The sequence below is a fragment of the Alistipes sp. i18-0019-D1 genome (assembly GCF_042852885.1).
In the GTDB taxonomy this organism is placed as follows: domain Bacteria; phylum Bacteroidota; class Bacteroidia; order Bacteroidales; family Rikenellaceae; genus Alistipes.
Map to the genome: position 1 here is coordinate 922,745 of NZ_AP031424.1, position 115,343 is coordinate 1,038,087.

The window sequence follows — 115,343 nt, forward strand, 5'->3', positions numbered from 1 at the left end:
GCAACCTCGGAGCGCGGGGCATCCTGCTCGCTCCCGCCGCCGAAGGGCTGCGGATGCTGGAGGAAACCGGCGCCGCCGACGCCTGTGCGCTGGTCACCGACTCATGGGCCGAGATCGCCGAGTTCATCCGCCGCGGCGAACGCCGGGCCGAAATCCGGCGCGAGACCCGCGAGACGCAGATCACCGTCCGCCTCGACCTCGACGGCCGCGGGGACTTCAACGGCAAAATCTCCACAGGCCTGCGTTTCCTCGACCACATGCTCGCGCAGATCGCCCACCACGGCGGCGTCGCGCTGGCCGTCGACGCGCGGGGCGATCTGGACATCGACGAACACCACACGATGGAGGACGTGGCCATCACCCTGGGCGAGGCCGTCGACCGCACGCTGGGCGCGAAGGCCGGCATCGCCCGCTACGGCTTCGCCCTGCCGATGGACGACTGCCGGGCGCTGGTGCTGCTCGACTTCGGGGGCCGCATCGACTTCGAGTGGGAGGCCGAATTCCGCCGCGAGCGGGTCGGCGACGTGCCCACCGAAATGTTCCGCCACTTCTTCCACTCGTTCGCGTGCGCCGCACGGTGCAACCTCCAAATCTCGGCCCGCGGCGAGAACGACCACCACAAGGCCGAAGCCATCTTCAAGGCCTTCGCCCGCGCCCTGCGCATGGCCGTGGCGCACACCCCTTTCGATTACACCATCCCCAGCAGCAAAGGAGTCCTATGATAGCCGTCGTCGATTACGCCACGGGCAACCTGCGGTCGGTTGCCGACGCCCTGCACCGCGCAGGGGCCGAATTCACGCTCACGGCCGATCCCGCCCTGCTGCGCGGGGCCGACAAAGTGATCCTCCCGGGAGTCGGCGAGGCCTCGTCGGCCATGTCGCAGCTCCGCCGGCGGGGACTCGACACGGTGATCCCCTCGCTCACGCAGCCCGTCTTGGGCATCTGCATCGGCATGCAGCTGATGTGCCTTTCGAGCGAGGAGGGCGACGCCCGCTGCATGGGCATCTTCCCGGCGCGGGTCCTGCGGCTTCCGGCCGCGGCGGCCGACGGCACGCGCCTGAAGGTCCCCCACGTGGGCTGGGACACCGTCTCCGGCCTCCGCACCCCGCTGTTCGACGGAATGGCCGAGGACACCTATGTATATTACGTCCACTCCTTCGCCGCCGAGCCTTGCGCCTCAACCGCCGCCACGACCGGCTACGGCCGCCCGTTCAGCGCAGCGCTCGCCCGCGATAACTTCTTCGGCACGCAGTTCCACCCCGAAAAGAGCGGTGCGGCGGGCGCGCGGATTTTACGGAATTTTCTAAACCTCTGACACCATGATCGAAATCATACCCGCAACGGACATTATAGACGGTGCGTGCGTGCGCCTCACGCAGGGCGACTACGCCAGCCGGAAGACCTACTACCGCGACCCGCTCGAAGCGGCGCTCCGCTTCGAGGAGGCGGGCATCCGCCGCCTGCACATGGTCGATCTCGACGGCGCGAAGGCCTCGGAACCGCGCAACCTGGCCGTGCTGGAACGCATCGCCGCACGGACCTCGCTCGAAGTGCAGTACGGCGGGGGCATCAAGAGCCGCCAGGCGCTTTTCGACGTCTTCGCCGCCGGAGCCCGCCGGGCCATCTGCGGCAGCCTCGCAGTCCGCCAGCCCGATCTTTTCGCCGCATGGCTCACGGAGTTCGGTCCCGAGCGGCTGATCCTCGGCGCCGACATCCGCGACGGCGCGGTGGCCATCCAGGGCTGGCTGGAAAGCTCGGCCCTCACAGCGCCGCAGCTGATCGAACGTTTTCTCCCGCAGGGACTTGCGCAGGTTATCTGCACCGATATTTCACGTGACGGCATGCTGTGCGGCCCTTCGGCGGTCTTCTACGCCGATCTGCAAAGTCGTTTCCCGGCGGTGGAAATCACCGTCAGCGGCGGCATCGCGTCGATGGCCGACATCGAAGAGCTCGACCGGCAGGGCCTGCGGAGCGTCATCGTCGGCAAGGCCCTCTACGAAGGCCGCATCACCCTCAAAGACCTCGCGCGATGCTTGCCAAACGCATAATCCCCTGCCTCGACATCCGCGACGGACAGACCGTCAAGGGCATCAACTTCGTGGGGCTGCGCCAGGTCGGCGACCCCGTGGAACTGGGAGCGAAATACGCCGCCGAGGGGGCCGACGAACTGGTCTACCTCGACATCAGCGCCTCGGAGGAGGGCCGCCGCACCTTCACGGAACTGGTCGGACGCATCGCCGCGCGCATCGACATTCCGTTCACCGTCGGGGGCGGCATTTCGTCGGTCGACGACGCCGGACGGCTGCTCGACGCCGGGGCCGACAAGATCACCCTCAACAGCGCCGCCGTGGCCAACCCCGCACTGATCGACGCCATCGCCGCCAAATACGGCTCGCAGTTCGTCGTGGCGGCGATCGACGCCCGCACGGTCGAAGGCCGCTGGGTCGTGACGACCCACGGCGGCAAACGCCCCGCCGGGCGCGAGCTCTTCGCCTGGGCCTCCGAGGCCGCCGACCGCGGCGCGGGCGAAATCCTCTTCACCTCGATGGACCACGACGGCACGAAGAACGGCTACCCGTGCGACACCTTCGCGCGGCTGGCCGAACTGCCCGTCCCGATCATCGCCTCGGGCGGCGCGGGCACGGCGGACCACATCGCCGACGTGCTGACCCTCGGGCGCGCCGATGCGGCACTGGCGGCCAGCATCTTCCACTACAACGAGATCCCGATCCCCGTGCTAAAACGGGAGTTGAAGAAACGCAACATAAACATCAGATTATAATACAACTATGAAAATCGAAGCAAAACCGTTTCCGGCGCTCGACGCCGAGAAACTCCCCGGCGGGCTCATCCCCGCCGTCATCCAGGACGACCGCACCCTCCAGGTCCTCATGCTGGGCTACATGAACCGCGAAGCCTATGAAAAGAGCCTCGCCGAAGGCCGCGTCACCTTTTACAGCCGTTCGCGCCAGTGCCTGTGGACCAAGGGCGAGACCAGCGGCAACTGGCTCGACATCGTGTCGGTGGCCGCCGACTGCGATGACGACACGCTGCTCATCCGCGTCATCCCCCACGGCCCGACCTGCCACACAGGCTCGAAAACCTGCTTCGGGGAGGCCGTACCCGAGACCGAAGGCTTCATCCGCTACCTTCAGAGCGTCATCCGGGGCCGTCATGCCGAGATGCCCGAAGGCTCCTACACCTCCAAACTCTTCAACCGCGGCGTGAACAAGATCGCGCAGAAGGTCGGCGAAGAGGCCGTGGAGACCGTCATCGAGGCCGTGGCCCAAAACCGCGAGGCGATGATCTACGAAGCCTCGGACCTCGTCTACCACCTGCTCGTGCTGCTCGAAGCCACCGGATGCTCGATCGCCGACCTCGAAAAAGAGTTGGCGCGCAGACACTCCTGACCCCTCCCGGGAGCGTTTCGGCGCCCGGAAAAGCCGCTTCGGACGAAAGAATGTAACGAATTGTTTGCATTTTTCGCCCGAAGCGCTTATTTTTGCAGTTGAACACCGTCTGCGTCAGCGTCAAAGACCGCATGAAAACCGTAATCACATCCGAATACGAAGCCCTGTTCCGCCAGCATTTCCGGCTGGCGACGCTCTACGCGGAACGCATCGTCGGTTCGGCCCACGAAGCCGAGGACATCGTGCAGGAGGTCTTCATCGCGCTGCTCGACGCCGATTTCAGCCAGATCCGCCAGAAGGAGAGCTATCTCTACCGCTGCGTGCGCAACGCAGCGCTCGACCGCCTGCACGCCCGGATGAAGAACCGCTTCTACGACATCAACTCGAAGGAGACGGTGCGCCTGGCCGCCGAGGAGAGCGCACTCGGCGACGAACAGGTTCTGGTCGAGCAGATTGCGGTCATCTACCGCCGGATCGAGGCGCTGCCCGAGCAGGGGCGCCGCATCTTCAAGATGATCTGCATCGAGCACAAAAGCTACGTCGAGACGGCCCGCCTGCTCTCGCTCTCGCTCCACACCGTGAAGACCCACATGTCGCGTTCGTTCAAAGCCCTGCGCAAGATGTCGATGTTCTTCCTCACGCTTTTTTAGGTCCCGGACGGCCGGAATCCGCACCCCGAATCCGATTTTAATCCGAACCGATTTCGCCCCGCCGCACCGAAAGGACGAAATCCGGAATCCGCTTTTGCATTACAATTCGTAACCGACCCGTAAATTTTTCACAAAAAAACGCCGACATTGTATGTCCGGCGTTCGTTTTTTCGGTCTATTCCATAGGAAACGCTGTTTCCGGCCACACCAACCAACCTGAAAACACGGAAAACGACATGAGTTTCGAAAACCAGATCAAAGAAATACTCAAAGCCCGCCTCGAAGGGACCGCCACCGAGGAGGAACTGGCGATCCTCCGGGAGTGGCTCGACCGCTCGCCGCAGAACCGGGAACTGCTGGAACTGCTGGAGGAGTCGGCAGAGTGCCTCCCGCTGCTGGGCCGGATATACGGCTACGACCAGCAGCGCGTATGGGGCAACATCCGCAAGGCGGCCCGCCGGCACCGGATACGCACGCTGGCCGTCACGGTCCGGAAATATGCGGCGGCAGCAGCCGTGGCGGCGCTGCTGGCCGGCGGCGGCTGGCGGGCACTCGACCGCCGGGCCGAACGGCTCGCGCGGCAGGCTTACATCGAGCAGGTGACGCCCGGGGTGCGGGGCGCCGTGCTGACCCTTTCGTCGGGCGAGAGCGTCGCGCTCGAAGCGGACGGGCCGCGGATGCTCGTCGAGCAGGACGGCACGCGCATCGAGATCGCCGGGGAGGAGCTGGCCTACCACAGGGAGGAGGCCGAGGAGGAGATTCCGATGACGAACACCGTCACCGTGCCGCGCGGCAAGGAGTTCTCGCTCCGCCTCTCGGACGGCACGCAGGTATGGCTCAACTCCGAGTCGAGCCTCGTCTTCCCGGTCCGCTTCGGCGACGGGCCGCGCGAGGTGACCGTGACGGGCGAAGCCTACTTCGACGTAGCGCACGACGCCTCGCGGCGGTTCGTGGTCCACGCCGACACGGTCTCCGTAAGCGTCTACGGCACGGCGTTCAACATCTCGTCCTACGCCGACGAGGGCACGATCGAGACCACGCTCGTGAGGGGCAGCGTCGAGGTGCGGAGCGGACACCGCCGCGCGATGCTCCAGCCGGGCCAGCAGGCCCGCGTGGGGCGCGAAGGGGCTATTTTCGACGTGCGGCAGGTCGCCGCCGAAGATTACGCCGCCTGGACCCGGGGACTGTTCACCTTCAACGACGAACCGATCGCCTCGATCTGCCGCAAACTCTCGCGCTGGTACGGCGTCGAAATCGTCCCGCGGGGCGTCGACGCCGACAAGGTGCGCTACACGGGCGTCGTGAAACGCTACGAGACCTTTGCCGAAATGGCCCGCCTGCTGGCGCGCACCGACCAGATACGCGCCGATGTCGAGGAGGGAAAAATCGTGCTCTGCATCGACCGTGACGACGATTGATGCCGGTTAGTTGGAAAACCGCCCGACGGGGCGGCATTCGTGTCACTTAAAACATAGCTATTATGAGGAAACTTTACCTATCAGTATCACACCGGAGGCCATGGTTCGCCGTGTGCGTGTGGCTGCTGGCGATTTCCGCCTGGGGCGTGCCCCGGCAGGCGACGGCGAGCGAAGCCCACCAGCAACGCAGGGAACGCATCTCCGTATCGTTCCGCAACGCGTCGCTGGCCGAAGTCCTCCAACGGATCAAACAGCAGACGGGATATTACATCCTTTATAATAGCGACGCCGTGCGGGGGATCGGAGGCATCTCCTTCAGCAAGGCCGACGCCCCGGTGCGCGAAGTGCTCGACGAAGCGCTGCGCGGCACGCGGCTCGAATGCTCGATCGACGACGACACCATCGTGATCCGCCCCCGAAGCCAGGGGGAGGGCCATAAGGCCGCCCCGCAGAAAGCTCCGGACAAGATCGTCAGCGGACGCGTGACGGATACGGCCGGTGCGCCGCTCGTGGGCGTGAACATCCTGGTCCAGGGGACCGGCTCGGGAGTCGTGTCGGGTTCCGACGGCGGATTCTCGATCCGCATGCCCGAGGGCCGCGACAACCTGATCTTCTCTTACATCGGCTACGTCTCGCAAACGCTTCCCTCGGCACAGACCAGACTGGTCAGACTGGTGCAGGACGAGCAGGAGATCGAGAACGTCGTGGTGACCGGTATCTTCACCCGCAAGAAGGAGAGCTACACGGGTTCGGCCACGACCATCACGTCGAGCCAGCTGGCCCGCGTGAGCAACCGCAACGTCTTCGAGAGCCTGAAAAACATCGAACCGTCGCTCTACATCATGGACAACACACTGATGGGTTCCGACCCCAACACGCTGCCGGACATGCAGCTGCGCGGCATCACCACCTTTCCCTCGGAATCCACGGGCGTGAATATCAAGGGCAACTACCAGAACCGGCCCAACCAGCCGCTGTTCATCCTCGACGGGTTCGAAACCACGGCCGAGAAGGTGATGGACATGGACATGACCCGCATCGAAAGCATCACCATACTCAAGGACGCCGCGGCCAAGGCCCTCTACGGCTCGAAGGCCGCCAACGGCGTCATCGTCATCGAGACCAAACGCCTGGCCGGCAATCAGGAGCTGGTGACCTACACCGGAAGCATCGAGGTGTCGATGCCCGACCTGACAAGCTACAACCTCTGCAACGCCTGGGAGAAACTCGAAGCCGAACGCATCGAGGGTGTCTACACCTCGGCGAACCCCCAGACGCAGGTGGACCTCACCAAACGCTACAACGCACTCAAAGCGCAGGTGCTCGGCGGGCTGGACACCTACTGGCTCGCAAAACCCCTGCGCACGGGAGTCGGCCACAAACACACCCTCTCGGTCGAACTGGGCGACAGCCGCAAGCTGCGGGCGATGATCGACTTCTCGTACAACAACGTGGCGGGCGTGATGAAGGGTTCGGAGCGCACGGTGCTCTCGGGCGACGTGAACGTTTCGTACCGCAAGAAGAACTTCCTGTTCCGCAACATCTTGAGCGTCAGCAACACCAAGAGCGAAAACTCGCCGTGGGGCGATTTCGGGGACTACGCCAGGATGAATCCCTACTGGAGCGCCGTCGATCCCCAGACGGGCCAGATCACCCGCTGGGCCTACGACGAGGTGGCCAACCCGATGTACGACGCCACGCTCGGAACCCTCGACCGCGAGACCTACACCAGCGTGACGGACAACTTCTACGCCGAATGGCAGGCCACCGAGGCGCTGAAACTCACCGCCCGCCTCGGCATCGCCGTAAAGCGCAGCGACGCCGACGAATTCTATCCGGCCAAACACTCGAAATTCGCCACCTCGGCCTACAAAAGCACGAGCATGCTGCTGCGCAAAGGCTCCTACCAGCTCGACAACGGCAAGAGCAGCGACATTTCGGGCGAAGTCTACGCCAACTACGCCAAAAACTGGGGCAAGCACTACCTCTACGTCAACGCCGGGGGCCGGATCGCCGAAAACACGTACAGCGCCTACCAGCACTACGCCGAGGGATTCCCCAACAGCCAGACGGCCGACATCACCTTCGCCCGGCAGTACGCCCAGGACAAAAAGCCCGTCGGAATCTCGTCGATCACGCGCGAAATCAGCTTCCTGGGAACCGCGTCGTACAGCTACGACGACCGTTACAACGTCGACCTCACGTTCCGCGAAAGCGCCTCGTCGCTCTACGGCGCGGACAACCGCTGGTCGTCGGCATGGAGCGCCGGCGTGGCGTGGAACCTCCACAACGAACCCTTCCTGCGCGGCCAGGACCTTCTCAAGGAGTTCAAGATCCGCGCCTCGGCCGGACTGACGGGCAACCAGAACTACGACACCAACGAAGTGCTGGCCACCTATCTCTACTATACCGGGGCCACCTACCACGGACAGACGGGCGCCTACCTCTCGAAGATGCCCAACCCCGCCCTCAAGTGGGAACAGCGCATGGACTACAACGTGGGCGCCGACATCATGATCCACCGCGCCACGATCGCCTTCGACTACTACAACTCGGTGACCGAGAACATGCTCACCGACGTGGCGATCCCCACCTCCACGGGTTTCGACACCGTGAAGGACAACCTGGGCAAGGTCCGCAACCGCGGCATCGAGGCCAAGCTGAGCTACACGCTCTGGCAGGGCAAGCAGGGTTTTTTCAGCCTCTTCGGCTCGATCGCCTACAACAAGAACACCATCATCAGCCTCTCCGAAAGCCTCAAGACCTATAACGAAAAGATGATGGCCCAGGCGCAGGACAAGGGCAACTCGACGCCCGTGCTGATCTACCAGGACGGAATGCCGATGAACGCCATCTGGGCCGTGCCGTCGCTGGGCATCGACCCCACCACGGGCCAGGAAATCTACGTCAGGAAGGACGGCTCGCTGACCTACGAATACGACGCGCAGGATCAGGTCGTGGCCGGCATCAGCGACCCCAAGTACCGCGGCAACTTCGGCTTCGCGGCCGAGTACAAGGGCTTCGGGTTAAGCGCCACCTGCACCTTCCTCGGCGGCGGACAGAGGTACAACACCACGCTGGTCAACAAGGTCGAGAACGTCGACATCCACTACAACGTCGACCGCCGCGTGCTCTACGGCCGCTGGCAGACTCCGGGTCAGAACGCCATGTTCAAGAAACTGGGCTCCTACACCGACGAAAACGGCAAGCAGCACGACGAAAAGACCCGAGCCACGACGCGCTTCGTGCAGGACAACGACGAACTGACATTCTCGTCGCTGAGCCTCTACTACGAGTTCAACCCGCGGCTGATCAGCAAAATCCGCCTCAAGCGGCTCAAACTGGCCTTTTACATGAACAACATCGCCACGCTCTCGTCGATCCGCATCGAACGCGGCACGACCTATCCCTTCGCACGAAGCATGTCGTTCCAGCTGACCGGAACCTTCTAACGCAAACCACCGAAGCCATGAAAAACAGCATCAAATACCTCCTTCTGTCCGCCGCAGCCCTCGCAGCCGTTTCGTGCGAGAACTGGCTCGACGTGACACCCCCGTCGGAAATCCGCGCCGAGGACCACTATTCCTCGGCCGAAGGTTTCCAGCAGACGCTCATCGGCTGCTACCTCGCCATGGGCGAAGCCGACCTCTACGGCGAGAACCTGACGTGGCACATGGTCGAAATGCTGGGACGCCAGTACGACGCCCGCAAGAACGCCGCCGCAGACGACTACGACCTCGACCGGTACAACTACAAAACCACGAAATCCACGGCCGTGATCGAAAAGGTCTGGGAGAAATCCTACTCGGTGATCACCAACGCCAACGACGCCCTCGACTACATCGACCGCAGGAAGGACGAACTCGACACAATCAACTACCGCATCATCAAGGGCGAGCTGCTCGCCGTGAGGGCCTACGTCCATTTCGACCTGATGCGCCTGTTCGGGTGCAGCGACCTGGCCGGACGCACCGACCTGGAGAGCCGTCACACGATCCCCTACCTGACGAGCGTCGACAAGGACGCGGCGCCGCAGCTGACCTACGCCGAGACGCTCCGCCGCATGATCGCCGACCTCACGGAGGCCGCGCGCCTGCTGGAGATCGACCCCGTCCGGGCCAGGTATCCCGAGAGCATCTATACCGAAGCCAACGTCGACAAATTCTACGATTACCGCCAGATGCACCTGAACTACTTCGCCGTCAAGGCCCTGCTGGCGCGCGTCTGCATGTGGGAAGGCAGCGACGAGAACAGGCACACCGCACTGCAGGCCGCCCTCGAAGTGATCGGCGACCCGGCATCGGTCGGAATCGCCGGCGGGCTGACGCTGCGCACGTTCACCGACGCGGCCAAGGCCCCCACGACCGAGATGTGTTTCCCGAGCGAGCATATCTTCGCGCTCGGCGTCACGGACATGGCCAGGAAAATCGCAGGCAACCTCAACCGCGAATACAATTCGAACGACCGCCAGTACTACACGCTGTGCATCAAGAACTCGATTGCCGACGATCTTTTCGAAATCAAGGGCGCCGGCATCTCCGACTGCCGCTACAAACAGCTCTACCACAACACCGACTACTGGCCTGAGGGGACCAAGACCCCTTCGAAGCTATATCAGCAGACCTCGACGGGCGCCGACTACCTTTACAAGGACCTGATGCCGCTGATCCGCTTGCCGGAGATGTACTACATCGCCGCCGAGTGCCGCATCTCCGGTCCGGACAAGGACCTCGGCGAAGCCCGCAGCCTGTTGCAGGAGGTGCGCAAGGCCCGCGCGGTCTACGACGAACTGGATGCGAACCTCGACGAGGCGGGCCTGATGGCCCAGCTCGAAAAGGAGTACCGCAAGGAGTTCATCTGCGAAGGCGTGGTCTTCTATTTCTACAAACGGCTGGGCTACGAGAAGCTGCCCCGCCAGAGCGACGTGATGAGCGGCAGCAAGGTCATCGACGACGCCGTCTACATGCTGCCCTACCCCGATTTCGAAATACAGTCGGGACGCGTACAGTAAGTCGAACGATTAATTGTTGAGAAGAATGAAAAAACTGATCTGCATACTGCTGGCCGCGGCGACGACGGCCGGCTGCGAAAAGGACGACCCGACACGCTACGACATGTCGCAGGGAAGGGTCTGCTTCCCGGGAGCCGCACCCAACGAAACGGCCGAATATCCCGGATACTCGAATTCCGACAGCACGTTCTACGCCTCGATGACCTTCAAGCAGCAGCCCGAAGGGGCCGCCGAGGCAGTGATCGAGGTCCCGGTGAAACTCATCGGCGGGGCCTCCGGCTCCGACCGGCAAATCGGCGTCCTCGTCCTCGAAGAGGGAACCACGGCACAGCCCGGGCAATACGAAATCCTCGGCGCGGAGGTTCCGGCCGGGAAGACCTACGGCGCCATCCGCATCGAGGTCGCCAAATCGGCCGACCTGGACACACAGCAGCGCGAACTGACACTCTGCCTGACCGATTCGCCCGACCTCCGGGTGGGACCGGACCGCTACCTGAAAGCCAACGTCTCGTGGCACAACATGCTGCCGCGGCCCACGACGAACAAGCAGTGGTCCACCTACAACGCCTTCATCGAATCGGAGATCGCATCGGGCAACTCGTCGCCGGACGCCTACAGCCAGGCGGGCCACCAACTGCTGCTGGACATCTTCGGCTGGGAGGTGTTCCCCGACTGGGGACCCGATTACAGCTACTACATCGACGCCTGGCGCGCCAGGGCGCAGGCCTGGTACGACGAATGGAAGGCCGCCAACCCCGGCCGAAAGCGCATCCACGAATCAGGCTCCATGAAGGGCCGGGAGGTAACGATCCGCACCAAGTAAACAACCAACGACCATGAGAAAACACACCCTATATCTGTTGCTGGCAGGCTGGGGCCTGCTCACCGCGTCGTGCTACGACGACAAAAGCACGTTGCAGACCACCCATATCCCGCCCGTGGAGATCGAAGTGCCGGAAGCCATCGCCTCGCAACTGACGGTGGTGCACAACGCGCGGCTCGACATCACGGGCATCCGCATCACCAAAGACGGCAGGGAGAATCCCGAGGAACTCGCCTACGAATGGACCGTGAGCCAGACCGACAACGACTCGGAGGCGATTTCGCTCGCCACGACGCGCGAGTTCCACGAAGTGATCGACCTGCCGATCTCCTCGAAGGGCTACCTGTTCCTGCTGACGGTCACCGACACCGCCCACGACCTGAAGTACCAGTACAAGTGGACGCTCATCGTGACGGCCCAATACAACGAAGGGCTTGTGGTGGCCTACACCAAGGACGGAACCACCTCGGACCTGGGACTGATCATGCACCCGCAGCTGACCGAGACCTACTCGGGCGCGGAGCAGGGAACCGTCGAAAAGGAGCTGGTCAGCCGGCGCAACGGCGGTCCGTTCCCGTCGGCGGTCACCCACATGCTCTACACCTACGACAAAACCGACAAGAAAAACATCCTCTGGGTGTCGACCGGCGACGACCTGATGCGCGTGGAGACCGACTATTACGAAATCCTGGGCCACAAGGAGGAGGCGTTCGTCTACCTGCCCGGAAAGCTCGACGTCCGGAGCCTGCTCAACACTTACCAGTGCACGATGATCCTCAACGACGGCGACATCTACGAAACGCTGCTCAGCCGCGGACGCATCTCGACGCCCGTCAGCGGGACCGAGACCATGACCGTCGACAACGGCGTCGTTTCGGCCCACTCGGCCCCGGGCAGCGCCCGCAGACCCAGCACGATCTTCTACGACCGGGAACAGGGCAAGTTCTGCTACGGCTACAACCAGACGTTCTATGCCTGCGGCAGCGTGGCCTCGTCGCCCTTCGACCCGGGGAACGCCCCCGGCCTGCGGTGCATCGCGGGCGGCATCAGCATCGACAACGCCACCCATACCCTGCTGATGCAGAAAGCCGACGGCAACCACGCGCTCTACACCTTCGGCAACTACTCCGCTTCGGCCGGCGCACCCACCGCCAAGCTGATCTACGAAATCCCCGCGGAGGCCAACGCCGTCATCGCCGAAGCCGTGAGCTTCGTCTTCTCGCGCCTCGACCCGATCCTCTACATCGCCACCCGCAGCGCCGTCTACAAGGTGATCTTCACGACGGGCAGCGTCAATTTCGACCCGGCGCCCGTCTTCACGGCCCCGGCGGGCGAGCACATCACCCAGGCCCGTCTCTACCTGCAGGGCTACTACGCCATGGAGAACTACGACGGTTCGTCGACCCTTCCGAGCAACGCCTCGCTGGCATGGAACGCCCGCGCGGTGACGGTGGTCACCTCGAAGGACGACATGAACGACAAGATACACGTCGTGCCGCAGGTCAACTTCGGCAGCGGACAGCTCGACCAGCCGAACGCGCTGGTGTTCGACGGATTCGGCAAGATCCTCGACTTCACCGTCGCCGGGCTTTACAAGTAGCCGGCGCCGGACCCGAAACACAACCGATGCCGCAGATGTTTTTAGAGCGTCTGCGGCATTTTTTTACTTTTTTTGTTATATTTGCTCCGGTTTCACGCCCGAAAAGCGACTGAAACCGCTCGAAACAAAAAAGCATCAGGACGGACCCGACAAATGCACAGCGAATCCAAACGGTATGATTTCGAACGGCTCTACATCGACTGCCAACCCCGGCTGACGGCCTACGCGCTACGGTTCGTCAACAATCCCATCGAGGCGCAGGACCTGGTTCACGACTGCTTCATGGCGCTGTGGGACCGGCAGGCTCCCCTCGACACCGAAGAAGCCCGCATGCTGCTGTTCGCCATGACCCGCAACCGCTGTCTCAACTACCTGAAGCACAAAAGCATCGTCGACAAATATACGGTCAGCTACCTGGCCCGGGCGAAAGTCGGGGAGGAGCGTCTTTACAACTACGATTTCTCCTTCGCCGAGAACGGGCATCCCTACCTGTACCAGGAGTTGGAACAGCAGATACAGCGCATCATGGATTCGCTGCCCGAACGCTGCCGCGAAGTGTTTCTCCTCTCCCGGTTCCAGGGGTTGAAGAACCGGGAAATCGCCGAACGGCTCCACATCTCCCTGCATACGGTCGAGCGGCACATCCAGCGCGCCCTGCGCATCTTCGCCGAGGCACTCGAACGCGAACAATCCGTTTACCTGCAAATACTGATCCTCGCCTGGCTGATGAACCAGCCGTCCTGAAGCCTTCCAGGCGCGAATTTCAAAAAATATGCGGATTTTTTCCGGAACCGGGGGGGGGGTAAAATCCGCCCCGGTTGTTGTATTTATGTATGCGTACAACAACCGCCCCCATGAACGAAAGCCTGAAAGAACTCGCCGTCCGCTATTTCGAAGGACACATCGCCCCCGAAGAAGAGTGCGAACTCTTCGGATTCCTCGCCGCCTCGCCGGAAAACGCCGCCCGGATGCGCGAATGGGAACAGGAGTGGAAACAACGGCACATGCCGCCGGCCGACGTACTCCGTTCGCTCGCCCTGCTCAACGAGAAAATAGAACGGCGCGAAAACCGGATCCGTGCCCGCCGCCGCTGGCTTCGGTTCTCGGCCGCAGCAGCCGTACTCATCCTGGTCTCGACCTTCACCACCCGGTATTTCATACACACCGAAGCCCCCGTGCAGCTGTTCTCCGTACAGGCTCCCCAGGGAACCAACAGCCGCATATCGCTGCCCGACGGCAGCCAGGTGTGGCTCAACGCCGGATCGACCCTGAGCTACCGGTCGGATTTCAACCGTTCGTCACGCGACATCGGCCTTTCGGGCGAAGCCTACTTCGAGGTGGCCCGCAACGCCGACCTCCCCTTCCGGGTGCAGGCCCGGGGCTGCACGTTCACCGTACTGGGCACTAAATTCAACATCTCGGCCTACGACGACGATCCCGACGTGCTGGCCGCTCTGATGGAAGGTTCGCTGCAATTCGAATCGTCACGCAGCGCGGAAACGATGGTTCCGGGCGACCTGATCACCTACGACTGCCGGACGATGGAGGCGTCGCGCAGGCAGGTCGACACCGACCAGTTCCGCAGCTGGATCGACGGCATCATCCGCTACGATGCGATCTCCCTCCCGGCCCTGCTCCGGCGGCTCGCCCGCGAGTACGACGTGAAGATCGAACTCTGCACCGACGCGTTCGACGACAAGACCTTCCGCATATCGCTCACCGAGGCGCAGGACATCGAATCGATCATGAGCGGGCTGTGCGACATCCTGCCGATCAGCGTCAGACGCGACACCTGCGGCTACCGCGTCGACAGCCGCCCCCGAAAAACCAAACCCTGAAAAACTTCTTTCCAAACAAACCTAAATCTTAAAACCTATGCATGTAAATCTCCTATTCAAGAAGATTGCAGCGTTGATCCCGTGCCTGCTGCTGGCAGCCGCACTCAACGCGCAAACCGTCACCAAAGCCTTCCGGAGCGTTCCGCTGAAAACGGTGCTGGAGGAGGTGGAGCGGCAAACCGGCTACTCGATCCTCTTCGAGAACGAGGACGTCGACGTCAGCAGTCCGGTCACGGCGACATTCAAGGACGCAACGCTCCGGACCGTCCTCGACACGGTGCTCGACAAATCGCTGCGCTATACCGTTAAAGGGGGGGGGAAACTGGTCACCATCTCCCGGCGTTCGCCGGTCTCCGCTCCGGCGGCCCCGAACGGGGAACTGACCGTCTCCGGCACGGTCATCTCCTCGACCGACAACCAGCCCATCGTCGGGGCCAACATCTACGTTGAAGGCACGAACGTCGGCACGACCACCGACGCCGGCGGCAACTACAAGCTGACCGTGCCCGCTTCGGCCAAAACGGTCACCGTTTCGTTCCTGGGCTACGACACCAAAAAAATCTCCGTCCGGGACATCCATCTCTTCAAACTCATCACGCTGGCCGACGCTTCGAACAAACTCGAAGACGTGGTGGTGGTCGGCTTCGGCGTGCAGAAGAAGGAGTCGCTCGTGGGCGCCGTGCAGTCGGTCAAGCCGAGCGACCTGCAAACCTCGTCGAGCAACCTCTCGACCTCGTTCAGCGGCAAGATCGCCGGCGTGATCGCCGTGCAGAAATCGGGCGAGCCGGGCGCCGACGGCGCAAGCTTCTGGATCCGCGGAATCTCGACCTTCGGATCGGGACAGTCACCGCTGCTGATCCTCGACGGCGTGGAGATCACCAACCAGATGCTCAACAACATCCCGCCCGAAACCATCGAGTCGTTCTCGGTGCTCAAGGACGCCACGGCCACGGCCCTCTACGGTTCGCGCGGAGCCAACGGCGTGATGATCATCACCACGAAAAACGGCCGCGACTCGGAGAAGATGACCATCAACCTGCGCGCCGAGTTCGGCGCCTCGGCCCCGACCCGCGTTCCGAAGGTCGCCGACGGCATCACCTACATGGAGACCTTCAACGAGGCCCGCACCACGCGCGGCGAGAAACCCTATTACAGCAACGAGAAGATCCTGGGAACCAAACTGGGACTCGATCCTTACGTCTACCCCAACGTCGACTGGTACGACATGCTGTTCAAGGACTGCACCTTCAACCAGAACTTCAACTTCAACATGACGGGCGGCGCCAAGAAGATCGACTACTTCCTCAACGCTTCGGTCTACAACGAGAACGGCATCATGCGCAAGCCCGAGGCCTCGAAATTCGACACCAACATCAACGCGCAGAAATACCTGTTCCAGGCCAATGTCTCGGCCGACGCCACCAAGACCACCCGCGTGTCGCTGAAGATGAACACACAGCTGCACTACCGCCACGCCCCGATCCAGAGCGTCTCGGACCTCTTCGCCTACGCCATGACCGGCATGCCCTGCGAATTCCCCGCGACGCTGCCCGGCGAGGACTCGGACACGTTCGTACGCTTCGGCACGAACAACGCCTGGAACAGCGGCTTCTTCACCAACCCCTACGCCCAGCTGTGCCGCGGCTACGGCGACCAGTTCCGCGGCCACTTCACCTCGGCGCTGACCGTCAACCAGAACCTCGACTTCATCACCAAGGGCCTGAGCGCAACGGGCATGGCGACCTTCTACAACCGCGTCTACTCGGCCGTCTACCGCTCGTTCACGCCGTTCATGTACCAGCTGACCGACTACGATGTCGACGAGGCGGGCAATTACAGCTACACCAGCAACTCGACCAACACGGGAACCACCTACCTGGGCACGACGCGCGGCAAGGACGGTTACCGCGAGCTGGCGTTCCAGGCAAAGATCGACTACACCCGCACGTTCGGCAAACACGACGTGGGAGCGACGATCGTCTACCTGCAGAAGGAGCGTAACATGAACATCTCGGACGAGCAGGAGTACGCCGCGCTGCCCTACCGCCAGCAGGGACTCGCCGGGCGCGTCACCTACGGATTCGACAAACGCTACCTGTTCGAAGCCAACTTCGGCTACAACGGTTCGGAAAATTTCGCCGCAGGCAAACGTTTCGGATTCTTCCCGTCGGTGGCCGTGGGCTGGGTGGTTTCGAACGAGCCGTTCTGGAAGGGTATCAAGGAGCAGGTCAGCCTGTTCAAACTTCGCGCCTCGTACGGACTGGTCGGCAACGACGTGATTTCGTCGGATTACAGCGACCGCTTCCCCTACCTCACGACCGTCGACATGGGACAGGGCTACGACGTCTATATCGGCAACAACTTCGAGCGTAAGTACGGTCCCATCCTCTCCGTCTACGGCAACCCCAACGCCACGTGGGAGGAGAGCCGCAAACTCGACATCGGCGTGGAGATCGGCCTGTTCGACAGCCTGAACATCATCTTCGACTGGTTCAAGGAGAAGCGCTCGGGAATCTTCATGCAGCGCACGTCGCTGCCTTCGACCTTCGGCATGTCGGGCATCACGCCGTGGGCCAACATCGGCAAGGTCGACAACCACGGAGTCGACATATCGGTCGACTACAACAAGGCCTTCTCGAAGGACCTGATCCTCTCGCTCCGCGGAACGTTCACCTACGCCCACAACGAGATCGTGGAAATGGACGAACCCAAATACAAATGGGCCTACCAGTACAAGGCCGGACACCCGATCAACTCGATCCAATGCCTGATCGCCGAAGGGCTTTTCAGGGACGAGGAAGACATCGCCTCCTCGCCCTCGCAGGACATCTACGCCACGACCTACCCCATCCGCCCGGGCGACGTGAAATACCGCGACCTGAACGGCGACGAGATCATCGACGACAACGACATGTGCTGGACGGGCAACCCGACCGTCCCGGAGATCATCTACGGATTCGGATTCTCGCTCAAGTACAAGGGATTCGACTGTTCGGCCTTCTTACAAGGACAGGGCAAGGTGTCGATCATCATGTACAACTACCACCCCTTCGCGACAGCCGCGACGCCCGGTTCGGGACTGATGCAGTGGATCGCCGACGAGCACTGGAGCGAGGACGACCCCAATCCCAAGGCTCTCTACCCGCGCCTGTCGCCGCTGTGGAACAACAACAACACCAAGGCCAGCACGCTCTACGTGCGCAACGGCAAGATGCTGCGCCTGAAGACCGCCGAGATCGGCTACACCTACAAGAAAATGCGCGTCTACGTCTCGGGAACCAACCTGCTGACCTTCGCCCCGTTCAAGTACTGGGACCCCGAGAAGGGTTCGGGCAACGGCCTGGGATACCCGCTCCAGCGGACGTACAACCTCGGATTCCAGTTCAATTTCTAACCCAACACACAGCAAAAGACCATGAAAAAGATAATCTTCGCACTTTCACTGCTGCTGCTATGCTCCTGCTCCTACCTCGACGTCGTGCCCGAAGGCAAAGCCTCCGAAGAGGACATCTGGAAAACGGAGGAGCAGGCCGAGAACTACCGCTACTACATGCAGACCTACATGCCCAATCTGATCGGGTACGACTGGTCGCCCGACCAGTTCGCCGGCGACGACTTCATCACCGGAGCCCGCGGCACGACCTACTATTTTTCGAGCAAGAGCCTGCTCTACGGCGAGGAGAACGCCAACCTGACCTATTTCGGCCGCTGGGCCCCGAACTGCACCAGCGGCGGCACGAACTACGATATCTACCGCGGCATCCGCTACTGTTTCTACCTGCTGGACAACATCTACAAAGTTCCCGCAGTCTCGCAGGAAAACGCCGACCGTTACGCGGGCGAGGCGTGGTTCCTCGTAGGATATTACCACCAGTGCCTGCTCGAATACTACGGACCGATCGTACTGGTCAAGAAGTTCATCCCCATCGACGCGCCCGAATCGGAGATCCTCACTCCGCGGACGCCTTACGACGAGTGCGTGAAGTACATCGCCGAGTGTTACGACAGGGCTGCCGGGCTGCTGCCCGACGTGGTCGGCGAGTCCGAACTGGGTCTTCCCACGAAAATGGCCGCGCTCAGCTACAAGGCCCGCCTGCTGCTCTACGCCGCCTCGCCGCTGGTCAACGGCAACGCCGACTACATCGGATTCAACAACCCCGACGGCACGCCCCTGATGAACACGACCTACGACCCGGAGAAGTGGAAGCGGGCGCTGGACGCGGCAGCGGCGGCGATCGCTCTGGCGGACGAGATCAATCCCGACACGAACAAGCCGAAATACGATCTCTACGCCTCGGCCGATTCGAGCCTGCCCGACGACGAACGCGGCCGCAAGAACTACCACGACGCCTTCGTCGAAGAGACCTGGAACGGAGCCGAATTCATCCTGGCCAAAGGCGCGCAGAGCGGCATCCAGGCCTTGCAGCGTTACGGCGGACCGCGCTCGATCAAGGGCAACATGTCGAAAGGCTGGAAAACGACCCTCGTGCCGACGATGGAGGCCGTCGAGATGTACTACACCAAGAACGGGCTGCCGCTCGACGTCGACCCGCTGACCAAGGACGAAGACCTCTACAGCGTCGCCCCGGGCGACAACACCGCCCGCCTGCACCGCAACCGCGAACCCCGCTTCTACGCCTCGATCGGTTTCGACCGCGGCACGTTCGAGGTCGACGACAAGATCCTCACGCTCCAGCTCCGCGGCGGCGAACTGCACGGCTCGACGCTCAAGGAGACCGACGAATACCAGAGCTGCACGGGCTACCTCTGCCAGAAATGGATTCACAAATCGAGCTCCTACAACCAGTCGAAGAACTCCTACAACTACCGCAAATACGCCTATCCCTACCTGCGGCTTCCGGAGCTGTTCTACAACTACGCCGAAGCGGACTTCGAATACAACGGGTCGCTGAGCAGCCAGAGCCTCGAATACCTCAACCGGGTGCGCAAACGCTGCGGACTGCCCCGCTTCCAGGATTCGTGGGCGCTGGTGGGCGGCATTCCCTCGGGCGAGGAACTGCGCAAGGTGCTGCACCAGGAGCGTTCGATCGAGTTCCTGTTCGAAGGACGCCGTTTCCACGACCTGCGCCGCTGGAAGGAGGCTCCCGAGGTGATGAACAAGGAACCCCGCTCGTGGAACCGCGACGGAAAGACCCAGGAGGATTTCTACCAGGTGATCCCGGCCAACCAGGGAGGCCGCGTCCGCGTTTTCGAATCGCCGAAGAGCTACTGGCTGGCCATTCCCATGAGCCAGATCAACAAGAACCCCAACCTGGTGCAGAACCCGGGCTATTAATCGATTGTCACACGCCAAACAACAAGATAAAGAGATGAAAAAACTGCTCTGTTCAATACTCGTCGGCCTGGCCGCACTGTCCGTAACGGGATGCGACGACGACGAAGCGAAACGCCCCGATTTCGCCGTATCGACGGCCCAATGGACCTTCTCCCAACAGGAAGGCATGCAGCGCATGATCGTATCGGCCCCCGGCGCATGGACGCTGACCGGGATTCCCGGCTGGATGACCGTGACGCCCGCGGAGGCGGCCGGTCCCCGCGAGATCACGATGACCTACACGACCAACGAAACGGGCGCTCCGCGCAAAGCCACGCTGACCGTCACCTGCGGGAACGAAACACGCACCATCGGCGTGGAGCAGGAAGCCGCCGTTCCGGAACCTGCGGCCGCCGGACTCCGCATGTAACCGCCCGGCGCGGCCCGTAACCAGGAAAATGTCACAAATTTATATCACTGTGACATTTTTTTATGCTTTCGGCGTTCGTTTGCTGCGTTAAAATAATTACTTTTGTAAAAATTCACGAAAGCATTCGGAATCCCCTTCCTTTGCAAAACGAAACTTCCCGTTTTGTAAAGGAAACGAACCGGGTGATTTTCGTACGCGACAACCGCCAACCAAGAAACCTCTAATATTGAACTCATGAAACCGAACCCAAGCCGTAATCTGTTCCGCACCCTGTTCGGGGCGGGACTCCTCGCAGCCAGCCTCTGCTCCTGCTGCCCCAAGCACAACACCCTCACCCAGGCCGAAATCGCCGACGGCTGGCAGTTGCTCTTCGACGGCAAAAGCCTCGACCAATGGAAAGACTTCAACGGAGACTCGCTGACGATGCCCTGGCACGTCGTGGACGGCTGCATCCAGGCCAAAGGCGACGGGAGCGACCTGTCGGGATACATCGTCACCAAAAAGCAGTATGAGAACTTCATCCTCGACTGGGACTGGAAGCTCTCCTACGGCGGCAACAGCGGCATGCTCTACCACGTGGTCGAGAATCCCTATTTCAAGGTTCCCTACGTCACCGGGCCGGAGTACCAGCTGATCGACAACGAAGGCTGGGAGGCGACCAACGCCCCGACCCGGCTCGAAGAGTGGCAGAAGCTGGGCGTAGACTACGCCATGCACCTGCCGAATGCTGATTCGCTGTTCGTGAATCCGCAGGGGGAGTGGAACTCGTCGCGCATCGTGTGCGACAACGGCCACGTGGAGCATTGGCTCAACGGCCGCAAGATCCTCGAATTCGAAGCCTGGACCGACGACTGGTTCGCCCGCAAGAACAGCGGCAAGTGGGAGACGGCTCCCGAATACGGACTGGCGCACCGCGGCGTGCTGTGCCTCCAGGACCACGGCTACCCCGCTTCGTTCCGCAACCTGAAAATCAAGGAACTGCCCCGCAAGGCCGGCCGCGAGGCCGAACTCTTCAACGGCCGCGACCTCTCGGGATGGGAAGCCTACGGAACCGAGAAATGGTATGTCGACAAGGACGGCCTGCTGGTCTGCGAGAGCGGTCCCGACAAGAAATACGGCTACCTCGCCACGCGCGAATACTACGATGATTTCGACCTGACGGTGGAGTTCAAACAGCTGGCCAACGGCAACTCGGGCGTCTTCTTCCGCTCGTTCGTCGAGCCGCCCGTGAAGGTCCACGGCTGGCAGTGCGAAGTGGCTCCGAAGAACCACGACACGGCGGGCATCTACGAGTCCTACGGCCGCGGCTGGCTGGCGAAGATTCCCGACGAGAAGGAGTCGATCCTCAAGGAGGGCCAGTGGAACACGTTGCGGCTCAAGGTCCAGGGCGACCGCGTGCAGACGTGGCTCAACGGCGAAGAGATGGTGGACCTCACCGACGCCAAAATCGGAGCGGCGCAGGGACGCATCGCCCTGCAGATTCACGACGGCGGCGGCATCAAGGTGCTCTGGCGCAACCTCCGGCTGACGACCCTGTAAACAAACGGCGGTTCCCCCTTCCGGACGGAACCGCTTTTTCCATTCCACATTTATCGACAGCATTCAAAAACACAACCTGAAATACTATGAGTAACCGCAGAGATTTTCTGAAAAAGGCAGGCGGACTGGCGCTGCTGACCCTCGTGCCGCGCAGCGTGCTCGGAGGCCCCAAATTCGTCGCCCCGAGCGACCAGCTCACCAAGGGCATCATCGGCGTGGGCGGCATCGGCAAGAGCAGCTACCACTTCACCTCCAACGATGCGTGCCGCCTGGTGGCGGTGTGCGACGTCGACCGCAAGCACCTCGAAAGCGCCGTCGCGCTGGGCCGCAAGAAGTTCGACAAGACTCTCGAAAGCTATCACGACTACCGGGATCTGATCACCGACCCCAACGTCGACATCGTACACATCGCCACCCCGCCCCACTGGCACGGTATCATGGCTGTCGAGGCGGCCAAGGCCGGCAAGGACATCTGGTGCGAGAAGCCGATGACGCGCACCATCGGCGAGGGCAAGCGCGTGGTGGAGGCCGTCAGGCAGAACGGGCGCATCTTCCGCCTGAACACCTGGTTCCGATTCAAGGACACCTTCTACGGACTGGGTACGACGGTAGAACCGCTCAAGAAACTCGTCGACAGCGGCCTCTTGGGATGGCCCCTCAAGGTGACCATCTCCGGAGCCACGGGATTCACCTGGAAATTCTTCTGGGTGGGGCAGGAGAACCTCCGTCCGCAATCCGTTCCGGAAGAGCTGGACTACGACATGTGGCTCGGACCGGCACCCTACAAACCCTACAACAAACACCGCGTGCATGCCACTTTCCGCGGGTACTGGGACTACGACGGCGGCGGCCTCACGGACATGGGCCAGCATTACATGGACCCCGTGCAGTACCTGCTGGGCAAGGACGGCACGTCGCCGGTGAAGATCGAGGTCGACGCTCCGCAGCAGCATCCCGACGCCGTGGGCATCTGGCGCAAGATCGTCTACACCTACGACGACGGCTGCCAGATCGTGCTCGAAGGCGAGGGTTACGAGAGCAAGGGCAAGGTTCCCTACATCGAAGGACCGCTGGGCAAGGTCTACCAGGGCTTCGAGTGCACGATTCCCGACGTCATGGAGAAGATCGCCGAAATGCCCGACCCCGAACCGCAGAACACCGATTTCCTGGCATGCGTGCGCAACCGCGAACCTTTCGCCCTCGACGAGATGAAGGGCCACCGCAGCTCCACGCTCGTAAACCTCGGCACCTGCGCCCTGCGCCTGAACCGCACGCTGAAGTTCGATCCCGACAAGCAGCTTTTCGTCGGCGACGAGGCCGCCAACCGCCTCATCGACCAGCCGATGCGCACGCCGTGGAAAATCTGATAACGTCCAAAACCTGAAAAAAACATGAAGAAGATCTTTATCACCATACTCCTCGCCGCCCTGATGCCCTTCGCAGCAGGGGCGCAGGACGCGCGCCAGCGCACCGCCGAGACGATCGTGGCGGACGCCCTGGCCCAACCTCCCGGCCCGGACGCCCAAGGCGTTCGACAGCCTGATGCAGGAACTCGCGGCGACCGGAGCCGACGGAATCCGGATGATGGCCGGCATGCTCGTGCCTGCCGCCGAAGGCAAGAACGCTCCCGTGGAATACGCCCTGAACGGCGTGGTGAGCTACGTCTCGGCCCAAGGCCGCGGGGAGCTTGCCCGGGAGGTGCGCGCCGGACTGACGGACGCCGTCGCCGCCTGCACGGACAAACCCAACCAGGCCTTCCTGCTCTCGCTGCTCCAGCTGTGCGCAACGGCGCAGGAAGCACCCGTATTCGTGAAATACGCAGGGGACAAGTACCTCGCCGACTACGCCGTGCGCGGACTGATCTCCACGCCCGGAACCGACGAAGCGATCCTCGCGCTGATCGACGCAAGCCCGGCCCCGAACGCCCTGCTGGCCTATGCCGCAGCGGAAAAGGGCCTCGCGGCAGCCGAACCCGCGCTGCTGAAGTGGGCCGCCGACCCCGCGGCCGGCACGCCGGCCAAAGAGGCCGTTTATAACGCACTGGCCAAGTGCGGCACAGCCGCCTCGATCGCGCCGCTCGCCGCAGCCGCCAAGGCCGACGGCTACGCCTTCACGAAGACGGACGCCACGGGCGCCTACATCGCCCTGATCGCACGCCTCGCCGCCGCGGGCAACAGCAAGGCCCTCGCAGCAGCCAAGGCGTTGCAGAAAACCTCAATGCCGCAGAACGTCCGGGCCGCAGGGCTGGGGATCGTACTGCGTTCGGATGTCAGAAAACAGACCTCGGAGGTACTCGCAGCGCTGAAAGACGCCGACCGCGAATACCGCTGCGCTGCGCTCGACTTCGCCGGCGATTTCGCCGACGACGCCCTTTACGCCGCCATCGTGAAGAAGATGCCGTCGCTCTCCGACGCTGCGAAAACCGACGTCGTGAGCTGGCTGGGCGCACGTCATGCCGCATCGCAGGCCAACGCCGTGATTGCAGCCATCTCCTCGCCCGACGAAGAACTGGCTCTGGCAGCCATCCGCGCCGCCGGAAAGATCGGCGGGCAGGAGGCACTGAACGCGCTCGTCGCACAGCTGGCAGGCGCACACGCCAAAGAGGCGGCGGCGGCCCTCGCGGCATTCAACGGAAAGCCCAACGCCGCGTTCGTAGCGGCACTCGACGGAGATCCCGCCACGCAGGCCAACGCCCTGAAGCTCGTCGCCAAACGGCGCATCACCTCCGCCGCCGGCAAGGTGTTCGCCCTGCTGAACTCCCCTGACAGGGAGGTGCGCACGGCAGCCTACGACGCGCTGGCCGGCGTCACGACCCCCGCAGACTTCAACCGTCTGTGCGGCCTGCTGAACAAGGCGCAGGAGAATGACGTGAAGGCCCTGCAGGCCGGATTGAAAAACGCCCTGGCCAAGGAGGCTCCCGACATGCAGTACAAGATGGTGGCAGGGCAGATGGCCGCAGCGCCCCAAAAAGCCCGGTATTACCCCCTGCTGGCGCAGGCGGCGACCGACGACGCCATCCAGGCGCTGCTGAAAGCCGACGACCGGAAGGCCGCATTCGCAGCCCTGCTCACGGTGGAGAACCCCTCGATGATCGAAGTGCTCTACCAGCTCGCCGGGGAGAACCCCGCATGGACCGACGCCGCAATATCGCGCTACGCGGATTTCGTCACCAAGTCGCGCAATACGCCGATGCGCAAATACCAGCTCTACCGCCGGGGCCTGGAGGCCGCACCCGCGGCCAAGGTGCAGAACAAACTGCTCAAAGCCCTCTCCAAAACCCCGGTATTCCCCGCCCTGACGTTCGCCGTGAACTACATGGATACCCCCGCGACGGCCGAAACGGCGGCGCTGGTCGTGAAGACCGTCGCCGCGAAGAACCCCGCGCTGGGCGGCGAGACGGTTGCCGCAGCACTGAAAAAGGCCCTGCAGGTATATGCCGGGCTGGCCAAATCCGACGCCGACGCCGGTTACGCCGTCGACGAGATCAAGGGCCTGATGGCCAAACTCCCCGCCGGGGGATATGCCCCGGTATCGCTCGAACCGGACGGCTGGAAGGCCGTGGTCGGCGATCCCGAGACCCGCAAGGAGATGAAGGCCAAGGCGCTGGCGAAAGCGCAGCAGGAGGCCGACGCGGCCATGGCGAAGAACTGGACCGCCACCGGCGGCGTCCTGACCGGAGCGGCTGACGCCGGCGTGATAGGCTCGGCGAAGAATTACGAAAATTTCGAACTGATCCTCGAATGGAAGACCGAAGCAGAGGCCGGGCTGGGCGTCCGCTCGATTCCGCAGATCGCCCTCGGCGGCAAGAACTCCGGAGCCCTGACGGGCAACAGGCTCCACGACAACACCTCGCCCAAAGCAGCCGCGAACAGCCCCCGGGAGTGGAATACGATGCAGGTGAAGGTCGTCAGCGACCGTGTGACGGTCCTCCTCAACGGCGTCACGACCGCGGAAAACGTCATCCTCGAAAACGCCTGCAACAGGGAGATCCCGGCCTACGCCCAGGGACAGCTCCTGCTCATCGCAGGCAAGGCGCCCGTAAGCGTCCGCGAAATGTATGTCCGCGAACTGCCCGCCACGCCGCGCTTCGAACTCTCGGAGGAGGAGGCACACGAAGGCTTCGAGGTGCTGTTCGACGGCATGTCGATGCACAAGTGGACCGGAAACACCACCAACTACGTCCCCGTGGACGGCACGATCTACGTCACGGCGCAGTACGGCGGCTCGGGCAACCTCTACACCAAGAAGGAGTACGGAGATTTCGTCCTGCGATTCGAATTCGCGTTCGACCGCGAGGGCGTCAACAACGGAATCGGCATCCGAACGCCGATGGGCGTCGACGCAGCCTACCACGGCATGGAGATCCAGGTGCTCGACCACGACGCCCCGATCTACAAGAACCTGCGCGTCTACCAGCAGCACGGATCCGTCTACGGAATCATCCCGGCCAAACGCGTGAAATTCCCGCCCCTGGGAACATGGAACGTCGAGGAGATCCGCGCCGTGGGAGACCGCATCACCGTCACGGTGAACGGTGAAGTGATTCTCGACGGAGACATCCGCCAGGCCTGCCAGGGACACAACGTGGCCCCCGACGGCGGCAAAAACAACCCATACACCGTGGACCACAAGAACCACCCCGGACTCTTCAACCCCTCGGGACACATCGGACTGCTCGGACACGGAGCAGGCATCAAGTTCCGCAACATCCGAATCAAGGAACTGACCGCGGAGAAAGCAAAAAAATAGTCCCCCTGCGACCGAAAACGAACCCGCCCGATATTCGGGCGGGTTTTCTTGGGCCGCGAGTGCGGCGAATCGCAAAAATAGTGTTATATTTGCGGAGAATAGACCGGAGCGCAGCCTTCGCGCCACCGAGTTCCGAGTAAGAAACCTAAAAGAAAAAACTATGTTCATCCCTTGCGCAATCGGTTACGGACAGATCATCGTAATCGTATTGGTAGTCATCCTGCTCTTCGGAGGTAAAAAAATTCCCGAACTGATGCGCGGACTGGGCCGCGGCGTCAAAGAATTCAAGGATGCCGTCAACAAAGACTATACGGCCGAAGACAACAAACCCGGAGACAAGCCCGGAGACAAATCAGACTCCGAAAAGACCGAATAATCACCCCTGCTCCGCTGCGGCAAACAACTGAACATGAAAAAAAAGGATCCGGAGCCGTCGGAGATGACTTTTTTCGAGCACATCGACGCCCTGCGCCCTCATCTGGTGCGGGGTGTGATGGCGATCGGAGTCATCGGACTGGTGGCCTTCTTCTGTAAGAGTTTCATTATCGACACGGTGCTGTTCGGGCCGCAAAGCCCGGACTTCCCCACCAACCGCATGCTGACATGGGTGGGCACTCAGTGGGCGCATATCGCCGAATGGATCAACGGCGTGCTCGGCACGTCGCTCGACGCCGATCCGGCGACCTTCCACATCGCCAACGACCGTTTCTCTATCATCAACACCTCGCTATCGGGGCAGTTCAATCTCCACATGAAGATCTCCCTCCTGACGGGACTTGCAATGGCCATGCCCTACACGCTGTGGGAGTTCTGGCGTTTCGTGCGCCCGGCACTCACGCCGAAGGAGATCCAGGGAACCCACCTGTTCGTATTCTGGGTGTCGCTGTGTTTCTTCGGAGGGCTGCTGTTCGGCTATTTCGTCATGGCGCCGCTGTCGATCAACTTCTTCGCCAACTACCAGGCCAGCGAGTTCATCACCAACATGTTCGACATCAGCGACTACCTGACCACCGTCATCATCGTCTCGATAGCCTGCGCCTTCATGTTCGAACTGCCGCTGCTGATCTACTTCCTGACCCGCATGGGGCTGGTTTCGGCCGGATTTCTGCGCAAATACCGCCGGCACGCGCTGGTCATCCTGCTCGTCGTCGCAGCGATCATCACCCCGCCCGACATCTTCAGCCTCATACTGGTAATCCTGCCCCTCTACGGGCTGTATGAATTGAGCATCAAACTCGCGGAGCGGACCGAGCGCAAACACGCCCGCGAGGAGGAACAAACACCGGAAACCGCGGAATAGGAGAGCCATGGAGCGAACGAGCGAAGCGAAGCCCATCACGATCGTAGCCATCGGGGCGGGCAACCGTACCAACAAATACCTGGAATACGCGGTCCGGAACCCCGGCCGGCTGAAACTGGTCGGCGTCGCCGAACGCAACGACATCCGCCGCCACGCCGTCGCCGCGAAATTCGGGCTGACGCCCGAACAGTGCTTCGCCGACTACGAACGTTTTTTCGAAAACCCCGTTCCGGCCGACGCCATCCTGATCGGCACGCCCGAGAACATGCACTTCGAACCCTGCATGAAGGCCATCGAGGCGGGTTACAACGTCCTGCTCGAAAAGCCGATCGCCCAGTCGCTGCCCGAATGCTGCCGTATCGCCGAAGCGGCCCGGCGCAAAGGGGTCATCGTCGGCGTGTGCCACGTCCTGCGATACCACCCCTACTTCATCAAGATCAAGGAGATCGTCGACTCGGGCCAACTGGGCCGGATCATCTCGATCAGCCACCTCGCCGCCGTGGGGCTGGACCGCACGACGCACGGATTCGTCCGCGGGATGTGGCGCCGCGAGGAGATCACCAATCCGATGCTGATTTCGAAATGCTGCCACGACATCGACTTCCTGCTGTGGCTCACCGAGGCCCGCTGCCGGAAACTCTCATCGTTCGGGTCGCTGCGCTGGTTCCGTGCGGAGAACGCCCCGGCCGAAAGCACGGCCCGGTGCATCGACTGCCCGCTGGAAAAGGAGTGCCCCTACTCGGCCGTGGACCTCTACTACAACCGCCGCGACTGGATTTCGAATTTCGACGTCCCCGAAGGCTCGACACTCGACGAGGTCATCCTCCGCCAGCTGCGCACGGGCGACTACGGACGGTGCGTGTTCCGCTGCGACAACGACGTGGTGGACCACCAGATCGTCTCGATGGAGCTGGAAAACGACGTCACGATCTCGTTCTCGATGGACGCCTTCACGCTCGGTGACCAGCGTGAAACCCACATCCGGCTGACCCACGGCGAAATCGACGGCGACGAACGCACGCTGCGCGTACGCCGGTTCCGCGGCGGGGAAGAACAGGTCTACGATTTCTCGGGCATCCTCGGCAAGCCGTTCCATGCCGGTGCGGACCTCAACCTGGTCGAGGATTTCGTCGACACGCTCAGCCGCCGGGATCACCGTTTCCGCACGTCGATCGCCAACTCGGTCGAAAGCCACCGCATCTGCTTCGAGGCCGAGCGGAGCCGCCTCACCGGGCAGACCGTCATCCTCGACCAAACGCGCTGATCCCCCGGGCACAAAAAAGCGGGCTGTAACTTTCGGTTACAGCCCGCTTTTCCGTCAGCGTTATTCGACGGCCAGTTCCCGGTCGATCCGGTCGGCCATGTAGCGGCAGAAACTGCGCGTGTCGGTCCGGGGAGCCGTCGCGGCTCCCCGCCGGTACATCGCCTTCATGTCGAGCAGCAGTCCGTAGAACAGATGCTCCCGGAAGGCGGGAATCACCCGCGGCGTCCGGTAGCCGTAGGCGGCACTCTGCACGTCACCGGCGCCCAGCGGCGTGAAATCGTCGGTCCGCGGCTCCGCCGACACGTCCGGAAGCGCCCCGGCATCAGCCGCCGCAAACAAATCGCCTCCGTCGGACAGCGAACCGCCCCCGTCGGACAGCGCAAAGGCGCTTCCCGAACCCGACGAAGCCTTATCTTTGACGTTGGCCGCGGCAACGGTAGACTTGAGCAGCGACTGTTGCAGGTTGCGGGCATGTTCCGTCAGCGGTTCGCGCGAACGGATCCGCTCCTCGAACCACGCCACGAGGTCCTTCGCCATGCGGTCGGCCGTGTAGGGATCGTCGGCCTTCGAAGCCGCGAGGTCCAGCGTTCCGAGTTTTTCAAGAAGCGTGCGTGCGGTCCGGCGCTGGAGGTATTCGCACGCCTGCACACGGTTGTAAACGTTCTTCGACACTCCCTGCCGGTCGATCCAGCCGAGGTCGGCGGTCAGGGCGAGCGCCTCGCGCAGGGCACGCCGCTGCACTTCGCGCGGCACGGCCGTACAGGCGGGCCGGGCCGTCCCCTCATAGACCGGATTCATATAGACGCCCCCGATGTAGCGCATCAGCTGCGAGGCGAGGGCGTTGACGCGCAGAACCATGTCCGTGAGCAGCTCCTCGCGGAACTTGTAGTCGCCGTCGCGGCCCGAAAGCCACTCGTCGCCGTGCTCGGCGACATATTTCAGATTGGCCGATTGCAGGGCCACGCTCCGGAACAGATCGTCGCCCAGGTCTCCGGCCCCCACGCGGGGATCGTAAGCCCCCGAGGCGTACTGCGCGAAGAAAAAACGAGGGTCACCCTCCTTCGAGGCGAGCAGGCGGCGCAGTTCCGGGGCTTCGTCCTGCGGCGTCACGGCTCCCGGAACGGGTTTGTAGAGCCACTCGACTGCCAGATAATCGTAAGGTCCCAGCGCATCGGCCACGAGCTTCACGCCGCGCTCCTTGTCGCCCGGCTGCGCGACGACGTTGTAGAACACGTCGTCGGTGATCGATGACGCCAGGCCGTTTTTCCGCGTAAACGACGGCGAGCGCAGCGAGTCGGTCGGATAGGCCGACGAGGCGGCGTAGTTGGGCATCACGCCGAAGGCCGAGGCCGCACGGCGGGCCACCATGACCGTCAGGGCGTCGGCGATCTGACGCGCCGAAGGCTGCGTGGTGCGCGCCTCGGGATCGGCGGCCGACAGCGTCAGGAGCAGCTCCTTCTGAATGGCGGCCGTGAAATTGAAGGGCACGAAGATGTCGGTCCCGAGAATTTCGCCGCTGCGCGGATCGACCCACGAGGCGGTGTAGAGTTCCGAATTGGAGGTTCCCGTGCGCCGCACGCAGTTGTTATAGAGGCTGTTGTCGTTGAAAGCCGGATCGGCCGGGAAAGGCTCTACCCGCACGACATCCTCGCAGCCGATCTTCGCGAAGGCGTCGTTCCACAGCAGAAGCCCCCGCTCGACGGCGGCATAGGCCGAAGCGTCGAAGGCCGTGTCGACGTAGAATACCACGGGACGCACCTTCCCCGCGCTGTCGACGATCGAACGGCGGCAGGCGTAATAATCGGTCTTGGCCTCCTGCTCCCGGTCCGAGAAGCGTTTGAACGCCTTGGCCGCCAGACCGAGCCGCTGGTCGCAAAGCCTCATCCGCCGTTCGGGATCGCCCAGCACGCGGAGCGTGCGGCGGGCGACGATCGACTGGGGCTTGTCCTTCCACAGGTCGAGCACACCGAGGAAGCTGACCGTCGTGCCGTAGGAAAGCTCTCCCACCACCGAAACGCACCCCTTTCCGCCCGTCACGCCGGTCAGCATCGAACGGTCTTTCTTGTAATCGGCCTTGGCCGTCATCCAGCCGCCGTAGGTGTTGCCGCCGTCGGAGTCGATCGGGCGCAGGCGTTTGGCGTCCCCGACGAAAAGCGCCGTGACGTCGACGACGGACGACTTCTTGTCGGGCGTGCGGGCTTTCACGGCATACGAGGCCGCGATCGGGCCGATGTTGCTCCGCCCGACGGCCTCACGCATCGCGGGGCTGCCGTCGACGATCACCACCGGAGCGAACTCCCGCATGTAGAGGAGCGTGTCGCTCTTCCCGCGGCCGAACTCGACCATGTAGGGCGGCACGGGCTGCTGATGGGCCAGCCCGTCGCCGGGATCGCCCGTGCGCTCGATCGTCGTGGTGATCATCAGCCCCCGGCCGAGCAGCGAATCGGGCAGTTCGAGGTAGAGTTTGTCCGCAGCCAGGTGCAGGGTCAGCCCGCCTCCGCGGACAGTCTCCACCCGCTTGTCCTTGAACAGTTTCTCGTAGGGAGTCGCCTTGGCGGCGGTATCGGCGTCCTGCTTCTTTTTCTTGTCGCGCTTCTTGTCCCCGGCCCCGGCTTCCACGGCGGCCGAACCGGCCGCCCGGACGGGCAGAGACGCCGCCGGCAGCAGCAGGATCCCCGCCAGCAGCGAAAGAAAAGCTATCTTAAACAGTTTCGTCATGATCCGGAAGGTTTATTTTTTCAACGCTTTCTCGATGTTGCGCAGCAACAGTTCGTAGTGCAGGCGCGCTTCGCCCGTCGCCGAAGCGCTCTTCGAGCGGAGCATCGCGCGCAGTTCGAGCAGCGCGGCGTAATCCCCGGCCTCGGTGTTGCGCGGGTCGTAATAGTTCAGGCGCGGAGAGCCGTAGCCCAGCAGCGGCGCAGTGTCGACGCGGTGCGCGGCGGAAAACGCTTCGAAGGGATCGCGGTCCCAGCACTCCCCGCAGGCGGTGAGCGCCGCGGTGCGGGCCGCATGCTCCTCCAGGAAGGCGGGAACGGGTATCAGTCCCTCGTCGGACACCAGCTTCTTCTCCTCCCGCGCTCCGGTCCCAGTGTATTTCAGCCCGGCCGAAAGACCGAGACTGCGGACGTATTCGCGCTGGAGCATCATCTCCAGCGCATCGGGCGTGCGGCCCTTCAGCGTCGAAGCCCACACGAAGTCATAGACATCCCTGCGGCACTCCTCGGGCGTGTAGGCGTCCTTTTCGGCCAGCGCGGCACTCAAAGCCACACGCGCCGGGGCGGCCACGACGACCGACACCAGCGAGGCCATGATCGACTCGGCGGGCGAGCCCATCAGCGGCATGTCGCGGATCAGCTCGGCGTTGTCCAGCCACTTCATGTCCTTGAGCTGCGCGAGGCAGAACAGCAGGGCTTCGCGCTGGCGTTCGCGCGGCACGCTGCGGTAGGCCTCCACGGGATCGCCCTCCATCTTCTCGGCGAAGTAGATGCCGCCGACGTTGGCCAGCACGTGGTTCAGGTAGCGGATGTACTGCGTGAGCACCTCATCGTAGAGGGTGCGCCGCTGGGAGAAATCGGGGTCCTGGGCACCGATCCAGGCGTTCATGCTGCCGAGAATGTATTTCAGATTGGCGATGCCGTAGCCCGAGGCCTTCACGGCGTCATCGCCCAGGTCCTCCGACTGCGAACGGGGGTCGATCGAGCGGCTGAACTGCTGCTTGCCGAAACGGTAGACCGAATCGGCGGCGGCCTCGGTCATCCACTTCGAAGTGACGGCATACTCGTCGACAGCCGTCGCAGCGTCGGGCACGGGCGTGTAGAGCCACTTCACGGCGTAGTAGTCGTAGAGGCCGAAACGCGGCGGGGTGAGTTTCACGCCGCGCTCCCGATCCCCGGGCCGGGCCACATAGTTGAAGCGCGCATAGTCCATGATCGAAGTGGTCGTTCCGTACTTCTGCGTGAACGACGGCGAGCGGAGCGAATCGACCGGAATCACCGCCGAGGCGCTCATGTTGTGCATGTAACCCAGGCAGTGGCCGACCTCGTGGGCCACGACGTAGCGCAGTCCGTCGCCGATCACCTCCTCGGGGATCGTCACGGCGCGCACGCGCTCGTCGGCCTGCGCCGTCTGGACGAACAGCCAGTTGTTCAGCAGCTTCATCACGTCGTGGTAGACGTAGACCGAAGCGTTGAGTATCTCGCCGCTGCGCGGATCGACCCACGAGGGGCCCATGGCGTTGGCAATGGCGATCGGCGCATAGCGGATGCACGAATACTTGATGTTGTCGGGATCGAATTCGGGATCGTCCGTCGGATAGGGCTTTGCGGCGATGGCGTTTTTAAACCCGATGCGCTCGAAAGGCTCGTTCCACTGGTCGACGGCCTCGAAAATATGCTTTTTCCACATCTCCGGAAACCCGTCGTCGACGTAGAAAACGATCTGCCTCTTCGGCTCGACCCGCTCGCCGCGCTTCCAGGCCTCCATGTCCGACGGCTCCAGCCGCCAGCGGTGGGCGTAGTAGATCACCTTGGCGCGCTGTTCGCGCTCGCTGAAAAGCACCTTGCCGGTCGGAAACACCGACATGCGGCTGTCGGTGATGCGCGGACGGTAAGGCTCGCGGGGCAGCAGCACCAGCGAACGGGTCATCACGGCCGTCAAGGGCTGGTCCTTGACCAGCGTCGTGCGGCCGCGCGTGAGCGAGAAAATATAGCTCAACGTACTGCGCACCACCACATTGTCGCTGAAAGCCTTGATTTCGCCCAGCATCGAACGCTCCTTCTGGAAGGTCTTCTTCAACTCGAAAGCCGTATAAAGCCCGTACTTCGAGAAGGGCGACATCTCCTCCACGTCGGCCACGAACAGGTCCGTGACGTTGACCACCACGGCCGTGCTGTCCCGGTTCCAGGCCTCGATCTTGTAGTTGCGCAGGATGGGGTCGGCCGTGTTCCGCTTCACCGCCTCGGCCAACGCGCGGGAAGCCCCCGTCTCGTCGGTGACGTTCTCGCAGTTGACCGTACGCAGCTGGACCGAACGGTCGGTGCGCGTGAAGACCACGTGCAGCGGATAGTCCGACTTGGAGCCGGTGGTCGCCGCGGCGTTGTCCGAGACCTCTGAAATGGTCGACCCCAGCAGCATCTCACGGCCGAACAGCGAATCGGGAATCTCGAAATAGAGCTTCCCCTTGACGTCGTGCAGGCGGAACATGCCGTCGGCCACGGTATGCTTCTCCTTGAAAAGTTTGTCGTAGTCGATTTCCTTCGGTTTTTCGGCCGAACGCTCCGTCTTCTTCGAAGCGGAGGATTTGGGCTTCTTCGCCGTCGCCGTCGCCGCCGTGAGGCAGAGCAACAGCACCAATAGTTTTCGGATCATCTGCTGAAATTTAGAATTGTGTTCGAGGTTTTTTTCGTCCCGGTTCTTGCGCCCGTTCCATTATAAAGAGGGGATTTTGCCGGAAACGACATACACGGAGGCCGAAAAAAAATGGGCCGCATCTCACGACGCGGCCCGCTCATCCCTGATTTTCAGCGGATCAGTACATATACTCGGTTTTGGATGGGTTGCCTCCCTGCTGCGACCACGACGCGGCGCAGCCCTCGGCCGCACCCTTCACTGCGAAGACGGTGGGTTTGTCGTCCTTCATGCCGTTGACGTAGATCGTACCGTCGTAGGAGATCGTCGGCGACGAACGCAGCTCGTCGGCCAGCTTGATCTCCGCCACGCGCGAACCGTCCTCCGGGCGGAGTTTCACCAGCTTGCCCGTGGTCCGGTCGTTGTAATAGACGAAGCCCTGGTCGTCGACGGCCGGAACGCCGTTGATGTCTCCGTCGGCGGCGTGCTCCCAGCGTTTCACGCCCTGTGCGGAGATGGCCGTGACATGGGCCGCCACGCTGCCGGTCTTCTGCGTCGCGGCGTAGACCGTGCCGTCCTCGCCCAGCGCCACGCCCATGCCCGACTGGCCGCAATCGCCCTTGACGGGACAGTACCACTCCGGTTCGGGCGTCTGCCCGTAGACGGTCTTTGCCGGATCATAGCAATAGACGACACCCCCGCCCAGGCTCTTGTCCGCGCGCACGCCCTGGTTCTGGAACAGGATGTAGACCTTGCCGCCGGGACCCGACGCAGGCTGGGTTCCGTTCGGGGCTTCGCAGGTTTTATCCTCGCCCATACCGCCGTAGTTGTGCTCGCGGCCGTTCGACTTCACACAGGAGAATTTCCATTTGCCCGCGCCGTCGGGGAAAAAGACGCGCATGCCGTGACTGCCTCCCGTACCGGCGATCACCATGCCGTTTTTGAGCGGCAGCACGCCGCCGTAGGAACCGCCGTTGACATGCCGCTCGTCCACCAGGTCGCCCGACGATTTGTCATAGACCTGGAAATTCTGATGTCCTGACGGAGCGTTGCGCATCACGACGAACAGGTATTTTTCGGTGATGGCCGGCGAAAGGAACCGGAAGCTGGTGTTCACGCCCGTATTCACGTGCCAGACCTGTGAACCGCCCCCTGCGCCGCCGCTGACGGCATAGAAGGAGCTGCCGCCCGCACCCTTGTTCGGCTCGTTGAAGCCCGCCAGCGCGTAGACCGTGCCGTCGGCGTCGACCGAAGGGGTCGGTGACTGGACTTTGATCGAACCGCTGTTGTTCGCGGCCGACGCACCGTCCCTGCCGATGTCGAAGGCCCAGAGACGCTCGCCCGCCTTCGTAAAGCAAACCAGCGAATAGCCCGTCGAGGTCACATAGACGTACTCACCGTCGTGACTTACGGCAGGCGACGTGCCGTAGACGTAGGCATCCTTCGTGTCGTCGTAGGGATACGACCAGAGCAGGTCGAGGCTGATGGCGCCGCGGCCCACGTCAATGGTCACCGTCTTGGTGTTCCTGCCTTTCTTGTTGTCGGTCACGGTGAGCGAGACCTCCGTAGCCCCCTGCGCCGCGAAGGTGAATTCGGGATTCTGCTTGTCGGAGGTCGTGGTTCCGAATTTCCACTCCCAGGCCACCACCTCGCCGTCCTCGTCGGTCGAAAGGTCGGTGAACTGCACCGGCTCGCCCGCCACGACCTTCTCGGGCGACCACGTGAAGTCGGCCACGGGCCGGATGTTGTTGTCCACGACCAGAATGGTCTTCTCGAACGACGACTTCTTCGCCCCGCGGTCGGAGGTGACCGTCAGCTTGATGACGTACTCCCCGGCCTGATCGTAGGAGATGTTCTCCGGGGTGGTTTCATACGAGACGACGCCCTTGCCCAGTTCCCATTTGCAGATGGCGATGAGGGCGTTTTCGGCCGTCGAAGTGTTGGTGAGCACCACCGGATCGCCCACGTCGTAGGACTCCTTGTCGGTGGTGAACGAGGCGTGGACCGCCACCTCCTCGTCCGGCTGGCAGGAGGCGGCCCCCAGGAGGGCGAAAGCGGCCAGCATATAGATAAATCGTTTCATTTCAATCGGTTTTGAGTTTTGGTTGCAGGATTACTTGAACTCCAGCACGGCCGCAACGGGATAGTGGTCCGAAATGTAGGGGACCTTCTCGTAACGCTGGTCGACGGTGGCGAAGCGCATGGGCGTGAAGCCCGAACTGAAGATGTGGTCGATGCGCGGGTAGTTGGTCGCCCCGCCGAAGTTGTTGAACGACGCCTTGTTGTCGGTCACGGGAGCGGTCGTGCGCGCGTCGACCATGAACTTCTTCACGCCGTCGAAAATCGGGCTGTCGAGCATTTTGTTGAAGTCGGCGGTCAGCAGCGTCGGCTGGTTGTCGGGATTGAGCGACCTGATCTTCGCCTCGATCAGCTCCATCGACTTCTGGGCCGCCACCTGCCCCACATGGTCGATGTGGGTGTTGACATAGAAGAACTTGCGGCCCGACTTGTAGTGGGTGAACAAGGCCCATGTCGCCGTGCGGTAGGTCGAGGCGTCCCAGCCGACCGACGGGGTGTCGGGCGTCTCGGAGAGCCAGAAAGTCCCCCACTTTTCGAGTTTCACCGCATCGTCGAGGTAGTAGATGGCCATGAACTCACCGGCGTTCTTGCCGTCGGTGCGGCCCACGCCGACGCTCTTGTAGCCCGCGCAGTTCTCGTCCATGTAGGTCTTCTGGTCGAGACGCGCCTCCTGCACGCCGAGCACCGTCGGCTGCTGGTCGGCGAACATCGCCGGAACGGCCTTCTTGCGGTTGTCCCAGCTGTTCGCGCCGTCGTCGCCCGCGCTGTAACGGACGTTGAATGACATAACCCGCAGCTGGTTGTCCTCCAGGCCGGGATTGATCGGATCGACAGGATCGTCGCCCGGTTCAGGTTTGTAGAATTCCGAGTAGTCGGGCTTCGGATCGCTGCACCCGGCGGCGAAAACGAAGGCGAAACTCAACGTAAACGTCAGTAAATAACGGAGTATGCTCATGGTTTTGCTTTTTATTTATTCGTTGTCCCACTCGGGATTCTGCGAGATCGTATAGCCCGCGTTCCTGTAATCCCGGATCACCTTGGCGGGAATCGGATAGAGATACTGGCGTCCGTCGGGATACCAGTAGCGGTCGCCTGCGCCGGTCTTGTAGACGAGGTCGTAACCCGCCACGGCATTCGCCTCGGCATAGAGGCCCACGCCGTCCTGATTGACACGGACGGCGATGTTCTTGTAGGCCGCCGGAGCCGACGCAACCTCGCCTTCGGTGAAATAGTAGTCGTTCACGCCGTCGCCGTTGACGTCGACGGGCTGCTCCAGGCCGGGGATGTGGATGCCGGTCCACGGCAGGGTCTCCATCAGAGAGCCGCACTTCCAGCGGCGCAGGTCGTCGAAGCGCATGCCCTCGGCGACGAGTTCGATGGCCCGCTCGCGGCGGATTTCGAGCAGCACGGGGCTGGTCACATCCGGGTAGAAGGTGCTTTGCAGGTAGCTGTCGACGGTCGTGGGCAGCGTCTCCGTGCCGCCCGTAATGCCCGCACGCTTACGCAGCGCGCCGACCGTGAGCGCCCATTCGGAGTCGGTGATCAGGCCCAGTTCGGCCTGCGCCTCGGCGTAGTTGAGCAGCACCTCGGCATAGCGGATCAGCGGAATGCTGTTGATGTTCTTCGCACCGCCGTCGTACTTCGACTCGTCGAGCGTGTACTTGATCACCTGGTAGCCCGTGAGCGAAAGGTTTTTGATGTCGGCGACGGCCGTCTTGCCGTCCCACAGGAAATTGCGGCCGCGCACGGTCTGCTCCAGGCGCAGGTCGCGCCCCTCCATCTCCTCGGCGAAGGATTTCACGGCGTAGTCGGCGGCGGCGGTGAAGGGCGTGCCGTCCTGCTTGAGGTAGGTGTGGACGAACGAGCGGACGAGGCTCCAGCACAGTCCGTACGAGCGGGCGTTGAACCACCAGTTCTGCTCGCCGAAGATACCGGACTTCTCGTTGGCGCAGACGGCGAGGATCACCTCCTGCGTCAGCGGCGTCTCGTTGTAGAACAAATCGCGGTAGGCGCCCTTCTTGCCCGCGGCGGTGTTGAGCGAACAACCGCTGTTGTCGATCACCAGCTTGGCGGCCTTGGCGGCCTCGCGGTACAGCTCCTCGGGGGTTATCTCAAGCCCCGTGAGGTTGTGGTAACGGCGGTAGGCCGCTTCGAAGAGGCAGACGCGCGACTTGAGCGCGGCGGCAGCCCAGCGCGTGAGCGTCGCGCTGCCGGTCGACGAGGTGGCCTGAATATGCTCGTAGGCGAAATCGAGGTCGGCGATCAGGTTGCGGATGATCACGTCGCGGCTGTCGCGGTCCTTGTACATCACGTCGTTCTGGTAGGACTGGATGTCGTTGGGGAACCAGGGCACTTCGCCGTAGGTGGTCAGCTTGTCGTAGTAGAACCACGCACGGAACCAGCGCGCGATGCCGAGGTAGTTGTCGCGCGTCTCGGCGTCGACGGTGCAGTATTTCGGGTCGTTGCAGCCGTCGATGAAGTAGTTCACGTTCTTGAGCGTGCCCCAGCTCCAGCTGGTCGCGGTCTCGGTGTTGTAGGCCCCCTGCTTGATGAAGGTGTCGGTGTTGCTGACGGCTCCCACATCGCACATCTTGTCCTGCATGAAGCCGTTCTTGAGCGTCGGCAGGGCTTTGTAAAACGAATTGGAGTAGAGCTCGAGACCCGATTTCGATCCGAAAATCATCGACTTGTCGGCTTTCACCTGCACGTTCTCCGTCAGGTCGCACGATGTAGCGAACGCAACACAGCCCACGAGCAGACTCCGGATATAGGTTGATCTTTTCATAGCGCGTAAACAGTTTAATAGGTGATCGAGATGCCGAAGCTGAAGCTGCGCATCACGGGATAGTTATGTCCGTCGCCCTTGTTGTCGGAAGAGGAGGACTGGAGGTCGGTGTCGGACTTCTTGTTGGCCACCGTCACGTCGAAATCCTTCGTGTAGCGGTAGAGCGGCGACCAGCTCCAGAGGTTCTCGCCCGAAAAGTAGACCGAGACCTTCGAAAGGCCGATCTTCGAAATCCACCGTTTGGGCAGTTCGTAGCCGAACTGAAGGTTCTTCAGACGGATGTAAGACACGTCCTGCAGGTAGCGCGTGTTGATGTTGGCCGTGCCGGCGTTCATCGGGCCGTAGTAGCCCACGTAGCGCGGCAGGTAGGCGTTCGGGCGCTCCTCGGTCCAGTAGTTTTGCAAATGCCACGTCGGAACCTGGTTGTAGGGACGGTTGTACATGCCCCAGAAAAGGCTCTCGTCGCTGGGGAACCACTGCTGTCTGCCCACGCCGTCGAACAGCGCCGAGAGGAAGAACCCGTTCCAGTCGGCATTGAGCGAAATGGTGTAGAGGTAGCGCGGCTCGGAGTTGCCGATGATCTTCCTGTCGCCCGGATCGTCGACCGTGCTGCTGCCGCGGTCGATGGCGTCGTTCCCGTTCAGGTCCTCGAAGCGCATGTCGCCCGGATAGGTGATGTACTTCTCGGAGGTCTGCATGATGTCATTCTTGTAGCCCTTGCCGCCGAACGCCGCGTCGATTTCGGCCTGCGACTGGAACAGCCCGTTGCAGACGAAACCCCAGATCTCGCCCAGACGCTGCCCCTCGTAGTAATCGGAGAGCTTGCGCGAGGCGTTGTTATAGCGGTCGATTATGGAATAATAGTCGGCCAGCGTCGCCTTGATCCCGAAATTGAAGGGCTTGCCCGCCAGCTTGAACGAGTCGTTGTAGCTCAGCGCGATTTCATAGCCGTAGGTGCTCATGTCGGCGTAATTGCCCTTGGGAGCCGTCGCGCCGAAGGTGTCGGGAAGCGTCGGGCCGACGGTGTACATGTCGACCGTCTTGCGGACGTAGTAGTCGGCCGTGAGGTTCAGCCTGCCGTTCAGGAAACCGGCGTCCAGTCCCACGTCGAAGGTCTTGGAGGTCTCCCAGCCGATGTTGTCGGGAATCTGCCCCGGGAGGCTCGTATAGCGCAGCTTGGCCTGCCCGTAGAGGTAGCGGGCCGCATCGCCCGAACCGGTTCCGAAAGTCGACAGCCCGAAGGTTTCGAGGTAGGTGTAGGGATCGACGTTGCTGTTGCCCAGCGCACCGTACGAAGCACGCACCTTGAGGTTCGAAACGGCCTTGGGGCTGACGTTCCAGAACTTCTCCTGCGAAACGCGCCAGGCGGCCGAAGCCGAGGGGAAGAAGCCCCACTGCGAGTTGTCGGGGAATTTCGACGAACCGTCGTAGCGGCCGTTGACTTCGAGCAGGTAGCGGTCGTCGTAGGCGTAATTGAAACGGAAAAAAGCGCCCACGTAACGCCAGCGGCTGCCGCCGGCGGTGATCGACATGACGTCGCCCAGCGCGAAGTTGATGTTGCCGGCGTCGGGCATCAGAAGCCCGTTACGCTCGGAGTAGGTCGACTTGTAGTCCTGCTGCTCGTAGTTGTAACCGGCCAGCGCCTTGAAATAGTGCTTCTCGGCGAAGGTGTCCTCGAACTCGGCGTAGGCATTGGTGGCGATATAGGTCGTCAGTTGCAGCGACTCCTTCATCACGTCGTCGGTCTCGGGCGTGCCGAGGTAGATGGTTTCGCCCTCGTAGGCGCTGTAAGGAATGGCCGTGGTCTTCTTGGTCTCGGTGTAGTCCTTGGTGCGGAACGAGAAGTCACCCGTCAGGCGCAGGCGGTTCTCCAGCATCGTGACGTTGAGCGTGGTGGTGTTCTTGAGCGTCTTGGTCGTACGGTCGAGCCAGTTGTTGCCCGTCACCAGGCCGCCGATGGCATAGGCGCCCGACTTGGTGAGCGTACCGTCGGGATTGAAGATCGGCGACGAGGGGTGTCCCTGGTCGTTGACCGAACGCCACAGCACGCCGCCGCCCTCCTTCGAGTAGCCCATCGGCTGACGGTAACGGTCGTGCGTATAGTCGAAATTATTACTGATTTTCAGCCACTTGAATACCTGCGAGGAGACCTTCGAACGGAGGTTCATCGTGCGGTAGGTGTCGGGCGTGAAGTTGAACAGGCCGTCGTAGTCGTACAGACGCCCCGAAAGGTAGTGGCTGATCTTGCCGTTCGAACCGCTGACCGAGACGTTGTGCGTCTGGGCGATCACCGTATTCTTGTAGAGCGCGTCGTAGTAGTTCGTATTGCCGTAGTAGACGTATTTGCCGTCGGGATCGACGGTCGTTTCGAGTTTGTTGCCCGCCAATTTGCGCTGGCGGAAGGTGTCGAGCCACGCACGCGAAAAGTCCTGCGAGTTGTTGAAGCCCGTCGGCTCGTTGAAACGGTAGTTGTACCATGCGTCGTAGAAGAGGCGCGAATAGACGTAACCGTCGTCCACGACGTCGGGAATGGCCGTGGGCTGCTGGATGGAGACGTTGCCCGTGTAGTTGATCGTGAACTTGTCGGTGAGCTTGCCCGGGTCCTTGGTGGTGATGAGCACCACGCCGTAGGGTGCGCGCGAACCGTAGATGGCGGCCGAGGCGGCGTCCTTGAGCACCGAGACCGACTCGATGTCGTTGGGGTTGAGCATCGCGGGGTCGCCCTCGACGCCGTCGATCAGCACCAGCGCCGACCCGCCCGCGCCGATCGACGTCTTGCCGCGGATGTTGTACGACGCCGAGCGGTTGGGCTTGCCGTCGGCCAGCGAGATATTGAGGTTGGGGACGGCGCCCTGCAACATCTGCGTGACGTTGGCCACGGGACGGTTTTCCAGAAGTTCCGAGGAGACCTGGTCAACGGCGCCCGTCAGGTTGGCCTTCTTCTGCGTACCGTAGCCCACGACCACCACCTCGTCGACGAGCGTGGCGTCCTCTTTCAGTTCCACGGCGACGAACGAACGGTTGCCGACCGGAATTTCGGCGGCGGCGTAGCCCAGCGCCGAGACCTGCAGCACGGCGCCGTCAGCCAGGCCCTCGAACGAGAACGAGCCGTCGGTACCGGAACTCACGCCGCGGGTGGTCCCCTTGACGATCACCGCGGCCCCGACGACGGGCTGGTCCGCGGCATCCCGGACGATGCCCTTAACGGACTGCGGCGCGGCGGCACTCTGCCGGGGGGGGGAAAGGTAAATCTTGCCGTCGCGGATCTCGATCTCGACCTTGTCGTCGGCCAGCAGCCGTTTCAGCGCCGCACGCACGTCGACATCCTCGACGGCGATGCTGACGACCTTGTCGGGATTGACCGTCGGACGCGCATAGTAGAACGTGTAGCCCGTCTGCTCGGTAATCCGCCCGAACACCTGTTCGAGCTTGGCATTCCGGAAATTCAACGTCACTCTCTGCGCCCGGGCCGTCAGGGCCGTCCCGGCTACACAAAGCAGCATCAGAAATAGTAGTCTGATTCGTTTCATACAGATTAGTTTAGGTAGTTGTTTACTAAAAAGCCCGTTTGCGCGCTTTTCACAGAATAGACACGCAAACGGGAAAAAACGATGAGCCGAAACTCTTTTTTTATCTGAAACTTACCTTTATTTCGGTTTTGGAGCGTTCGAAACATACCGGGGAGATCAGCTCCATTTCGCGCAAAACATTATCCAGCAGCGTGTTGTCGGTCGTAAAGGTGTAGGATATGGGTTGCGGGGGCTGTTGCGTCAAATCGAAGCGCACGTCGTACCACCGCGAGAGGGTTTCGAGCACCTCCCCGAGCGGCGTGTCGCGGAACGAGATCACGTCGTCCTTCCAGATCGAATAACGCATGGCATCGGCGCCGCGGACGATCCGCCCCTCTCCCGAACGGCGGTCGTAGAGCAGCTGTTCGGAGGGCGACAGTTCGAAACGACCGCCACGGCGGTCGTCGAGCACCACGCGGCCCTCGTCGAGCGTCACGGCGACGATGTCGTCGCCGCCGTAGGCCTTGACGTTGAACGACGTGCCGAGCACCTGTATCTCTCCGCCCTCGAACTCCACGACGAACGGCCGCCGGGGATTGTGGGTCACCTCGAAATAGGCTTCGCCTTCGAGCCGGATGCGGCGTTCGAAAAGCCCGAACTTGACGGGATAGTGGATTTTCGACTCGGAATTGAGGTAGGCGACCGTGCCGTCCTGGAACAGGCACTGCGTGCGCCGGCCCCGGTCGACGACGAATTCGCCGTACTCCGCGCCCGAGAAGATGCCCCCTACCTGACGGTCGAGGCGCAGGGCGACGCCCAGCACCAGCGCGACGGGAATCAGGACCGCGGCGACACGGAAGAGGATGCGGCGACGGCGTCCGCGCGTGAGGGCTGCTCTGATCCGCGCGAAGATGCGCTCCGAGGCGACCTCCTCCCGCTCGTAGTCGCCGCAGAACTCCTGCCGGTCGAAATCGCGGCCGATGTAGCGGCTGGCCCACGCCTGGCCCGGACCGGTGGCGAGCCACTCGGCGACCGAGGCCGCCTCGGCGGCTGTGGCGCGGTTTTCGAGCGTCTTATGCAAAAGTTCTTCCGAAGGTCTGTTCATAAAAATAAGGTTTGCAGGGTGACGATAAGCAGAACGATACGGCCGAAGCGGCTTTTCAGGAGTTTGACGCCCTCCTGGTAGTGCGAACGGACGGTGTTGACCGAGAGGTTGAGCATTTCGGCGATCTCGGGGTTCGAATAGCCCGCCTTGCGCAGGCACATGACCTGCCGCTTCTGGGTCGGAAGCCCCGCGATCACCGCATCGAGCACCTGCGAAAGGTCCTCGCGCTCGATCTGCGCGTCGAGCGGGTCGGAAGCCTCGGGGACGAGCTGCGCCAGGCGGTAGCTGTGCACCAGCTCGGTATTGCGGCTGCGCAGGTAATTGAGGATGTAGTTGCGGGTCATCGTGTAGAGGTAATTCCGCAGGCTCAGCATGACGGTCATGTCCTGCCGCCCGATCCAGAGTTTCACGAAGACGTGCTGCACGGCGTTCTCAGCTGCGGAACGGTCCTTCAGCATCTTCAGGGCCACGGCATAGAGTATCCGGTGGTACTTCGCATAGACCTCCCGGAAAGCCTCCTCGCTCCCCTGCTTGATCCGCCGGAACAGCTCCCGATCCTCGTTTTCCTGGATGAAATCTTCGGTCATACAAGAGCAAAGATAGCATTAATTTCAAATTTGCAACTCCCTGCCGGAAAAACAAAAAAGCCGCAGCTTTCGGGCTGCGGCCTTTCCGGCTTGCGGATCAGCGGATTCCGTATTTCCGGAATATCTTGCGCAACTGCGGTTCGAGATGGCGGGTCATGTGCATGAAACCCTGGTCGGAGGGGTGCGAGCCGTCGACCGTCCCGAGGTGATCCGTGCCGATCATCCCCGGGGAGTCGATGAAGTAGATGTTCCGGTCGTCCTTCATCAGCCGCCGGATGCCCGCTTCGGCGGCGGCGCGCTTGTCGGATTCGAATTTCCGCGCCCGGAGGTTGAAATTCCCGGTTTCGCGAACCTCGGTCTGAATGAAGATCAGCGGCGTCGAGGGATGCGCCTTGCGGACGGTCGCAACGAACGAGTCGAGCCGCTCCCCGATCTCCCGGGCACTCGGGTTGGAGAAGGCGTCGAAAACGAAGGCGTCGGCCTCCATCTCGGCCAGCATCCGTGCGAATTCGGGTTGCAGCTTGCACTGTCCGCTGTAACCGAGATTCAGGAAATCAAGCCCCATTTCGCGGGCCAGCCGCGCCGTCCAGGTCATGCCGGGACGCCCGGCCGAAGCGCCGTGGGTGATGCTCGACCCGAGCACTACGATCCGGTGGCGGAACGGGTTCGGAACGGCCTCGATGCGGCTATCCCCGTCGACACCCAGTTCCAGCGAAAGCACCTCGTCCCAAAGGGGGAGGTACAAGAGGCACGTCTTCTCGCCCTGGTCCATATACTCGACCAGCGCGCTGTCGTGGTTATCGCCCTTGGGCCAGCCGAAACCGGCGTAGACCCACTGCCCGCCGCGCTCGATGTAGAGGTCGAGTCCCTTGCGGGAGATGGCGGTCATGTTGTGGCCCAATCCGTATCCGCCGGTTTTCCACCGGGCGCGGATCGTCCGGCTGTCGGTGCGGAAAACGACGGCCAGTCCGGTGGAGAAGGCCGAGTAGTTCTTCACGGGCTGCCAGAGCTCGTAACGGGCGGTGTCGACCCGCTGGAACGGTTTGGGAGTGGGCATGCTCTTGCCGATGACGGTCAGCGTCGCGGCATCGACGTAACGGAGCGGTTTCTTCTCCTGTGCGCCGGCGGCGTTCAGCGTCAGCAGCAACACGGGCAGCGCGAGGCTGCGGAAAACGAGGGAAAGGTTCTTCATGGTATCGGAGTTTGGTTGTATCCGGGTTTGCCGGCCGTCCGGCGGGTTCAGAGTTTGTAGAGCGCGTAAACGGGATTGTGGTCCGAAAGGAACGGAACACCGTAACGCCCGGAATCGGCGAGGGTCCGGTAGGCCAGCGGCCGGGCATTGCGGGCGAAAATGAAGTCGATCCACAGCGAGCGCTTGCCGAAGTCGTTGAACGTCGGAAGTTCGTCGGTCACCGGGGCCGCATGGCGCGCCGACTGCATCCACGCCTTCAGCGGGTCGAGCAGGGCGTTGTCGTAGGTCGTATTCAGGTCCCCCGAGAGGAACACGGCGGCCTTCTCCCCGGCGATCTGCTTCATCCGGGCGACCATCATCCGGGCCGATTCGGCACGGGCCTGCTTGCCGATATGGTCGAAATGGGTGTCGAAATAGAAGAACTCCTTCCCGGTTTTCCGGTCCTTGAGCTGCACCCACACCGTGACGCGGCGGCACATGGCGTCCCAGCCCCGCGAAGGGCATTCGGGTGTGGGGCTGATCCAGAAGAACCCGCTGTCGAGCAGGATGTATTTCGAACGGCGGTACATGATCATCAGATGCTCGCCGCCGTCGGGTTTCTTCTCGATGTCGGTCGCGGCGTCGCGGCCCATGTCGACCTCGGCGTATTCGGGGAGGTTCACCTTCAGATAGTCGATCTGCGGCCGGTGCGGCTCCTGGAAGCCGATGACGTCGGGCGATTCCGCACGGATCATCTCCACGCAGGCGGCACGCCGCGCGACCCAGCCGTTGTCGCCGTCGGCGCCGGGCTTGTAATAGCGGATGTTGAACGACATCAGTTTCAGGTCGGCCTTCGCAGCGGCGGAGGCCAGCGCCTTGTCGTCCTGCGCCCGCAAGGGCAGCCCAAGGCCGAGAAGCGCAACAAAAAGCAGTAGTTTTTTCATAATGAACAAGGATGCCAGCAAGCCGGACGAATCCGAAACCGGACGGTCCGGCGAACTCTCCGACACAAAAATATCGTTACGGCACCAAAGATAATTCAAAAAAAGCAAAAAAAGCAAACCGGCCTCTGCTTTTTGCACAGATTACAGCGCGATGCCTGTTGCAACAGGCGGCAAAAGGAAAGGGACGGGACCTTCGACGGAGCCGAGCGGGACGGGACGCACGCCGCGGTTCCGGGACAGGAATGCCGCATCCGCCGATCTTCGGACGTCAGACGTTTTTTCCGCGGAAAAGGCTCCGAATGTCCCGGAAAATTGCTACCTTTGTCACAAACAAACCCTATTTATACTATGGAATTCGAAGGAACCGTTTACAAAATACTGCCCGTGACGAAGGGAACGTCGGCACGCGGTGAGTGGCAGCGTCAGGATGTGGTTTTCGAAATGAACGAAGGCTCTTTCGCGCGCAAAATCTGCGTTACGTTCTTCAACAAGCCCGAAGATGTGGCCCGTCTGAAAGAGGGTTCGGCCTACAACGTCTCGGTCAACATCGAGTCGCGCGAATACAACGGCCGCTGGTACACCGACATCCGCGCATGGCGTCTGCAGCCCAAGCAGGAGACCGCGGCGGCCCCGATGCCCGACATGCCGCCCATCGCCGAGGAGCCTTCCTACGCCTCTGCGCCCGCACAGGTCGACGACCTGCCGTTCTAAACGGACCCAACCGAAAAACTCCGGCCTTCGATGATTCGAAGGCCGGAGTTTTTTTAGATACCTATTTATAAAAAATCCGGATGTGCATGCGCTCATCCGGATTCATTTTTCACGGTCCGACTATTTTGCGGGAGCAGCCTCGGGCTTCTCGGCCGTTGCGGTCGAATCGGCCGGAGCAGGCTCCACGTAGGGAGTGACGTCGATCAGCTCGACCTCGAACTCCAGAGCCTCGTTGGGACCGATGTCACGGCCTGCGCCGCGCGCACCGTAAGCCAGGTCGGCGGGAATCCAGAGCGTGATCTTGCCGCCCTTGCCCACCAGCTGCAACCCTTCCGTCCATCCGGGAATCACACGGTTGAGCGGGAACTCGACGGGTTCGTCCTTGTCGAAATCATCGGGACGCTGCTTCTTGATCATCTCCTGCTGCTCCTTCGAACGGTTGGCGAACTTCGAGGTGTCGAACACCTTGCCTTCGCGGGTACGGCCCGTATAGTGCACCTTCACCACGTCGCGCGGGTCCTTGGGCATCACCGATGCGTCGCCGGCGTCGGTAACCTTATAGAGCAGGCCCGACTCGGTCTTCTTCACGCCCGACTTCTTCTCCGTCTTCTCCAGCCACGCCTTCGAAGCCTCGGCGTTCTCGGCCGGACGCTTCACCATGAAGTAGTACTGCAAGTACTGGTTCACCTCGTCCTCGGTCATCTTGGCGTTGTTGTCGCGCACGTTCTGCATGGCCTCGCCGATCCAGACCAGCTGAATGGGCATGCCGCTCTGTGCGATGTTGTAACCGATGTCGTTACCGAAGGCATAGGAGATCTCGGTACGCTCCTCCTCGCTCTCGAACATGTCGGGATCGGCCGCGGGATACTCCACCTTGGTCGTGTCGCCGCCGGCCAGGCGCACGCTGTCCGCCTCGGCGCGCTTCTGCGCCACGGCCTGCGCACGCTCGCCGCGCTTGGTCATAAAATATTCGCGCAGCATATCGAGCGACTTGTCGTGCTCCTGGGTGGCCTTGCCCAGAGCGCCTTCCCGGACACCCTTGTCCACAGCCTTGAAATCGAACGGAATATCCTTCATTTCGTAGCTCATGCCATAGCCGATGTTGGCTCCGAGCGAATACGACAGAGAGTCGAACTCGGACAGACTGCCCAGCTGTACCCCGCCCTTGTTTCCTCCGCAGGAGGCGAGCATTGCGGCACCCGCGAGCGCCGCAGCAAAAAAGATTTTTTTCATTGTTGTTTTCACTATGTTTGATGTTTCCTTTATATTGTCGCCGTCGCACGCGCAAAGACAGTGCAAACCGGGAGCAGAGGCGAATTTATCCGGCTCTGCCGAGGCGCCGCCTATCAAAGCGCGGGCTTATTCCCCGCAAAGATATAAAAATTTTGTTAACGAAATGATTCCGAGCAACTATTTTGGCGAAATCCCCGCGGCCGGACGATCCGGCCGCGGAACCGGCGGCGCCGGACGGACCGTCAACGCCGCCGCGACCGGGTCGTATACTTGTCGAGGTCGACGAGTTCGATCTCGAAATAGAGCGTCGCATTGGGAGCCACGCCCAGTTCCTTGTCGCCCTCGGCGCCGTAGGCTGCCGACGAAGGCATCCAGGCGTTGATCTTGCCGCCCTTGCCGATGAGCTTCACGCTCTCCTGCACCCCGCGCCGCAGGTTGCGGACCAGCGAACGCACCGTATCGCCCCGCTCGTAGGAGGAGGTGATCTCGTCGCCCGCCGCCGTGCGGATCACCCACCGCAGGGCCACGCTGTCTCGCTCGGAAGTGGGAATCAGGTTCTGGTCGCCGACAGCCGTAACCGTGTAGGTCACGCCCGACGAGGTGCGGGCATAGGAGCGGTTCGACTTGGCGATGTCGAGGAGGAACTGCTCCTCATAGGCGCGGGCCTTCTCGGGAAGGGCGTAGTTCACGTAGCTCAGATAGAACGTCTCGGCATCGGCCGCCGAGAGCTTGGGATTGCCGCGGAAAATGTCGCGGATACCTTCGCAGACGGCATTGACGTTGATCGTCGAATCCATTCTCAGCAGGTTCATGCCCACGTTCATGCCGATGACGTAGGCCACCGAATCGGTATCGTTCCGGAGTTTCACGCCGCCTCCGCCCGAGTTTTTCGAGCAGGCTCCGGCCAGCAGCAGCACGAGGACCGGAAGGATCGAGAAGGTCTTTTTCATCATTATCGAATCTTTTTTGCAAAGATAGTGCAAGGTGCGGGCAGAAGCAAATTTATTTGCCTTTGCCGAACCGCAGTCCTTTGAGGGCGAAGCCGATACCAATGCAGGGCGCGTGTCCCTCCCCGCATTCTGCCGCGCCGGTCCGGACCGGGCGCCATTTCCGGCAAAGGCCGCGCAGGCGGCGGATAGCTACCGCCCGTCCTGCCGGGTCCGGCGGTTTTTCACCGAAAAGGCCAGGATCAGCAGGCACCCCACGACGGCGGCAGCCAGCGAACCCATCAGGATCGCGATCTTGCCGCGGTCGACCAGGTCGGGGTCGGTGAAGGCCAGCGAATCGACGAACAGCGACATCGTGAAGCCGATACCGCCCAGGCAGGCCACGGCCAGCAGCATGCGCCATGTAGCCCCCTCGGGCAGCTCGGCCAGACCGGTCTTAACGGCACCCCAGCTGGCGAGGAAAATGCCCAGCGGCTTGCCGAGGACAAGACCGAAGAAGACACCCATGCCGATCGAACCGATTTCGGGCGAATAGTGGAAAATATTGAGGTATTCGAGCGACGTGATCTCGACGCCGGCGTTCGCCAGCGCGAAGACCGGCATGATCAGGAACGTGACGTAGGGCGCCAGTCCGTGTTCCAGGCGGTAGCTCATGCCCACCGAATTGGCCGACAGGTCGTGCATGCGCCGCAGGTAGAACCGCTGTTCCTCGTTGGGGAAATCCTCGTGCGAGGCGGCACGGAGCATCAGCGCATTGAGCCAGCGCATCTTATGGGCGAAATACTCCTTGCTGTAACGCGGTTCCATCGGGATCAGCAGGGCCATCGCCACGCCCGAGATGGTCGAGTGGACGCCCGAGTAGTAGAACAGCCCCCAGACCACGAAGGCCGGGACCAGGTAGGAGAACATGCGCTTCTCGCCCATCTGTTTCATGAAGTAGACCCCCAGCATGATGACCAGCGCCACCAGCAGGCAGCCGATCTGCACCTTGCCCCCGTAGAAGAGCGCGATGACCAGGATGGCCCCCAGGTCGTCGGCGATGGCCAGCGCCGTGAGGAAGATTTTGAGCGACACGGGAACCCGGTTGCCCAGCATCGAGAGGATGCCGATGGCGAAGGCGATGTCCGTGGCGGTGGGGATTCCCCAGCCGTTTGCGGCCATCGTACCGTGGTTGAACGCCGTGAAGAATATCGCAGGAACCAGCATGCCGCCCGCGGCCGCCAGCACAGGAAGGATGGCCCGGCGTGCGGACGAGAGCTGACCGCAGACGATCTCGCGCTTGATCTCGAGACCCACGGCAAAGAAGAAAATCACCATCAGCCCGTCGTTGATGAACTTCTCGACGGTCATGCCCCGCGGGAAGATCCAGTCGATCACCCCGTCCGGCGAACGGACCATCAGCGAGAGATCGGTCTCCAGCAGGTGATGGTAGTAGAGTTTGGTCGCGGGGAGGTTGGCCAGCAGCATGGCGGCGATCACGCACACCAGCAGCACCACGCCTCCGGCCCAGGGCGCTTCCAGGAAGTTGCGGCCCCGAAGCCCCATCATGTGTCGCTGGCGGACCCAGCGGTACATCGAAAAAAGTCGCATTTATCAGTCGTTTTATTTTTCGTTTGACTTGAGGGTCTGCCCGCAGAGTTTCCAGAGCATGCGGGCGCCCGTGATGGCGTCGATCCGGTCGTCGGCCGCGGGGCACACCTCCACCACGTCGAAACCGATGATGCGGCGTCCCGAGCGGGTGAGCGTGTCGAGCAGCCAGACGGCCTGGTTGAACGTGAGGCCGCCGGAAACCGGCGTTCCGGTGTGAGGGCAGTTTTCGAAGGTCAGTCCGTCGATGTCGAAACTCACGTAGACCTCCTGCGGCAGCGCGTCAACGATACGGCGGCACTGCGCATCCCACGTCTCGCCGCGGAAAAGGGCGGCGGCGAGCGAAAGGTCGTCGAAGGTGGCGACGCGCCCGGAGGAAGCGGCCAGCGCGGCCTCCGACTCGCTGAAGTCGCGCACGGCGACCTGGGCGATCTTCGTCACCTGCGGCACGTCGCGCAGGACGTTGAACATGACCGAGGCGTGGGAAAACTCAAACCCCTCGTAGGCGTCGCGCAGGTCGCAATGGGCGTCGACGTGCAGGATGCCGAACGCCGCATGGCGCGCGCCCAGCGCCCGGATCAGCCCGTAAGGCGTCGAGTGGTCGCCGCCGACCAGCCCCACGGTCTTGCCCGCATCGAGCCAGCGCGAAGCCTGCGCCTCGACGTTGGCGTTCATCGCCATGCACCCCTCGTTGACGCGGCGGACCTTGCGCACGACATAGTCGTCCTCCAGGCAGCCACCCCCTTCGAGGTGGTCGATCACTCGTGCGGCGTCGGTCCGCAGGCGCTGCGAAGACTCCTGCAGCGAATAGTCCACGTCGGCCGTAGCGATGCCGCGGCGCCAGGCGCCGGGGGCCAGCGGATCGTAAAAATCCAGCTGCGTCGAGGCTTCGATGACGGCGTCGGGGGCATAAGCCGCACCGGCCCCGTAGGAGACCGTCACGTCCCACGGCGCCGAGATCAGCACCAGTTCCGCCGTTTCGGGAGCGAACGGAAGCCCGAAATAGGTTCCGTTGTCCACGCCGACTCCATCCGGGTCGAAGATTTTCTGTTCCATAACATGCTTTTGAACTGCAAAGGTACGCATTTTTTATTTTTTACCTATCTTTGTTTACTTAAAGACGAAAATCGACGAAAAAACACCCATATCATGAAAATCATTGCTGACAGCGCCATACCTTTTCTGCGGGGCGTTCTGGAGCCGTTCGCCGAGGTGGAATACCTCCCCGGAACGGCGATTTCGGCCGCCGCCGTGCACGACGCCGACGCGCTGGTGATCCGCACCCGCACGCGGTGCGACGAAAAACTCCTGGCGGGTTCGCGCGTAAAGCTGATCGCCACGGCGACCATCGGCTTCGACCACATCGACACGGCGTGGTGCGCGGCACACGGCATCGAAGTCACGACGGCCGCGGGCTGCAATGCCCGGGGCGTGCTGCAATGGGTCGGCGCGGCACTCGTTCACCTCTCCCGCACGCAGGGATGGCAGCCCGCCGAACGCACGCTGGGGATCGTGGGCGTGGGGCACGTCGGGTCGCTCGTGAAAGCGTATGCCGAAGGGTGGGGATTCCGCGTCGTCTGCTGCGACCCGCCGCGCGAGGAGCGCGAGCGGTGCGGGTTCCGGCCGCTGGAGGAGGTGGCCCGCGAGGCCGACATCCTCACCTTCCACACGCCGCTCGACGCCTCGACGCGCCACATGGCCGGCAGCCGCCTGTTCGGCCGGATGAAATCCGGCGCCGTCCTCATAAACTCCTCGCGCGGGGAGGTGGTCGACGGCGAGGCTCTGCTCCGAAGCGGTCTCGGCTGGGCGCTCGACGTCTGGGAGCACGAGCCGAACCCTGATCCGGCGCTGCTGGAAAACGCACTGCTCGCCACGCCCCACATCGCGGGCTACTCCGAGCAGGGCAAGGCCAACGCCACGGCCATGTCCGTCGCCTCGCTGGCCCGCCGTTTCGGCCTGCCGCTCGACGGGTGGTATCCGCCCCAGGCCGCCCCGGCGGTTCCGCGGCCGATCTCCTGGCAGGAACTTTGCCGGACCATCGGCGGGGCATACGACATCGCGGCCGAAAGCCGCCGCCTCAAGGAGCGGCCCGGGGATTTCGAATCCATGCGCGACCATTACGCCTACCGCCGCGAATATTTTTAGCACAAACGGCACGGATTGCACACACACCGGTGTCCGAAAAAGGCGAAACCCGCTTTTTATTAGCTAATTCGTCCTTTTTTAATTACCTTTGCCCGCGATTATCAGTTAAGAACCATGTACCGGAGAGTCATAAAGCCCGTACTTTTCTCGCTTACCATCGAGCAGGCCCACCACGCGGTGCTGCTGTTGCTGCGCATCATCGGGCTGATACCCGGCGGCCGCTGGCTGCTGCGCAAATGCTACGCCGTGGAGCATCCGGCGCTCGAACGCGAGGTGTTCGGCATCCGCTTCGCCAACCCCATCGGACTGGCGGCCGGATTCGACCACAACGGCGAGGCGTTCCGTGAACTGGCCGCGCTGGGATTCGGATTCGTCGAGGTAGGAACCGTGACGCCCCGTCCGCAGGCAGGCAACCCGCGGCCGCGGGTGTTCCGCCTCCCGAAGGACAACGCCATCATCAACCGCATCGGACTCGCGAACCGCGGGCTGGAAGCCACCATCCGCCACCTGCGGCGCCCGCACGACGGCGTGATCGTGGGCTGCAACATCGGCAAGAACACCTCGACCCCCGCCGAAAACGCTCCGGCGGACTACCTCAAACTCTTCCGCAGCCTCTACCAGTATGCGGACTATTTCACCGTCAACATCAGCTGCGACAACGCCTGCCGCGAAGGCACGACGCACACGCGCGAACATATTCTCCAGATACTCAACCCGCTGTTCGACTTCCGGCGCGGGCAGAACCAGTTCCGGCCGATCATGCTCAAAATATCGCCCGACATGCCGGACGAGGTGATCGACCAGATCACCGACGTGCTGCTCGAAACGCCGCTCGACGGTATCGTGGCCACCAACGGGACTCACAGCCGCGAGGGACTCCACACGAGCCGCACGGCGCTCGAAAAGATCGGCAGCGGACGCCTCGGCGGCGCCCCGCTCACGCGCCGCGCCGTGGAGATCGTACGCCGCGTCCACACCCGTTCGGGCGGAACCTACCCCATCATCGGGGTCGGCGGACTGATGTCGGCCGACGACGTGCGGGCGATGCTCGACGCCGGGGCCGACCTCGTACAGCTCTACACCGGCTACGTCTACAACGGTCCCGGAATGGTCAAAGAGGTGTGCCGCGCGCTGATCGCCGACGCGGAAGCCCGCCAGGCGGCGGAAAAGGCCGCACGGCAGGCCGCCGCATTGGAAGCCGCCGAACCGAAAACCGCTGTATCGGAAGTCTCCGCTCCGGAAACCGAAGTCCCGGAAGCCGCCGAACCGACATCCCCGGCCGACGCCCCGCAAACACAGCAGAAACCCGCAGAAAAACAGGAATCCATCCGGTCATGAAAGCGACAATCATCACCATCGGCGACGAAATACTCATCGGGCAGATCGTGGACACCAACTCGGTCTCCATCGCCAAGCACCTCAATGCGGCGGGCATCGTGGTCCGCGAGAAAATCTCGATCGGCGACGACCGCACGCAGATCATCGAAACGGCAGAGCGCGCCCTCGCCGCATCGGAGGTGACCGTCGTCACCGGAGGACTCGGCCCCACGAAAGACGACATCACCAAAAAGACCCTCGCGGAGATGTTCCGCAGCGACATGCGCTACGACGAACAAGTGGCCGTGCACGTCGAGAAGATGCTCGCCGAACGCGGTATCGAGTTCAACGAGCTCAACCGCTCGCAGGCGATAGTCCCCGCATGCTGCACGGTGCTGTTCAACGCCCACGGCACGGCACCGGGCATGTGGTTCGAGCGCGACGGACACGTGATCATCTCGCTGCCGGGCGTGCCGTTTGAAATGGAACACCTGATGGAGGACGAGGTGATGCCCCGCCTGAAGGCCCGCTTCGCGCTGCGGCAGATCATCCACCGCACGATGATCACCGCGGGACTGCCCGAATCGATGCTCGCCAAGCGCATCGAAGCGTGGGAAAACGCCCTGCCCCCGTACCTGAAACTGGCCTACCTGCCCAATCCGGGCGCGGTGCGCCTGCGCCTGTCGGCCTACGAGGTGGAGGGCGAGAGCGTCGCCCGCGAAATCGAGAGCCGGTTCGAGGCCCTGCGCAAGATCATCCCCCACAACATCCTCGGGTTCGAAACCGCGACCATGCAGGAGGCGGTGCACAAAATACTCACCGCGCGCGGGCTGACGCTCGCCGCGGCCGAAAGCTGCACGGGCGGCTCGATCGCCGCACGGTTCACGGCCATGCCCGGCGCTTCGGCCTACTTCCTCTGCGGAGTGGTGTCGTACAGCAACGAATCCAAAGCCGAACTGCTGGGCGTCGACCCCGCGGACATCGCCCGCTACGGAGCCGTGAGCGAGCAGGTGGCCCGCCAGATGGCCGAGGGCGTCCGCCGCGCGGCAGGCGCCGACTACGCCGTGGCCACCACCGGGATCGCAGGACCCTCGGGCGGCTCGGCGGAAAAACCGGTCGGTACGGTGTGGATCGCCGTGGCGACACCCCGGGAGACGGTCGCAATCCTCAAACAGTGCGGAACCGACCGGGGACAGATCATCGACCGCGCCGGCGCCTTCGCCATCGGCCTGCTACGCGACTGCCTGAATGGAAACTAAACACCTCCAGCCATGAATAAACTGCTCGTCATGCTGGCTGCGCTCTCCCTGACAGCCTCCTGCAACTGCTTCAAACCGGAAAAGAGAGTCCACCGCCTGCTGACCGACCGTACGCAGACGCTCGCCGTGGCCGAAAGCTGCACGGGCGGGACCATCGCCGCGCGGTTCACGGCCATGCCCGGCGCCTCGGCCTATTTCAAAGGCGGCGTGGTGGCCTACTGGAACCAGACGAAAGAACTGCTGCTGGGCATCTCCCGCGACACCATCGCCCGCTACGGCGTGGTGAGCGAAGAGATCGTGCGCAAAATGGCCGAGGGCGTCCGCCATGCCGCCGACGCCCATTACGGAATCGCCACCACCGGCATCGCAGGCCCTTCCGGCGGCACGCCCGAACTCCCGGTGGGTTCGGTCTGGATCGCCGTCAGTTCGCCCGAACGCACCGTGTCGCGGCTGATCCGCGTAAGAGGCAACCGCAGCAAAGTCATCCGCAAGGCCGGTTCGGCGGCCCTCTCCCTGCTCGAAGAAGAGATGCTGACGGAAAAAACAGCCCGTTATAATCCTTAAAAAAGCGAATTTATATACTTTTTTATTTGGTTTTTTCGGTTTTTGCGGCTAATTTTGTGCACTTTTAGCCCAAAATGTAATGAAAAACGCCCTGCTACTTCTGGTGATACTGGCAGCATCGGTATCGCCGGTTGCCGCCCAATCCTCGGCCGACGGTCTCGACAGCACGCTCGTAGCTTACTACCGCTGGTGCAACCGCCACAAACAGGACCCGGAAATGCTGCTCAAGGCCGACACCATGTTCCGTCTCGCGGGCGAAAAACAGAACCGCCGCATGCAGGCCGTAGCACTGTGCCTGAAAACCGACTACTACTATTACACCAACAAATTCGACTCGGTCAAAGTGTGGGTGGCGCGCACCCAGCAGTTCACCCGCCAGCACAACCAGCCGACGCACTACTATTTCGTCTGGACACGACTGATCTCCTACTACACCAAGTACAGCAAATACACCCTCGCCCAATATGAATTGGAACGCTTCCTCGACCAGGCCATCCGGGACGACTACAAACCGGCCATTGCCGAGGCATACAAGCATTTAGGACACATTTACCGGACCAAATCGCTCTACAATACGGCCATCGACACCTACCTCAAGGCCATCGATGTCGCCGAGCGGAACGGGCTGAAAGAGGTGGACGTCTCCGACCTTTACCTCCAACTCGGCGAGATGTACACCCAGCAGCGGAAATACGACCAGTCCGAGAGAGCGCTCCGAATGGCCGAAAAGACCATCCTGCTCCCCGAACATATCTGGCGCGTGCGCATCGCCCAAGCGAATCTCCATGCCGAGGAAGGGGAGTTTGCACGCGCCCGGCAGCTCCTGCGCGAAATCCGCGACGGGAGCAACGGATACGCCTCGGAAAACAAGATCAGGGAGATCGAACTCTCCATCTACAAGCACTCCGGCGAACTGCACAAGGCGCTGGAAATCGTCAACAAACAGCTGGCCCCCTATGAAAAAACCCGGGACAGCACACATTATTTCTATATCCCGATGCTCGGAACCCGGGCCGCGATCAATTACGAACTGGGCAACTACAAGGCTTCGGCCGAGGACCTCTCGCGGCAAATGGCTCTCGCACAAAAGAAATACGACCAGAGCAACCGGGAGACGCTGAACGAATTCGCCACGCTGTTCGACGTCGAACGCCTCGACCGCGAAAAGGCCGAAGCGCAGCAGCAGGCCCAGGCCGAACGGCTACGCCGCGCCCGCGTGTTCGAGATCAGTTTGGGTGTCATCCTGCTGCTGGCTTCGATATTCATCTTCATCCTGACGCGCCTCAACCGCCGCCTGGCCCATGCCAAACACGCCGCCGAGCAGGCCAGCCGCATGAAGGGCGTCTTCATCCGCAACATCACCCACGAAATCAACACCCCGCTGAACGCGATCGTCGGATTCGCCGAACTGGCCTCGACGGCCCCGGAAAACGACCCCGAGCGCGATGCCTACATCGACATCATACGCGAGAACAGCGGGTTCCTGCAGAAACTCGTGGACGACGTGCTCTACATCGCCGACCTCGAATCGTCGGACACCCCGCCCGTCAGTGCGCAGGCCGACATCAACGCCTGCTGCCGGGAGTGCATCCGCGGGCTTTCGAAACACGGCATGGCGGAGACCGCGATCCGGTTCCTTCCGGAACGCGAGAAATTCACGGCCGGAACCTCGTGCGTGCTGCTCACCAAAGCGCTCACCGAACTGCTGCGCAACGCCGTGCGGTTCACCGGACAGGACGGAACGGTATCGCTCTCCTACGCCGTGGCACAGGACGGCCGGAGCGTCACCTTCGCCGTTGAGGATTCCGGCCCGGGCGTCCCCGAAGGAGAGCAGGAACACATCTTCGACCGCTTCGTCAAAATCGACCCCTACGGCCAGGGCCTCGGGCTGGGACTGTCCGTGTGCCGGCTGATCGCCCGCACGCTGGGCGGCGACGTGCGCCTCGACACGCGGCACGTCCCCGGAGCGCGGTTTCTGCTGACGATCCCCGTCGAATAGCGCAAATGCGCCCCGAATCGGGTCTCCGGCCGAAAAAAAAGACGGCCGCTTTTGCTATTTGCCGAAAAGGTTGTATATTTCTGCATGTATTTAATCTTTTAATTGATAATCAATTAATTACACTCAAGGCGACGTATTGAGAGTAACAAATTGGTAACAAAAATATCTAATTTCTACGATTTTTTCACAGATATAAGATATTAATACATAGATTCTTGCGAATCCTCAACCTTGACTGGTTGGGGATTTTTTGTTGCAATTTTTTAATCAAAAGCAAAAACCGATGATATACTATATATAAATATTAATTAAAAATTAAAATTTCATAAATATGAGAACAGAATTACAAACTGAACTACAAGAGATTAAACAATTGTTGTTGTTGAACAACAAAACCGTATTGACACCCGACGAAGTATCGTTGATGTACGGACTGAGTAAAGACTACTTGTATCACCTGACCAGTGAACGGGTGATCCCGTTTCATAAACCGAACGGCAAAAAAATCTTCTTCGACAAGGAGGAGGTAGAGAATTGGTTGTTGCAGAACCGACAGGATACCGTCGAAGAAACACAGCAAAAAGCAACGTTGTACAATTTGAAAAATATGGGAGGGGTACGATGACGAATATATATTATAAATCAACGTATCGAACGACTATGGCGAACAATATCAATATCATGCAGTGGATTTGTACCGAGAATCACTCGATGACCTCCGACGAATCCGTTGCACATATTAATATTGTTTTTAATACAAAATATTTGTTTGAATCATGTTCGATACTATCAATATAAACCTTCGATCAATTGATACCCAACAATTGAATTTTGTCAAGACGGTTACTCGTGATCTGAATGTCGATACAACCACATCCCGATATGGAACCACATATATTTCCCATATTGACAATCTGACTATCCGAACAACGACACAAGGAGTATCCATCGGCAACGGCAGTCTTTGCAAGTTTCTTTACGGGAACAACGTGGTCAACTTTACGAGGACTGACACCCGACTTGCATTTGAAAAATTGTCCGACACGTTGCATATCTCGTTGAACAATGCAACTGTCTCCCGGATGGATGTTGCATACAACTTTGAGGTTACCTACCCTCCGGAATCCTATTTCTACCACTTGGGGAATTTGCCTTACTACAAACGACTGGAACAGTTGTACAACGGTGTAGAGGGATTGTATTACAGTTCGGTCTCCGACAAAAAACAATTGGTATTCTACGACAAGATCAAGGAGACGATCCATCACAAAGATTACATTCCACCGGAATATCAAAACAAGAATTTGTTGCGGTATGAACTTCGTTTTAAACATCACATCAAACAAATTTTCAAAGTGAACAAGGTGGCTGTTCCGATGTTGTATGATGTTGCGTTCTACAATCGAATTGTCGATTATTGGAAATCGGTATACCGAAATATTGTCAAAGTCAACGAATACGAGATCGACATCACCGATTGCCAAGGGATTCGGGACTTGAACAAGATCGGGATGTTGTTGTTGGTTGAACGAGAAGGAGGAATGATTGAGTTTTTCAAGAGAATGGATCAGCAATTTAAACTCGGAGAACTGGACAAACGGCAACTCTCGGAGATTAAACGACAAACTAAATTGTTATTGCAAAACAAATCGATAGGAGTAGTCCGTAGTCCTCTTATCGAGGAGTTGAATACACTCGTTGAGGGGGTGTAAACAAATATACAATCACAAGAAAAACCGAGAAAAATTCGTCAAAAAATGATGATTTTTCTCGGTTTTTCAATTGATTTTTGTTGTGAATATCAATCCAAAAAATGAAACGATTTGGAATTGCAATTGATATATCACTTGTAGATCACATTTGCTTGGTTATCGGTACGTTCGGTTGTGAGAACGATGATGTTTCACAGAATCGTTTCCCATAAGATGTAATTGTCAATTCTATCTGGTGACCTTGATAAGAAGCAATTACATATCCCTCACGAGAAAGAATATCGACATAATAATCTTGGAAATTATATTGATCCGCAAAAATCTCATTCATAGAATACAACCTTTGCATATTGCCATCTGCTAAATCTTTTTTATATAATTCTAATAAAATGTGATCTAAGATTTTATTTTTGTAATCGCTAATTTTATTCAATATCTCCGACATAACAAATGGCATTTAAGATTAATAATTGAACATTAATTCATGGGATAACCATCGACATAAAGAGTTGTATGAGGATCAAAGAATTTTAGGAAATCCGGATAAATACTTGACGTGTATTGGTATTGGTTTCTTGTCATATATACGGATTGAAGATTGGGATTTTCCATACATATAATTAAACAACCATTACGATTACACATGGTGACATCTATTGAATTAGTCAAATTATTATTGTGTATGATTGCACCTCCTAACTGTGTATTATGTGTGAAATCCAATGTTTCTATTTTGTTATTATAACCAGTCAATTGTTGCAGTCTTGAATTTGCCGATAAATCAAGTTTAGTCAACTGATTGTTTTCACAACTTAATACCATCAGATTTTTGCACTCGGATAAATTTAGTTCCCGTATTTTGTTATTACTGCAATAAATCTGAGAGAGATTCGGATTGTTTGAAATGTTTAAAGATGAAATCGTATTCCCAGAACATTCGCCGGGGAAATTGAATGTTGGAGAAGATATAAATTTTCCATTCGAATAATCCAATATTGTCAATTGACCGTTTTGGGATATGTCCAAATCTGTTAGTTGATTGTCATTACAATATAAGGCAGATAGTTTTGTATTGTTTATTGTACTAATTGACGATAATCTATTGTTCCCACAATTTAATAATGTCAATTGTGGATTATTCATGACATCCAACAGGGAGATTTCATTTCCAGAACAATCCAACGTACTTAAAATCGGATTTTGAGATACATCCAATCCAGATAATTTATTGTTGGTGCAATATAAAATCTCCAATTTCGAATTTTTGGTTACATCCAATATCTCTAACAACGGATTAGATTCAATTCTCATAATAGCAAGTTGATCGTTTTTACCGATGTCGATCGACTGTAACGACTCATTGTTGGTACAATCCAATTGCAGAATCTGTGTATTCGCAAATGATAATACAAGATTGTTATATGATGATTTATCAATAGTCATCATATATGATTCTTCTATACTACTGCTATTGTCCGTAATGACGTTCTTGCCATTTTCAAGCAAATAGAGTGTTATCAAATCCTTGCAATTACTGAAATCCAATAATTGCAAATCGTTTCCATAGCAAGACAGGGTTTGCAGAGAGGTGTTTTCACTTGTATCCAGTTCTATAATCTGATTGTTGCTGCAATCAAGGATTTTGAGTTGCAAGTTTCCTGTTAAATCCAATTTTGCAATAGAGTTATTGCTACAATTCAACGAAACAAGATTCGGGAAATTCTTGATTTCTGCAATTGACGTAATTCCCAGACCACTACAATCAATAGAAATGATTTCGTTTACTTCTGATTGGGAGAGAAACCCATTTTCATCCTTATCAAAATTCGTTAAGATATATTCTTCGAATTTTGAATCTTCAAATTGGTAAGGTTCTACTTTTACAGAGAACGAGAACATGACAAAACTCTTGGAATCCGTCCCCATTGCAGTAATTGCAATTTCACCACTCTCTTCTGCAAAAGTATTCTCTTGGGGAGGTGCAATAACAGTCATTACATCTCCAAGAACAGAGACTTTCCATCCGTCAGGTTTCGAGATTGAAATTTTGGCAATATTGTTCTGTACAATATCAAACGTTCTTGTTTCACCATATACAAACAATTGCCGATCAGAAACATTTGATACAGTAAAAGATACCCCTTTAGACAAGGGGATAGACACTACCTTCCCATCGGTGAATGTAAAATACACGAAATTATCGTCATAACGGACATTGTTGAAGAAAGAACTACCGTCAACCCCATCTTTTCCGTCTGTTCCATCCTGTCCGATTGCTTTTACATCTTTTCCATTTGTATCTTTCAGTCTTTGAATACCATTCCCCATGTCGATTGTCCAATATCCTTCGGAATCGACACCCAAAACCGGAGTGATGCCATCTTTGCCGTCTTCTCCGTCAGAACCGTCCTTACCATCGGTTCCATTCAAGGATTCCAGCCATTCTTCGATGGTTCCGGAATATCCTTTCTCTACTGCCAGTTCGTATGCAGATTTGCCATTCGATCCTTTCAATGATTCCAACCACTCGTCCAATGTCCCCTCATATCCTTTTTCAACAGCAAGTTCATATGCAGATTTGCCGTTCGACCCATTGGTTCCATTCAAGGACAACAACCATTCTTCCAATGTTCCTGTATATCCTTTCTCTACTGCAAGTTCATATGCAGATTTCCCCTCGGAACCATTCTGACCATCTGAACCTTTCAATGATTCCAACCACTCCTTCAATGTCCCCTTATAACCTTTTTCAACTGCAAGATCATATGCAGTTTTGCCATCTACTCCGGAAACTTTCAGTTTATTTCCATCGTTATCCAACAACCAAGTCTTGTTTCCATTGGTTGTGATTGTCCAATAATAGATACCTTCGTAGATGTCAATACCGATAATAGGGGAATCTTTGCCATCGATTCCATCCTTGCCATGTTTAATGGTAATGGTATTCCCTTTTGCAAAAGTGATTGTATATCCACTCTTGTCTGCAAGTTCTTCTATTTTGACAATGTAATCCCTTGCATTGATTGCATCGATGATACTCTGAATCGAACTGATGTCCGAGTTCATGGTTTGTACCGTTTTCTCCAAGGATGCAATCCGATCTTTCAGATCATTGACATTTTGCCACAGTTTACTGTCGTCATACTCGTCACTGCAACTTACAAACAGCAATGTAGCAATACACAACACCGATAGAATTTTTTTCATAGTAACTATTGTTTGAATTGATTGAACATTCAAATTGTAGTTACCATTCAACTCCCAAATGGTGGATTCAATCAAAAAAGAAAGTGTGGAGTTGTTTGTCTATCTGGATAGAGGTTCTGGTAAACCCAAGGACAAATAAACAATACCCCACACTTGAATAGTATATATCCGAACGATACATAGCTATACAAGTGACGAGTGCCATTGTTATCCTTGTCCTTTTGAAATTTACCAGATTTCTATCCAAGGATGATGCAAAACACTTTCATCAATAATATGTCTGTCCCCGAAGGAACACCACAAAGGTATAAAAATGTTTGCTAATATCAATACACTCAACGGGGTATTGCAGAACAAATTTAACCCGAATATTCCAAAAAATCACTATTTTACTTTCAGTATCTTCTCAGTATGTTGCCGGTTTTTCCTCTCGATAAATACAAAAAAACGAATCTACCTATGGATTTTCCTACTTACAAAGTCACCGAACGAACTTATCGATACGGAGTTCGTATCCCCGATTCCAATTTCTTCGATTATCTGGTCAGTACCTATGATCTTGTCGTCGATAAAGAGGGTAAAATCTCCCTCTACGATACTTTACGAATTACGAAGATAGATTGTTCCCACCGAGGGATCGAGTCGTTTGCAGGGATCGAATCGTTCCCGAATCTGACCTATTTGAATTGTGGATGGAATCCCGTCAAAAAACTCGAATTACGGAATCACTATAAACTGAATTATTTGTTTTGTCCCGGATGTGAATTGTCCCACCTCGATATAATGTCGTGTCATTTCCTTACGGTTCTGAATTGCAGGTTCAATCGTCTCCGAACTTTGAATCTCGACTATTGTTATTCCCTACGATTTTTGTCGTGTTGCAACAATTTACTTAAAACACTCGACGTCACACCTTGTTCCGATTCGATACGGGTCAACCGTAACGACAATCCCGGTCTTTTTGAGATAATACACCGAGTTCAACAAAGATCAATATAGGGGAGGGATACTATTGACTGCCTTTCGTTTCGTTCTGTCAACGACTTTTGCATATTGCATGGTGGTTCCGATATCGGTATGTCCCAATATCTCCTTGACGGTATAGATGTCCACACCGGAGTTCAACAACAAAGTTCCGCAAGTGTGTCTGCTGCAATGGAACGTGATGTGTTTTGAGATACCCGAATCCGACACCCACTTTTTCAGGGTTTCACGGATTGCATTATCCGAAGGTAACGGAAATACCGAATCGGACGAATGTTGTTCCGGGAGTTGAGAGATTGCATTGTCCGACAAGGGAATGTAGTTCTCGATCTTTGTTTTTTTCTGTCGAAAGTTGAGTTGCATTTGATTGTCCGATCCCGTCGTAATGTGGTTCCACGTCAGATTACGGACATCCGAAAGTCGTAATCCCGTAAAACAACAAAATAAAAATGATCTTTTGACAACTTCGTTCCTACTGGGGGTGGCAATCAATTTTTTGAGTTCCGATTCGGTCAGGTACTCTTTGTGAGATTGTACTGTCGTCGGGGAATCCACCGATTTGGTCGGATCATGGGCCAACAATTCATCTTTGATTGCCTGATGGACAATCATTTTCAACGAGGCAAAAATATTGTGTTGAGTCGATTGTTTGAGGGTTCGTTTCTGTCTGCCGGAATTTGCCGATATTGCAGAAGACAAATATCGGACGAATCCGTTCAGGTACTTGACATCTACATCTTTCAACAGAATTCGATCACCCTTGTATTTTTTCAGGTGGTATATCAACATCCGTAGAGAACCGGGAACCCCGTTTTTGCCGATCTTCTGTTTGTTATTACTGACCTGTTCGATGTATTGTATCAAATTGACATCGGGTCTTTTGCTGGTAAACCCGTGTAGATCATTGAAGAACTCGACGGTTCTTTGGGATTTGATTGCATTTGCCAACCGGAGGGTTTCCTCGTTTTTAAGTCGGTCGGATTTTGTTCGTTCGGGAACAAGATACAGATGCAAAAATTCGTATCTACGATCTCCTCTGTAATACAGATCGAGGTACAGGGACCGGTTCCCACTACCGGTCGGTTTACTTCGCAATTTTATGATTCCATTATTTGTCATATTTTATTTTTAATATTTACATATTATATGAGGGAAATAATGAATCGATTAAATTTGTCCGGATTTTTTATTGGGATTTTCGGAATTTTTTTCGTATATTATAAAGTAACAACGGGGTAACAAATCAAGACCAGCAAACAGTCGTGTAAAACAGTTATTCACAGATTCCGGATTATATTTCTGACGAATGGAATGAATTGACTGCCATTTGCTGCCGTTCAATGATTTTGTATGTTTTATTGATTTCTTTTTGCCGATAAATAGTTTTGTTGTATATTTGCACTCCCTTAATCGGGTTTTAACCAAAAATAATCAAACAATGAAAGTTTGCGAAATCACAGGCAAGGTGGCGATCGTGGGAAATAACGTCTCGCACTCGCACCACAAGACCAAGCGCAAATTCAGTCCCAATCTGAAAACCAAGCGCTTCTGGTCCGAGCAGGAGGGTCGCTGGATTACCCTGAAGGTATCCGCCGCCGGCATGAAAACAATCAACAAGAAAGGGCTTGCAGCCGCTCTGCGCGAAGCTGCCGCACCCAAAAGCGTGTACTAAAAACAACGAGTAGCAAATGGCAAAGAAAGGCAACAGAGTTCAGGTCATCCTCGAGTGCACCGAACAAAAAGAGAGCGGCGTTGCGGGAATGTCCCGTTACATCACCACCAAGAACAAGAAAAACACCCCCGACCGTCTGGAGCGTAAGAAGTACAATCCTTTCCTCAAGCGGGTTACCGTTCACCGTGAAATCAAATAGTAAAGAAGCTCTATGGCAAAGAAAGTAGTCGCAACACTGAAAACCGGCACGGGTAAGCAGTTCACCAAGTGCATCAAGATGGTCAAGTCGGACAAGACCGGTTCCTACATGTTCAAGGAAGGTGTCATCGCCAACGACCAGGTAAAGGATTTCTTCGAGGAGAAGAAATAAGTATTTTAAGAGCACGACTCTTAAATACAAAGGGCATCTTTCGGGATGCCCTTTGTGTTTTCAGGATGTCGGCGGCAGGCCGTTACCGCCGCCGCGCCGTTTCCCGGATCAGGCGGCGGGTGTTGCGGACAAACTCCCCGACGCCGTGCACGGATTTCACGTACTCGCACGCCGCAGCGGACAGCTCCTTGCGCCGCGCCTCGTCCTTGATCAGCGTGCGGACCGCATCGACGAAGAGGTCGACCTTGTCGAATCCGTCGCCGAGCACAGGTCCGGTGTAGATACCGAAGCGCGAAGTCATCCCGTCGGGGTTCTGACAGCTCACCAAAAGCGTACCGCAGGCCAGCGCTTCGAGGAACGTCACGGGCAGCGCCTCGTGAATAGACGTGTTAATCAGAATCTTCGCCTCGCGGATGCGGCGGAACTTCTCTTCGCCTTCGAGGTGTCCGACGAAATGGAGGTTGGGAATGCCCGTGCGATAGGGCGCCATGATCTCCTCGTTACGGTCCTTCTCGATCTGCGACTGCCCGACCAGGTAGAACTCGTATTCGGGCATACGCTTGGCGACCTCGCAGAACAGCCACGCCCGTTTAACCGAGGCGATGCGGCCGACGAAAACCACCTCGTCATGCTTGACGCACGTGTCGGGGTCGAACCCGGTCTCCACGTCGATCGGATTGGGCAGGTACTCCACGGGGGTCTGTCCGGCGAGCCGGTAAAGGATGCGGGCCTTGTCGGCGAGGTAGCGCCCCTGGGTAACGAACGACACCCGTCCTTGTTTGAAAAGCCGATTTACGGATTCATAAATCCGGGTGTTCCAGTAACAGGTTTCGGGGAACAACCCGACTGTCTGAATCTCCAGCCAGTCGGTCCAGGGCCGCGGGTCCTGCACCCAGAGCAGCAGCGGCGTATCGCTTTTCCCCTCGTAGTGGAGCATATCCCACGTCATCTCGGGCGCGAAGTAGAGGTCGTAATGCTTGCGTTTAAGCCACCGGGCGATAAAATGGCGGCCCGGCAGGCGGTAGAGGAAAACGTTATCCACGCGAATCCGCGAAGCCATCGAGAGTCCGTGATGCCGCCCGATCAGCACGTCGATCCGGATGTCGTCGCAGGGAATGTATTTGGCAATGTAGTTGCGCGCAAGGAATCCGATGCCACCGATGGCCGTGCCTCCGCCACCAAAAAATTCATTGACGATCAGCGCGACCCGAATGGGTTTCACCCCGGCCGGCTGTTTGCGCAGGAACGCCGGCAACGTTTTCTGCACGGTCTGCCGCAGTTGCAGCCCGTAGCGGGCCAAACGGTACGGCGTACGGGCCAGGTAATGATAATAAAGCCCTTTCAAGGCATTGGGGCAGAGCGCAGCCGACCAGGGTTTCCGGGCGCCGGTGTAGTGGACGACAACAGCCCCGGAACGCCGGTCGGGATAGTCGCGAACATACTCCGAGGTGAAATTGAACCGATCGGGCAGCTCGAGAATCCGCCCCCGGCAGACGATATTGATAATATCCTGGTCCTGAAAACGGATCCGCCCCTCCAGTTCCTGCGTCGCAGCGCACAATTTGCGAAAAAGCCCTTCCCTGCGCATCTCCGCGAGGTTCAACACCAACACCCCGGCGTTGACGTACAATTCGTCCAACTCGAACCCGATCTCCGGCTTGTAGTGAAGCAATTCAATTCCCCGGTCGCGCACTCCGGCACACAGAAATCCGCCGAGGTCCGTATTCCACAACTCCGCAAGACTCCCCCGGACCACCAGGTCGGCGTCGAGGTAGAGGGCCTTGTCGAGTTGCGGAAAGAGTTCCGCAATGGCATACCTATAATAGGTGTGCCGCGAGACGTGGGGGATGTTGAGTTTCAGTTCCCGGAAAACGGCGTCGTCGACGACACGGACATCCAGCCGGCAATCCGCATGGCGTTTGGCCACCGCGTCGAGCCGGCGCCGGCTGCCTTCCGACAATCCGTCGGTCAATATGCAACAGTCGAACGCCAGTTCCGGGTTGTTTTCCAGTACGGAAACCAGCATCACACAGCAGTGCTGCGCATAGCTTTCGCCGATAGCGACGAAAAGATTTATTCGCTCCAAAGAATGCATGTTATAAAGATGGTCAGAACCTGTGCACGGCGCGCACGAGGAATTTATTGTATTTCGGAATTTCGATCACATAAGGAGGCTCGATGCCCATATGGGTCGTGTAGGCGTTCTTCTCGTCCATCTCGGTCGAGGAGAAATAGTAGACCAGGCGGTCCATGCGCTTACCCCCGGCGCCCTTGAGCGAGTCGTTGAATTTGTTGCGGGCCTGGCGGTTGTTCTGTACGCGGGTTCCGCCGTTGTAGTTGTGGCCGATGGTCAGCAGTTCGTCGATGGCCGGCAGGTACCAGCCTTCGCCCTTGTCGCGACACCATTTGAAAGCCGGAAAATCGTCCCACGAGAGGTTGTTCGCAGCGATGTACTGCGCCACCTTCTCCATGTTCGCCACACCGTCGGTGCGGTTGTCGGCACCCGCAAGGCGCAGGTCCGGCTTGCGGAACTCGCTCCAGTGGAGGTAGATTTCATCGAGCGACACGACCAGTCCGTGCTGGCGGTCGTCCGAAAGCTGGCAGATCACGCCCCGGATGCCGTTCTGATCGTAAAGTTCGCCGATTTCATATTGCTTGAGCACATACCGGCCTCCGGAAACGGGCTGCACGGCAGGCGCAGCGGGAGCGGCCGGGGTCTCGGGAGCAGCCGGGGTGGCCGGAGTCAGCGGCGTCGCGGGAATGGTTTTGGTGTAATACTCCTTTTCGCCGTTGGCATACCGGATGTAATGGATTTGCGCAACGGGAAGCACGTAGGTCGGACCGTCGGGGTTCGAAAAACGCTTGTAACGCACCGCTTCGGGCGTGATTTCGATCACTTTGGCTTCGATCTTCGAGGCATCGGTCCTGACGATCAGGTCCTGGGCGGCGGCCGTCAGAGCGCCGCACAGCGCTGCGAGCAACAGCAGAATGGTTCGTTTCATCATTGTCAATACAGGTATATACGACAAATATAACGCTTTTTTCCAAACTTTCTTGTTATCATCGGTGTCGCGACGACACTTTTAGGAGTCGGAACCTCTTTTTCGCCCCGAAGGCGTTCGGGTTCGACCCCATCCGGCTTTTTCGTCTCTTCGGTGCCGGGGTCGTAACGACCCTTTCATGTATCGGAACGTTTTGCCGAACCGGACGGCGATCCGGTTTTGGAACCGTCCTGCATTTTTCCTATCTTTGCAAAGGATTAATCCTTAAGACATGGCATTTTTCGATATTTTCAAAAAGAAACAGGATACGCCGCCCACCGGGGAGCAGGCGCAGAAACAGCAGGAAGAGCTCTCCGCCGGACTCGAAAAGACCAAAACGGGGCTTTTCTCGAAACTGGCGCGGGCCGTGGCGGGCCGGTCGACGATCGACGCCGGGGTGCTCGACGACCTCGAAGAGGTGCTCATCTCGTCGGACGTGGGCGTGGAGACTACCGTGAAGATCATCCGCCGCATCGAGGAGCGCGTGGCCCGGGACAAATACATGAACGCCTCGGAGCTGCAATCGATCCTGCGCGAGGAGATCGCGACGCTGATGGAGGATGCGCACGGTTCGTCGGAGAATTTCGGACTGGACGCCACCGAGGGACAGCCTTACGTGGTGATGGTCGTGGGCGTCAACGGCGCCGGCAAGACCACGACCATCGGCAAGCTGGCTGCGCAGCTCGGCAAGGCGGGCCGGAAGGTCTGGATCGGCGCGGCGGACACGTTCCGCGCGGCCGCCATCGACCAGTTGCAGGTGTGGGCCGACCGTGCCGGAGCGACGATGATCCGCCAGCAGATGGGTTCCGACCCCGCATCGGTGGCCTTCGACACGCTCACCTCGGCCAAGGCCAACGGCGCCGACGTGGTGCTGATCGACACCGCCGGGCGTCTGCACAACAAGGTGGGCCTGATGAACGAGCTGACGAAAATCCGCAATGTCATGGGCAAGGTGATTCCAGGCGCGCCGCACGAGGTGATGCTCGTGCTCGACGGCTCAACGGGGCAGAACGCCTTCGAGCAGGCGAAGCAGTTCACGCAGGCCACGCAGGTCACCTCGCTTACGATCACCAAGCTCGACGGCACGGCCAAGGGCGGCGTGGTGATCGGCATCAGCGACCAGTTCCACATCCCGGTGCGCTACATCGGCATCGGCGAAGGCATCGACCAGCTGCGCATCTTCGACCGGAAGGAGTTCGTCAACGCGTTGTTCGGCCATGAAAAAAATTAACGTCATAACGCTCGGATGCTCGAAGAACACCGTCGACAGCGAGCATCTGATGGCACGGCTCGCGGCCGCCGGGTACGAGGTCCTCTTCGACAGCGACCGCACCGACGCCAAGGTCGTGGTAATCAACACCTGCGGATTCATCGGCGACGCCAAGCAGGAGTCCGTCGAGATGATCCTGCAGGCCGCGGCGGCCAAGCAGGCCGGAAAGATCGAACGGCTGTTCGTCGTGGGATGCCTCTCGGAACGCTACGCCGACGAACTGCGGGCCGAGATTCCCGAGGTGGACGAATACTTCGGCGCACGCACGTGGGACGGCATCGTTCGTGCGCTGGGGGCCTCGGAGGACCCGGCGCTGGCCACCGAACGCCGCCTGACGACCCCGAAGCACTATGCCTACCTGAAGATTTCCGAAGGCTGCAACTGGAAGTGCGGCTACTGCGCCATCCCGCTCATCCGCGGCGGCCACGTCTCCGTCCCGATGGAGGAGCTGGAGGAAGAGGCCCGCAAACTGGCCGCGCAGGGCGTCCGGGAGCTGATGGTCATTGCGCAGGACACGACCTACTACGGCATCGACCTCTACGGCCGGCGGATGCTCGCCGAGCTGTTGCGCCGCCTGTGCCGCATCGACGGCATCGAATGGATCCGGCTCCACTACGCCTATCCTGCCGGATTTCCCGACGAGGTGATCGACGTGATGGCCTCGGAGCCGAAAATCTGCAAATACCTCGACATTCCGTTCCAGCACATCTCCGATGTTCAGCTCGTGTCGATGCACCGCCGCCACACCAAGGCCGAGGCCATGGAGCTGATCGGCCGCCTGCGCGGGGCGATCCCCGACCTGGCACTGCGCACGACGCTGCTGGTGGGTTATCCGGGCGAGACGGAGGCCGATTTCGAAGAGCTGCTGGCATTCGTGCGCGAGGTGCGTTTCGAACGGCTGGGCGTCTTCCCCTACTCGGAGGAGGAGGGGACCTGGTCGGCCGAAAACCTCCGCGACGACGTTCCCGAGGAGGTCAAGCAGCGACGCGCGGAGCGTATCATGGCCCTGCAGAACGAGATCTCGCTCGACAACAACCGCCGCCGCGTGGGACGCACCGAACGGGTGATCATCGATTCGCGCCAGGGCGACTGGTATGTCGGCCGCACGCAGTATGATTCGCCCGAAGTCGACCAGGAGATCCTGATCCCGGCGTCGGAACGCCGCCTGCTGCGCGGACATTTCTACGACGTGACGGTCACCTCGGCCGCCGACTACGACCTCTACGGGGAGATTGCCGCAAAATAATTTTTTGCTTTTTTACGTTTTTTTCGTACCTTTGAAAAGTAAACCGGAACTTTACCCGAAGGCCATGGCCGACAAGAGCGTGATAACGAACATCGAAGCCCGTGTGCGGCAGCTGATCGACGACCACAAGAGGCTGTCGGACCTTTGTGCGGAACTGACTGCGCAGCGCGACACGCTCCGCTCCGAGAAACGCACGCTCGAGGAACGCGTCAGGGAGCTGGATGCCGAACTGGCGCGCATGCAGCTGACCGAAGGGCTTGCGGGCGGAGGCAGTAACCGGGAAAAAGCGCGGGCACGCGTCAACCGTCTTATGCGGGAGGTGGACAAGTGCATCGCGTTGCTGGGCCAGCCGCTGGCGGCCCCGACGACGCAGGAGGCCGAATAAACGGCCCCGGGGAAAACGGCCGGGAGGCCGGAGAAGAGGACGACGGAATAAACGAAACGAAAAAAATGGCAAAACAGGCAATAACCCTCAAAATAGCAGGCAAAAGCTATCCGTTCAACATCGAGAGCGGGAAGGAGGAGATGTACCGGCTTGCCGAACGGGAGGTGAACAGCTACCTCGCACTGATAAAACAACAGAATATCAAGAACTGGAACGACCAGGACTACCTGTCGATGACCGCGCTGAAATTCGCCATCGCGAACGTCGGAATGCGGCAGAGCCGGGAGGTCGACAGCGAAGATCTCCGGCAGCTCGAAAAAATCGGCACGGAAATAGATGCGTATCTGAACGACCCGAAGCAGTGACCGACCGAAGGCCTCCGCAAACGGGAGGCCGGTAGAGGGGAGGCCGGCGAAGGGGAGGTGCCCGGGACAATACGCATCGTACGAAAAACGTTCTTTTACATACAAGAATCTACCCGCATAGATTCCTTACAGCTTTGCGAAACTGAACATTTTTTAAATTGGGGCAACTCAAGGCGCTTCAAAATCAGGCCTTACCACCCTCACGGGGAGTACGTTACGGCGTACCGTTGGAAGATTGCGATTGTCGGAGCCCCCACACATGACTGATCGGCAGATTCGTCAAACAAGACTAAGGAATCCTATGCGGTTTTTTTATAACTACAATTAAAACCCTATTAATAACTAAAAACAAACAAGCAAAGACCCATGTATAGTATCATTTTGGCTGCCTCAATCTCTGCCGTGGTCGCCGTCGCAATCTACGCGGTCGTAACGAACCTCGTGGTCAAGACGTCGATCCGCAAGCGCCGCGAAGCCGCCGTCAAGGAGGCTGAAGCCGAGGGAGAGATGATCAAGAAGGAGCGCATCCTTCAGGCAAAGGAAAAGTTCATACAGCTCAAGAGCGAATACGACCGTCAGGTCAACGAGCGCAACCAGAAAATCGCCCAGAGCGAGCAGCGCGCCAAGCAGATCGAGCAGAACCTGCAGAACCAGCAGCGCGAACTGGAAAACAAACTCCGTGAGAACGACCGTCTGAAAGAGCAGATGCAGAACCAGCTGCAGATTCTCGAACACAAGAAAGAGGAGGTCGACCAGATGCAGCGCGAACAGAACGCGCGTCTGGAGCAGATTTCGGGCATGAGTTCCGAAGACGCCAAGAACATCCTGATCGAGAACATGAAAGCCGAGGCCAAAACCGAAGCCGCCGCCTACATCAACGAAACGGTCGAGGAGGCCAAGCTGACCGCCACAAAAGAGGCCAAGCGCATCATCGTAGCGTCGATTCAGCGCGTGGCGACCGAGACGGCCATCGAAAACGCCGTGACGGTGTTCAACATCGAGAGCGACGAGGTCAAGGGCCGTATCATCGGCCGCGAAGGCCGCAACATCCGCGCCCTGGAGGCCGCAACGGGCATCGAGATCATCGTCGACGACACTCCCGAGGCCATCATCCTCTCGGGTTTCGACCCCGTACGCCGCGAAATTGCGCGTCTGGCCCTGCACCAGCTCGTCACCGACGGCCGCATCCACCCCGCACGCATCGAGGAGGTGGTCGCCAAGGTTCAGAAGCAGATCGAGGAGGAGATCGTCGAGGTCGGCAAGCGCACGACGATCGACCTGGGAATCCACGGACTGCACCCCGAGCTGATCCGCATGATCGGCAAGATGAAATACCGTTCGTCCTACGGCCAGAACCTGTTGCAGCACGCCCGTGAAACGGCCAACCTCGCAGGCATCATGGCATCGGAACTGGGTCTCAACCCCAAGATCGCCCGCCGCGCCGGCCTGCTCCACGACATCGGCAAGGTGCCCGACGACGAACCGGAACTGCCGCACGCAATCATCGGCATGAAACTCGCCGAGAAGTTCAAGGAGAAGCCCGAGGTCTGCAACGCCATCGGCGCCCACCACGACGAGGTGGAGATGACCTCGCTCATCGCCCCGATCATCCAGGTCTGCGACGCCATTTCGGGCGCACGTCCCGGAGCGCGCCGTGAAGTGGTGGAGAGTTACATCAAGCGTCTGAAGGAGATGGAGGACATCGCCCTCTCGTACCCCGGCGTGATGAAGACCTACGCCATTCAGGCCGGACGCGAACTGCGCGTGATCGTCGGAGCCGACAAACTCTCGGACCAGGAGTCGGAGGGACTTTCGCACGACATCGCCAAGAAGATCCAGGACGAAATGACGTACCCGGGTCAGGTGAAGATCACCGTCATCCGCGAGACTCGCGCCGTTTCATACGCGAAATAAACAATGTGACCCGGGTACGCCATCCGGTTCGCTGACAATCCTCCCTAAATCCCTCCTTTGATAAGGAGGGACTTTTTTTACCGGGTCAGGTGAAGATCACCGTCATCCGCGAGACCCGCGCCGTTTCATACGCGAAATAAACAATGTGACCCGGGTACGCCATCCGGTTCGCTGACAATCCTCCCTAAATCCCTCCTTTGATAAGGAGGGACTTTTTTTACCGGGTCAGGTAAGATCACCGTCACCCGCGAGACCCGCGCCGTTTCATACGCGAAATAAACAATGTGACCCGGGTACGCCATCCGGTTCGCTGACAATCCTCCCCAAATCCCTCCTTTGACAAGGAGGGATTTTTTTCGTACCTTGCAACCATGAACTCGGAACTCGAACAATACATCGAACGGGAGATCATTCCCCGCTACGAACATTTCGACGCCGCGCACCGCACGGACCACGTCCGGACGGTCATCGCGCAGAGCCTTGAACTGGCCGCACATTACGACGCCGACCCCGGCATGGTTTACACCGTCGCCGCCTATCACGACACAGGTCTCGTGAACGGCCGCGAACGACATCACATCGACGCCGGACGCATCCTCGCGGCCGACGCCGAGTTGCGCCGCTGGTTCACCGAAGAGCAGATCGCGGTGATGCGCGACGCCGTGGAGGACCACCGCGCCTCGTCGGACCACGAACCCCGCACCGTTTACGGCCGAATCGTGGCCGAAGCCGACCGGGTGATCGACCCCGAGACGATCATCCGCCGCACCGTCCAGTACGGACTGGCGCACTACCCGGAACTGGACCGCGAAGGGCAGTATGCCCGCTGTCTCGCACATTTGCAGAAGAAATACGCCGAAGGCGGTTACCTTCGGCTCTGGATCGCAGAATCGGAGAATGCCCGGCGGCTCGAAGAACTGCGCGGCGTGATCCGCGACCCGCAGCGGCTGCGGGGGATGTTCGACGCCGCATTCGACACGCAGACCGCGAAATAAATCCCGCAACACCGGACAGGACAACCGTTTGCAGACATCGCGCCGCACAACGGCCCCGCAAAAAAATCTCCGGCGCCGGACCAACCCCGTCCCGCTCCGCAAAAAATCCCGGACGCCAGCAAAAGGCATCCGGGATTTGCGCTCGAAGCGATGCAAAGTCTACTCGGCATCGTGCGGGAAATATTTCATATACTGTACGCGCTGGTAGAAATCGCCCTCCGAGGAGCCGTAGTCCATGCGTCCGCGGAACTCGTCGAGCGACTCGAAGCCCTGGCGGGAGGCCCACGCGTCGATGAACCGGTTCATCTCCCCGATTACCTCGTAGCCGTATCTGTGGATCGCCGTGCAGACCTGCACCGCCGCCGCTCCGCAAAGCAGCGACTTGACCGCGGCGGCCCCGTCGTGGACACCGGTCGAAACGGCAATGTCCAACTGCGGAAGCGCATGGGCGCACAGCGCCGTGCTGCGCAGGACATTGCGCAGTTCGCTCGGCTCGCTGAACGGATCGCCGTTCACCAGGCACATCTTCTCGATGTCGATGTCCGGCTCGAAGAAACGGTTGTAGAGCACCAGTCCGCCGGCTCCGCGGCCCAGCAGCGCGTCGCCGACCGACAGCACGTTCGTAAGGCGCATCGGCAGCTTCACCGACACGGGAATCTTCACCTCGGCGGCAACCTTGCGCACGATGTCGGCATAGTGGCTCTCTATTTCCTGCGCCGAGGCCCGGCGATCTGTCGGAAGCAGGAAGATGTTCAGCTCCAGCGCCGAAGCGCCGGCCTGCTGCATGGCCGCGGCATATTCGATCCACACATCGCCCGCGCCGGCGCAGTTGATGCTGCCGATGACGGGAATGCCCGTCTTGGCGGCATCGGAAACCAACTCCAGCAACTCCGCCTTATAGGCTTCGCCCAGATAACGTTCGAGGTATTCCCCGGCATCGCCGTAACCTTCCATACGGTCGAGCGAGGCGGCCTGACGGTAAATCTGCTCCTCGAAAATAGACTTCAGCACCACGGCGCCCGCGCCGTTGCGGACACACTGCTCGACATTGCGGATCGACGCGGTATAGGGCGAACTGCTGACTACGACGGGGCTGGAAAGGTCCAGCCCGAGATATTTCGCTTTCATAGAGTAAATCGGTTACGGTTTATACGAACGGAATTTTCACCACTTCGGCCTTCACGGGCTTCTCGCGGATGATCACAGCGATTTCCGTGCCCGGTTTGGCATAGGCCGCCTCGACGTATCCCAGCGCCACGCCGACTTTCAGGCAGGGAGACATGGTTCCCGAAGTGACGTGACCGATCCCGGTTCCGTCCGGCGCGGCGATCGCGTAGCCGTGGCGCGGAATGCCCCGCTCGACCATTTTCAACCCCACCAGCTTGCGCCCCACGCCCTCGGCTTTGAGGCGTTCCATCGCGGCGCGGTCGATGAAATCCTTGCCCTCGGCGAATTTCGTGATCCACCCCAGCCCGGCTTCGAGCGGCGACGTGGTGTCGTCGATGTCGTTGCCGTAGAGGCAAAAGCCCTTCTCCAGACGCAGGGTGTCGCGCGCCCCGAGGCCGATGTTTTTCAGCCCGAACTCCTCGCCGGCCTCCCAGAGGGCCTTCCAGAGTTTGTCGCCGTCTTCGTTGGCGACGTAGATCTCGCAGCCGCCCGACCCGGTGTAACCCGTGATCGAAAGGATGGCGTCGCACCCGGCGACGGGCATCTTCTTAAAGGTATAATACTCCATCCCTTCCACCGGCTCGGCGCACATTTTCTGCACGATCTTCATGGCCAGCGGACCCTGCACGGCCAGCTGGCAGATTTCGTCCGAAGCGTTGTAAAGTTCCCTGCCGTGGCCCGCCTCCATGCCGAAGGCCTTGCCCTCGGCGCAGATATGCTTCCAGTCCTTGTCGATATTGGCGGCATTGACGCAGAGCATGTAGGTTTCGGCGTCGATGCGGTAAACCAGAATGTCGTCGACGATGCCCCCGCGGCCGTTGGGCATGCAGGTGTACTGCACCTTGCCGTCGAAGAGCTTCGAGACGTCGTTGGTCGTGATGCGTTGCAGCAGGTCGAGCGCCCGGGGACCCTTGACCCAGATTTCGCCCATGTGGCTCACGTCGAAGACCCCGGCGCCGTTGCGCACGGCCATGTGCTCGTCGGTGATGCCCGTGAATTCGATGGGCATGTTATAACCCGCAAATTCGGCCATCCTGGCCCCTGCGGCGATGTGATACTTGGTGAATACGGTGGTTTTCATATATAACGTGTGTTTGATGCAGGCTTCATGTCATTCCGAACGGCGCTTGACCCCCAGGCGCGGACAGCGGTGGAACTCCTTCGTCCGGTCGAACAGGTAGCGGTAGGTGGTGTGGACCTTGTGGCGCGTGGCGCAGACGTAGGTTTCGATCATGCGGTTCATCACGGGGTTGAAGTCGCCGATCCACGCCAGTTCCATCGATTTGTAGGGATTTTTGGTCCGCTCGAGGAACTGCCAGTACTTGACCATGATGGCCGACTCGACGCCCTTGCCGTGAAATTCGGGAGCGATGCCGAAGATGATGGCGAAGATCCTGTCACACGACTTGCGAACCTTCAGGTCCCACATCAGGCGCAGTTTCTGCCACAGCCCGAACTTACCGTGGAACTTGCCGATCAGGCGGTTCAGGTCGGGGACGGTGATGAAGAAGCCGATCGGCTCGTCGTTGAAATAGGCGAAGAAGATGATATTGGGATCGATGATCGGTTTCATCTCGTGGACCATCTCCAGCGCCTCCTCCTGCGTCATGGGCCTCACGCCAGAGAAGAGCGACCACGCTTTGTTGTAGATGACGCGGAAACTCTCGGCCGCCTCCTCCAGGTTCTTCATGTCGATGTTCTCGACACGGTAGCCCGGGACCGTATAGAGCCGTTCGGCGCGAGCGAAGATCTGCTTGTTGGCCTCCGAATCGTTGACGCGCCAGATGAAACTGTGCTGGTTAAAATAGTTCTGGAACCCGTAGTTTTCGAACAGTTCCTTATAATAAGGGGGATTGTAGGGATTCATATAAAGCGGCTGAAACTCGTAGCCCTCGACCAGCAGCCCCCACCAATCGCGGCGCTGTCCGAAGTTGATCGGACCGTCCATCGCCTCCATGCCGCGGCTGGCCAGCCACATGCGCGAGGCTTCGAACAGCATGTCGGCGACCTGCTGGTCGTCGACCGACTCGAAAAAGCCGCAGCCGCCCGTGGGCTGCTCCTCGATGGCGGCCTTCTCGCGGTTGTAGAAGGCGGCGATGCGCCCCACGACTTCGCCCCGGGTGTCGCGCACCATCCAGCGGATGGCCTCGCCGTCGGCGAAAAGCTCGTTTTTCGAAGGGTCGAAAACCTTGAGGACGTCCACATCCAGCGGACGGACCCAGTTGCGGTTGCCTTTGTAAATCTTTTCGGGGAAGACCAGCCACTCGCGTTCCAGGGCGGGGGTGGTGACCTCCTGCAGGGTATATTTCTCCTTGCTCATCTTGTCTTGCGGTTATTTTCAGCGTTTCCGATTTCAAAGGTAACAATTTTTTCCTTATTTTTGTTGGTAGAACAAATTTAGCATCCGAATGAACAAAAGCCTGGAACAATACATGCCCGACGGGAGCAAACTCCCCTACCGCTTCATGAAATACCGGATTCACAAAATCCTGCTCGTATGCTGCAGCTACGACGGGTACATTCTGGAGGAGGACGGGCACATCGAGTCGCAGATCAACCAGGAGTACATCGACCTCAACATGTCGAACCCGCCGTCGCTGACGCGCGTCAGCTCGACGGCCGAGGCGCTGGAGGCGCTGGCCCGGGACGATTCGTTCGATTTCATCCTCACGATGTACAACGTCGGCGAACCCGACGTCTTTTCGTTCGCCAAGATCGTCAAGGAGCGGCATCCCAATACCCCCGTGGCGCTGCTGACCTCCTTTTCGAAGGATATTTACCGCCGCATCGAGGAGCAGGACCGCTCGGGACTGGACTACATCTTCTCGTGGCACGGCAACACGGAACTGATCATCGCCATCATCAAGCTGATCGAGGACAAGATGAACGCCGACGAGGACATCCGCGAAGGAGGCGTGCAGGCCATCCTTCTGGTCGAGGACTCGATCCGCTTCTATTCCACCTATTTACCCGAGATCTACAAACTGCTGCTGCTCCAAAACACCGAATTCCTGAAGGACGCCTTCAACGAGCAGCAGCAGGTGCTGCGCAAACGCGCACGCCCGAAAATCCTGCTGGCACGCTGTTACGAGGAGGCCGTGGAACTGTACGAACGTTACAAGAAAAACCTGCTGGGCGTGATCTCCGACGTGGGGTTCGTGCTCCGCCGCAACGACCCGCCCGAGAGCGAGAAACTCGACGCCGGCATCGACCTCTGCCGCCGCATCCGCGAAGACAATCCGCTGATGCCCGTACTGTTGCAGTCGTCGCAGGTGGCCTTCGGCAAGCAGGCCGCGGAGCTGGGCGCGGGATTCATCGCCAAGAATTCCAAGACGCTGCTCTCGCAGCTGCACGACTACATCGCCGTGGAATTCGCTTTCGGGGACTTCGTCTTCAAGGACCCCGACACGGGGACCGAGATCGGCCGCGCGAAAGACCTGACGCAGATGCAGCAGATGATCGCCACGATCCCCGACCGGGCCTTCGAATACCACACGTCACAGAACCACCTCTCGAAATGGCTCTACTCGCGGGGACTGTTCCCGCTGGCAGCGTCGATCCGCCAGTACAACAAGAGCCACTTCTCGTCGGTCGAAGAGCACCGCCGCGTGCTGGTGGGACTCATCCGCGACTACCGCACGCTGCTCGGACAGGGCGTCGTGGCGCGTTTCGACACCGAGACCTACTCCGACGCCGTGGCCTTCGCACGCATCGGCGAGGGATCGCTCGGCGGCAAGGCCCGCGGTCTGGCGTTCATGAACTCGATGCTCATGAAGCACCGCCAGTACGACAAGCACGAAAACGTGCGCATCATGATCCCGCGGTCGGTGGTCATCGCCACGGAGTTCTTCGACGACTTCATCCGACACAACGGCCTTAAATACATCATTTCGCAGGATTTCTCCGACGAGGAGATCCTCTCGGAATTCGTCAGTTCGGTGCTTCCGTTCCGGCTGCGCGAGGCGCTGAAAAGCTACATCCGCACCGTGCGCACGCCGCTGGCCATCCGCTCGTCGTCGAAACTCGAAGACTCGCACTACCAGCCCTTCGCCGGCATCTACTCGACCTACATGATCCCCTACGTCGACAACGAGGACCAGATGCTGCGCCTGCTGCTCAAGGCGGTCAAAAGCGTCTACGCCTCGGTCTATTTCGCAGCGTCGAGGGCCTACATCCAGTCGTCGCAGAACCTTATCTCGGAGGAGAAAATGGCCGTGATCATCCAGGAAGTGTGCGGCACGGAACAGGACGGGCTGTACTTCCCCACCTGCTCGGGCGTGGCCCGCTCGATCAACTACTATCCCATCGGCGACGAGCGCCCGGAGGACGGCGTCTGCAACATCGCCATGGGCCTGGGCAAACTGGTCGTGGACGGCGGACGCACGCTGCGCTTCTCGCCCCGCTACCCGCAGAAGGTGCTCCAGACCTCGACGCCCGAGCTGGCGCTGCGCGACACGCAGAACGAAGTGCTGGCCCTGAGCCTCCGGCCCGAGGAGTTCCGCACGTCGATCGACGACGCGGTGAACCTGCGCCGGCTGGGCCTTACGGAGATCGGCGGCTTCCGCAACTCGAAATTCGTCTGCTCGGTCTGGGACCGCGAGAACGAACGCATCTCCGACAGCCCGTTCGACCAGGGACGCAAGGTCATCACGTTCAACAACATCCTCAAATACAACACCTTCCCGCTGGCCGAAATCATCTCCGACATCCTCCAGATGGGCGCCGAGGAGATGCGCTGTCCCGTGGAGGTGGAATTCGCCGTCAACATGGACGTGGCTCCCGGGCAGCGGCAGGTTTTCAACCTGTTGCAGATCCGCCCGATCATCGACAACCAGGACAACCGGTCCATCGACTGGAACGAGGTCGACGCCTCCCGGGCGCTGATCTACGGCGAACAGGCCCTCGGCATCGGGCAGATGACCGACATCGCCGACATCATCTACGTGAAGTCCGACGCTTTCGACTCGCTCTCGACCGAGAAGATCGCCGAAGAGCTGCTGATGCTCAACAACCGCATGCGCGACCAGGGACGGCCGTACATTCTCGTAGGACCCGGCCGCTGGGGCTCCTCGGACCCGTTCCTCGGGGTTCCGGTCAAGTGGAACCACATCTCCGAGGCCAAGGTGATCGTCGAGTGCGGCATCGAGAAGTTCGACGTGGAGCCTTCGCAGGGCACGCACTTTTTCCAGAACGTCACCTCGCTGGGCGTGGGTTACCTGACGATCAACCCCTTCCGCGGCGACGGCCTCTTCCGCGAAAAGGAACTCGACGCCCGGCAGGCGCTGTACGACGGAACGTACCTGCGGCAGGTGCGCTTCGACCGCCCGCTGTGGGTCTGCATCGACGGGCGTTCGAACAAAGGGATGGTGCGCGAAGGGAACGACGATTAGGATTTCGAATAAATTTCCCCGAAAAGATTACAATCTGTCGGAAATATTTTTATATTTGTGAAAGAATAGAACCCGAACTGAACATGCAAACCAACCAAAAACCGATAGAGCTATGAACGTTAACAAAATTATGGCGGAACTCGAGCGCAAGCACCCCGGCGAAAGCGAATACCTGCAGGCCGTGCGCGAAGTTCTGATGACCGTGGAGGATGCTTACAACCAGCACCCGGAATTCGAGGCAAACCGCATCGCCGAACGCATCGTGGAACCCGACCGAACCTTCACGTTCAAGGTCGTATGGGTCGACGACAAGGGCGACGTGCAGGTGAACACGGGCTACCGCGTGCAGTTCAACAACGCCATCGGCCCCTACAAGGGCGGACTGCGCTTCCACCCCTCGGTGAACCCCTCGATCCTGAAATTCCTCGGATTTGAGCAGATCTTCAAGAATGCCCTGACGACCCTTCCGATGGGCGGCGCGAAGGGCGGTTCGGATTTCAATCCCAAGGGCAAGTCGGACCGTGAGGTGATGCGTTTCTGCCAGGCCTTCATGACCGAGCTGTGGCGTCACATCGGCCCGCAGACCGACGTTCCGGCAGGCGACATCGGCGTCGGCGGACGCGAAATCGGCTATCTCTACGGCATGTACCGCAAGCTGGCCCAGGAGAACACCGGCGTGCTGACGGGCAAGGGCATGACCTACGGCGGTTCGCTGATCCGTCCCGAGGCGACGGGCTTCGGAGCCGTCTATTTCCTGCGCCAGATGCTCGAAAAGGCCGGCATGGACATCAAGGGCCAGACCATCGCCATCTCGGGCTTCGGCAACGTGGCCTGGGGCGCGGCGACGAAGGCCACGGAACTGGGCGCCAAGGTGGTGACGATCTCGGGTCCCGACGGTTACATCTACGATCCGGAAGGCCTCGACGCCGAGAAGATCGCCTACATGCTGGAACTGCGCGCGTCGAACAACGACGTGGTGGAACCCTACGCCAAGAAGTTCCCCGGCTCGACGTTCTTCGCGGGCAAGAAACCGTGGGAGGTCAAGGTGGACATCGCCATGCCGTGCGCCACGCAGAACGAACTGGACGGCGAAGATGCCAAACGCCTGCTGGCCAACGGCGTGAAGGTCGTGGCCGAGGTTTCGAACATGGGCTGCCGCCCGGAAGCCATCGACGCCTTCATCGCGGCGAAGATTCCCTACGGACCGGGCAAGGCCGTGAACGCCGGCGGCGTGGCCACGTCGGGTCTCGAAATGACGCAGAACTCGCAGAAACTCAACTGGACGGCCGAGGAGGTCGACGCCAAGCTGCACCAGATCATGTCGTCGATCCACCACGCCTGCGTGGAATACGGCACCGAGAAGGACGGCTACCTCAACTACATGAAGGGCGCCAACATCGCCGGATTCATGAAGGTCGCTAAGTCGATGGTCGAGCAGGGCGTGCTGTAAGCCGAAAGGCCTCATACAACCGAAAATCGGAACTTCCCGGCCGGGAGGTTCCGATTTTTTCAACCCCGGCAAAAAAGGTTGCACAGGCAGCTATTATTTCGTATATTACACGCAACCAACCCGCACAGTATGCGTCACTCCTTCCTGATCGCCTGCCTCGCGCTGTCGTCGTGCGCCGCTTCGCAGTGTCCGCAGCTCTACATGAGCAGAACCCGCGGCGGAATGCCGTGTTATTTCACCGACGAATACGGCCACGCCGTTTTCGGGAATGCCCGTTACGAAGACGCCCGGCAGTTTATCGGCGACCGGGCCGCCGTACGGCTCAACGGCAAATGGGGGTTCATCGACCCCACGGGCGCAACGGCCATCCCCCTGCAATACGACTGGTGCAGCAGTTTCGGGGAATACGGGTTCGACAAGAGCGTCGCGATGGTCAAAAACGAAGTCGACAAATTCAAAGTGCCGATTCTCTCGGATTGCCCGACGGCCCTGATCGACCGGAAAGGCAACCGGGTCACGCCGTTCTACGGGTTCATCTTCCCGGTCCGGGACAAGGCGGCGTTCGTGAACGACGGTCGCACGGATTTCGCGGATACCCGGTTGCAGAACCTGGGCTTCGCCGACGGGAAATGGGGCTGCGTCGATCCGAAAGGCCGTCTCGTCGTGCCGTGCGTCTATGAACTGGCCTACCTGCTCGAAAGGACCTACGGATTCGCAATCGTGCGGCGCGACGGCAAGTGGGGCGTGCTGAACGACCGCGGCCGGCCGATCGTCCCGTGCGTCTACGACGCGGTCTATTACAAGTCCGGCCATACCGTCATCGACACGCAGGCCGACACGGCAGAAGCCGGGAAGAGCGTCGCGGCTCCGAACGGCGGGTTCCGGGAAAAACTGCTCTACATGCAGAAAGAGGACGAAACAGAGATTTTCACCGAGAAAGGCAGGCGGGTGCGCGGCGAATAGGAGCCGCCATCCGAAAAAAGGTCCATCCGCCGAACGGATGGACCTTTTCATTATCGGCCAAACGGTTACAGCCGCGCCTTGATGGCTTTCGACGCCTCCTCGTAGCCGGGTTTATCCAGCAGGGCGAACATGTTCTTCTTGTACGCCTCGACGCCCGGCTGGTCGAAGGGATTCACACCCAGCATGTAGCCGCTGATGCCGCAGGCCTTTTCGAAGAAATAGAGCAGCGAGCCGACGACTTCGGCGGAGATTTCGGGAATCTCGATGCGGATGTTGGGAACGCCGCCGTCCACATGGGCCAGCTGAACACCCAGTTCGGCCATGCGGTTGACCTCCGAAATACGCTTCCCGGCCAGGAAGTTCAGCCCGTCGAGGTTCTCCCCGTCGGCCTCGATCAGCACCTCGGCGGCGGGTTTGGCCACCGAAATGATCGTCTCGAACAGGGTGCGCTCGCCGTCCTGGATATACTGGCCCATCGAGTGCAGGTCGGCCGTCAGCGTGACGCTCGCCGGGAAGATGCCCTTACCCTGCTTGCCCTCGCTCTCGCCGTAGAGCTGTTTCCACCACTCGTTGATATATTGCAGTTTAGGCTCGTAGGAACCCAGAATCTCGATCTTCTTGCCTCCGTCGTAGAGGATGTTGCGCACGGCGGCGTAGACGGCTGCCGGATTCTCCTCGAAAGGCACGCCTTCGGCCGTGGCCTTCTCCATCTCCTGCGCGCCGCGGACGAGGGCCGCGATGTCCACGCCGGCGACGGCCAGCGGCAGCAGCCCCACGGGGGTCAGCACCGAGAAGCGTCCGCCCACGTCGTCGGGAATGACGAACGTCGGATAGCCCTCCTGCGTGGCCAGCGTCTTCAACGCCCCGCGCGCCTTGTCGGTGATGGCCACGATGCGCTCCGCAGCCTCTTTCTTGCCGTAACGCTTTTCGATCTCGGCCTTGATCAGGCGGAACGCGATGGCCGGCTCGGTCGTCGTGCCCGACTTCGAGATCACGATGGCGGCGATCGAATGCTCCTTCAGCGCGGCAAGCAGTTCGGCGGTGTAATCCTCCGAAATGTTCTGTCCGGCGAAAATGACCGTGGGGTCCTTCTGCTCCTTGTGCAGGAGTTTGAAGGGATCGCTCATGGCTTCGAGCACGGCCTTGGCGCCGAGGTACGAGCCGCCGATGCCGATGCAGACGACCACGTCGGCCTTCGAACGCAGTTTCGCGGCCTCCTTTTGGATGGCGTCGATCTCATTCTCCGAAATCGACGAGGGAAGGCGCACCCAACCCAGAAAATCGTTGCCGGCACCCTTGCCCGAATGCAGCAGGGCATTGGCAGCCTGCGCCTTGGCCTCGATGTCGGCGGAAATCTCAATGCCCGTCTTGGCAATGTCCAATTTCACATTTTTCATCATATCGCTAAATTAATTTGGTTGTCAGTTCCTGCATGCACCTGCGCGCCGAGGCGCCCTCGTAGAGCACCCGGTAAACCATGTCGGCGATGGGCATGTCGACCCGGTGGCGGAAGTTGATGTGGCGGATACAGTCGGCCGCGAAATAACCCTCGGCGACCATCGTCATCTCGTTCAGGGCGCTCTTGACGGTACAGCCGTGGCCGATGAGCAGTCCCAGCCGCCGGTTGCGGCTGTAAACAGAATAGCAGGTCACCAGCAAATCGCCCAGGTAGGCCGAGACCTGCGTGTCGCGCTCGGCGGGATAGCTCTCCTCCAGAAAACGGGTCATCTCGCCCGCCGAATTGGCGATCAGCACGGCGAGGAAGTTGTCGCCGTAGCCCAGCCCCACGGCAAGGCCGACCGAAAGGGCGTAGATGTTTTTCAGAATAGCGGCGTATTCGATGCCGTAAAGGTCGGTGGAGTAGCTGAACCGGACATTGTCGCCGGCGAAATGTCCGCCGATGCGCCGCGCGTTTTCGGGATCGGTGCAGACGACCGTGAGGTACGAGAGCTTGCCGCGCGAGACCTCCTCGGCGTGCGAAGGCCCGGTCACCAGCCCGATCTGTTTATACGACAGTCCGTAATGGTCGTGGATGTACTCCACGACGGTCTGATAGTCGCCCGGGACGATGCCCTTGATGGCCGAAACGACGAATTTGTCACGGAGCGGAACGGTCAGCGGGGCGAGGAAATCCTTGAGGTAGGCCGAAGGGACGGCGAGGATCACGATGTCGGCGTCGCGCACCACGGCGTCGAGGTCGGAAGACGGGGCGATGCTGCTGCGGTCGAACTCCAAATCGCTCAGATAGCGGGGATTGCGTCCTTCCGTGCACAGCGATTCGAGCACCTCGGGATTGCGGACATACCACCCTACGCGCCGGCCGTTGGCCGCAAGCAGTCCGACGATGGCCGTCGCCCAGCTTCCATAGCCGATGACCGCGCAGCGGGCTTCGGTTCCGATTTTATATTCCATGCGGAGATTCAGTTTTTCCAGCACAAATGTAATTAAAAAAAATTAGAATAAAATACAAAAATTTCCGGGGCTTTTTGCTACCTTTGTCGGGATATGTCATCCGCCGGAACCCGAAGCGGTGTTGCGGGCACGTATCGGATTGAGAATAAAGCATTTCACGAAATAGAACAGTTGGGTGTAGGAATATGGGAATTTTTTCACTGACACAGGAGCTGGCCATCGACCTCGGAACGGCCAACACGCTGATAATTTACAACGGCAAGGTCGTCGTCGACGAACCTTCGATCGTGGCCTTGGACGTCCACACGGGCAAACTCGTGGCCATCGGCCAGCAGGCCCGCCAAATGCACGAGAAGACCAACCCGAACATCAAGACCATCCGTCCGCTCAAGGACGGCGTGATCGCCGACTTCAACGCCACGGAGCTGATGCTGCGCGGCATGATCAAGAAGGTCAAGACCTCGGGCAGCCTCTTCGCCCCCTCGCTGCGCATGGTGATCTGCATTCCCTCCGGCTCGACCAACGTCGAAATACGCGCCGTGCGCGACTCGGCCGAACACGCCGGAGGCCGCGAAGTCTACATGATCTACGAACCGATGGCCGCGGCGCTCGGCGCGGGACTCGACGTCGAAGCCCCCGAAGGCAACATGGTCATCGACATCGGCGGCGGCACGTCGGAGATCGCCTGCATCTCGCTGGGCGGCATCGTCTGCTCGGAGTCGATCAACACGGCGGGCGACGTCTTCACCAACGACATCCAAAGCTACGTCCGCCAGCAGCACAACATCCGCATCGGCGAACGCACGGCCGAGGCGATCAAATGCTCGATCGGCGCCGCCGTTTCGGACCTGGAGCAGGAACCCGAGGATTTCGTCGTGACGGGTCCCAACATGCTGACCGCCCTGCCCCAGACCGTGTCGCTCTCGTACAGCGAGATCGCCTACGCGCTGGAGAAGTCGCTCACGAAGATCGACGCGGCGCTGATGAAGGTACTGGAATCCATGCCGCCCGAGCTGTACGCCGACATCGTGAAGAACGGCATCTATCTGGCCGGCGGCGGTGCGCTGATCAAGGGACTCGACCGGAGGCTGAACGAAAAGACCGGCATTCCGTTCCACATCGCCGAAGACCCGCTGCGGGCCATCGCCCGCGGAACGGGAATCGCCCTGAAGAATATCAACCGGTTCTCATTTTTAATGAAGTGATTCTTGTGATAACGGTCGTCTTCCGCACTTCGTTTGCTGTCCGGTACCAGTCATATACGAAAACCGGCAAAGGCCGATCGGGTAATATTTTGAGTGAAACGATTGCGGGCTTCGGTCCGCAATCTTAAATTAAGGAAGAAACTTTGCGCAAACTGTTCGAGTTCATACGAAGCGTCTACGTCGTGGTGCTGTTCGTGGCGCTGGAGGTCGCGGCCATCAGCTACTACGCCCATTCCACCCACTACACCCAGGCCCGGCTGCTCGCACGGTCGAACCAGGTGGCGGGAGGCGTGCACGGATTCTTCGCGGGCATCAGGCGCTACTTCACCCTCGGACGCGAAAACCGGCTGCTGCTGGGCCGCGTCGCACAGCTCGAAGAGCGGCTCGCCCAGTACGAGGAGGCCGAGACCAACGCGCGGCTCGACAGCTACATGCAGGACATCGGCGAATCGAAATACCGCTTCGCGACGGCATCGGTCGTGGCCAACACGGTCAACCGGGCGCAGAACCTCATCACGCTCAACCGCGGACGCCAGGACGGCGTGGTCGAAGAGATGGCCGTACTCTCGCCCGACGGCGCGATGGCCGGCTACGTCGTCGACTGCACGGAACGCTACGCCGTGGCAATGTCGGTGCTTAACACCTCGTTCCGGGCCAGCGGCAAGCTCGCCGACGCCGAATATTACGGCTCGATCTACTGGGACGGACTGGACCAGAACGTGGTGATCCTCGGCGAGCTGTCGAAATACGCCGACCCGAAGCCCGGACAGGAGGTCGTGACGACCGGATTCTCGCAGTATTTCCCCGCCGACGTGCTGATCGGCTGGGTCGAGAGCGCCTCGCTCAACGAGACCCGCACGGCCTACACGGTACGGGTGCGGCTCGCGGCCGAAATGTCGCGGCTGAACGAAGTCGTGCTGGTCGGCAACCGCGACTTCTACGAAATCCGCAACCTGCAGCAAAGCGAACAAATCGAACAACATACCCGGCCCGACTAAATGTATCGCACACTACCATATCTCGGACTTTTCGCGGCGGCGGTGCTGCTTCAGGTTTTCCTGTTCGACAACCTGACCATCAGCATCTACCTCAACCCGCTCGTATACATCGTCTTCATCGCCCTGCTGCCGCTCGACACGCCGCCCGCGGCCGTGCTGGGCGCAGGACTGGCGCTGGGCGTCACGATGGACTTCGCCATGGGCGCGGCGGGAATCAACACGATCGCGACCCTGCTGATCGCCTTCCTGCGCCCGACCCTCGCCGGCATGATCTGCGGCCGCGACAATGTCCGCGAAGGAGGCATCCCCTCGTCGGCACGCCTGGGCGAACGGAAATTCATCACCTACCTCGTGGCGCTGACGCTCGTGCACCACGCCGTATTCTTTTCACTGGAGGCCCTTTCGTGGACCCACGCGCTCCACACGCTGCTGCGCATCGTCGTCAGCACGGCGGTATCGGCGGCCTTCATCTGGATCATCGCCCGCATCTTCACCGCCAAAATCCCCGTGCGCATATGAGAAACTCCGAGAGTTTCATGCGGATGCGCACGCTGCAGGTCGTCGTCCTGCTGATCTTCGCGCTGATCGTCGGGCGGCTGGCCTACATCCAGCTCTTCGATTCGCGCTACGACGACCTGGCACGCGCCAACGTGCTGCGCCACGTCGTGCAGTACCCGCCGCGCGGCGAGGTCTTCGACCGCAACGGCGAATACCTGGTGCAGAGCCGCGAGTGTTACGACCTGATGGTCATTTCGAGCGAAATCGGCAAACAGGGCTTCGACACGGCCCGCATGTGCGACGTGCTGGGACTTTCGCGCGCCCGGCTCGAACGCGAGCTGGCCAACGCACGGATGCGTCCGCGGGCGCCGCGGCTGATCATGAACTACATCTCCAAGGAGGACAAACTGCGCTTCGACGAGTGCAACTTCCGGGGTTTCTACACCGTCTACCGCACCGTCCGCCGGTATCCCCGCGAGGTGGGCGGCAACCTGCTGGGGTATGTGAGCGAGGTGAACCCCGACTACCTGAAGCGCAACCCCGAATACAAGACGGGCGACTACGTAGGGATGAACGGCGTGGAGTCGGCCTACGAGCCGCAGCTCCGGGGCCGCAAGGGCGTCCGGATCCAGGAGATCGACACCCACGGTGCGATCAAGGGTTCCTACATGAACGGCCGCTACGACTCGGTTCCCGAGCCGGGGCGCTATCTGGTGAGCACCATCGACGCCCGCCTGCAACTGCTGGGCGAGGAGCTGATGCGCGGCAAGGTGGGAGCCGCGGTGGCCATCGAGCCTGCGACGGGCGAAATCCTGATGATGGTCTCCTCGCCGACGTACGATCCCGATGAACTGGTGGGGCGCCAGCGGGGCAACAACTACATGAAAATGCTCTACAACAAGCGCAAGCCGTTGTTCAACCGCGCGGTGAAGGCCAAATATCCCCCGGGGTCGACCTTCAAGCTGGTGCAGGGGCTGATCGGCCTGCAGGAAGGGGTGCTCCGGCCTTCGGACCTGCACTCCTGCCACATGGGCTACCAGGCGGGGCGCCTGAAGATGGCCTGCCACGCCCACGCCTCGCCGCTGGACCTGCGCTTCGCGGTGGCGACCTCGTGCAACGCCTACTTCTGCTACGTCTTCCGCGACATCCTCGACAATCCCAAATACGGGAGCGTGAAGGAGGGTTACGACGTCTGGAAACAATATGTCGAGAGCTTCGGATTCGGGCGCAAACTGGGTTCGGACTTCCTCGACGAGGGCAACGGATATGTGCCCGACCGCGCCTACTACGACCGCCAGTACCGGGGTTCGTGGAACTCGCTGACGGTGCTGTCGCTCTCGATCGGGCAGGACGCGCTGGGCTGCACGCCGTTGCAGCTGGCCAACCTGGCGTGCATCGTAGCCAACCGCGGCTACTACTACATCCCGCACATCGTGAAGAAGATCGAAGGACAGGACTCGCTCGACGCGCGTTTCTACGAACGCCACTACACGATGGTCGAACCGAAGCACTTCGAACCCATCGTCGAGGGCATGTGGCGGGGCGTGAACGTCGGGGGGACCTCGACCCGCGCCCGGCTCGACGGGTGGGACGTCTGCGGCAAGACCGGAACGGCCGAAAACCCGCGCGGCCGCGACCACTCGACGTTCCTCTCGTTCGCCCCGAAGGACAACCCGAAAATCGCCATCTCGGTCTACGTCGAGAACGGCGGATTCGGCGCCTCGGCGGCCCTGCCGATCGCCAGCCTCCTGGAGGAGTACTACCTCACGGACACGATCCGCAGGCCCGAACTGCTGCAATACATCAAGGACATGAACATCTATTATCCCGCTTATGACAAGTAACCGGCATAACGGCATCTTTTACGGCGTGGACGGCTGGACCGTCCTGCTCTACGTGCTGATCGTCGTGGCGGGATGGATCTCGATCACCTCGGCGTCGTACGACGAAGGCACGGCCGACCTGTTCTCCTTTTCGCACTTCTACATGAAGCAGCTGATGTGGATCGGCACGGCATGGGTCACGGCGATCATCGTCCTGCTGCTCGACGAGAGGTTCTACCACATGTTCGCCTACCCGGCCTATCTGGGCGGCATCGCGCTGCTCGTGGCCGCGCTGCTGTTCGGCCGCGAGGTCAACGGCGCGAAGGCGTGGTTCGAGTTCGGGTCGCTGCGCGTACAGCCCGTAGAATTCGCCAAGATCGCCACGGCCCTGGCCCTGGCCCGCGTGATGAGCGAATACTCCTTCTCGATCAACCGCGCGGGCGACCTCTTCAAGGTCGCCGTGGTGATCTGCATCCCGCTCTTCATCATCATCCTGCAGAACGACACCGGGTCGGGCATCGTGCTGGGGTCATTCCTTTTCGTACTCTACCGCGAAGGGCTGAACAAATGGCTCTGCATCCCGGTGCTGCTGATCGCCGCGCTGTTCATCGTCTCGTTCCTCCTCTCGCCGATGACGCTGCTCGTGACGCTGATTCTGGTCTGCACGCTCTCCGAGGCGATGATGAACGGCCAGTGGCGCTCGCGCCTCGTGTTCCTGGCCGTCGTGATGCTGTCGGCCATCCTGCTGTGCCTCGTGATGGCGCTGATCGCCCCCGGAACGCTCGACCTCTACCACAGCCTGCTCACGACGACCCTTGCGGCGGTGGTCTTCGCCGCCGTATACGCCTACCGCTCGAACATGGCCAACATCTTCATCACGCTGGGACTGTTCGTCGGTTCGCTCATCTTCCTGCCCACCACCGACTACATCTTCAACTCGATCCTCAAACAGCACCAGCGCGACCGCATATTGAGCTTCCTGGGCATCATCAGCGACCCGCTCGGAACCGACTACAACGTCAACCAGGCGAAAATCGCCATCGGCTCGGGCAACTTCTGGGGCAAGGGCTTCCTCGAAGGAACCCAGATCAAATACGGATTCGTCCCCGAAAAGCACACCGACTTCATCTTCTGCACCGTGGGCGAGGAGTGGGGATTCGTCGGCGCGGTCGTGGTGCTGACGCTCCTGTGCCTGCTGATCCTGCGCCTGATGCGCATGGGCGAACGGCAGCAGGAACCGTTCGGACGCATCTACTGCTACTGCGTGGCGGCGATCCTGCTGTTCCACGTGCTGGTCAACGTGGGCATGACCATCGGCCTGATGCCCGTGATGGGCATTCCGCTGCCGTTCATGAGCTACGGAGGCTCGTCGCTCATCGCCTTCACGATTCTGCTGTTCATCGCCGTGCGGCTCGACGCCTCGACACGACAATTTTCCGTACACAAACTATAATATCCGATGATTCGCTACAACCCCAAAGGACTGACTACCCCGCAAATCGACGAAAGCCGCCGGCGTCACGGCGACAACGTCATCACCCCGCCGAAGGACGATTCTGCCTGGCGCCTGCTGCTGGAAAAATTCCGCGACCCGATCATCCGCATCCTCCTGCTGGCCGCCGTGCTGTCGCTCATCATCGGATTCGTCCACAAGGACTTCACCGAATCGGTGGGCATCATCTGCGCCATCATCCTCGCCACCTGCGTCGGATTCTGGTTCGAATGGGACGCCCAGCGGCGTTTCCGGAGGCTCAACCAGGTCAACGACGACATCCCCGTGAAGGTGATGCGCGACGGTTCGATTCGCGAAATTCCGCGCCGCGACGTGGTCACGGGCGACGTGGTCTACATCGAGAGCGGCGAGACGATTCCCGCCGACGGAGAACTGGTCGAGGCCGTGTCGCTGAAAATCAACGAATCGACGCTCACGGGCGAACCCGAGGTGGACAAGACGGTCGACGAAGCCGACTTCGATCCCGAGGCGACCTATCCCTCGAACGCGGTGCTGCGCGGCACGACCGTGGCGGACGGCTACGGCGTGATGGTCGTAACGGCCGTGGGCGATGCGACCGAGGCCGGGCGCGTCACGGAGCAGTCGACCGTGCAGAGCGAAGAACAGACACCCCTCGACCGTCAGCTGACGCGCCTCTCGCGCCTGATCGGCCGGCTGGGCATCCTCCTCTCGGCGCTGATCTTCTGCGTGATGCTCGGAAAGGCGATCTTCGCGGGCGGGCTGCTCGAGAGCGACTGGCTGACCATCTCGCAGCACGTTCTGCAAATCTTCATGGTCTCGGTGGCCATCATCGTCATGGCGGTGCCCGAAGGGCTTCCGATGTCGATCACACTGTCGCTGGCGATGTCCATGCGGCGGATGCTGAAGACCAACAACCTCGTGCGCAAAATGCACGCCTGCGAAACGATGGGCGCCGTGACGGTCATCTGCACCGACAAGACCGGCACGCTGACCCAGAACCGCATGCACGTGCAGGAACTGATCCGCTACGACACGCTTCCCGCACGGGAATTCGCCGAGGTCGTGGCCCTGAACACCACGGCGTTCCTCGACGCCGAAGGCCATATCATCGGCAACCCCACGGAAGGGGCGCTCCTCCAATGGCTGCATGAACACGGAGAGGACTACGAATGCCTGCGCACCGAAGCGAAGATCGTCGACCGGCTGACCTTCTCGACCGAACGCAAATACATGGCGACGATCGTCGAGAGCGGCGTCTCGGGCCGCCGCATCCTTTCGGTGAAGGGCGCCCCGGAGATCGTGCGCACGATGTGCGCCCCGGACGGAAAGGACGCGCAGGTCGCCGAACAGCTCCTCGGATTCCAGAGCCGCGCCATGCGCACGCTGGCCGTGGCATGGGCCGAAACCGCATCGGACGACTGTCTCGAAGCGGTCAAGGCGGGCGGGCTGCATTTCGCGGCGGTGGCCGCCATCTCGGACCCTGTGCGCGAGGACGTTCCGGCGGCCGTCACGCGCTGTCTGGAGGCGGGAATCGGCATCAAGATCGTCACGGGCGACACCCCGGCCACGGCGCGCGAGATCGCCCGTCAGATCGGGCTGTGGGACGACGCCACGGACGGCGACCGCAACCACATCACCGGCACGGAGTTCGCCGCCATGAGCGACGAAGAACTGCTGGAACGCGTACAGGAGCTGAAGATCATGTCCCGGGCCAGGCCGCTGGACAAGCAGCGCCTCGTCAGGCTGTTGCAGCAGCGCGGCGAGGTGGTGGCCGTGACGGGCGACGGCACGAACGACGCCCCGGCGCTCAATTTCGCCAACGTAGGTCTCTCGATGGGTTCAGGGACCTCCGTGGCCAAAGACGCCTCGGACATCACGCTGCTGGACGACTCGTTCGCCTCGATCGCCACGGCCGTCATGTGGGGCCGCTCGCTCTACCGCAATATCCAGCGTTTCGTGCTGTTCCAGCTGACGATCAACTTCGCGGCCATCACCATCTGCTTCATCGGCGCGGTGTTCGGAACCGAGATGCCGCTGACCGTGGTGCAGATTCTCTGGGTGAACATCATCATGGACACCTTCGCGGCGATGGCCATGGCCTCGCTGCCGCCCAGCCCCGAAGTGATGCGCGACAAACCGCGCCCGAGGGACGAATTCATCATCACCCCCGCCATGGCCCGCACCCTCTTCACATGCGGCACGGCGATGGTGGTCGTACTGCTGGGAATGCTCTTCCGGTGGACGATCCTGCAGGGCGGACTCACGGTGGAACAGCTGACCGTGTTCTTCTCGACGTTCGTCTTCCTCCAGTTCTGGAACATGTTCAACGCCAAGGGATTCGAGACACGCCATTCGGTCTTCACATGTCTCGCCGGCTGCCGCGAATTCTTCCTGATCCTCGCGGCGATCGGCGTGGGGCAGGTGCTGATCGTGGAGTTCGGAGGCGAGGTGTTCCGCACCGAACCGCTCTCGTGGATGCAATGGGCCGAGGTGATCGGCTTCACCTCGCTGCTGGCCGTCGGCGGCGAAATCATCCGCGCGATCCACAGAAAAAGAAAGCAGTTGCGATAAAATACGATGCTCAGACGTCTGACCGCCGCCTGTCTGCTCTCATTCGTGGGCCTGGGAGCAGCTGCGCAGTTACCGGACAGTGTGGACATGAGCGCCGGAGGGGAATTCCGGCGGCGCATCGACCGCCACACGTCGACAAAAGCCTACCGCATGTTCTTCGTCGGCACGCCGCTGATCGTAGGCGGCGTCGTGATGCAGGCCTACGACTCCGACTTCCGCCGCCTGCGCAACGGGTACAGCCGTTCGTTCCGCCACGACTACGACGACTGGCTCCAGTATGCTCCCGCCGGGGCGATGGTGGCCCTGAAAGCCTGCGGCGTCAGGGGACGCAGTTCATGGGGCCGTATGCTGGTCTCCGACGCCTTTTCGGCAGGACTCATGGCCATCGGGGTCAACTCGCTCAAATACTCCTGCCGCGTGATGCGCCCCGACGGATCGTCGCGCAACTCCTTCCCCTCGGGGCATACGGCGACGGCCTTCATGACCGCCACGATGCTCCACAAGGAGTACGGTCACCGCAGCCCGTGGTACAGCATAGGAGGCTACACCGTGGCGACGCTGACGGGCGTCACCCGCCAGCTCAACAACCGCCACTGGATGAGCGACATCATGGTAGGCGCCGGCATCGGCATCCTCGCCACGGAACTGGGATATTTCCTCGCCGACCTGATTTTCAAGGAAAAGGGACTGAATGTCACGGAGACCTGCTCGGTCTACGACCGCTACCGCCGGCCGTCGTTCCTCGGGTTCAGCCTCGGATTCTCGACCGTGCCCGGAAGCTACACGCCCTATCCCGGGATGCACATGCAGTTCCTCTCGGGACCGGCCGTCTCGGTGCAGGGCGCCTGGTTCGCGACGCCCTACTGGGGCTTCGGCGGCCGCATGTCGTGCACCAACCTGCGTGTGAAGGTCAACGGCGTTGCCCAGAACGACAACCTGGAGTGCGCGTCGATGTACGCGGGCCCCTACTTTTCCTACCCTTTTTCGATGCGGTGGCTCGTGGGCGCCAAACTGCTCGGAGGGTGCGAGATCTACAAACCGTGCCGCACGGACCTGCGCAGGCTGGAAGGACGCGCCGGATTCTCCTTCGGAACCGGACTTTCGACCACTTACCTCGCCACGCAGAACCTCGGCGTGCGGTTCACGGCCGATTACGACGTCGCACCTCCCGTGGTGCGTTCGTCGCGCGAACGGCTTCACAAACTCACCTTCGGCATGGAGGTCTGCGCGGTATTCTGAAAAAAGCGGACTCCATCGGGAATCCGCCATAGAACCATAATTTGCGGCCGCTTTTACAAGAAAGGTTTTTCTGCCTCGGCCCGCACGTTTTTAACCGTAATGCCATCCTTGACGTAATCGGGAATCTCCGCGGCGACATACTGCGAAATATTGCCGGCAGTTTGGGAGCGGAGTCGCAACAACTCCGCCGTCTGACTCTCGACCACATAACTGCTCTCCCACGGAGTGCCGTCTGTATAAGTCCCCGAAAGAAGCGCCTTCTGCTCGTACACCGTAACGGTATACGTGCCGGTATATTTCGAATAACCGATCGTATTGAGGCTCTGGTAGAGTTCGAACGAACGGTCTGCCGCGAGATGCAGATAGATACTCCGCGGCAGTTCCTGACTGCCGTTCCATTGGGAAAGCACCCAACTGCCTGCCTCAAAAACAGGCCCGTCCACAGGAGGTTTTTCCGGCTCCTCGGAGTCCTCTTTACTGCCACAACCCACAGCCAATACGACGGCAAGTGCCGCAGCAAAAAATTTCAATCCGATTTTCATTGAGTGCATCCCACCCGCATCTGATCCTTACGGAGTCGGATTTACAAATATAGGAATTCGAATTCAAAATTCCAAGCCGGAATGCGAAAATCCCCGGAGGCAGACGAAACGGGCGGCCGTTGGCATAAAAAATGCACGTTCCGGACTGCGGCTTTTCCCCCGGCAGAACATTATGAAACTGCGTCTCGGTCTGATACTTCTGTTATTCGTGGCATCGGCAGGCATCCTCGTCTGGCTGTACTACGCAGCGACGCGCGAACCCCGGTCCCCGAAAGGTTCGCCGTGGGCCGAAACGCTCGCCGACTTGGACGCCTGCTGCCGCCGCAAACATGTCAAATCGGTGCAGTACGACCATTTCGCGGACATCGCGGCCGACGAGAAGCGTCACACGGCCGAACGGCTGTTCCGGGCCATGGCCTTCTCCGAGCGGTTGCAGGAGAATAACTGCGCGACGGCGATCCTCCGTCTCGGAGGCCATTATACGCCCCCGGGGAAGATCGTCATCTTCGGCGGCACGACCGACGGCAACATCGAACGGAGCATCGCCTACGAACGGCAGGCCTACGCCGGGCGCGGCGGAGCCGACATCCGCCGGGCGATGGAGCGCGGAAACCGCTATGCGGCGCGCATGCTGACCTGGGCCGCGGCGGGAGACATGCGGAACATCGTCCTGATGGGACACTGCCGGCAGGAGGACCGCAACGCCCCCGATACGGGCCGGTTCGCAGTCTGCCCGAACTGCGGCAGTCTCTATACGTCGGAATACGTCGACTGTTACTGTCCCGCCTGCCTGACCGGCAGTGACCGGTTCGTAAAATTCGAATAGCCCCGCGACTTTTGTCGTCAAAAGGGTCTTCAAAACCATCCGCATGCCACTCTCCACGGGATTGCCCGATACCCAGATGTTTCCGATTTCAGAGGAGCGGGGGGGGGTTGCGCTCAAACGAAGCGAGGCGCTAACGGGCTGTATCGGAATACGTCCCATTCGCGCCCCGCGGGTGCAAGGGCAAAGATGCCCTGTAAAATCGGAAACTACTCTTCGTCGGTCTCCTTCATGGTGTGGTAGACGTTCACCACGTCGTCGTCCTCTTCGAGTTTCTCGACCAGTTTCTCGACCGATTCGCGGCCTTCGGCGTCAAGTTCCTTCACGTCGGTGGGGATACGCACCGATTCGCCCGAAACGATCTCGAAGCCCTTGTCGTCGAGCCACTTCTGGATGGCTCCGAACGATTCGTAGGGCGCGTAAACCGTGATGCCGTCCGCCTCGGGGTAGAACTCGTCGACCCCCAGGTCGATCATCTCCAGTTCGAGCTCCTCGGGATCGACACCCTCGGCGGCGCGGAACTTGAAGACGCATTTGTGGTCGAACAGGAAGCCCACCGAGCCGCTGTTGCCCAGCGTACCGCCGCATTTGTTGAAATACATGCGCACGTTGGCCACGGTGCGGTTGGTGTTGTCGGTGGCGGTTTCGACGAGGAACGCGATGCCGTGAGGGCCGTATCCTTCGTAGATCACCTCCTTGTAGTCGGCGGCATCCTTCTCGGTGGCACGCTTGATGGCTCGTTCGATGTTCTCCTTGGGCATGTTCTCGGCCTTGGCGTTCTGGATCAGAATGCGCAGGCGGGTGTTGCCCGACGGGTCGGAACCTCCGGCCTTGACGGCGATCTCGATCTCTTTACCCAACTTGGTGAAGGTGCGGGCCATGTGACCCCAGCGTTTCATTTTTCGCGCTTTGCGATACTCAAAGGCTCTTCCCATAAGATTATCGTTTTTTCGGATTTTTTCTTTCGTGGTGCAAAGGTATAAAATTCGGAGTTAAAAATTAAAGATTAAAAATTAAAAATTACTTTTGTAGCGTACAAAAACACCGGAATCATGGAAATCAAGAGTCGTTTCGACCATTTCAACATCAACGTAACGGACCTCGACCGCAGCATCGCCTTCTACGACAAGGCCCTCGGGCTGCGGGAAACGGGCCGCAAAGAGGCCTCCGACGGAGGGTTCACGCTGGTCTACCTGGGCGACGGGCAAAGCCCCTTCCGCCTGGAACTCACCTGGCTGCGCGACCACGCCGCCGTGCCCTATGAACTGGGCGAGAACGAGAGCCACCTCTGCATGCGCGTGGCGGGCGACTACGACGCCGTGCGCGAGTACCACCGCGCGATGGGCTGCGTCTGTTACGAAAACCCCGACATGGGGCTCTACTTCATCAACGACCCGGACGACTACTGGATCGAAATATTACCCCTGAAATAGCCATGCAGACGCAAACCGAAATGCAGAAGGAGGTCGACGAGGCCGTGCGCACGATGCGCGCGGGCGGCATCATCCTCTACCCCACCGACACGGTCTGGGGACTGGGCTGCGACGCCACTTCCGCCGCCGCCGTGGAGCGGATATACAAGCTCAAGCGGAGCGTGAACAAAAAGTCGATGCTCGTGCTGTGCGCCTCGGCCGACATGATCGTCCGCTACGTCGACAAGGCCCCGGGAATCGCCTTCGAGGTGATGGAACTGGCCACATCGCCCCTGACGGCCATCCTGCCGGGAGCCTCGGGGCTTGCCGAAAACCTCATTCCCGACGAGGGGACGCTCGGCGTGCGCATCCCCGACCACGAATTCTGCCGCCGGATGCTCCGCGCCCTGGGGCGGCCCATCGTCTCGACCTCGGCCAACATCTCGGGCGAAGCGACGCCCGTGGGATTGCAGGACGTCTCCCGCGAGATCATCGACGGCGTGGATTTCGTCGTCAACCCCCGTTTCGAAGGCAAACCGACCCGCAAGGCGTCGTCGATCATCGCGTTCGGCGAAGGCGGCGAGGTGAAAATCATCCGCGAATAAGATGGCGCGCACGCTCGAAACCCCCATTCAGAAACGGTTTTCCGACATAGACCCCTTCCAGCACGTGAACAACGTCTCGCAGCAGATGTATTTCGACGTGGGCAAAATGGAATATTACGAAAAGGTGTTGGGCGCGGAGGTGCTGCTCGCAGACCTGCGCATCCTCACCGTCTCGACCTCGACCTCCTACCTGGGGCAGGTGCGGATGCACGATCCCGTGCGGGTGACGACCACCTGCGAACGGGTGGGAACGAAGAGCCTGACGCTCTTCCAGCAGCTGTTCGCCGGCGGCGAGTTGCGCAGCGAGAGCCGCTCGGTGATGGTCGTCTTCGACTTCGCACGCCAGCGGAGCGAGCCGGTTCCCGACGCCTGGCGCGAACGCCTGCTGGCCGATTAGTGCTCCAGCCGTCCGTCGCCGCGCAGTTTCGGCAGGCCGTGACGGACGTAATACTTATAGCCTGCCACCACGAGGATGACGCCCGCGAAGATAAAAACCGAGGCGGTGATGTTCGCGGCGTCGAAATGCGCCTGTCCGCGCGTAATGGCCAGAATGCCCGCGATCACGGGCTGGATATAGCGGTAGAGCGCCGTGTGTACCGAGGTCAGTTTCTCCGTGCCGCGGTAAAGCAGGTACATGGGCAGGACGGTTCCCAGAATGAGGATATACCCCAGTTCGGCCTGCGCATACAGCGGAAGCCGCAGGAACGGTACGTGGTCGATGTATTTCCAAAAGAAGGGCGCCGTTATGGCCAGCCCGATGATGTAGTACCACCCCATCACGACCAGCGTGCCCAGCTTCTCCAGCTGCGGCTTGATAATCACCGTATTGACGGCGATGGCCACCACGGCCGCCAGCACGAACAGGTTGCCCTGCGCACGGCTGCCGTGCGTGAGCGAAAAGCCGTCGCCGAGAATCAGGATTCCGGCACCGACGAGCGCGCAGACCACCCCCACGACCCGCGCCCTGATATATTTGCGCGGGTGCATCAGGTGGTCCATGATCAGCGTGAAGGCCGGGCCGAGCGTGGCGATGACCGAGGCGTCGATGGGCGTGGTGTAGGACGATCCCCAGAGCAGCATGTACATCCAGCCGTAGACGATCAGCAGCGTGACGATCAGAATGTTGCCCGCATCGCGCCACGTGATGCGGTAGGAGTAGCGGGAAAAAATCGCGAAGGGGATGAAGAAAACAGCTGCCGAAAGCACCTGCAACATGAATATCTGCTGGAAATCGAGGTAATTGCGCGTGAGGGAGACGTAGAACGAGAAATTCGCTCCGAAAAAAACGTTGGCGAAGACCAGGTCGAGATTATAGCGCGTTTTGCTCACTAAAAGGGAGCCGGGCAATTATCGCACCGAATTTTACCGTATATTTGCCCCGGCTAAAAGCCGGGATTTAAGGGCAGAAGCAAGAATCGCGGTCCGGAGACTAATCGGCGCTTCGCCCCATTTAGATCCCGCTCCTTAAGCGGGTCATGAAGATGGACAAAGGAAAACTGAAAGGACATGCGGCCCTGTGGGTCGCCAACATCGTCTGGGGACTCAACGCCCCGATCGGCAAAAGCGTGCTCTGGTCCGAGACCAATCCCGGAGGGGTAAGCCCCTTCGCGCTGAGCGTCTACCGCATGGTGGGCGCCGCGCTGCTGTTCTGGGCGGTCTCGCTGCTGCTGCCGCGCGAACGGGTCGCCCCGCGCGACATCGTGCTGTTGCTCCTGGCCTCCGTCTTCGGCATCCAGCTCAACCAGATGCTGTTCCTGTGGGGACTGTCGCTCACCTCGCCCATCGACACGTCGATCATCGCCACGGTGGTCCCCGTGCTGACGATGGTGCTGGCGACGCTGTTCCTGCGCGAGCCGATCACGTGGCTCAAGGCCGGGGGCGTCTTTCTGGGATGCGCCGGGGCGCTGATCCTGATTCTCGTGAGCCAGCACGGCGCAGGCCACACGTCAAGCGTCACGGGCGACGTACTGTGCATCGTCAGCGCCGTCAGCTACGCCACATACCTCACGGCCTTCCGCAACGTGATCGTCCGCTACTCGCCCGTGACGACAATGAAGTGGATGTTCCTCTTCGCCGCCATAGTCGCCGTGGTGATCTACTACCGTCCGCTGACCGCGGTCGACTACGCCGGGCTGGCGCCCCGGACCTGGGCCGGAATCGGCTACGTCGTGGTCTGCTCCACGTTCCTCTCCTACCTGATGGTTCCCATCGGCCAGCACCACCTGCGGCCCACGGTCGTGTCGATGTACAACTACGTGCAGCCCGTCGTGGCGGTGCTGTTCACCGTGGCGATCGGCCTCGACACGTTCGGATTCACCAAGGCCGGAGCCGCGCTGTGCGTTTTCGCGGGGGTATGGCTGGTGACCAAGTCGAAATCCCGGGCGCAGCTCGACGCCGACCGGCTGAAAGGCGGCAATTAGAAACCCGGGCGGCTGCTTCAGACTCCCGTTCCGCGCCCCGCGCACGAAACGGAACCGCCCCTGAAAAGCATCGCAGCCGAATAGCCGGGGCGGACGCCCCCGGAACCAAAAGGCGAACCCCGCGGGGTTCGCCTCATTTCTGCACCGGGATCAGCCCCCGTTCGGCCGCCAGCCGCTCCATCAGGGCGTAGGCCGCATCGTAATCGTTGGGAATTTCGCCGTCGAGAATGGCGTTCTTGATAATCTCCTTCATGTCGCCGATCACACGTCCCGGGCCGATGCCGTAGGTCTCCATGATCAGCTCGCCCGTGATCGGAGGCTGGAAGTTGCGGACGCGGTCGCGCTCCTCCAGGTCCTTCATCTTGCGGCGCACCAGCTCGAAATTCGAAAGGTAACGTTTCACTTTGGCGTCGATGCCCGAGGTGATGTCCGCCTCGCAAAGGGTCATCAGCGCCTCCACGTCGTCGCCCGCCTCGAACAGCAGCCGGCGCACGGCCGAGTCGGTCACGAGGTCCTCCGAGAGGATGATGGGCCGCAGGTGGAGGAACACGAGCTTCTGCACGAACTTCATGTGCTCGTTGAGCGGCAGTTTCAGCTGGCGGAAAATCGCCGGGACCATCTTCGAACCGAGCACCTCGTGGCCGTGGAAGGTCCAGCCCACACGGGGGTCGTAGGCCTTCGTGAGCGGCTTGGCGATGTCGTGCAGCACGGCGGCCCAGCGCAGCCACAAATCGCCGCTGCGGCGCGCCACGTTGTCCAGCACCTTGAGCGTATGGATGAAATTGTCCTTATGGGCGTGACGGCCCCGCTTCTCCACCCCTTTGAGGTTGTGCATCTCGGGGAAAATCCGCTCCAGCAGCCCGGTGAGTTCCAGCAGTTCGAAGCCCATCGAAGGGACGGGCGAAAGGACGATCTTGTTGAGTTCGGTGACGATGCGTTCGCGCGAGACGATGCGGATGCGTCCGGCGTTGCGGCGGATCGCCTCGAAGGTCTCCTCCTCGATGGTGAAGCCCAGCTGCGCGGCGAATCGGACGGCGCGCATCATGCGCAGGGGGTCGTCGGAAAAGGTGACGTCGGGATCGCACGGCGTGCGGATGATACACTCCTCGAGGTCCGACATCCCGTCGAAAGGATCGACCAATTCGCCGAACGTGGCCCCGTTCAGCGACCACGCCATGGCGTTGATCGTGAAGTCGCGCCGCCGCTGGTCGTCCTCCAGCGTGCCGGGTTCGACCTCGGGTTTGCGCGAATCGCGGGTGTAGGACTCCCTGCGCGCCCCCACGAACTCGACTTCGACACCCCGGGCGCGGACCATCGCCGTGCCGAAGGTCTTGAAGACCGAAACCTTCGCCTTCAGTTCGCGCGCGAGCGCCTCGGCCAGCGCAATGCCGCTGCCCACGACCACCACGTCGATGTCGGTCGAGGGCCGCCGCAGGTAGTGGTCGCGCACGTAGCCGCCGACGACGAAAGCCTGCACGCCCTGCTCGTCGGCAAGGCGCGAAATCCGCCGGAATATGGGATTCGACAACGGCACGCGGCTACTTCACGTGTTGTTTGATCGCATCGCGCCACACCACGTAACCTTCGCCCGTCAGATGCAGGCCGTCGTTGGTGTAACGCTTGTCCAGCCGCCCCTCGTGGTCGGCCAGCGCCCCCCAGACGTCGAGGTAGGTGACTTCCTTCTCGTCGCACAGCGCTTCGAGCCGCTTGTTCAGCGGCACGATCAGACGGCCGTGCTCATAGTGGTTCTTAAACTTGGCGAAAGACTCGCCGTTGACGGGCAGCACGCTCTGCACGTAGATTTTCGTCCACCGCGACTCGGACTGGAAACGGTCGATGAGCCGGGCCACGTTGGCCACGATCTCGTCGGGCGAAACGCCGGCCGCCAGGTCGTTGACGCCGATCATCAGAAACAGTTTCTTGGGATGCCCCCCGACGATCGGGTCGAGACGGTCGAGCAGCCACCCCGAGCGGTCGCCGCTGATGCCGCGGTTCTTGACGTGGCGGTTGTTGAACAGTTCGGCCCACTCGCAGCCGTCGGTGATCGAGTTGCCCAGGAACACGATGTCGCTCGAATAGACCGGGAGCACCTCGAAAAGGCTGCGCCGCTGGCGGTTGTATTCGCTCTGCGCAAAGGCCGTGCCTACGGCGAACAGCGCGGCGGCAAGGATCAGGATGCGTTTCATAGTCGTCAGATTTTAAGTTCGCGCCGGTAGAGCTGCACGGTGTTTTCCAGTCCGTAGTAGAGGGCGTCGCAGATCAGCGCATGGCCGATCGACACCTCGTCGGTCCACGGAATGCGTTCGACGAACCAGCGCAGGTTCTCCAGCGAAAGGTCGTGGCCGGCGTTCAGCCCCAGCCCCTGCCGGCGTGCCTCCTCGGCAGCGGCCAGATAGGGGGCGACGGCCCGCTGCGGGTCGTCAGGATATTCGCGCGCATAGGCTTCGGTGTAGAGCTCCACGCGGTCGGCGCCGCAGGCCTTCGCCCCGGCGACCATCTCGGCCACGGGGTCCACGAAGACCGAGACCCGGATGCCCTTCTCGTGAAAACGCTTCGTCACATCGGTCAGGAAAGCACGGTTGGCCAGGGTGTCCCACCCGGCGTTCGAGGTGATGGCGTCGTGGGCGTCGGGAACCAGCGTCACCTGCGCAGGGACCACCTCCAGCACCAGGTCGATGAAACCCGGGATGGGGTTGCCCTCGATGTTCAGTTCGGTCGTGAGCACCCGTTTGAGGCCGCGCACGTCGTCGTAACGGATATGCCGCGCATCGGGACGCGGGTGAACCGTGATGCCCTCGGCGCCGAACCGCTCGATGTCCAGCGCAGCCCGGACCACGTCGGGCAGATTGCCGCCCCGCGAATTGCGCACCACGGCGATCTTATTGATGTTAACGCTTAATTTCGTCATAATTTTTACGCTGTTTCACGGAATACGGGATGCGATCCGGACAAGCTCAAATAAATTTGGCGCATCGCTCACCTTTCCGTATATTTGCCGGTGATATGCCACGTCCCGGCGCCTTGCCGGGCCGAAAAGGCCCCGGATCGTTCCGGCGTGGTAAAGTTACTCATTTTTTCGAAACTCCGCCGATGAAAATCATACTTTTTTCCCGCGCGCAGATCGCCCACACCCCCGAGGAGATCCGCCAGCTGATCGGAACGATCGGAGCCTTCGGCTTCGATTACGCCGTCAACGAGGAGTTTGCGCCCCTGGTGCGGCAGGCCACGGAAACGGCGCTTCCGCCCGAAAGGATCTACGGCCGCTACATCGGCAAACAGCCTGCCGAAACCGTCATGGTCTGCTACGGAGGCGACGGAACGCTGCTCGAAGGGGTGCACCGCCTCTGCGGCGCGCCGATTCCCGTCATGGGCATCAACGCCGGCCACCTGGGCTTTCTGACCAGCGCCCCGAGCAACGGGCTGAACCTGATCTTCCGCGAGATAGCCGAAGGAAACATCGCGACCGAACCGCGCTCGATGCTGCGCGTCACGGGCGAATTCGCCCGGCAGCCCGAATCGCAGCTGGCGCTCAACGAATTCACCGTGCAGCGCCACGGCGCGGGAATGATCTCGGTGGAGACCTACGTCGACCGGCAGATGGTGGCCACCTACCACGGCGACGGGGTGATCGTCTCGACGCCCACCGGGTCGACGGCCTACTCGCTCAGCGCCGGAGGTCCCGTCGTGGCCCCGACGTGCCAGTGCCTGGTCATCTCGCCCCTGGCGCCCCACAACCTCACGATGCGCCCGGTGGTGATCCCCGACACGGGTGTCATCACGCTCAATGTGGACGCCCGCCGGGCCGACGCCTTCGTCACGCTGGACAACCGGACCTACCCCGTTTCGCACGGCGCGTCGTTCACCGTGGAGCGCGCCGAACAGACGATTTTTTTGGCCGTGCCGCACAATATATCATTTTACGACACGTTACGGAATAAGATGATGTGGGGAATCGACATCCGCAGTTAATCATTTATCGCATTTTTCCACAAGTTAATAGAATTTTCCCTATATTTGTGCCCTAATATGAGCGATCAGAAACGCATACCGCAACACGTCGCCATCATCATGGACGGCAACGGCCGCTGGGCCGAGTTGCGCGGCAAGGAGCGTTACGAAGGCCATGCGGCGGGCGTCGAACCCGTGCGGGCGTCGTTGCGCGCCGCGGCGCGCTGGGGTGTGAAGTACCTGACGCTCTATGCGTTCTCGACCGAGAACTGGGGACGGCCCGCGGAAGAGGTGGACTCCCTGATGGAGCTTTTCTGCAAAAGCGTCGTCAACGAAACGCCCGAACTGGTCCGCCAGGGCGTCGAGGTGCGCATGATCGGCGACCGGAGCCGTTTTTCCGAGAAGGTGCAACGCTACCTGGCAGAAGCCGAGGAGCGTACCGCCGGAGGACGGACGCTGACGCTGATCCTGGCGCTCAACTACTCGTCGCGCAGCGAAATAACGCACGCCGTGCAGCAGATCGCGCGGCGCGTGGAGGCCGGCCAGATCGCCCCGTCGGAGATTTCCGAGGGCACGATCAGCACCGCGCTCTACACGGCCCCCTACCCGAACCCCGACCTGATCGTCCGCACCAGCGGCGAACAGCGGTTGAGCAACTTCCTGCTGTGGCAGGCCTCCTATGCCGAACTGTGGTTCCCCGAAGTGCTGTGGCCCGACTTCACGGAGGAGGAGTTCGACCGCGCGGTGGAGGAATACGCACGGCGCGATCGCCGCTTCGGACTGGTTAAATAGATGACTTTACTAGATTTAAATAGATGAATTATTCCGGTAAGATATTCACGGCAGCAGCTGCCCTCGTGCTTTGCTGCTCGAATATATTCGCCCAGGAGCAGAATCCGCAGGACACGACGGCGGCTCCGAAGCCTGCGATTTCAGAAAACGCCCCGATGTTCCGAAGCGAGGGCGAACCCAGGCTCTATTACATCCGCAACGTCAACGTCCACGGCGTGCAATACCTCAACCCCGAGATCCTCAAGTCGTCGGCCGGACTGATCGCAGGCGACTCGGTCTACCTGCCGAGCAACTTCATCTCCAACGCCATTTCACGGCTCTGGAGCCAGCGTTTTTTCTCGGACGTGAAGATCGGCGCCGAGATCGAGGGCGACAGCCTCGACCTGGAGGTGCTCCTCAAGGAGCGTCCCCGTGTCTACAACTGGGAATTCGAGGGCATTTCGAAGGGCAAGAAGAAGGACCTGCTGGAAAAACTCAAGCTCAAGCGCGGCAGCGAACTCTCGGACTACGTCATCGACAAGAACAAGAAACTCATCCATAACTACTGGGCCGAAAAGGGATTCCGCAATACGGAGGTGGACGTGCGCATCGACAACGACACGCTGCGCCCGGGACAGGCCGTGACGGTGACCTTCCTGATCGACCGCAAGGACAAAGTGAAGATCGGCAAGATCAACTTCGTCGGCAACGAACAGTTCAACGACAAACGCCTGCGCCGCACGTTCAAAAAGACCCACCAGAAATCGATCAACTTCTTCAAGGGGGCCAAACTCAACGAGAACGACTACGAGGCGGACAAGGAGCTGCTGATCGACTTCTACAACTCGCGGGGCTACCGCAACGCCACCATCGTACGCGACTCGATCTACCCGATCAACGAGAAACGGCTGGGCATCGACCTCGAAGTGTCGGAAGGCAACAAATACTACATCCGCAACGTCTCGTGGGTGGGTAACTCGGTCTACGAAACCGAAGGTCTGCAACAGATGTTCGGCGTCAAGAAGGGCGACATCTACGATAAGAAGACGATGCACAAGCAACTGGGTATCGGCAAGGAGACCGATCCCGAAGCGGCATCCGTGTCGTCGCTCTACCAGAACGAAGGCTACCTGATGTCGCAGATCGAACCCGCCGAGACGATCATCGCCCCCGACTCGATCGACATCGAGGTCAAGGTCTTCGAAGGCAAGCAGTTCACCATCAACGAAGTCGGCATCACGGGCAACCAGCGCGTCGACGACGAGGTGATCCGCCGCGAGCTGGACACCCGTCCGGGAGAACTCTACAACCGCGCGCTGCTGATGCGCACCATCCGCCTGCTGGGTTCGATGGGACACTTCAACCCCGAGGCCATCATGCCCGACATCAAGCCCGTTTCGAACGAACTGGTGAACGTCAACTGGCCCCTTGAGGAGCAGGCTTCCGACCAGTTCAACATCGCCGGCGGCTGGGGTTCGGGAACCTTCGTAGGCTCGGTCGGCATCACGCTGAACAACCTCTCGATCAAAAACACCTTCAAGAAAGGCGCATGGCGTCCCTACCCGATGGGCCAGAACCAGCGGCTTTCACTCTCGGCGCAGACCAACGGCACGTATTACAAGGCCTTCGCGTTCAGTTTCACCGACCCCTGGATGGGCGGCAAGAAACCCAACTCGTTCACCCTCTCGGCGCACTTCTCGGAGCAGAACAACGCCTATTACGTATGGCAGACCAGTACGCAGTACTTCCGGACCTACGGCGTCGCAGCCGGTCTGGGCAAGCGTCTGAACTGGCCCGACCCCTATTTCACGTTCTACGCCGAAGCCAGCTACGAACGCTATGCGCTGAAAAACTGGTCGTCGTTCGTGATGACGAACGGCGCGGCCAACTTGGCATCGATCAAGCTGGTGTTCGGCCGCAATTCGGTCGACCAGCCGATCTACCCGCGCCGCGGTTCGGAGTTCAGCGCCTCGGTGCAGGCCACGCTCCCCTACTCGCTCTGGGACGGCAAGGACTACAAGAAACTGGAGCAGATCGCCAACAGTTCCAGCTCGACCACCGCAGAGGCCGACCGGGCCAACCAGGAGCGCTACCGCTGGGTGGAGTTCCACAAATGGCAGTTCAAGGCGCAGTGGTTCCAGTCGTTCCTGAAAAACTCGAACCTCGTGCTGATGCTCAAGGCCGAAATGGGATACCTCGGCAGCTACAACAAGTATAAGGTTTCGCCTTTCGAACGTTACGAAGTCGGCGGCGACGGCATGTCGGGATACAATATATACGGTATCGACATCATCGCGATGCGCGGTTACGAGGACGGCGCGCTCGACCCGGGAAGCAACTACTCGCGCGGCTACAACAAATACACCGCCGAACTTCGCTACCCGATCATCCTCAAGCCTTCGTCGCAGATCTACGTGCTGGGATTCCTCGAAGGCGGTAACGCCTTCGACTCGTGGAAGAAGTTCTCGCCCTTCAAGATCAAGCGTTCGGCCGGTTTCGGCGTCCGCCTCTACCTCCCCGTGGTGGGTATGCTCGGCATCGACTGGGGTTACGGATTCGACGCTCCGGCCAACTCCTCGACCAAGAGCGGCAGCCAGTTCCACTTCGTCCTGGGACAACAATTTTAACAGGAGCCGAACGGCCGCCCCTGCGGACCGGTGTTCAAAATCCCCTGAATCCCCTTTGCCAAAGGGTGTTCAAATAAAACGGGGCGTGGCAATAAATTTGAAAGAAAAGAGTTATATTTATAGCAGAAATCCGGAAAACCGGCTGAATATTAACTTAAAAACAACAGGAATATGAAACGGCTGATTTTAATTGCGGCATTCATTCTGACGGCAGGGACACTCGCGGCACAGAACTACATAATCGTCAACAGCGAGAAAGTGTTCAAATCGATCGACGCCTACAATACGGCTATTTCCGACCTGGATAAGCTCGCCAAGCAGTACCAGGACCAGGTAGACGCCAAGTTTGCCGAGGTCGAGGCGCTTTACAACAATTACGTGAGCCAGAAAACCTCGCTCTCGGCCGCAGCGCGCCAGACCCGCGAAAACGCCATTCTGAACAAGGAGAAGGAGGCGCAGGAGTATCAGGAAAGCCTGTTCGGGCAGGAAGGCACGCTGATGAAGAAACGCATCGAGATGATCTCTCCGATCCAGAAACGGGTCTTCGCCGCCATCGAGACCTACGCCAAGCAGGCAGGCGCCGACCTGGTGCTCGACTCGGCGAACAACCCCACGCTGCTCTACACCAACCCTTCGGTAGAGCGGACGCAGCAGGTGATCGACGCACTCAAAAAATAACCGACATCAAAACATTAACTGATAAAACTGTATGAAAAAAGCAATCAAACTGACCCTTGCGGTTGTGCTGGTGATGGGCTCCACATCGCTCTTCGCCCAGAAATTCGGACGCATCAACACCCAGGAAATCATCATGGCGATGCCCGAGACCAAGACGATGCAGGAAAACATGGACACCTTTGCCAAGGAACTGTCGGACAACATCGAGACGATGAACGTCGAATTCAACACCAAACTGCAGGATTTCCAGAAAAACTACAACACCTTCAGCGACGCCATCAAGGAGGTGAAGGAGAAGGAGCTGAACGATATGCAGACCCGTACCCGCGAGTTCCAGGAGCGCGCACAGCAGGATTACCAGAAGAAACAGAACGAACTGCTCGCCCCGATCATCGACAAGGCGAAAAGCGCCATCGACAAGGTAGCGGCCGCAGGCGGATTCCTGGTCGTGTTCGACACTTCGACGGGATCGCTGGCCTATTTCGACGAAGCTACGCTGACGGACGTTGCACCCGCCGTGAAGAAGGAACTGGGCATCACCGACGCCCCCGCAGCAGCAGCACCTGCCGCCAAATAAATCTTCATGCGGAGCATCCGCCGACAGACCATCGAGCGCCGACCTTACGGGTCGGCGTTTCCGTTTTCATGGACCGGCAGGTCGAAAAGCGCGCGGTAGTGTTCATAAAGTCGAAGAATCGGACTTTTTGAATGATAACCAGCGGATTATTATTATATTTGTCGAAATTCAAGCGAAACAATGAACAAGACAAAATCAGAAATGCCGATATCGAGTTTTACCCTGAACGAACTCGTCACAATGGCCGGAGGCGAAAGGCGTCCGGGAATTATGGGCGAATGCATCGCCGCAAACAGCGCATCGGAAATGGAGATATTCCGGTTCCCGAGCCGCCTCGACGCTTTCATCATCGGTGTCGGAACCGAAGGCGAGACCTCCCTCACGTCAAACCTGCAGGAGTTTCGGCTCAAAAAGAATTCGCTCTTCATCTTCAACCCGAAGGACATCCTGCAAGTGCAATCCAACGACCGTTTCAAGGCCCATCTTATCGTCATCACACCGGATTTCCTCAAGCGCATCAACATCGACACCAAACGCATGATGCCGCTTTTCCTGCAATTCGGCTCGCTTCCCTGCATGGAACTCACGCACGCCGAAAGCCAGTCGCTCCGGAGTTTTATCTCAATAGTCGAGCAGGAGCTGAAAGGCCCGGAGACCGATTTTTCGAGCGAGATCATCGGCGGGCTGATCGCCGCGACGATCTACAAGGTCGGGGACATCCTGACCCACTACCTCACGGAACACCCCGAGGTCGACAGCCCGATGCACAACCGTGCGGAGGAGTATTTCAAGCAGTTCACCGAACTGCTCGGCGAACACTACAAGCACGAACGCAGCGTGGGATTCTACGCCCGGCAGCTGTGCATCACGCCCAAATACCTCACCACGCTCATCAAGCGCATCAGCGGCAAATCGGTATCGGAATGGATCGACAGCTACGTGATCCTCGAAGCCAAGACGCTGCTCAAATATTCGAACATGAGCGTGCAGGAGATCGCCTATTACCTGAATTTCCCCAACCAGTCGTTCTTCGGCAGTTACTTCAAGCGCAATGCCGGCATGTCGCCGTCGCAGTACAAGGCAAAGCAGTAAAGAGCTGAACGTTAAAACGGGTAACCCACGCCGAAGTTGAGCGCCGTGTTCTTCCACTTGAAATTGTGGATCCACCGCTCGCCCGAAGGGTTGTTGGGGTTATGCAGCTGGATACCCCAGTCGAGGCGCAGCACGGCGAACTTGATGTCGAAACGCAGGCCGAGTCCCGTGTTGAATCCCAGCTGTTTGTAGAAACGGTCGAAGCGGAAGACCGTATCCTCGGACTCCCCCGAATAGTGCCGGATATACCAGATGTTGCCCAGGTCGAAGAAGGTCGCGCCGTGGATCATGCCCCAGACCGGGAAGCGCAGTTCGAGGTTGGCCTCCAGCTTCACGTCGCCCGTCTGGACCGGAAAATCGTTGTGAGGATTGGCCACCGAACCCTGCCCGAGGGTTCGGGGCGTCCAGCCGCGCATGCCGTTGCTGCCGCCGCAGTAGAACTGGCGGTCGAAAGGCACGGACGAAGAGTTTCCGTAGGCCATCGCCACGCCGCCGTAAAGCCGCCCCACCAGCGCCGTAGCGTCTCCCAACATGACTTTCCGGCTGACGCTCAAATCGGTGCGGAAATACTGCGAATACTCGATACCGAAAATCGTATACTGCTCCTTTCCTTTGGCCGGCGAGAAGAAGGCGTGCTCGACGGCATCGATCAGGTTGCCGGCGGTCTCGGCGTTGAAACGGATATTCGTGGCGTTTCCGCCGAGGTTCTTACGCTGGTTGTTATAGCCGTAGCCGAACGAAAGGCCGCCGATGAACTGGGTCTTGAAACTGTTGATCAGGTATTTGTTGGAGGTGTTGCCCAGGAATTCGGGATCGACCGGGCGCGTCATGTCGACCACGTTGATGTCGATCGGCCGCAGCGAGAAGGACGAATAGCGGCTGTTGGTCCACATGTAGGTAATGCCGGCGCTCGAAAGCGTACGGGCGTAATAGGGGCGGTCCTGGAAATTGATCGACAGTTCGACCTTGGTCTTCGGCTGGTTGACCGTGCGGAAACGGCCCGTGCGCCAGGGCACGAGGAACCGCGGGAAGGTCAGTCCGGTCGTGACGCCGAATTCGGTGGCCCGCTTGCGCTTGGCGTCGGGAGCCTTCATGAATTCGTAACCCGCCGTGAAGGAGAGGTCGAACGACTCGGCGCCGCGGAAAATATTGCGGTTCTGATAGCCGACAGTGGCTTTCAGACCGTAGAAACTCGACGTGGTGCTGCCTTCGAGGTCGACCTTGACGCTCTGCTTGAGCGTCGGCGTACAGAGGATGTTGCACGCCAGGTAACCTTCGCGCGTGTAGAGCGTCTGCGTCGAGTCGGCCGAAGCGCCGATGAAGGAGACGATGTCGGTGACGTCGGCAGACCGGGGCTGCTCCTCGAAAGCGATCTTGGCGCTCTTGAAGTACCCCAGCGCCATCAGGTCGGAGTAGGCACGGTTGACCTGCGACGAATTGTAGACGTAGTTGGGATAGAGCGGCACGGCCTGCCGGAGCACCGAAGGACGCAGATTGGGCCGTTTCTCGTAGATGATGTTCAAACCGCGGTAGTAGACCGTATCGAGCCGCGAAAGCAGCGTCGTGTCGGTCCGTGCGACAGTGGGGTCGTAATCGGGGAAAATGTTGATCCGGTCGATACGGTAGACCATGTTGTTGTCCATCACGGGCAGTCCGCGTTCGTCGTAGCCCGTAAGGTACTGCTTGACGATCAGCCGCAGGTCGATCAGCCGCTCCTCCTCGAACATCCGCGCGGCATAGGAGATGTTGTTGACCGAGAAATTGTAGTAGCCCCGCTCCTTGAGGTAGGCGGCGATACGTTCCCGCTCGGCATCGAGGACCGACACGTCGTAAATATCGCCCGTATGCAGCAGCGTATTGACGGTGTCGGGCAACACGATCTGTTCGAGGAACTTGTCCTGGAACTCGTAGGAGATGGAGTCGATGCGGTAAGGCTCGCCCTGGCGCGTGCGGAAGGTGACCGTCGCACGCTTGCGGCGCGAAACGGTGTCGACCTGGTAGGTCGCCTGCGAGGAGAAAAAACCTTTCGAATCCATGTAGACCTTCAGGTTTTCGGCGCTCTTTTCCGTCAGCCCCATGTCCAGCGTCACGGGCGCCTGCCCGATCTTGCGTTTCCAGTCGTTCCAGCGGTTGTCCTTCGCGGGGTCGGCCTGCTCGTAGAGCCAGACGTAGAAATTCGTCCCGAGGAAGCGTTTGTTGGGAGTCTGGCGCACGTACTTCTCCATGTCGGAAGCCGTGATGCGCTCCTTGCGGGGCGTGGACCGGTCGTCCTCGATCCGGACTTTTTGCAGGAAATATTCGCCTTCGGGAATGTGGCGCGTGACGCTGCACGCCGAGCACAGCAGGCCCAGCAGCGCAACGGCGAATATGCGACACGATCCCCGCACGGCGTCAGTTGTTGAAGAATCCTTTCTCTTTCAGAAGGGCGAAATAGGACTCCGAGATGGCGAGGTTGTCCTTGCGCACGTAACGCCGCTGGGTGAAGACCTTCGCCAGATTCGGGAGATCGTTCTCCGCCAGCAGGCGTTTGGTCAGCTCCGACTCTTCGCGCTCGGCCCACAGTTCGTCGATCTCGGCGGCCGTGTAATCGGTGTATTTCTCGTAGTGGACCACGGCTTCGAGCGGCAGGCGGTCGGTCAGTTCGGGCGACTCGTCGGGATAGCCCATGACCACGGTGGTGAGGGGAATGACCCCCTTCGGAAGTTCCAGAATCTGCGAAATGTCGCCCGCGGTGTAGATCGTCGTACCGAGGTAGCAGATGCCCAGCCCGTGCATTTCGGCCTCGACGCAGAGGTTTTGCGCGGCCAGCAGGGCGTCGGTCGAAGCGTTCAGGAACCACGCGAAGTTGTCGTAGGCGGGGTCGGCATCGCGCTGCTCGCACCACATCGTGAAGCGGTGAATA

Annotated in this window: 92 protein-coding genes and 1 pseudogene (2 of these 93 running past the window's edge); 60 read left to right on the top strand and 33 right to left on the bottom strand. The window is 59.9% G+C overall.

What is annotated here, in order from left to right; genetic code table 11:
- The 22 genes from hisB to ACGHP5_RS03875 all read left to right on the top strand — a co-directional run.
- Nucleotides 1-722: the 3' portion of a bifunctional histidinol-phosphatase/imidazoleglycerol-phosphate dehydratase HisB gene (gene hisB / locus ACGHP5_RS03770; RefSeq protein ID WP_390568074.1), read on the top strand. The gene continues 406 nt to the left of window position 1, outside the view; 722 of the gene's 1,128 nt are visible here — the last part of the coding sequence; its start codon lies off the left edge, out of view; the stop codon is at nt 720-722.
- Complete coding sequence (gene hisH, locus ACGHP5_RS03775) at nt 719-1,315, top strand: imidazole glycerol phosphate synthase subunit HisH (RefSeq protein WP_390568076.1); 597 nt, start codon at nt 719-721, stop codon at nt 1,313-1,315. The genes hisB and hisH overlap by 4 nt, the downstream gene beginning before the upstream one ends.
- 4 nt (nt 1,316-1,319) lie before the next feature.
- The gene (gene hisA, locus ACGHP5_RS03780) at nt 1,320-2,048 is read left to right on the top strand and encodes a 1-(5-phosphoribosyl)-5-[(5-phosphoribosylamino)methylideneamino]imidazole-4-carboxamide isomerase (RefSeq protein WP_295904021.1); all 729 of its coding nucleotides are present in this window, start codon (nt 1,320-1,322) and stop codon (nt 2,046-2,048) included.
- Nucleotides 2,030-2,782 (top strand): imidazole glycerol phosphate synthase subunit HisF, encoded by a 753-nt coding sequence (gene hisF, locus ACGHP5_RS03785; RefSeq protein WP_390568077.1) that lies wholly within the window; start codon nt 2,030-2,032, stop codon nt 2,780-2,782. Before hisA ends, hisF begins: the two co-directional genes overlap by 19 nt.
- A 7-nt stretch (nt 2,783-2,789) precedes the next feature.
- Nucleotides 2,790-3,410 carry a bifunctional phosphoribosyl-AMP cyclohydrolase/phosphoribosyl-ATP diphosphatase HisIE gene (gene hisIE / locus ACGHP5_RS03790; protein WP_290533220.1) on the top strand — a complete coding sequence of 207 codons (621 nt, stop codon included), beginning with the start codon at nt 2,790-2,792 and terminating at the stop codon, nt 3,408-3,410.
- A gap of 131 nt (nt 3,411-3,541) precedes the next feature.
- Entirely contained in the window at nt 3,542-4,060 is a 519-nt protein-coding gene (locus tag ACGHP5_RS03795) for a sigma-70 family RNA polymerase sigma factor (protein ID WP_290533221.1), read from the top strand.
- Between the two features lie 236 nt (nt 4,061-4,296).
- Entirely contained in the window at nt 4,297-5,478 is a 1,182-nt protein-coding gene (locus ACGHP5_RS03800; RefSeq protein ID WP_390568079.1) for a FecR family protein, read from the top strand.
- A gap of 62 nt (nt 5,479-5,540) precedes the next feature.
- Nucleotides 5,541-8,930, top strand: coding sequence for a SusC/RagA family TonB-linked outer membrane protein (locus ACGHP5_RS03805; RefSeq protein ID WP_290533223.1), 3,390 nt, complete (start codon nt 5,541-5,543; stop codon nt 8,928-8,930).
- A gap of 17 nt (nt 8,931-8,947) precedes the next feature.
- Complete coding sequence (locus tag ACGHP5_RS03810) at nt 8,948-10,489, top strand: RagB/SusD family nutrient uptake outer membrane protein (protein ID WP_295904004.1); 1,542 nt, start codon at nt 8,948-8,950, stop codon at nt 10,487-10,489.
- Between the two features lie 25 nt (nt 10,490-10,514).
- On the top strand, nt 10,515-11,312 hold the full coding sequence (locus ACGHP5_RS03815; protein WP_337756224.1) for a DUF4843 domain-containing protein: 798 nt from the start codon (nt 10,515-10,517) through the stop codon (nt 11,310-11,312).
- Between the two features lie 13 nt (nt 11,313-11,325).
- Nucleotides 11,326-12,912 carry a PKD-like family lipoprotein gene (locus tag ACGHP5_RS03820; RefSeq protein ID WP_390568082.1) on the top strand — a complete coding sequence of 529 codons (1,587 nt, stop codon included), beginning with the start codon at nt 11,326-11,328 and terminating at the stop codon, nt 12,910-12,912.
- Nucleotides 12,913-13,065: 153 nt separating this feature from the next.
- Nucleotides 13,066-13,656, top strand: a complete 591-nt coding sequence (locus ACGHP5_RS03825; RefSeq protein ID WP_290533227.1) for an RNA polymerase sigma-70 factor — start codon at nt 13,066-13,068, stop codon at nt 13,654-13,656.
- Nucleotides 13,657-13,766: 110 nt separating this feature from the next.
- A complete protein-coding gene (locus ACGHP5_RS03830; protein WP_295903997.1) occupies nt 13,767-14,750 on the top strand; it encodes a FecR family protein in 984 nt (327 codons plus the stop codon).
- A gap of 37 nt (nt 14,751-14,787) precedes the next feature.
- A complete protein-coding gene (locus ACGHP5_RS03835) occupies nt 14,788-18,144 on the top strand; it encodes a SusC/RagA family TonB-linked outer membrane protein (protein WP_390568084.1) in 3,357 nt (1,118 codons plus the stop codon).
- Nucleotides 18,145-18,165: 21 nt separating this feature from the next.
- Entirely contained in the window at nt 18,166-20,046 is a 1,881-nt protein-coding gene (locus ACGHP5_RS03840) for a RagB/SusD family nutrient uptake outer membrane protein (RefSeq protein WP_390568086.1), read from the top strand.
- A gap of 34 nt (nt 20,047-20,080) precedes the next feature.
- On the top strand, nt 20,081-20,455 hold the full coding sequence (locus ACGHP5_RS03845) for a BACON domain-containing protein (RefSeq protein WP_337772308.1): 375 nt from the start codon (nt 20,081-20,083) through the stop codon (nt 20,453-20,455).
- Between the two features lie 234 nt (nt 20,456-20,689).
- On the top strand, nt 20,690-21,994 hold the full coding sequence (locus ACGHP5_RS03850) for a DUF1080 domain-containing protein (protein WP_290533232.1): 1,305 nt from the start codon (nt 20,690-20,692) through the stop codon (nt 21,992-21,994).
- Nucleotides 21,995-22,080: 86 nt separating this feature from the next.
- The gene (locus ACGHP5_RS03855) at nt 22,081-23,361 is read left to right on the top strand and encodes a Gfo/Idh/MocA family oxidoreductase (RefSeq protein ID WP_290533233.1); all 1,281 of its coding nucleotides are present in this window, start codon (nt 22,081-22,083) and stop codon (nt 23,359-23,361) included.
- A gap of 175 nt (nt 23,362-23,536) precedes the next feature.
- Nucleotides 23,537-26,743: a family 16 glycoside hydrolase gene (locus ACGHP5_RS03860; RefSeq protein ID WP_390567341.1), complete on the top strand. Its 3,207-nt coding sequence runs from the start codon at nt 23,537-23,539 to the stop codon at nt 26,741-26,743.
- Nucleotides 26,744-26,903: 160 nt separating this feature from the next.
- Nucleotides 26,904-27,119, top strand: a complete 216-nt coding sequence (locus ACGHP5_RS03865) for a twin-arginine translocase TatA/TatE family subunit (protein ID WP_290533235.1) — start codon at nt 26,904-26,906, stop codon at nt 27,117-27,119.
- Between the two features lie 33 nt (nt 27,120-27,152).
- On the top strand, nt 27,153-28,043 hold the full coding sequence (tatC, locus tag ACGHP5_RS03870; protein WP_390568089.1) for a twin-arginine translocase subunit TatC: 891 nt from the start codon (nt 27,153-27,155) through the stop codon (nt 28,041-28,043).
- A 7-nt stretch (nt 28,044-28,050) separates the two neighbouring features.
- Nucleotides 28,051-29,307 carry a Gfo/Idh/MocA family protein gene (locus ACGHP5_RS03875; protein ID WP_390568091.1) on the top strand — a complete coding sequence of 419 codons (1,257 nt, stop codon included), beginning with the start codon at nt 28,051-28,053 and terminating at the stop codon, nt 29,305-29,307.
- 60 nt (nt 29,308-29,367) lie between these two features.
- Here ACGHP5_RS03875 and ACGHP5_RS03880 read toward each other — a convergent pair whose 3' ends face one another.
- The 10 genes from ACGHP5_RS03880 to ACGHP5_RS03925 form a co-directional block, all read right to left on the bottom strand.
- Nucleotides 29,368-32,025: a zinc-dependent metalloprotease gene (locus ACGHP5_RS03880; RefSeq protein WP_390568093.1), complete on the bottom strand. Its 2,658-nt coding sequence runs from the start codon at nt 32,023-32,025 to the stop codon at nt 29,368-29,370.
- Between the two features lie 12 nt (nt 32,026-32,037).
- Nucleotides 32,038-34,674 carry a zinc-dependent metalloprotease gene (locus tag ACGHP5_RS03885; protein ID WP_390568094.1) on the bottom strand — a complete coding sequence of 879 codons (2,637 nt, stop codon included), beginning with the start codon at nt 34,672-34,674 and terminating at the stop codon, nt 32,038-32,040.
- Nucleotides 34,675-34,834: 160 nt separating this feature from the next.
- Nucleotides 34,835-36,736 (bottom strand): PKD domain-containing protein, encoded by a 1,902-nt coding sequence (locus ACGHP5_RS03890; protein ID WP_337755831.1) that lies wholly within the window; start codon nt 36,734-36,736, stop codon nt 34,835-34,837.
- Nucleotides 36,737-36,766: 30 nt separating this feature from the next.
- Nucleotides 36,767-37,687 carry an endonuclease/exonuclease/phosphatase family protein gene (locus ACGHP5_RS03895; protein WP_390568095.1) on the bottom strand — a complete coding sequence of 307 codons (921 nt, stop codon included), beginning with the start codon at nt 37,685-37,687 and terminating at the stop codon, nt 36,767-36,769.
- Nucleotides 37,688-37,702: 15 nt separating this feature from the next.
- Nucleotides 37,703-39,517 carry a RagB/SusD family nutrient uptake outer membrane protein gene (locus tag ACGHP5_RS03900; RefSeq protein WP_290533242.1) on the bottom strand — a complete coding sequence of 605 codons (1,815 nt, stop codon included), beginning with the start codon at nt 39,515-39,517 and terminating at the stop codon, nt 37,703-37,705.
- 14 nt (nt 39,518-39,531) lie between these two features.
- Complete coding sequence (locus ACGHP5_RS03905; RefSeq protein WP_390568096.1) at nt 39,532-43,047, bottom strand: SusC/RagA family TonB-linked outer membrane protein; 3,516 nt, start codon at nt 43,045-43,047, stop codon at nt 39,532-39,534.
- A 100-nt stretch (nt 43,048-43,147) separates the two neighbouring features.
- Nucleotides 43,148-44,131 carry a FecR family protein gene (locus tag ACGHP5_RS03910; RefSeq protein WP_290533244.1) on the bottom strand — a complete coding sequence of 328 codons (984 nt, stop codon included), beginning with the start codon at nt 44,129-44,131 and terminating at the stop codon, nt 43,148-43,150.
- Nucleotides 44,128-44,718 carry an RNA polymerase sigma factor gene (locus tag ACGHP5_RS03915; protein ID WP_290533245.1) on the bottom strand — a complete coding sequence of 197 codons (591 nt, stop codon included), beginning with the start codon at nt 44,716-44,718 and terminating at the stop codon, nt 44,128-44,130. Before ACGHP5_RS03915 ends, ACGHP5_RS03910 begins: the two co-directional genes overlap by 4 nt.
- A gap of 97 nt (nt 44,719-44,815) precedes the next feature.
- A complete protein-coding gene (locus ACGHP5_RS03920) occupies nt 44,816-45,910 on the bottom strand; it encodes an SGNH/GDSL hydrolase family protein (protein WP_290533246.1) in 1,095 nt (364 codons plus the stop codon).
- Between the two features lie 47 nt (nt 45,911-45,957).
- A complete protein-coding gene (locus ACGHP5_RS03925) occupies nt 45,958-46,833 on the bottom strand; it encodes an endonuclease/exonuclease/phosphatase family protein (RefSeq protein ID WP_390568097.1) in 876 nt (291 codons plus the stop codon).
- Between the two features lie 348 nt (nt 46,834-47,181).
- On the opposite strand from ACGHP5_RS03925, the gene ACGHP5_RS03930 reads away from it, so the two are divergent.
- Complete coding sequence (locus ACGHP5_RS03930) at nt 47,182-47,544, top strand: DUF3127 domain-containing protein (protein ID WP_390568098.1); 363 nt, start codon at nt 47,182-47,184, stop codon at nt 47,542-47,544.
- A gap of 120 nt (nt 47,545-47,664) precedes the next feature.
- Here ACGHP5_RS03930 and ACGHP5_RS03935 read toward each other — a convergent pair whose 3' ends face one another.
- The 4 genes from ACGHP5_RS03935 to ACGHP5_RS03950 form a co-directional block, all read right to left on the bottom strand.
- Nucleotides 47,665-48,777 carry an FKBP-type peptidyl-prolyl cis-trans isomerase N-terminal domain-containing protein gene (locus tag ACGHP5_RS03935; protein WP_022062513.1) on the bottom strand — a complete coding sequence of 371 codons (1,113 nt, stop codon included), beginning with the start codon at nt 48,775-48,777 and terminating at the stop codon, nt 47,665-47,667.
- A 242-nt stretch (nt 48,778-49,019) separates the two neighbouring features.
- Complete coding sequence (locus tag ACGHP5_RS03940) at nt 49,020-49,727, bottom strand: FKBP-type peptidyl-prolyl cis-trans isomerase (RefSeq protein ID WP_390568099.1); 708 nt, start codon at nt 49,725-49,727, stop codon at nt 49,020-49,022.
- Between the two features lie 189 nt (nt 49,728-49,916).
- Nucleotides 49,917-51,314: a Na+/H+ antiporter NhaA gene (gene nhaA, locus ACGHP5_RS03945; RefSeq protein ID WP_337656985.1), complete on the bottom strand. Its 1,398-nt coding sequence runs from the start codon at nt 51,312-51,314 to the stop codon at nt 49,917-49,919.
- Nucleotides 51,315-51,326: 12 nt separating this feature from the next.
- On the bottom strand, nt 51,327-52,367 hold the full coding sequence (locus ACGHP5_RS03950) for an agmatinase family protein (protein ID WP_290533252.1): 1,041 nt from the start codon (nt 52,365-52,367) through the stop codon (nt 51,327-51,329).
- Between the two features lie 93 nt (nt 52,368-52,460).
- Between ACGHP5_RS03950 and ACGHP5_RS03955 the strand changes: the two genes are divergently transcribed.
- The 7 genes from ACGHP5_RS03955 (at nt 52,461) to ACGHP5_RS03985 (ending at nt 60,307) form a co-directional block, all read left to right on the top strand.
- A complete protein-coding gene (locus ACGHP5_RS03955; RefSeq protein WP_337755836.1) occupies nt 52,461-53,456 on the top strand; it encodes a 4-phosphoerythronate dehydrogenase in 996 nt (331 codons plus the stop codon).
- Between the two features lie 114 nt (nt 53,457-53,570).
- Nucleotides 53,571-54,794, top strand: coding sequence for a quinone-dependent dihydroorotate dehydrogenase (locus tag ACGHP5_RS03960; RefSeq protein WP_390568100.1), 1,224 nt, complete (start codon nt 53,571-53,573; stop codon nt 54,792-54,794).
- Nucleotides 54,791-56,032: a competence/damage-inducible protein A gene (locus tag ACGHP5_RS03965; RefSeq protein WP_390568101.1), complete on the top strand. Its 1,242-nt coding sequence runs from the start codon at nt 54,791-54,793 to the stop codon at nt 56,030-56,032. The genes ACGHP5_RS03960 and ACGHP5_RS03965 overlap by 4 nt, the downstream gene beginning before the upstream one ends.
- A gap of 12 nt (nt 56,033-56,044) precedes the next feature.
- Entirely contained in the window at nt 56,045-56,596 is a 552-nt protein-coding gene (locus ACGHP5_RS03970; protein ID WP_295903934.1) for a CinA family protein, read from the top strand.
- A 79-nt stretch (nt 56,597-56,675) separates the two neighbouring features.
- A complete protein-coding gene (locus ACGHP5_RS03975) occupies nt 56,676-58,595 on the top strand; it encodes an ATP-binding protein (protein WP_337755839.1) in 1,920 nt (639 codons plus the stop codon).
- A gap of 331 nt (nt 58,596-58,926) precedes the next feature.
- On the top strand, nt 58,927-59,220 hold the full coding sequence (locus ACGHP5_RS03980) for a helix-turn-helix domain-containing protein (RefSeq protein WP_295941937.1): 294 nt from the start codon (nt 58,927-58,929) through the stop codon (nt 59,218-59,220).
- A gap of 151 nt (nt 59,221-59,371) precedes the next feature.
- A complete protein-coding gene (locus ACGHP5_RS03985; RefSeq protein WP_390568102.1) occupies nt 59,372-60,307 on the top strand; it encodes a phage/plasmid replication protein in 936 nt (311 codons plus the stop codon).
- A 142-nt stretch (nt 60,308-60,449) separates the two neighbouring features.
- Here the strand turns inward: ACGHP5_RS03985 and ACGHP5_RS03990 are convergent, their stop codons facing one another.
- From ACGHP5_RS03990 to ACGHP5_RS04005, 4 genes and pseudogenes are all read right to left on the bottom strand, one after another.
- A complete protein-coding gene (locus ACGHP5_RS03990; protein WP_390568103.1) occupies nt 60,450-60,752 on the bottom strand; it encodes a hypothetical protein in 303 nt (100 codons plus the stop codon).
- A 32-nt stretch (nt 60,753-60,784) separates the two neighbouring features.
- Nucleotides 60,785-63,514 (bottom strand): PL29 family lyase N-terminal domain-containing protein, encoded by a 2,730-nt coding sequence (locus ACGHP5_RS03995; protein WP_390568104.1) that lies wholly within the window; start codon nt 63,512-63,514, stop codon nt 60,785-60,787.
- A 990-nt stretch (nt 63,515-64,504) separates the two neighbouring features.
- Nucleotides 64,505-65,362 carry a tyrosine-type recombinase/integrase gene (locus tag ACGHP5_RS04000; protein WP_390568397.1) on the bottom strand — a complete coding sequence of 286 codons (858 nt, stop codon included), beginning with the start codon at nt 65,360-65,362 and terminating at the stop codon, nt 64,505-64,507.
- Nucleotides 65,363-65,425: 63 nt separating this feature from the next.
- Nucleotides 65,426-65,617, bottom strand: a pseudogene (locus tag ACGHP5_RS04005) (Arm DNA-binding domain-containing protein); the annotation flags it as partial.
- A gap of 319 nt (nt 65,618-65,936) precedes the next feature.
- On the opposite strand from ACGHP5_RS04005, the gene rpmB reads away from it, so the two are divergent.
- The 3 genes from rpmB to ACGHP5_RS04020 are packed head-to-tail and all read left to right on the top strand — an operon-like array spanning nt 65,937 to nt 66,540.
- The gene (gene rpmB, locus ACGHP5_RS04010; protein ID WP_022062508.1) at nt 65,937-66,170 is read left to right on the top strand and encodes a 50S ribosomal protein L28; all 234 of its coding nucleotides are present in this window, start codon (nt 65,937-65,939) and stop codon (nt 66,168-66,170) included.
- Nucleotides 66,171-66,186: 16 nt separating this feature from the next.
- A complete protein-coding gene (gene rpmG, locus ACGHP5_RS04015) occupies nt 66,187-66,369 on the top strand; it encodes a 50S ribosomal protein L33 (protein WP_015547264.1) in 183 nt (60 codons plus the stop codon).
- A gap of 12 nt (nt 66,370-66,381) precedes the next feature.
- Nucleotides 66,382-66,540: a DUF4295 domain-containing protein gene (locus ACGHP5_RS04020; protein WP_278945601.1), complete on the top strand. Its 159-nt coding sequence runs from the start codon at nt 66,382-66,384 to the stop codon at nt 66,538-66,540.
- Between the two features lie 82 nt (nt 66,541-66,622).
- Here ACGHP5_RS04020 and ACGHP5_RS04025 read toward each other — a convergent pair whose 3' ends face one another.
- Complete coding sequence (locus ACGHP5_RS04025; RefSeq protein WP_337755840.1) at nt 66,623-68,626, bottom strand: glycosyltransferase; 2,004 nt, start codon at nt 68,624-68,626, stop codon at nt 66,623-66,625.
- 22 nt (nt 68,627-68,648) lie between these two features.
- Entirely contained in the window at nt 68,649-69,542 is an 894-nt protein-coding gene (locus ACGHP5_RS04030) for a hypothetical protein (RefSeq protein WP_290532871.1), read from the bottom strand.
- A gap of 271 nt (nt 69,543-69,813) precedes the next feature.
- On the opposite strand from ACGHP5_RS04030, the gene ftsY reads away from it, so the two are divergent.
- The 6 genes from ftsY (at nt 69,814) to ACGHP5_RS04060 (ending at nt 75,756) form a co-directional block, all read left to right on the top strand.
- Nucleotides 69,814-70,812 carry a signal recognition particle-docking protein FtsY gene (ftsY, locus tag ACGHP5_RS04035; RefSeq protein ID WP_290532872.1) on the top strand — a complete coding sequence of 333 codons (999 nt, stop codon included), beginning with the start codon at nt 69,814-69,816 and terminating at the stop codon, nt 70,810-70,812.
- The gene (rimO, locus tag ACGHP5_RS04040; RefSeq protein WP_390568107.1) at nt 70,799-72,097 is read left to right on the top strand and encodes a 30S ribosomal protein S12 methylthiotransferase RimO; all 1,299 of its coding nucleotides are present in this window, start codon (nt 70,799-70,801) and stop codon (nt 72,095-72,097) included. Before ftsY ends, rimO begins: the two co-directional genes overlap by 14 nt.
- Before the next feature lie 64 nt (nt 72,098-72,161).
- A complete protein-coding gene (locus tag ACGHP5_RS04045; RefSeq protein ID WP_290532922.1) occupies nt 72,162-72,482 on the top strand; it encodes a hypothetical protein in 321 nt (106 codons plus the stop codon).
- A gap of 65 nt (nt 72,483-72,547) precedes the next feature.
- A complete protein-coding gene (locus ACGHP5_RS04050; protein WP_337755844.1) occupies nt 72,548-72,847 on the top strand; it encodes a cell division protein ZapA in 300 nt (99 codons plus the stop codon).
- A gap of 366 nt (nt 72,848-73,213) precedes the next feature.
- Nucleotides 73,214-74,761 (top strand): ribonuclease Y, encoded by a 1,548-nt coding sequence (gene rny / locus ACGHP5_RS04055; protein ID WP_290532875.1) that lies wholly within the window; start codon nt 73,214-73,216, stop codon nt 74,759-74,761.
- A 371-nt stretch (nt 74,762-75,132) separates the two neighbouring features.
- On the top strand, nt 75,133-75,756 hold the full coding sequence (locus ACGHP5_RS04060; RefSeq protein ID WP_337755845.1) for an HD domain-containing protein: 624 nt from the start codon (nt 75,133-75,135) through the stop codon (nt 75,754-75,756).
- A 159-nt stretch (nt 75,757-75,915) separates the two neighbouring features.
- On the opposite strand, the gene ACGHP5_RS04065 is transcribed toward ACGHP5_RS04060, so the two are convergent.
- The 3 genes from ACGHP5_RS04065 to ACGHP5_RS04075 are packed head-to-tail and all read right to left on the bottom strand — an operon-like array spanning nt 75,916 to nt 79,243.
- Nucleotides 75,916-76,884: a dihydroorotate dehydrogenase-like protein gene (locus ACGHP5_RS04065; RefSeq protein ID WP_337657121.1), complete on the bottom strand. Its 969-nt coding sequence runs from the start codon at nt 76,882-76,884 to the stop codon at nt 75,916-75,918.
- A 19-nt stretch (nt 76,885-76,903) separates the two neighbouring features.
- Nucleotides 76,904-78,004 carry a glycine cleavage system aminomethyltransferase GcvT gene (gene gcvT, locus ACGHP5_RS04070; RefSeq protein ID WP_290532878.1) on the bottom strand — a complete coding sequence of 367 codons (1,101 nt, stop codon included), beginning with the start codon at nt 78,002-78,004 and terminating at the stop codon, nt 76,904-76,906.
- 30 nt (nt 78,005-78,034) lie between these two features.
- Entirely contained in the window at nt 78,035-79,243 is a 1,209-nt protein-coding gene (locus ACGHP5_RS04075) for a hypothetical protein (RefSeq protein WP_295905411.1), read from the bottom strand.
- Nucleotides 79,244-79,331: 88 nt separating this feature from the next.
- Between ACGHP5_RS04075 and ACGHP5_RS04080 the strand changes: the two genes are divergently transcribed.
- The 3 genes from ACGHP5_RS04080 (at nt 79,332) to ACGHP5_RS04090 (ending at nt 84,726) form a co-directional block, all read left to right on the top strand.
- Nucleotides 79,332-82,313: a PEP/pyruvate-binding domain-containing protein gene (locus ACGHP5_RS04080; RefSeq protein WP_337755847.1), complete on the top strand. Its 2,982-nt coding sequence runs from the start codon at nt 79,332-79,334 to the stop codon at nt 82,311-82,313.
- A 112-nt stretch (nt 82,314-82,425) separates the two neighbouring features.
- Entirely contained in the window at nt 82,426-83,763 is a 1,338-nt protein-coding gene (gene gdhA / locus ACGHP5_RS04085) for an NADP-specific glutamate dehydrogenase (protein ID WP_295905414.1), read from the top strand.
- 129 nt (nt 83,764-83,892) lie between these two features.
- Nucleotides 83,893-84,726, top strand: coding sequence for a WG repeat-containing protein (locus ACGHP5_RS04090; RefSeq protein ID WP_295905415.1), 834 nt, complete (start codon nt 83,893-83,895; stop codon nt 84,724-84,726).
- A 65-nt stretch (nt 84,727-84,791) separates the two neighbouring features.
- Here the strand turns inward: ACGHP5_RS04090 and ACGHP5_RS04095 are convergent, their stop codons facing one another.
- Both ACGHP5_RS04095 and ACGHP5_RS04100 read right to left on the bottom strand, forming a co-directional pair.
- On the bottom strand, nt 84,792-86,123 hold the full coding sequence (locus ACGHP5_RS04095; RefSeq protein WP_290532923.1) for a glucose-6-phosphate isomerase: 1,332 nt from the start codon (nt 86,121-86,123) through the stop codon (nt 84,792-84,794).
- 7 nt (nt 86,124-86,130) lie between these two features.
- Nucleotides 86,131-87,138, bottom strand: a complete 1,008-nt coding sequence (locus ACGHP5_RS04100; protein ID WP_337657127.1) for an NAD(P)H-dependent glycerol-3-phosphate dehydrogenase — start codon at nt 87,136-87,138, stop codon at nt 86,131-86,133.
- A gap of 185 nt (nt 87,139-87,323) precedes the next feature.
- Between ACGHP5_RS04100 and ACGHP5_RS04105 the strand changes: the two genes are divergently transcribed.
- The 7 genes from ACGHP5_RS04105 to ACGHP5_RS04135 all read left to right on the top strand — a co-directional run bounded on the left by ACGHP5_RS04105 (nt 87,324) and on the right by ACGHP5_RS04135 (nt 96,946).
- Nucleotides 87,324-88,343 carry a rod shape-determining protein gene (locus ACGHP5_RS04105; RefSeq protein WP_010266755.1) on the top strand — a complete coding sequence of 340 codons (1,020 nt, stop codon included), beginning with the start codon at nt 87,324-87,326 and terminating at the stop codon, nt 88,341-88,343.
- Nucleotides 88,344-88,486: 143 nt separating this feature from the next.
- Nucleotides 88,487-89,341 (top strand): rod shape-determining protein MreC, encoded by an 855-nt coding sequence (gene mreC, locus ACGHP5_RS04110; protein ID WP_290532884.1) that lies wholly within the window; start codon nt 88,487-88,489, stop codon nt 89,339-89,341.
- Nucleotides 89,342-89,860 carry a rod shape-determining protein MreD gene (locus ACGHP5_RS04115; RefSeq protein ID WP_290532885.1) on the top strand — a complete coding sequence of 173 codons (519 nt, stop codon included), beginning with the start codon at nt 89,342-89,344 and terminating at the stop codon, nt 89,858-89,860.
- Nucleotides 89,857-91,683: a penicillin-binding transpeptidase domain-containing protein gene (locus ACGHP5_RS04120; RefSeq protein ID WP_337755848.1), complete on the top strand. Its 1,827-nt coding sequence runs from the start codon at nt 89,857-89,859 to the stop codon at nt 91,681-91,683. The genes ACGHP5_RS04115 and ACGHP5_RS04120 overlap by 4 nt, the downstream gene beginning before the upstream one ends.
- Entirely contained in the window at nt 91,673-93,115 is a 1,443-nt protein-coding gene (gene rodA / locus ACGHP5_RS04125) for a rod shape-determining protein RodA (protein WP_290532887.1), read from the top strand. Before ACGHP5_RS04120 ends, rodA begins: the two co-directional genes overlap by 11 nt.
- Nucleotides 93,116-93,121: 6 nt before the next feature.
- Nucleotides 93,122-95,707 carry a calcium-translocating P-type ATPase, PMCA-type gene (locus tag ACGHP5_RS04130; RefSeq protein WP_390568108.1) on the top strand — a complete coding sequence of 862 codons (2,586 nt, stop codon included), beginning with the start codon at nt 93,122-93,124 and terminating at the stop codon, nt 95,705-95,707.
- A gap of 6 nt (nt 95,708-95,713) precedes the next feature.
- A complete protein-coding gene (locus ACGHP5_RS04135) occupies nt 95,714-96,946 on the top strand; it encodes a phosphatase PAP2 family protein (protein WP_337657133.1) in 1,233 nt (410 codons plus the stop codon).
- Nucleotides 96,947-96,999: 53 nt separating this feature from the next.
- Here the strand turns inward: ACGHP5_RS04135 and ACGHP5_RS04140 are convergent, their stop codons facing one another.
- Complete coding sequence (locus ACGHP5_RS04140; RefSeq protein ID WP_295941925.1) at nt 97,000-97,488, bottom strand: hypothetical protein; 489 nt, start codon at nt 97,486-97,488, stop codon at nt 97,000-97,002.
- Nucleotides 97,489-97,660: 172 nt separating this feature from the next.
- Between ACGHP5_RS04140 and ACGHP5_RS04145 the strand changes: the two genes are divergently transcribed.
- Nucleotides 97,661-98,314 (top strand): rubrerythrin family protein, encoded by a 654-nt coding sequence (locus tag ACGHP5_RS04145; RefSeq protein ID WP_295905250.1) that lies wholly within the window; start codon nt 97,661-97,663, stop codon nt 98,312-98,314.
- Nucleotides 98,315-98,520: 206 nt separating this feature from the next.
- Here the strand turns inward: ACGHP5_RS04145 and ACGHP5_RS04150 are convergent, their stop codons facing one another.
- Nucleotides 98,521-99,246 carry a YebC/PmpR family DNA-binding transcriptional regulator gene (locus ACGHP5_RS04150; RefSeq protein WP_290532892.1) on the bottom strand — a complete coding sequence of 242 codons (726 nt, stop codon included), beginning with the start codon at nt 99,244-99,246 and terminating at the stop codon, nt 98,521-98,523.
- A 117-nt stretch (nt 99,247-99,363) separates the two neighbouring features.
- On the opposite strand from ACGHP5_RS04150, the gene ACGHP5_RS04155 reads away from it, so the two are divergent.
- Genes ACGHP5_RS04155 through ACGHP5_RS04165 form a run of 3 tightly spaced genes read left to right on the top strand, consistent with a single transcriptional unit; the run spans nt 99,364 to nt 100,725 of the window.
- Nucleotides 99,364-99,744, top strand: coding sequence for a VOC family protein (locus tag ACGHP5_RS04155; protein ID WP_290532893.1), 381 nt, complete (start codon nt 99,364-99,366; stop codon nt 99,742-99,744).
- Between the two features lie 2 nt (nt 99,745-99,746).
- Complete coding sequence (locus ACGHP5_RS04160; protein WP_295905245.1) at nt 99,747-100,328, top strand: L-threonylcarbamoyladenylate synthase; 582 nt, start codon at nt 99,747-99,749, stop codon at nt 100,326-100,328.
- Nucleotide 100,329: 1 nt separating this feature from the next.
- Nucleotides 100,330-100,725, top strand: a complete 396-nt coding sequence (locus ACGHP5_RS04165; RefSeq protein ID WP_290532895.1) for a thioesterase family protein — start codon at nt 100,330-100,332, stop codon at nt 100,723-100,725.
- Here ACGHP5_RS04165 and ACGHP5_RS04170 read toward each other — a convergent pair.
- On the bottom strand, nt 100,722-101,675 hold the full coding sequence (locus ACGHP5_RS04170) for a DMT family transporter (RefSeq protein ID WP_390568109.1): 954 nt from the start codon (nt 101,673-101,675) through the stop codon (nt 100,722-100,724). The two genes, ACGHP5_RS04165 and ACGHP5_RS04170, sit on opposite strands and share 4 nt — an antisense overlap.
- A gap of 134 nt (nt 101,676-101,809) precedes the next feature.
- Between ACGHP5_RS04170 and ACGHP5_RS04175 the strand changes: the two genes are divergently transcribed.
- Nucleotides 101,810-102,748: a DMT family transporter gene (locus ACGHP5_RS04175; protein WP_290532897.1), complete on the top strand. Its 939-nt coding sequence runs from the start codon at nt 101,810-101,812 to the stop codon at nt 102,746-102,748.
- A 133-nt stretch (nt 102,749-102,881) separates the two neighbouring features.
- Here ACGHP5_RS04175 and ACGHP5_RS04180 read toward each other — a convergent pair whose 3' ends face one another.
- Genes ACGHP5_RS04180 through ACGHP5_RS04190 form a run of 3 tightly spaced genes read right to left on the bottom strand, consistent with a single transcriptional unit; the run spans nt 102,882 to nt 105,656 of the window.
- Nucleotides 102,882-104,282, bottom strand: a complete 1,401-nt coding sequence (locus tag ACGHP5_RS04180; protein ID WP_290532898.1) for a CCA tRNA nucleotidyltransferase — start codon at nt 104,280-104,282, stop codon at nt 102,882-102,884.
- 4 nt (nt 104,283-104,286) lie between these two features.
- The gene (locus tag ACGHP5_RS04185) at nt 104,287-104,934 is read right to left on the bottom strand and encodes a GDSL-type esterase/lipase family protein (RefSeq protein WP_290532899.1); all 648 of its coding nucleotides are present in this window, start codon (nt 104,932-104,934) and stop codon (nt 104,287-104,289) included.
- A 5-nt stretch (nt 104,935-104,939) separates the two neighbouring features.
- Entirely contained in the window at nt 104,940-105,656 is a 717-nt protein-coding gene (locus ACGHP5_RS04190; protein WP_337658277.1) for a pyridoxine 5'-phosphate synthase, read from the bottom strand.
- A 182-nt stretch (nt 105,657-105,838) separates the two neighbouring features.
- Between ACGHP5_RS04190 and ACGHP5_RS04195 the strand changes: the two genes are divergently transcribed.
- From ACGHP5_RS04195 to ACGHP5_RS04220, 6 genes are all read left to right on the top strand, one after another.
- Nucleotides 105,839-106,717 carry an NAD(+)/NADH kinase gene (locus ACGHP5_RS04195; RefSeq protein WP_390568110.1) on the top strand — a complete coding sequence of 293 codons (879 nt, stop codon included), beginning with the start codon at nt 105,839-105,841 and terminating at the stop codon, nt 106,715-106,717.
- A 57-nt stretch (nt 106,718-106,774) separates the two neighbouring features.
- Nucleotides 106,775-107,488: an isoprenyl transferase gene (locus ACGHP5_RS04200; RefSeq protein ID WP_295905230.1), complete on the top strand. Its 714-nt coding sequence runs from the start codon at nt 106,775-106,777 to the stop codon at nt 107,486-107,488.
- A gap of 23 nt (nt 107,489-107,511) precedes the next feature.
- A complete protein-coding gene (locus tag ACGHP5_RS04205; protein WP_295905228.1) occupies nt 107,512-110,094 on the top strand; it encodes an outer membrane protein assembly factor in 2,583 nt (860 codons plus the stop codon).
- Nucleotides 110,095-110,265: 171 nt separating this feature from the next.
- Complete coding sequence (locus ACGHP5_RS04210; RefSeq protein WP_295905226.1) at nt 110,266-110,772, top strand: OmpH family outer membrane protein; 507 nt, start codon at nt 110,266-110,268, stop codon at nt 110,770-110,772.
- A gap of 31 nt (nt 110,773-110,803) precedes the next feature.
- Nucleotides 110,804-111,349: an OmpH family outer membrane protein gene (locus ACGHP5_RS04215; protein ID WP_290532901.1), complete on the top strand. Its 546-nt coding sequence runs from the start codon at nt 110,804-110,806 to the stop codon at nt 111,347-111,349.
- A 306-nt stretch (nt 111,350-111,655) separates the two neighbouring features.
- Nucleotides 111,656-112,441, top strand: coding sequence for a helix-turn-helix domain-containing protein (locus ACGHP5_RS04220; protein WP_390568111.1), 786 nt, complete (start codon nt 111,656-111,658; stop codon nt 112,439-112,441).
- A gap of 11 nt (nt 112,442-112,452) precedes the next feature.
- Here the strand turns inward: ACGHP5_RS04220 and ACGHP5_RS04225 are convergent, their stop codons facing one another.
- The gene (locus ACGHP5_RS04225) at nt 112,453-114,828 is read right to left on the bottom strand and encodes a BamA/TamA family outer membrane protein (RefSeq protein WP_337772522.1); all 2,376 of its coding nucleotides are present in this window, start codon (nt 114,826-114,828) and stop codon (nt 112,453-112,455) included.
- A gap of 4 nt (nt 114,829-114,832) precedes the next feature.
- Nucleotides 114,833-115,343 carry the 3' portion of a nitroreductase family protein gene (locus ACGHP5_RS04230; RefSeq protein WP_295905220.1) on the bottom strand. It continues 236 nt past the right edge of the window, so 511 of the gene's 747 nt are visible here — the last part of the coding sequence; its start codon lies beyond the right edge, outside the window; the stop codon is at nt 114,833-114,835.

What these genes read in the sequence shown, in the direction of transcription:
- rpmG (WP_015547264.1), top strand. Translation starts at nt 66,187, where the DNA reads ATGGCAAAGAAAGGCAACAGAGTTCAGGTCATCCTCGAGTGCACCGAA.
- ACGHP5_RS03950 (WP_290533252.1), bottom strand. Translation starts at nt 52,367, where the DNA reads ATGGAACAGAAAATCTTCGACCCGGATGGAGTCGGCGTGGACAACGGA.
- ACGHP5_RS03885 (WP_390568094.1), bottom strand. Translation starts at nt 34,674, where the DNA reads ATGATCCGAAAACTATTGGTGCTGTTGCTCTGCCTCACGGCGGCGACG.
- ACGHP5_RS03990 (WP_390568103.1), bottom strand. Translation starts at nt 60,752, where the DNA reads ATGTCGGAGATATTGAATAAAATTAGCGATTACAAAAATAAAATCTTA.
- gdhA (WP_295905414.1), top strand. Translation starts at nt 82,426, where the DNA reads ATGAACGTTAACAAAATTATGGCGGAACTCGAGCGCAAGCACCCCGGC.
- ACGHP5_RS03830 (WP_295903997.1), top strand. Translation starts at nt 13,767, where the DNA reads ATGAACGAAAGCCTGAAAGAACTCGCCGTCCGCTATTTCGAAGGACAC.
- ACGHP5_RS03955 (WP_337755836.1), top strand. Translation starts at nt 52,461, where the DNA reads ATGAAAATCATTGCTGACAGCGCCATACCTTTTCTGCGGGGCGTTCTG.
- hisIE (WP_290533220.1), top strand. Translation starts at nt 2,790, where the DNA reads ATGAAAATCGAAGCAAAACCGTTTCCGGCGCTCGACGCCGAGAAACTC.
- ACGHP5_RS04145 (WP_295905250.1), top strand. Translation starts at nt 97,661, where the DNA reads ATGAAACTGCGTCTCGGTCTGATACTTCTGTTATTCGTGGCATCGGCA.
- ACGHP5_RS03975 (WP_337755839.1), top strand. Translation starts at nt 56,676, where the DNA reads ATGAAAAACGCCCTGCTACTTCTGGTGATACTGGCAGCATCGGTATCG.
- ACGHP5_RS03815 (WP_337756224.1), top strand. Translation starts at nt 10,515, where the DNA reads ATGAAAAAACTGATCTGCATACTGCTGGCCGCGGCGACGACGGCCGGC.
- ftsY (WP_290532872.1), top strand. Translation starts at nt 69,814, where the DNA reads ATGGCATTTTTCGATATTTTCAAAAAGAAACAGGATACGCCGCCCACC.
- ACGHP5_RS03960 (WP_390568100.1), top strand. Translation starts at nt 53,571, where the DNA reads ATGTACCGGAGAGTCATAAAGCCCGTACTTTTCTCGCTTACCATCGAG.
- ACGHP5_RS04060 (WP_337755845.1), top strand. Translation starts at nt 75,133, where the DNA reads ATGAACTCGGAACTCGAACAATACATCGAACGGGAGATCATTCCCCGC.
- ACGHP5_RS03980 (WP_295941937.1), top strand. Translation starts at nt 58,927, where the DNA reads ATGAGAACAGAATTACAAACTGAACTACAAGAGATTAAACAATTGTTG.
- ACGHP5_RS04120 (WP_337755848.1), top strand. Translation starts at nt 89,857, where the DNA reads ATGAGAAACTCCGAGAGTTTCATGCGGATGCGCACGCTGCAGGTCGTC.
- ACGHP5_RS03985 (WP_390568102.1), top strand. Translation starts at nt 59,372, where the DNA reads ATGTTCGATACTATCAATATAAACCTTCGATCAATTGATACCCAACAA.
- ACGHP5_RS04080 (WP_337755847.1), top strand. Translation starts at nt 79,332, where the DNA reads ATGAACAAAAGCCTGGAACAATACATGCCCGACGGGAGCAAACTCCCC.
- ACGHP5_RS03915 (WP_290533245.1), bottom strand. Translation starts at nt 44,718, where the DNA reads ATGACCGAAGATTTCATCCAGGAAAACGAGGATCGGGAGCTGTTCCGG.
- ACGHP5_RS04105 (WP_010266755.1), top strand. Translation starts at nt 87,324, where the DNA reads ATGGGAATTTTTTCACTGACACAGGAGCTGGCCATCGACCTCGGAACG.
- ACGHP5_RS04155 (WP_290532893.1), top strand. Translation starts at nt 99,364, where the DNA reads ATGGAAATCAAGAGTCGTTTCGACCATTTCAACATCAACGTAACGGAC.
- ACGHP5_RS04075 (WP_295905411.1), bottom strand. Translation starts at nt 79,243, where the DNA reads ATGAGCAAGGAGAAATATACCCTGCAGGAGGTCACCACCCCCGCCCTG.
- ACGHP5_RS04160 (WP_295905245.1), top strand. Translation starts at nt 99,747, where the DNA reads ATGCAGACGCAAACCGAAATGCAGAAGGAGGTCGACGAGGCCGTGCGC.
- ACGHP5_RS03845 (WP_337772308.1), top strand. Translation starts at nt 20,081, where the DNA reads ATGAAAAAACTGCTCTGTTCAATACTCGTCGGCCTGGCCGCACTGTCC.
- rny (WP_290532875.1), top strand. Translation starts at nt 73,214, where the DNA reads ATGTATAGTATCATTTTGGCTGCCTCAATCTCTGCCGTGGTCGCCGTC.
- ACGHP5_RS03855 (WP_290533233.1), top strand. Translation starts at nt 22,081, where the DNA reads ATGAGTAACCGCAGAGATTTTCTGAAAAAGGCAGGCGGACTGGCGCTG.
- ACGHP5_RS04185 (WP_290532899.1), bottom strand. Translation starts at nt 104,934, where the DNA reads ATGAAACGCATCCTGATCCTTGCCGCCGCGCTGTTCGCCGTAGGCACG.
- ACGHP5_RS03800 (WP_390568079.1), top strand. Translation starts at nt 4,297, where the DNA reads ATGAGTTTCGAAAACCAGATCAAAGAAATACTCAAAGCCCGCCTCGAA.
- ACGHP5_RS04030 (WP_290532871.1), bottom strand. Translation starts at nt 69,542, where the DNA reads ATGAAACGAACCATTCTGCTGTTGCTCGCAGCGCTGTGCGGCGCTCTG.
- ACGHP5_RS04135 (WP_337657133.1), top strand. Translation starts at nt 95,714, where the DNA reads ATGCTCAGACGTCTGACCGCCGCCTGTCTGCTCTCATTCGTGGGCCTG.
- nhaA (WP_337656985.1), bottom strand. Translation starts at nt 51,314, where the DNA reads ATGCGACTTTTTTCGATGTACCGCTGGGTCCGCCAGCGACACATGATG.
- ACGHP5_RS04205 (WP_295905228.1), top strand. Translation starts at nt 107,512, where the DNA reads ATGAATTATTCCGGTAAGATATTCACGGCAGCAGCTGCCCTCGTGCTT.
- ACGHP5_RS03875 (WP_390568091.1), top strand. Translation starts at nt 28,051, where the DNA reads ATGGAGCGAACGAGCGAAGCGAAGCCCATCACGATCGTAGCCATCGGG.
- ACGHP5_RS03880 (WP_390568093.1), bottom strand. Translation starts at nt 32,025, where the DNA reads ATGACGAAACTGTTTAAGATAGCTTTTCTTTCGCTGCTGGCGGGGATC.
- ACGHP5_RS04220 (WP_390568111.1), top strand. Translation starts at nt 111,656, where the DNA reads ATGGAGATATTCCGGTTCCCGAGCCGCCTCGACGCTTTCATCATCGGT.
- hisA (WP_295904021.1), top strand. Translation starts at nt 1,320, where the DNA reads ATGATCGAAATCATACCCGCAACGGACATTATAGACGGTGCGTGCGTG.
- rimO (WP_390568107.1), top strand. Translation starts at nt 70,799, where the DNA reads ATGAAAAAAATTAACGTCATAACGCTCGGATGCTCGAAGAACACCGTC.
- ACGHP5_RS04150 (WP_290532892.1), bottom strand. Translation starts at nt 99,246, where the DNA reads ATGGGAAGAGCCTTTGAGTATCGCAAAGCGCGAAAAATGAAACGCTGG.
- ACGHP5_RS04100 (WP_337657127.1), bottom strand. Translation starts at nt 87,138, where the DNA reads ATGGAATATAAAATCGGAACCGAAGCCCGCTGCGCGGTCATCGGCTAT.
- ACGHP5_RS03820 (WP_390568082.1), top strand. Translation starts at nt 11,326, where the DNA reads ATGAGAAAACACACCCTATATCTGTTGCTGGCAGGCTGGGGCCTGCTC.
- ACGHP5_RS03930 (WP_390568098.1), top strand. Translation starts at nt 47,182, where the DNA reads ATGGAATTCGAAGGAACCGTTTACAAAATACTGCCCGTGACGAAGGGA.
- ACGHP5_RS03995 (WP_390568104.1), bottom strand. Translation starts at nt 63,514, where the DNA reads ATGAAAAAAATTCTATCGGTGTTGTGTATTGCTACATTGCTGTTTGTA.
- ACGHP5_RS03850 (WP_290533232.1), top strand. Translation starts at nt 20,690, where the DNA reads ATGAAACCGAACCCAAGCCGTAATCTGTTCCGCACCCTGTTCGGGGCG.
- ACGHP5_RS04195 (WP_390568110.1), top strand. Translation starts at nt 105,839, where the DNA reads ATGAAAATCATACTTTTTTCCCGCGCGCAGATCGCCCACACCCCCGAG.
- ACGHP5_RS03825 (WP_290533227.1), top strand. Translation starts at nt 13,066, where the DNA reads ATGCACAGCGAATCCAAACGGTATGATTTCGAACGGCTCTACATCGAC.
- ACGHP5_RS04175 (WP_290532897.1), top strand. Translation starts at nt 101,810, where the DNA reads ATGGACAAAGGAAAACTGAAAGGACATGCGGCCCTGTGGGTCGCCAAC.
- ACGHP5_RS04190 (WP_337658277.1), bottom strand. Translation starts at nt 105,656, where the DNA reads ATGACGAAATTAAGCGTTAACATCAATAAGATCGCCGTGGTGCGCAAT.
- ACGHP5_RS04095 (WP_290532923.1), bottom strand. Translation starts at nt 86,123, where the DNA reads ATGAAAAATGTGAAATTGGACATTGCCAAGACGGGCATTGAGATTTCC.
- ACGHP5_RS04165 (WP_290532895.1), top strand. Translation starts at nt 100,330, where the DNA reads ATGGCGCGCACGCTCGAAACCCCCATTCAGAAACGGTTTTCCGACATA.
- ACGHP5_RS03865 (WP_290533235.1), top strand. Translation starts at nt 26,904, where the DNA reads ATGTTCATCCCTTGCGCAATCGGTTACGGACAGATCATCGTAATCGTA.
- ACGHP5_RS04210 (WP_295905226.1), top strand. Translation starts at nt 110,266, where the DNA reads ATGAAACGGCTGATTTTAATTGCGGCATTCATTCTGACGGCAGGGACA.
- tatC (WP_390568089.1), top strand. Translation starts at nt 27,153, where the DNA reads ATGAAAAAAAAGGATCCGGAGCCGTCGGAGATGACTTTTTTCGAGCAC.
- ACGHP5_RS04115 (WP_290532885.1), top strand. Translation starts at nt 89,342, where the DNA reads ATGTATCGCACACTACCATATCTCGGACTTTTCGCGGCGGCGGTGCTG.
- ACGHP5_RS03940 (WP_390568099.1), bottom strand. Translation starts at nt 49,727, where the DNA reads ATGAAAAAGACCTTCTCGATCCTTCCGGTCCTCGTGCTGCTGCTGGCC.
- ACGHP5_RS03835 (WP_390568084.1), top strand. Translation starts at nt 14,788, where the DNA reads ATGCATGTAAATCTCCTATTCAAGAAGATTGCAGCGTTGATCCCGTGC.
- ACGHP5_RS03795 (WP_290533221.1), top strand. Translation starts at nt 3,542, where the DNA reads ATGAAAACCGTAATCACATCCGAATACGAAGCCCTGTTCCGCCAGCAT.
- ACGHP5_RS04200 (WP_295905230.1), top strand. Translation starts at nt 106,775, where the DNA reads ATGAGCGATCAGAAACGCATACCGCAACACGTCGCCATCATCATGGAC.
- ACGHP5_RS03925 (WP_390568097.1), bottom strand. Translation starts at nt 46,833, where the DNA reads ATGAAAAAACTACTGCTTTTTGTTGCGCTTCTCGGCCTTGGGCTGCCC.
- ACGHP5_RS03900 (WP_290533242.1), bottom strand. Translation starts at nt 39,517, where the DNA reads ATGAAAAGATCAACCTATATCCGGAGTCTGCTCGTGGGCTGTGTTGCG.
- ACGHP5_RS03905 (WP_390568096.1), bottom strand. Translation starts at nt 43,047, where the DNA reads ATGAAACGAATCAGACTACTATTTCTGATGCTGCTTTGTGTAGCCGGG.
- ACGHP5_RS03970 (WP_295903934.1), top strand. Translation starts at nt 56,045, where the DNA reads ATGAATAAACTGCTCGTCATGCTGGCTGCGCTCTCCCTGACAGCCTCC.
- ACGHP5_RS04130 (WP_390568108.1), top strand. Translation starts at nt 93,122, where the DNA reads ATGATTCGCTACAACCCCAAAGGACTGACTACCCCGCAAATCGACGAA.
- ACGHP5_RS03965 (WP_390568101.1), top strand. Translation starts at nt 54,791, where the DNA reads ATGAAAGCGACAATCATCACCATCGGCGACGAAATACTCATCGGGCAG.
- ACGHP5_RS03840 (WP_390568086.1), top strand. Translation starts at nt 18,166, where the DNA reads ATGAAAAAGATAATCTTCGCACTTTCACTGCTGCTGCTATGCTCCTGC.
- ACGHP5_RS04045 (WP_290532922.1), top strand. Translation starts at nt 72,162, where the DNA reads ATGGCCGACAAGAGCGTGATAACGAACATCGAAGCCCGTGTGCGGCAG.
- ACGHP5_RS03910 (WP_290533244.1), bottom strand. Translation starts at nt 44,131, where the DNA reads ATGAACAGACCTTCGGAAGAACTTTTGCATAAGACGCTCGAAAACCGC.
- ACGHP5_RS03920 (WP_290533246.1), bottom strand. Translation starts at nt 45,910, where the DNA reads ATGAAGAACCTTTCCCTCGTTTTCCGCAGCCTCGCGCTGCCCGTGTTG.
- ACGHP5_RS04065 (WP_337657121.1), bottom strand. Translation starts at nt 76,884, where the DNA reads ATGAAAGCGAAATATCTCGGGCTGGACCTTTCCAGCCCCGTCGTAGTC.
- ACGHP5_RS04140 (WP_295941925.1), bottom strand. Translation starts at nt 97,488, where the DNA reads ATGAAAATCGGATTGAAATTTTTTGCTGCGGCACTTGCCGTCGTATTG.
- ACGHP5_RS03935 (WP_022062513.1), bottom strand. Translation starts at nt 48,777, where the DNA reads ATGAAAAAAATCTTTTTTGCTGCGGCGCTCGCGGGTGCCGCAATGCTC.
- hisF (WP_390568077.1), top strand. Translation starts at nt 2,030, where the DNA reads ATGCTTGCCAAACGCATAATCCCCTGCCTCGACATCCGCGACGGACAG.
- ACGHP5_RS04215 (WP_290532901.1), top strand. Translation starts at nt 110,804, where the DNA reads ATGAAAAAAGCAATCAAACTGACCCTTGCGGTTGTGCTGGTGATGGGC.
- ACGHP5_RS03810 (WP_295904004.1), top strand. Translation starts at nt 8,948, where the DNA reads ATGAAAAACAGCATCAAATACCTCCTTCTGTCCGCCGCAGCCCTCGCA.
- ACGHP5_RS04020 (WP_278945601.1), top strand. Translation starts at nt 66,382, where the DNA reads ATGGCAAAGAAAGTAGTCGCAACACTGAAAACCGGCACGGGTAAGCAG.
- rodA (WP_290532887.1), top strand. Translation starts at nt 91,673, where the DNA reads ATGACAAGTAACCGGCATAACGGCATCTTTTACGGCGTGGACGGCTGG.
- ACGHP5_RS03895 (WP_390568095.1), bottom strand. Translation starts at nt 37,687, where the DNA reads ATGAGCATACTCCGTTATTTACTGACGTTTACGTTGAGTTTCGCCTTC.
- ACGHP5_RS03860 (WP_390567341.1), top strand. Translation starts at nt 23,537, where the DNA reads ATGCAGGAACTCGCGGCGACCGGAGCCGACGGAATCCGGATGATGGCC.
- gcvT (WP_290532878.1), bottom strand. Translation starts at nt 78,004, where the DNA reads ATGAAAACCACCGTATTCACCAAGTATCACATCGCCGCAGGGGCCAGG.
- ACGHP5_RS04090 (WP_295905415.1), top strand. Translation starts at nt 83,893, where the DNA reads ATGCGTCACTCCTTCCTGATCGCCTGCCTCGCGCTGTCGTCGTGCGCC.
- hisH (WP_390568076.1), top strand. Translation starts at nt 719, where the DNA reads ATGATAGCCGTCGTCGATTACGCCACGGGCAACCTGCGGTCGGTTGCC.
- ACGHP5_RS04050 (WP_337755844.1), top strand. Translation starts at nt 72,548, where the DNA reads ATGGCAAAACAGGCAATAACCCTCAAAATAGCAGGCAAAAGCTATCCG.
- ACGHP5_RS03890 (WP_337755831.1), bottom strand. Translation starts at nt 36,736, where the DNA reads ATGAAACGATTTATCTATATGCTGGCCGCTTTCGCCCTCCTGGGGGCC.
- rpmB (WP_022062508.1), top strand. Translation starts at nt 65,937, where the DNA reads ATGAAAGTTTGCGAAATCACAGGCAAGGTGGCGATCGTGGGAAATAAC.
- ACGHP5_RS03805 (WP_290533223.1), top strand. Translation starts at nt 5,541, where the DNA reads ATGAGGAAACTTTACCTATCAGTATCACACCGGAGGCCATGGTTCGCC.